The organism is Cellulomonas sp. NTE-D12 (genome assembly GCF_027923705.1).
Classification (GTDB): Bacteria; Actinomycetota; Actinomycetes; order Actinomycetales; family Cellulomonadaceae; genus Cellulomonas.
On record NZ_AP026442.1, the window covers coordinates 1,136,936 to 1,250,876 of the forward strand.

The window sequence follows — 113,941 nt, forward strand, 5'->3', positions numbered from 1 at the left end:
GAGAGGGAAACAGCCCAGACCACCAGCTAAGGCCCCCAAGCGTGTGCTAAGTGGGAAAGGATGTGGAGTTGCACAGACAACCAGGAGGTTGGCTTAGAAGCAGCCACCCTTGAAAGAGTGCGTAATAGCTCACTGGTCAAGTGATTCCGCGCCGACAATGTAGCGGGGCTCAAGCACACCGCCGAAGCTGTGGCATTCACACGTGTACTAGGCCTTCGTGGTCCAGGTGTGTGGATGGGTAGGGGAGCGTCGTGTGGGCGGTGAAGCCGCGGGGTGACCCAGCGGTGGAGACCACACGAGTGAGAATGCAGGCATGAGTAGCGAATGACGGGTGAGAAACCCGTCCGCCGAATGACCAAGGGTTCCAGGGCCAGGTTCATCCGCCCTGGGTAAGTCGGGACCTAAGGCGAGGCCGACAGGCGTAGTCGATGGACAACGGGTTGATATTCCCGTACCGGCGAAGAACCGCCCATACCGAGCCCGGTGATGCTCAGCGCCTCGTGCGTGCCACCGCCCCTTCGGGGGCACCGGTGCGCACGGGCCGCGACCCGATCCGGTAGTAGGTAAGCGTATTAACAGGGGTGACGCAGGAAGGTAGCCCGGCGTGGCGATGGTAGTCCACGTCCAAGGTCGTAGGGTGAGGGGTAGGCAAATCCGCCCCTCCTGAGCCTGAGAGCCGACGGTGACCGCGCAAGCGGGAACTGGGTGATCCTATGCTGCCAAGAAAAGCCTCGACGCGAGGTTCTAGCCGCCCGTACCCCAAACCGACTCAGGTGGTCAGGTAGAGAATACCAAGGCGATCGAGCAAATCGTGGTTAAGGAACTCGGCAAAATGCCCCCGTAACTTCGGGAGAAGGGGGGCCTCAAGCGTGAACCGGCTTGCCCGGGGAGCGTGGAGGGCCGCAGAGACCAGGGAGAAGCGACTGTTTACTAAAAACACAGGTCCGTGCGAAGTCGCAAGACGATGTATACGGACTGACGCCTGCCCGGTGCTGGAAGGTTAAGAGGACGGGTCAGCCGCAAGGCGAAGCTCAGAATTTAAGCCCCAGTAAACGGCGGTGGTAACTATAACCATCCTAAGGTAGCGAAATTCCTTGTCGGGTAAGTTCCGACCTGCACGAATGGCGTAACGACTTCTCCGCTGTCTCAACCGCGAACTCGGCGAAATTGCACTACGAGTAAAGATGCTCGTTACGCGCAGCAGGACGGAAAGACCCCGGGACCTTTACTATAGCTTGGTATTGGTGTTCGGTGCGGTTTGTGTAGGATAGGTGGGAGACTGTGAAGCGGGCACGCCAGTGTTCGTGGAGTCGACGTTGAAATACCACTCTGACCGCTTCGGATGTCTAACCTCGGTCCGTGATCCGGACCAGGGACAGTGCCTGGTGGGTAGTTTAACTGGGGCGGTTGCCTCCTAAAATGTAACGGAGGCGCTCAAAGGTTCCCTCAGCCTGGTTGGCAATCAGGTGGCGAGTGCAAGTGCACAAGGGAGCTTGACTGTGAGACTGACAGGTCGAGCAGGGACGAAAGTCGGAACTAGTGATCCGGCGGTGGCTTGTGGAAGCGCCGTCGCTCAACGGATAAAAGGTACCCCGGGGATAACAGGCTGATCTTGCCCAAGAGTCCATATCGACGGCATGGTTTGGCACCTCGATGTCGGCTCGTCGCATCCTGGGGCTGGAGTAGGTCCCAAGGGTTGGGCTGTTCGCCCATTAAAGCGGTACGCGAGCTGGGTTTAGAACGTCGTGAGACAGTTCGGTCCCTATCCGCTGCGCGCGCAGGAAACTTGAGAAGGGCTGTCCCTAGTACGAGAGGACCGGGACGGACGAACCTCTGGTGTGCCAGTTGTTCCGCCAGGAGCACGGCTGGTTGGCTACGTTCGGAAGGGATAACCGCTGAAAGCATCTAAGCGGGAAGCCTGCTTCAAGATGAGGTTTCCATGCCCCCTCGAGGGGTGAGAGGCTCCCAGCTAGACCACTGGGTAGATAGGCCGGATGTGGAAGACGGGACCAACGACCGTCGCAGCTGACCGGTACTAATCAGCCGACCACTTCACCACAACATCATGCACGCGTCCACTGTGCGGTTCCCGAGCAACGAACGGGAACCCGTTTGACAACTCGATACCGTTACGGCGGCCATAGCGAAGGGGAAACGCCCGGTCCCATTCCGAACCCGGAAGCTAAGCCCTTCAGCGCCGATGGTACTGCACCCGCCAGGATGTGGGAGAGTAGGACGCCGCCGAACACCATTCCAGAAAGGCCCACCCCTAACCGGGTGGGCCTTTCTGCGTTCACCCACCACCCTGCCTCCACCACGATGCGCCAACCCCCGGTGAAGCCACCCCCATTCGATCACCGGTCCGCTGCTGTGCAGGCCGACGCGGGCACGGTCGGTGCGGACGGTTGCTTCGCCCCGGTTCTCGGTCACTGATGGCGGATCGAGCCGTTTGATCGGTGTCCGGTTGTGGGATGGCGTTCGGGCGACGTTCGCCGCGCAGGTCAGGCCGGTGAGCCGGGGTGTGCGGGCCGGACCATTGTCGGAGAGGTCGGGAGCGGTGCCTATGGGAGCTCGGTCGGTGTACCGGTCGGGCTTGGCTGCCGGTGTCAGCTGTTGTCGGCGATGAAGATCACGGCGCCGAGAGGCGGGATGCGGACGCTGGCCGAGAAGGGGCGTCCGTAATGGGGCACGGGATCAGCGGTGATCTGCCCGAGGTTGCCGACACCGGAGCCGCCATAGATCGCGGCGTCGGTGTTGAGGGCCTCGGTCCAGGTGCCGGCGCCGGGCAGCGCGAGGCGGTACTGCTCGTGCGGCACGCCGGCGAAGTTGACGACGACGACCGCGGTCGGCGCGCCCGGTGCTTTGCGGAGATAAGCGAGGGTGTTTCCCTGGGAGTCGTTCGAGTCGATCCATTCGAAACCCTCGGGCCTGTGGTCCAGCTTCCAGAGCGCCGGCTGTGCCCGGTACAGGGTGTTGAGGTCGCGTACGAGTCGCTGGACGCCGGCGTGCTTGGGGTCGTCGAGCTGTCCCCACCACAGGGAGTCCGCCTCCGACCATTCGCCCTGCTGCGCGAACTCGTCGCCCATGAAGATCAGCTGCTTGCCCGGGTGCGTCCACTGGTACGCGAACAGGGCTCGGACGTTCGCCGTCTTCTGCCAGTGGTCGCCGGGCATCCGGGCGTATAGAGAGCCCTTTCCGTGCACCACCTCGTCGTGCGAGAGCGGCAGGATGAACTGCTCGGAGTACGCGTACACCATCGAGAAGGTGATCTCTCCGTGGTGGTAGCTGCGGTGCACGGGCTGCTCCGCCATGTAGCGGAGCGTGTCGTTCATCCAGCCCATGTTCCACTTGAGGCCGAAGCCGAGACCGCCGTGGTCGGTCGGCGCGGTGACGCCGCCCCACGCCGTCGACTCCTCGGCGATCATCAGGACGCCTGGCGTGCGGCGGTAGGCCGTCGCGTTCGCCTCCTGGAGGAACGAGATGGCGTCGAGGTTCTCACGACCGCCGTACTGGTTGGGTCGCCACTGACCGTCCTTGCGGGAGTAGTCGAGGTAGAGCATCGAGGCGACGGCGTCGACGCGGAGGCCGTCGACGTGGAACTCCTCGAACCAGTAGGTGGCGTTGGCCACCAGGAAGTTGCGGACCTCGGCACGGCCGAAGTTGAAGATGTACGTGCCCCAGTCGGGGTGCTCGCCCCGCAGCGGGTCGGGGTCCTCGTAGAGCGATGTGCCGTCGAACCGGCCGAGGCTCCAGTCGTCCTTGGGGAAGTGGGCCGGCACCCAGTCGACGATGACGCCGATGCCGGCGTCGTGCAGGGCGTTGACGAGGTAGCGGAGGTCGTCCGGGTGGCCGAAGCGGGAGGTCGGCGCGTAGTACGACGAGACCTGGTAGCCCCATGAGCCGCCGAAGGGGTGCTCCGCGACCGGCATGAACTCCACGTGGGTGAACCCCGTCTGACGCACGTAGTCCGTCAGCTGGGTGGCGAGGTCGCGGTACGAGAGCCCCTGACGCCACGAGCCGAGGTGGACCTCGTAGATCGACAGGGGGCCGGTGTGCGGGTCGGTGCTCGCGCGATGGGCCAGCCACGCGTCGTCCGACCAGGTGAAGTGCGAGTCGACGACGACCGAGGCGGTGGCGGGCGGGACCTCGGTGCCGCGTGCCATCGGGTCGGCCTTCTGCCGCCAGGTGCCGTCGGCGCCGACGATCTCGAACTTGTAGCGCGCCCCCGCGGTGACGCCGGGCACGAACAGCTCCCAGACGCCGCTGTCGCCCAGCGAACGCATCGCGTGCTGCGCACCTTGCCAGTAGTTGAAGTCGCCGATGACGCGGACGGCGCGGGCGTTGGGCGCCCAGACGGCGAAGGACGTCCCGGTCACGTCGCCCAGAGGATCCGGGTAGCGCCGGACGGCCGCACCGAGGACCGTCCAGAGCTGCTCGTGACGGCCCTCCCGGATGAGGTGGAGGTCCACCTCGCCCAGGGTCGGCAGGTAGCGGTAGGGCTCGTCGACCAGGGTCGTGGTCTCGCCGTAGGTGACCGCGAGGCGGTAGGCGGGGACGGCGTCGGCGTCGAGAACGGCGACCCAGATCCCGTCCTGCTCGTGGCGAGCCTCCGTCTGCCCGCCGTCGGTCACCACGACGACGCTGTCCGCCAGGGGCCGCAGCGTGCGGATGGTCACGCCGTGCTCGCCGGGATGGGCGCCCAGCACGCCGTGGGGGTCGTAGTACAGGCCTGACGCGACCGCCCTCAGGGTGTCGGCGTCGACGGGGACCGGGGAGGGTGCGACCGAGGTCATTGCCCTAGCCAACCACCGGAGCGGCGTCCCTGCAGACGGGCGCACGGGACACGCGGACGGGGCGGGCGACCGACGAGCCCCTGTCCCTCAGCGGAGCAGCCGGTCCAGCCCGGCCAGGGGGATGTGCAGCCAGTCAGGACGGTTGCGCTGCTCGTAGACCGCCTCGTAGAGCGCCTTGTCCAGCTCGAGGGCCGTCAGGAGCAGCGCCGACGAGCCCTCGCCCGTGGCCAGGGAGGTTCCGGCCGTCGCGTCGTACCGGACCAGGAGGGCGTCGCGGGCGGCACCGGACCAGGCGTGGGCGGCCTCGTGGTGCAGACCGCCGACCGCCGCCGCGTAGTCGAAGGACCGCAGCATGCCTGCGACGTCCCGTACGGCGAGGTCCGGTCGGGTGCGCATGGCCAGCGGTGCCAACGGCTCACCCTCGAAATCGGTCACCACCCACCGGTCCGCGGATCGGAGAACCTGGCCCAGGTGCAGGTCACCGTGCACCCGCTGGCGCGGCGGTGCGTCCGGCAGAGCGCGGACGCGGGCAGCGACGCCGTGGACCGCGTCCCCGTACCCCTGAAGCGCGGGCACGGACTCCGCGGCCCAGGCGAACCGGTCCTCCAGCTGGCGGGCGACCTGCGCCGGACCCGCGGCGCCGTCGCCGTCGTCGGCGCCGCTCGGTTCCGCACCGAAACCCCGGACCAGGGCGGCGTGCATGCCGGCGATCAGGGTGCCGAGCTGGCCGGCGGCGTCGTCGAACGGTGCGCCGGCACCGGCGAGCTCGCAGGCGAGCTCGAAGCCGTCACGCGCCCCGGGGACGAACGCCGAGAGCGCGCCGAGGTAGCCCTCGACCAGCTGCCCGCCCGCGTCCGGCCAACGTCCCACGAGCCAGCCGAGCGGTGCCGGTACCCCGTCCCAGCCGACCTCGACGAGCCGGCGCGGTACGTCCACGTCCGGGTTCGGTCCGGCGGCGAGCGTGCGGAACACCTTGAGGATGCCGACCGCCGGTGCCTGCAGCTCCTCGCCGGCACGGCGGAGCACGACGGAGGTGTTCGACTGCTCGCCCGTGATCACGCGGGCGGTGGCCGGGTCCAGGTCGGTGGGCGCACGGCCGTCGGGGCCGTCGGCGGCGGCGAGCCAGGCGCCCAGGAACGCGGGGTGGCCGGTGCCGTCGAGCAGCAGCAGGTCGCCGATCCGGCCGACGGTGTCAGGGTCGACCGGCGCTGACGGGTCGGCCTGCGCCGTGGCGCTCGGGGCGAGCCGGTCGAGCACGAGCGGCACCTGGAGCAGCGTGTCGACCGAACCGAAGCGCACGCGGACCAGAGGGATGCGCACGGCCTCGTCGTCCAGCAGCAGCGTGGCCACCACGTCGAGCTGCGCCTCGGTCCCCTTGGCGGGGTACCAGCGGCGCGTCGGCAGCCAGGTCCGGACGAGCTCCGTCAGCGGCTCGAGGGGGAGGTCCGCCGACCCCGCCGTCGCGGTGAGCGTCACGGGGCGACCACCTCCAGCCAGTAGAAGTCGCGCGAGCCGAGCGTGAACGTGCAGGCGTCGTCCGGACCCACGGCGGGGAACGGAGCGCCGCCGAAGACGTCACGCAGCGCGGACCCTGCGGCACCCGGGAGCGTCACGCGGGCGGCGCGGGCCGTCGAGGCGAGGTTGGCCACGACGAGCACGGTCTGCGTCGGCGTCCGGCGCAGGAAGGTCAGGATCGAGTCGTTGTCGCACGGCACCACCGTGAAGTCGCCCATGCCGAGCGCCGGGTACCGGCGTCGGACGGCGAGCATGCCCTTGACCCAGTGCAGCAACGAGGTGGGCTGGGCCAGCTGCGCCTCGACGTTGACGTGGGCGTAGTGGTGCACCAGGGACTGGACCAGCGGCAGGTACAGCTTGCCGGGGTCGACGGTGGAGAAGCCCGCGTTGCGGTCCGGGGTCCACTGCATCGGGGTGCGGACGGAGTCGCGGTCCGCGAGCCAGATGTTGTCGCCCATCCCGATCTCGTCGCCGTAGTAGAGGCAGGGGCTGCCGGGCAGCGAGAGGAGCAGGGCGTGGGCGAGCTCGATCTCCTTCCGCGAGTTGTCCAGCAGCGGGGCCAGCCGACGCCGGATCCCGACGTTGGCGCGCATCCGGGAGTCCTGCGCGTACCAGCCGTACATGGAGGCGCGCTCCTCGGTGGACACCATCTCGAGCGTCAGCTCGTCGTGGTTGCGCAGGAAGGTGCTCCACTGGCCGCCGGCCGGGATCGGCGGCGTGTCCGCGAGGATGTCGACGATCGGCGTCGCCCGTTGGTCGCGCAGCGCGTAGAAGATGCGCGGCATCACCGGGAAGTGGAAGCACATGTGGCACTCCGGCTCCTCCGGGGTGCCGAAGTAGTCGACGACGTCCTCCGGCCACTGGTTCGCCTCGGCCAGCATGATGCGGCCGGGGAACTCCTCGTCGAGCATCCGCCGGACCCGGCGCAGGAAGGCGTGCGTGGCCGGCAGGTTCTCGCAGTTGGTGCCCTCCGCCTCGAACAGGTAGGGGACCGCGTCGAGCCGGAAGCCGTCGACGCCGAGGTTCAGCCAGAACCGGCCGACGTCGAGCATCGCCTCCGCGACGCGCGGGTTCTCGAAGTTGAGGTCGGGCTGGTGGCTGAAGAACCGGTGCCAGAAGTACTGCCGCCGGACGGGGTCGAACGTCCAGTTGGACGTCTCGGTGTCGACGAAGATGATGCGGGCATCGGGATAGCCCGCGTTGTCGTCGCGCCAGACGTAGAAGTCGCCGTAGGGCCCCTCGGGGTCGGCCCGCGACGCCTGGAACCACGGGTGCTGGTCGCTGGTGTGGTTCATGACGAGGTCGACGACGATCCGCATGCCGCGGGCGTGGGTCTGCTGCACCAGCTCGGTGAAGTCGGTGATCGAGCCGTACTGCGCGGCAACGGCCGTGTAGTCCGCCACGTCGTAGCCGCCGTCACGCAGGGGCGACGGGTAGAACGGCGGCAGCCACAGGCAGTCGATGCCGAGCCACTGCAGGTAGTCCAGGCGCTGGATCAGGCCCTGGATGTCGCCGGAGCCCTCGCCCCGCGAGTCGGAGAAGCACCGCAGCATCACCTCGTAGAACACCGCGGTGCGGTACCACTGGGAGTCCGGCGTCGGGGCGCCCGGCAGCGCCGCGGCGGGCACCTGGGGCTGGCGGCGCGCGGGCAGGCCGTGCAGCGCCAGCGCGGCGGTGGTCGGTGGCGGCTCGGTCACGGCACGTCCACGTGCACCACGTGGGCGCAGCTGACGGTCGGGTCGAGCCGGACGAACGCCTCCGGGCCCCACCAGAACGTGGCGTCGGTCAGCAGGTCGTGCGCTCGCACGGGGCCAAGGGCCGGCAGCCCGAGCGCCTCGAGGTCCAGCAGGACCATGCCTTCCCGTGGGTGGAACGGGTCGAGGTTCACGACGACCACCACGGTGTCCGCGACGCCGGTCGGCGAGTCCTCCGCCGCGACGTGGCGGGAGAAGCAGACCAGGGCGTCGTCCGTCGTCGGGTGCACCCGCACGTCACGCAGCTGCTGGAGAGCCGGGTGGGCGCGCCGCACCGCGTTCAGCCGGCCGATCAGCAGCGCGATGCCGTAGCGGTCCGCCTGCGACCAGTCGCGGGGGCGGAACTCGTACTTCTCGTTGTCGATCTGCTCCTCGACACCCGGACGCGGGATGTGCTCGACGAGCTCGTAGCCGGAGTAGATGCCCCACGTCGGCGAGCCCGTGGCGGCCAGCACCGCCCGGACGGCGAAGCCGCCCAGGCCGGTGGCCTGCAGGTACGGGGGGAGGATGTCATGCGTCGTCGGCCAGAAGCTGGGGCGCATCCACGCACCGTCCGGGCCGGCGACCGTGGCGATGTACTCCTCGAGCTCCTCCTTCGTGTTGCGCCAGGAGAAGTACGTGTACGACTGGTGGAAGCCGATCTTGGCCAGCGCGAGCATCATCGCCGGCCGGGTGAAGGCCTCTGCGAGGAAGAGGACGTCCGGGTGGTCACGCGCGACCTCCGCGAGCAGCCGCTCCCAGAACGCGAGCGGCTTGGTGTGCGGGTTGTCGACGCGGAACGCGGTCACACCGTGGGAGATCCACAGCTCCACGACGCGGTGGATCTCGGCGTAGATGCCCTCGGGGTCGTTGTCGAAGTTGAGCGGGTAGATGTCCTGGTACTTCTTGGGCGGGTTCTCGGCGTAGGCGATCGAGCCGTCGGCACGCGTGGTGAACCACTCCGGGTGCTCGCGGACCCAGGGGTGGTCCGGCGAGCACTGCAGGGCGAGGTCCAGGGCCACCTCGAGGCCGAGCCCGCGGGCGGACGCCACGAAGGCGTCGAAGTCGTCGAACGTCCCCAGGCTCGGCTCGATCGCGTCGTGACCACCGGCGGCCGAGCCGATCGCATAGGGGGAGCCCGGGTCGCCGGGCTCGGCGACGAGGGTGTTGTTGCGGCCCTTGCGGAACGTCGTGCCGATCGGGTGGATCGGCGTCAGGTAGACGACGTCGAAGCCCATCGACGCGATGCGCGGCAGCTGCTCGGCGGCGGTGCGCAGCGTGCCCGAGACCCAGCGCCCCGTGTCCGGGTCGACGTGCGCGCCGTGGGACCGCGGGAACAGCTCGTACCAGGAGCCCGCCAGGGCGAGCGGGCGGTGCACGACGAGCGGGTAGTCGGCCGACGGGGAGACGAGGTCGCGCAGCGGCGTACGGGCGAGCGCATCCCGGACGGCGTCGGACAGGGCGACGCCCAGGCGCTCGTCGGCCGGGCGCTCGCGGTCCCGCAGGGCCGCCGCGGCGTCCTGCAGCACCGCCGCGTCCTGCTCGGGCATCGCATCCGGCCCGGTGCGCCCGGCCGCGCGCGTCAGGACCCGCGCACCCTCGGTGAGCATCAGCTCGGCGTCGATGCCGGCCGGCACCTTGATCGCCGCGTCGTGGGCCCACGTGCCGTACGGGTCGGACCAGCCCTCGACCCGGAACGTCCAGGCGCCGGTGGCGTCGGGAACCACGCGGGCCTCGTACCGGTCGAGGCCCTTGAGCACCTCCGTCATGCGGACCCGCTGGTGCACCTCACCGTCCGGCCGGACCAGCACGGCGGTGGCGCCGAACGCGTCGTGGCCCTCGCGGAACACGGTCGCCTGGATCGGCACCGCCTCGCCCACCACGGCCTTCGCCGGGAACCGGCCCTCCTCCGCGACCGGCGCCACGTCGAGCACCGGGATGCGTCCGATGCGGACGGGCGGCTCGTCGGGCGGCGCCGGCCGGGCCGCGTCCACCGCGGAGTGCCGTGCGGGCGCGCCCGAGCCGGTCGCGCCGGAGGAAGTCGCACGGCGCGCCGGGGCGGCCGCAGGGGTCGGGGGAACCCCGGGCGCCACCGTGGGCTCGGGCTGCGGACGGGGGGACGGGGACGACGACGGTCGCACGGTCCGAACCTATCCGCCCGTGCCGCACGTGGGCATCCGCACGGGACGTCGCTGGACGCGTGTCCTGGTCAGGTGGGGATCCGGTGCTGCGCAGCGCCGGGGCCTGTCACGCGGCGCAGGCCGGTGGCGGTACCGCTCAGGCGCGGACGTAGACGCGCATGCTGAGCGGCTCGAGGACCACGCTCTCGCCACCGCCCGCGTGCAGACCGCCTGCGATCGCCGTCAGGCGCTCCTCGCGGGGGTGCTCCCACACCGAGTCCCACGCCAGCTGCCACCTCGCGACGTGGTCCGGCGGCAGCCGGACCGCCAGCTGGTCCAGGGCGCCGTTGACCACGACGAGGACGGAGTCGGACTCCGGTGCGGCCGTCGTGCGGACCATCTGGAACGTGCGGATGGACGCGTCGTGCCACCGGGCGTGGTCGAACGGCGCTCCGTCGGGGCCGAACCAGGCCAGGTCCGGTGCCTCGCCGTCGCCGGCCGGCTCACCCGTGTAGAAAGCGGTGGCCCGGAGCGCGGGGTGGGCGCGGCGCAGCGTCAGGAGGTGGCGGGCGGTCTCGAGCAGGTTGCGTCGCCAGGGCGGCAGCTTCCAGGACATCCACGACAGCTCGGAGTCCTGGCAGTAGGCGTTGTTGTTGCCGTGCTGGGTGCGGCCGAGCTCGTCGCCGGCCGTGATCATCGGCGTGCCGGCGGCGAGCACCAGCGTGCCGAGCAGGTTGCGGATCGAACGTCGCCGCAGGGGGAGCACGTCGGCACCGGGTGAGTCGGGCGGCACCGGCCCCTCGACGCCGTGGTTCCAGGACCGGTTGTCGTCGCTGCCGTCCCGGTTCTGCTCCCCGTTCGCGGCGTTGTGCTTGTGCTCGTAGGCGACGAGGTCCGCGAGCGTGAACCCGTCGTGCGCCGTGAGGAAGTTGACCGACGCGGTGGGCGTACGCGCCAGCGGCGGTGTGCCGTTGCCGAACAGGTCGACCGAGCCGGACAGGCGCGTGGCGACCTCGCGGACGCGATGGCCCGGCAGACCGTGCGCGGCACGGCCCGGGTCGGCCAGCCAGAAGGAGCGGACGGCGTTGCGGAACCGGTCGTTCCACTCGCCGAACGGTGGCGGGAACTGGCCCGTGCGCCAGCCGCCGGGCCCGATGTCCCACGGCTCGGCGATCCGCTTCAGCGCGTGCAGCGACGGGTCGGTCGAGGCGGCGACGAGCAGCGGGTGGTCCGGGGTGAAACCCTGCGTCCCGCGCCCCAGCGTGACGGCGAGGTCGAACCGGAAGCCGTCCACCCCCACCACGTCGGCCCAGTACCGCAGCGAGTCCATCGTCAGGGCGACCACCTCGGGCCGCCGGAAGTCCAGGGTGTTGCCGCAGCCGGTGACGTCGACGATCCCCGCCGGGGTGTTGCCGTCGTGGGCGTAGTAGACGGCGTTGTCCAGGCCGCGCCAGGACAGGTGCTGGCCGTCGGCCCCGCCTTCGCAGGTGTGGTTGTAGACGACGTCCAGCAGCACCTCGAGCCCCGCCTCGTGCAGGGCGTGCACGGCGGTCCGCAGCTCGGCGAGGACCGCCGCCGGTCCCAGGCGCCGGGCCAGCTCGGTGGCGTACGGGGCGTGCGGGGCGAAGAACCCGAGGGTGTTGTAGCCCCAGTAGTTGGTCAGGCCGCGTCGGACGAGGTGCGGCTCCGAGGCGTGCGCGTGCACCGGGAGCAGCTCGACCGCGGTCACCCCGAGCCGCACCAGGTGCTCGACGACCGTCGGGTGCGCCAGCCCCGCGTAGGTCCCGCGCAGCTCGGGCGGCACGTGCTCGGCCAGCGCGGTGAGGCCCTTGACGTGCGCCTCGTACACGACCGTGTCCCGCCAGGGCGTCCAGGGTCGGTTGGCGGCCGGGTCCGGGCCGGCGAGGTCGCGGGTGTCCACGACGACGCCATGAGGGACGTGCGCGGCGGAGTCACGGGCGTCCGCTGCGCCCTGCGGGTCCCCACGGAGCTGGTCGTCGACGACGTGGCCGTAGGTGGCCGGGCCGTAGCCGAGCGCGCCGACGAGACCGCGCGCGTAGGGGTCCACCAGCAGCTTCGCCGGGTTGTAGCGGAGGCCGTAGGAGGGCTCCCACGGCCCGTGGGCACGGAAGCCGTACCGCTGACCGGGCTGCACGCCGGGGACGTGGGCGCTGAAGACGCCCAGCGAGGGACCGTCGAGCCGGACGCGGCGCTCCGTGCCCTCGTCGAGCAGGCACAGGTCGATCGCATCGGCGTGCGGGGCCAGCACGGCGACCTCGATGCCGTCGTCGACGACGTGCACCCCGAGGCGTGGCGGTCGTCGGGACGGGGAGCTCACGCGACCCATTGTCACCGCCTGCCGGCGGGAGCCCGCACACGCCTCGCCTGGGACCGTCGGTCCTTGCGGCAGGCGACGAGCAGCGGACGCGTCGGGACCGCGCCGGTGACGCCGGGTAACGTTCCGCGCGTGAGGATCCTCGTCGCCGTGAAGCACGTGCCGGACATCCAGTCCGAGCGTTCCCTCGGACCCGATGGCCGGATGGTCCGCGACGGCGGTGACGGGACGCTGAACGAGCTGGACGAGAACGCCGTCGAGGCCGCGCTCACCCTGGTCGAGGAGGCGGAGGACGGCGAGGTGGTCGTGCTGACCGTCGGTCCGGACGACGCCGTCGACGCGGTGCGCCGAGCGCTGCAGATGGGAGCCGACGAGGCCGTCCACGTCGTCGACGACGCGATCGCCGGCTCGGACGCCGTCAGCACGGCCCGCGTGCTGGCGGCCGCGGTGCGCCGGCTGTCCGAGGAGCAGCCGGTGGACCTGGTGCTCACCGGCATGGCAGCCCTCGACGGCCTGACGTCCTTGGTGCCGACCGTGCTGGCCGACCTGCTGGAGCTGCCGGCGCTGACCTTGGCGACCGAGGTGATGGTGGACGAGACGGCGGGCACGGTGACCGTCCGCCGCGAGCTGGACCACGCCGTCGAGCTGCTGCGCGCACCGCTGCCGGCCGTCGTCTCGGTGACCGACAGCGCCAACGAGCCGCGGTACCCCGGCTTCAAGGGGATCATGGCGGCCCGCAAGAAGGCCGTGACCACGTGGACGCTGGCCGATCTCGGTCTCGAGCCCGACCAGGTCGGTGCGGCAGGGGCGCGCACCGCCGTGGTCGCGGCCGCCGAGCGGCCCGCCCGAGAGGACCGCGTCCTGGTGACCGACGGGGGCGACGCCGGTGTGCGCCTGGCGGCCTACCTCGTCGAGAACAAGCTCGTCTGACCCCGGACCCGAGGACCTGCGATGACTTCCCCCGTGCTCGTGCTGCTCGACCACGCCGCCGACGGCGCGCTCCGACCCTCGGCGGCGGAGCTGGTGACGCTCGCCCGCCCGCTGGCCGGTGACGGCGGTGTGCTCGGCGCCTGGGTGGGTGACGGACCGGGCCCGGACGCGCTGGCCGTCCTCGCGGCCCACGGTGTCGCGGCGGTGCACGCGGTGCGCCCGGACGCCGATCCCGCGCTCAGTGCCGTCACCGCCGAGGCGGTGACGGCCGTGCTGGGCGCGACCGGGGCGGGACTGGTGCTGATCCCCTCGACGTTCGAGGGCAAGGAGGTCGCCGCCCACCTGGCCGCGTCGACCGGCGCCGGCGTGGTGACGGACGCGGACGGGGTGCAGCTGCAGGACGGCGTGCCGGTGGCGAGCAAGACCGTGCTCGCGGGGACCTGGACCACCCGGTGCTCCGTGGTCGGCGCGCCCGCCGTGGTGACGGTGAAGGCCAACGCCGTTCCCGCCGAGCCGGTCGCGGCACCGAGGGAGCCCGTCGTCGTCGAGCACGAGCTGACGGTGAGCCCCGCGGCACGGCGCGTCGAGCTGGTGGAGCGCACCGAGCGCGCAGCGTCCGACCGGCCCGACCTCTCCGGTGCGCAGGTGGTCGTGGTCGGCGGGCGCGGGACGGAGGGCGACTTCGGACCCATCGAGGAGCTTGCGGACCTGCTCGGTGCGGCGGTCGGCGCCACCCGGGTGGCGACGGACGAGGGCTGGATCGCCAAGGAGGCGCAGATCGGGCAGACCGGCGTCACCGTGACGCCGAGGCTCTACATCGGCGCCGGGGTGTCCGGTGCGGTGCACCACCGCGGCGGCATGCAGGCCGCCGGCACGATCGTCGCGGTGAACTCCGACCCGGACGCGCCGATCTTCGAGATCGCCGACTTCGGCGTCGTCGGAGACCTGTTCACCGTGCTTCCGCAGGCGACCGCGGAGCTTCGTCGGCTGCTCGGCTGACCGTCGGCCGTCGAGGTAGGACGGCCGACGAGCGCCGGAGTCGCGGCGGGCGGGTCAGGACAGGTCGCGCAGCCAGCGCAGAGTCGCCTCGCCCTGGGCGGCCTGGAACGGCCGGAGGTTCGGCACGCCGGCCGGCGCGGGCTGCAGCGACCCCCACACGAGGTACCCGGCCAGACCGGCCAGCCCGGCGCGCAGGTCGTCGCGGCTGACACCGTCCGACACCGCCCGCGACGCGAAGATGCTGGCCGGGTCGCCACCGCCTTGCAGCTCGACGGACGGCAGCATGAACGCCAGGTCCAGCCATGGGGCCCCGACGCTGGCGTGGGGCCAGTCGATCAGCCACACGCGGTGGTGGTCGTCGATCATCACGTTGTCCGCGCGAAGGTCGCCGTGCACCAGCCCGTCACCGGCGAGGACGCCCGGCGTGTCCTGCTCCCAGCGCACCAGGTCGTCGAGGTGCTCCAGCGCCCACAGCGCGACGGGTCCCTGTCCGGCGAGGGTCGCACGGTCCGCGGCCGGGCCGTGGAACAGGCGACGCCAGCCGGTCAGGTCCTCCGCCAGCAGGTCGTCGGTACGGGGCAGGCCGTGGCCCGGCAGCGGCTCCGCGTCCGCGAGCGCGTCGACGGCGTCCAGGACGGAGGCGAGGTCGCTCGGCCGCCACGGCATCTCGGGGGAGCGACCGTGCACGGACTCGAAGCCGAGCAGCAGCCAGCCGTCCTCCTCGCCGGACCACAGCAGCCGGGGCGCGGGCACGTCCGGGGGCAGCGCCGCGGCCACGACGATCTCGCGGCGCGCCAGCTCGACGGAGGAGGGGTTGATCTCCGCGGAGACGGCCTTGACGAAGACGTCGCCACCGTCCGCCAGCTCCAGCACCGCGACGAAGCCGGGGGAGAAGCCCTCCGTCGCCGTGATCTCCGCCGTCACCTGCGAGCCGGCGAGGGTGCTGATCGCGCGGCGCACGCGGGTCGGCAGGTCGCGCCAGTCGAGCCGCTGGCCGCTGAAGGCAAGCGGCAGGGCGATGGCGTCGTCGGCACCCACGGAGGTCATACTGCCAGCCCGTCCTGTCCCGGTGGCGGTTCGTCCATCCACCGGTTCGTAGACTCGCACGGTGAGCGTCTATCTCGACCACGCGGCCACCACGCCGATGCTCCCGGCCGCCGTCGAGACCCTCACCCGCGAGCTGGCCCGCACGGGCAACCCGTCCTCCCTGCACGCGTCCGGCCGTGCCGCCCGGCGCACGGTCGAGGAGGGCCGTGAGCGGCTCGCAGCCGCGCTGGGCGCCCGGCCCAGCGAGGTCGTCCTCACCTCCGGGGGGACGGAGGCCGACAACCTCGCGGTGAAAGGCCTGTTCTGGGCGCGGCGCACCGCCGACCCGGACCGACGCCGGCTGCTGGTGTCCAGCGTCGAGCACCACGCGGTGCTGGACCCGGCGTTCTGGATGGCGGAGCACGCGGGCGCCGAGGTGGTGCTGCTGCCGGTCGACGGGGACGGCGTGGTGGACACGGCGGCGCTCGCGGCCGAGCTGGCCGAGCACGGCTCCCGGACGGCTCTCGTGTCGGTGATGTGGGCCAACAACGAGGTCGGTGCGCTGCAGCCGGTCGACGAGGTGGTGGCGCTGGCACACCGCTACGGCGTTCCCGTGCACGCCGACGCCGTGCAGGCCGTGGGTCAGGTGCCCGTCGACTTCGCCGGCTCGGGGCTCGACGCGATGACGGTCACCGGGCACAAGCTGGGTGGGCCGGGCGGCATCGGTGCGCTGCTCGCCCGGCGCGGCCTCGACCTGACGCCGGTGCTGCATGGCGGTGGCCAGGAGCGGGGCGTGCGGTCGGGCACGCTGCACGCTGCACTGGTGGCTTCGTTCGCGGTCGCGGCGCAGGAGGCCGTCGCGACGATGCCGGAGCTCGCGGTCCGCGTCGGCGCTCTGCGCGACCGCTTGGTCGCCGGGGTGCTCGAGCGTGTGGAGCGGGCGCGGCTGCGGGGACCGGCGGAGGCGCCGCGACGGCTGCCCGCGAACGCCCACTTCACCTTCGACGGGTGCGAGGGCGACTCGCTGCTGTACCTGCTGGACTCGGCGGGGATCGAGGCGTCCACGGGGTCCGCGTGCCAGGCCGGCATCCCGCAGCCGAGCCACGTGCTGCTGGCGATGGGGCTGGGCGAGGACGACGCCCGCGGCGCGCTGCGGTTCAGCCTGGGCCACACGAGCACGGAGGGGGACGTCGACGCCGTGCTCGAGGCGCTGCCGGCCGCGGTGGACCGTGCGCGGGCGGCCGGCCGAGCGCTGCGTGCGGCGGTGCCGGCCTGATGCGGGTGCTCGCGGCGCTCTCCGGCGGTGTCGACTCGGCGGTGGCTGCCGCGCGCGCGGTCGATGCGGGTCACGAGGTGGTCGGGGTGCACATGGCCCTGTCCCGCAACCGCGACCAGCTGCGCACCGGGTCACGTGGCTGCTGCTCGATCGAGGACGCCGGCGACGCCCGTCGTGCGGCGGACGTGCTGGGCATCCCGTTCTACGTGTGGGACCTGTCGGCGCAGTTCGAGCAGACGGTGGTCGCCGACTTCCTGTCCGAGTACCAGGCGGGCCGCACCCCGAACCCGTGCGTGCGGTGCAACGAGCACGTCAAGTTCTCGGCGCTGCTGGACAAGGGCGTGGCGCTCGGGTTCGACGCGGTGTGCACGGGGCACTACGCGCGTGTCGTCGAGGGTCCCGGCGGGTCCCGCGAGCTGCACCGGGCGACGGACGGGGCCAAGGACCAGTCGTACGTGCTGGCGGTGCTGGGGCCGGAGCGGCTCGCACGTGCGCTGTTCCCGCTCGGGGACGTCGTCTCCAAGGAGCAGACGCGTGCCGAGGCGGCGCAGCGGGGCCTGTCCGTCTCGGCGAAGCCCGACTCGTACGACATCTGCTTCGTGGCCGACGGCGACACCCAGGGGTTCCTGCGGGACCGGCTCGGTTCGCGACCGGGCGAGGTGGTCGACGCCGACGGCACGGTGGTCGGCGCGCACGACGGGGCGTACGCCTACACGGTGGGGCAGCGGCGCGGGCTGCACCTGGGACGGCCGGCGGCGGACGGTCGACCGCGGTACGTGCTCGCGGTCGAGCCGGTGCAGAATCGGGTGGTGGTCGGGCCGGCCGAGGCGCTCGCCGTGACCGCGGTGCGGGCGGACCGTGCCGTGTGGTTCGGCGACGCGCCGGCCGCCGGGACCGCGTGCGAGGTGCAGGTGCGGGCGCACGGCGCGGCGGTGGGCGCCCGGGTGATCCGGGCGGACGACCGGGTCGAGGTGGCGCTGGACACGGATGCCGCGCTGCGCGGCGTGGCGCCGGGGCAGTCGCTGGTGCTCTACGCGGGGAGCCGGGTGCTGGGACAGGCGACGGTCACAGGAACCACCGGGCCGGTGTCGGCCCCGACCGGCCGGGAGCCCGCGGTGCGCGCATGACGGCGGTGACCGGTCCCGGCCCGTGGCCAGGGGTTGATGCGCTCGAGGCGCAGAACGTCGTGCTCGGCGAGCTCGGTTCGCCACCCGAGGGTGTCACCGGGATGCCGTTCGCGGTGGTGCTGACCCAGCGCGGGCCGTGGTCCGACCTGCTCGGACGGGCCGTCGGGATGCTCGTCGACCTGCCGGTCGAGCTGGGCCCGCACGGCTGGCGGCTGACCGGTCGGCCCGGCGGTGACCTGGTGCGGAGCCGCTCCTACCTGCGCGACGACGTCGACGCCCTCGCGGTGGCGGCGCACGGCTGGTCCGGCCCGCTCGTGGTCCCCGTGTGCGGACCCGTGACGACGGCCGCCTCCGTGGACCTCTCCCGCGGCGAGCGCGTGCTGAGCGACCCCGGCGCCTCCCGGGACGTGGCGGAGTCGCTGGCCGCAGGCGTCGTGGACCACCTGGCGTCGCTGCGCCGTGCGGTCCCGGGCGCGCGCCCGACGCTGCTGCTCCACGAGCCCGCGCTCGCGGCTGCGATCGAGGCTCGGGTGCCCACGTTCTCCGGTCGGGCCACCTTGCGTGCCGTGCCGGTGCAGGTGGCCGGTGAGCGCATCGCCGCGGTGGCGGCTGCCGCGCGTGCGGCCGGGGCCGGGGACGTGGTGGTGCACACCGGGAGCTCCCTGGTGGGGTTGCCCGCAGCTATTGCGGCCGGGGCCGACGGCGTGGCGGTGGAGATCAAGGACCTGCCGGCTGCGGGTTGGGAGCAGCTCGCGGGTGCGGTGGAGGCCGGGACGGCGCTGTGGGCCCAGCTGGCCCCGGCACCCCGCGCGTCGGGAGGGGCGGCGGACCTTGCGGCGCACGCGCAGCAGCTGCTGCAGCCGTGGTCGCGCATCGGGCTGGCCACCGCGCAGCTCGAGGGGGTGGTGCTGCTGGCCGCTGTCGCCGACGGTGCCCCGTCCGCGCGCAGCGGGCTCGCGGAGGCGGTGCAGGCCGCGCAGCGGGTCGCCGACCGCGCCGCCGGGTAGGCGCGCGGCCGGTGGCTGGCGCGCCGGAGCTTCGGTGCACGGTCGGCGGCTGTCGGTGGTGCGGACCATGATGTGCTGCGTGAGCGAGGCGAACCAGACCGGGTCCGACGACGCGGCGCAGGGCGGTGACCAGGGCGTCGGCCCGCAGCAGGAGCGGGAGGTGCCGGCCGAGGTCCGGCGCCGGTGGACCGAGCTCGCCGAGCGGGTGCGGTCCGACCAGTTCGCCTACTACGTGCTCGACTCGCCGCCGTCGTCGGACGCCGAGTACGACGAGCGCCTGCGGGGGTTGGCCGCGCTCGAGGACCAGTTCCCGGGCCTGCGCACCCCCGGCTCGCCGACGCAGCAGGTGGGCGGGACGTTCTCGACCGAGTTCGCCGCCGTGCAGCACGCCGAGCGGATGCTCTCGCTGGACAACGTCTTCTCCCGCGAGGAGCTGACCGCCTGGGCCGACCGCGCGCAGCGCGACGTACCGGCCGGGGTGCCGCTGCACTGGCTGTGCGAGCTGAAGATCGACGGGCTCGCGATCGCGCTGCTGTACGAGCGCGGCCGGCTGGTCCGCGCCGCCACCCGGGGCGACGGGCGCACCGGAGAGGACGTCACCCTCAACGTGCGGACCATCCCGACGATCCCGCCGGTGCTGGCCGGGCCGCCGGAGTCGCACCCGGAGCGCATCGAGATCCGCGGTGAGGTGTTCCTGCCGGTCGAGGCCTTCGAGCAGCTCAACGCCGCGCAGGTCGAGGCGGGACGGCCACCCTTCGCCAACCCCCGCAACGCCGCCGCGGGGTCGTTGCGGCAGAAGGACCCCCGCGTCACCGCGTCGCGGCCGCTGCGGATGTACGCCCACGGGTTCGGTGCGCTGCGCTGGGGTCCCGGCGGAGGGGTCGGCGTCGACCGGCAGTCGCAGGTGTACGACCTGCTGGCCGGGTGGGGCGTGCCGGTGTCGTCCCACAGCCGCGTGGTCGGCTCGCTCGACGACGTGTGGGCGATGGTCGAGCACTACGGCGAGCACCGGCACGACGTGGAGCACCAGATCGACGGGATCGTCGTCAAGGTCGACGAGATCGCGCTGCAGCGTCAGCTCGGGAGCACCAGCCGGGCTCCGCGCTGGGCGATCGCCTACAAGTACCCGCCTGAAGAGGTGAACACCCGGCTGCTCGCCATCGAGGTCGGCATCGGCCGCACCGGCCGGGCGACACCGTTCGCGGTCATGGAACCGGTGCTCGTGTCCGGCAGCACCGTCCGGCAGGCGACCCTGCACAACCAGGACGTGGTGCGTGCCAAGGGCGTGCGGATCGGCGACATGGTGGTGCTCCGCAAGGCGGGGGACGTGATCCCGGAGATCGTCGGCCCTGCACCCGCGGCCCCGGACGACTCCGTGCCCCGCGTGGAGTGGCACATGCCCGCCGACTGCCCGGAGTGCGGCACCCCTCTGCGCCCGATGCGGGAGGGCGACGTCGACCTGCGCTGCCCGAACGCCCGGTCGTGCCCGGCCCAGGTGCGTGGCCGTCTCGAGCACATCGGGTCCCGCGGCAGCCTCGACATCGAGGCCCTTGGAGAGGTGACGGCCGCCGCGCTGACGCAGCCCGAGGTGCCGAGCACCCCGCCGGTCCCCACCGAGGCGTACCTGTTCGACCTGGTCGGCTACCCCGCCGACGCCCCCGCCGAGACGGTGGAGCGTGTCCGGGCCGCCAGCATGGAGCTGCTCGCCCAGGTCGAGGTGGTGGTCCGCGATCCCGAGACCGGGTTGCCGCGCGAGGACCCCGACGGGGCGGTGCGGCGGCGCGCACCCTTCCGGCGGCAGGCGAAGCACACGCCGGCAGCTCGCCGAGCGGCGGCAGCCGACGGCCGCAGGCTTCCGGAGTGGGAGCCGTCCGAGCAGGCTCGCAAGCTGCTCGACGAGCTGGACGCCGCCAAGACGAAGGAGCTGTGGCGGGTCCTCGTCGGGCTCAGCATCCGCAACGTCGGTCCGATCGCGGCGCGCGCGCTCGCGTCCGAGCTCGGCTCGATGGCGGCGCTGCGCGAGCTGCTGGACGACCGGGAGGCGGCGCTGGTCCGGCTGTCCGGCATCGAGGGCATCGGACCCACGATCGCGGAGTCGATCGTCGACTGGTTCACGGGCCCCGAGTCGGGCTGGCACCGCGAGATCGTCGACCGGTGGGCGGCCGCCGGGGTCCGCATGCAGGACGCGCGTGACGAGTCGACGCCGCGCACCCTCGAAGGCCTGACCGTCGTCGTCACCGGCTCGCTCGAGGGCTTCAGCCGCGAGGAGGCGAAGGAGGCGATCCTCACCCGCGGGGGCAAGGCGGCCGGCTCGGTCTCGAAGAGCACCGACTTCGTCGTCGTGGGGGAGAACGCCGGCTCCAAGGAGGCGAAGGCTCGCGAGCTCGGCCTGCGGATCCTGGACGAGGCCGGGTTCGTGGCGCTGCTCCGGCAGGGTCCGGACGGGGTGCCGGCATGACGGCGGAGGTCACCAGGCTCCCCGTCGCGGTGCGCGTGGCCCGTGGCGAGGACGAGCAGGCGGCGGGGGAGCTGACGGCGCAGGCCTACCAGGCAGACGGCCTGCTGCTCGCCGCGGACCCCTACGAGGAGGAGCTGCGGGACGCGCACCGGCGAGCGCGCGAGGCGACGTTGCTGGTCGCGGCCGTGCCGACCGGTGACGGGCGCGACGCGGTGGTCGGCTCGCTGACGCTCGCGCCGTACGGCTCGTCCTACGCCGAGGTGGCCGAGCCGGACGAGGTGGAGCTGCGGATGCTCGCCGTCGCGCCGGAGGCCCGCCGGCGTGGCGTCGCCGAGGAGCTGCTGCAGGCGGCTCTCCGCGAGGCCGTGGCCGGGGGCGCGCGCCGCGTGGTGCTCTCCACGCTCGACGTGATGACGGCGGCCCAGCGGCTGTACTCCCGGCTCGGTTTCGAGCCACGGTCGGACCGGGACTGGCACCACGGTGACGTCCACCTACGCGTCCACGTGTGGACCGCGCCCGCGGCGCCGGGCGTGCTGGTGGAGGTCGCCACCTGGACGCCGGCGCAGGAGGTGGACGTCGACGGCTGGCGCGTCGGGCTGTCGGGCGGGCTGACCCGCCGTGCCAACAGCGTCGTGGCCCTGGGCGAGCCAGCCGACCTGGTCGCGGCGCTGGAGAGGGTCGAGATGCTGTACGCGGACCAGGGGTTGCCGTCGGTGTTCCGCATCGGGCACGAGACCCGACCGAGCGGCCTGGACGCGGTGCTCGAGGCGCGGGGCTACGGGGTCGTCACGCGAACCGACGTCCTGGTGCGCGGCCTCGACGTGCAGCCGGGGCCCGGCGCCTCACCGAGGCAGGTGGCGGGTCTGCACCTGTCCGACGAGCCGGACGACGACTGGTTCGAGGACTGGCTGGCCGGCAAGTCGTCGAGCGGGTCCTCGGCTGCCGGGCTGCGGGGTACCGGCCGCGCGCTGCTGACAGGCGCACCGGCGCGGTACCTCTCGGTGCACGACGGCGGTCGGCTGGTCGGCCGGGTGCGCGTGGCGTTCGCCGAGGGATGGGCAGGCGTGTCGTGCCTCGCGGTCGACCCGTCGCAGCGGCGGCGTGGTCTCGGCCGGGCGCTCACCCTCGCCGCGCTCGACGAGGCCCGGCAAGCCGGTGCGCGCCGCGCGTTCCTGCAGGTGGAAGCGGCCAACTCCGGTGCCGCCCGACTCTACGCAGGTCTGGGGTTCCGGCCGGCGCAGCGGTACGCGTACCGCGAGCGCCCGCTGCACTGAGCCGCTTGCCGCGGATACTGGAGCGGTGATCTCGACCTCTGCCGCCGAGCGGCTGCACCGGGCGGGCCTCGTCTGGCACCCTCAGGCTGGGGACCGGTTCGCGCTCCGCTCGGCCCAGCTGTCCGGTGAGGTGTACACCATCAGCGACATGGTGGTGGAGGCGCACCCGTACCCGAGCGGGACGGTGCTGGGCTTCAACGGCACCACCGAGTGGGCGCTGGACTCCGTCGAGCAGGACGACGCCCTGTGGCTGCCTCGCGAGGACCAGCTGCGCGAGCTGCTCGGCGGCACGTTCCGCAGCCTGGCGCGCACGTTCGACGGTCGTTTCGAGGTGCTCGTCGAGCTCGCCGGCCGGCCCGAGCAGGTGTTCGGGGCGGACTCGGCCGCAGACGCCTACGCGGAGGCGCTGCTCGAGCTGCTCGCCGTCGCCCTCGAACGCGGCTGACCAGCGTCCGGGGTGGCCGGCGGGACGTGCCGGACGGCCGGGCCGGCGGTCGTCCGGTCGGGCCCCGGGGCCCGAGGGGCCGTGCGAGGGCGCCACTAGACTCCACCGCATGTCCACCCTCTCTCGCGACGAGGTCGCGCGCGTGGCGGCCCTGGCGCGGATCGACCTGACGTCCGTCGAGCTGGACCGCCTCGCCGGCGAGCTCGACGTCATCGTCCAGTCGGTCGCCCGGGTCGCCGAGATCGCCACCCCGGACGTCCCGGCCACCAGCCACCCGCTGCCGCTCACCAACGTGTTCCGCGCCGACGAGCCGGTGCCGCCCCTCGACCGCGACGAGGTGCTGGCCGGCGCACCGGCCGCCCAGGAGGGCAAGTTCGCCGTCCCGCAGATCCTGGGGGAGGACGCGTGAGCACCGACCTGACGCGGCTGACCGCCGCCGAGCTGTCCGAGCGCCTGGCCACCCGCGAGGTCAGTGCCGTCGAGGCGACCACCGCGCACCTGGACCGGATCACCGCGGTGGACGGCCCCGTCCACGCGTTCCTGCACGTCAGCGCCGACCAGGCGCTCGCGACGGCGGCGGACGTCGACGCCCGGCGGTCGGCCGGCGCGCCGGTGCACCCGCTCGCCGGGGTGCCGATCGCCGTCAAGGACGTCGTCGTCACCCGCGGCCTGCCCACCACCGCTGGGTCCGCCATCCTGCGCGACTGGCTGCCGCCGTACGACGCGACGCTGGTGCAGAAGATCAAGTCCGCCGGTCTGCCGATCCTGGGCAAGACCAACATGGACGAGTTCGCGATGGGCTCCTCCACCGAGCACTCGGCGTACGGCAACACGCACAACCCGTGGGACCTCGACCGGATCCCGGGCGGCTCGGGCGGCGGCTCGGCCGCGGCCGTCGCCGCCTACGAGGCGCCGCTGGCGATCGGCACCGACACCGGAGGCTCGATCCGTCAGCCGGCGGCCGTCACCGGCACGGTCGGCGTGAAGCCGACCTACGGCAGCGTGTCCCGCTACGGTCTGATCGCCCTGGCGTCGAGCCTGGACCAGGCCGGCCCGGTCACGCGCACGGTGCTCGACGCGGCACTGCTGCACCAGCTGATCGCCGGCCACGACCCGCTCGACTCCACGTCCCTGCCCGACGAGGTGCCGGACTACGTGGCCGCGGCCCGTGCCGGCGCTTCCGGCGACCTGCGCGGCGTGCGGGTCGGCGTGATCCGTGAGCTGCAGGGCGACGGCTACCAGCCGGGCGTGCTGGCCCGCTTCACCGAGTCGCTGGACCTGCTGCGCGAGGCGGGTGCGGAGATCGTCGAGGTCTCCTGCCCGCACTTCCAGTACGCGCTCGCGGCGTACTACCTGATCCTCCCCGCGGAGGCATCGAGCAACCTCGCGAAGTTCGACGGCATGCGGTTCGGCCTGCGGGTCGAGCCCGACCACGGTCCCGCGACCGCCGAGCGCGTGATGGCGGCGACGCGAGGTGCCGGGTTCGGCGACGAGGTCAAGCGCCGGATCATCCTGGGCACCTACGCCCTGTCGGCCGGCTACTACGACGCGTACTACGGCTCGGCGCAGAAGGTCCGCACGCTGATCCAGCGGGACTTCACCGCGGCCTTCGAGCAGGCGGACGTGCTGGTGTCCCCGACGGCACCGACCACCGCGTTCCGCCTCGGCGAGAAGCTGGACGACCCGTTGGCGATGTACCTCAACGACGTGGCGACCATCCCGGCGAACCTCGCCGGCGTCCCGGGCATGTCGCTGCCGTCGGGACTGTCCGACGACGGCCTGCCCGTCGGCTTCCAGGTGCTGGCGCCGGCCCGTGAGGACGCGCGGCTGTACCGGGTGGGGGGCGCCCTCGAGGCGTTGCTGGAGCAGAGCTGGGAGGGGCCGCTGCTCTCGCGCGCGCCCGAGCTGGAGGTGGCACGGTGACGACGAGCGTGGACCTGGTCGACTACGACGAGGCGGTGTCCCGGTACGACCCGGTGTTCGGCATCGAGGTGCACGTCGAGCTCGGCACCCGCACCAAGATGTTCGACGGCGCCGAGCAGTCGTTCGGTGCCGAGCCGAACACCCAGATCACGCCGGTGAGCCTGGGGCTGCCCGGTGCGCTGCCGGCGGTGAACGGGACGGCGGTCGAGTACGCGATCCGCATCGGCCTGGCGCTGAACTGCTCGATCGCGGCCAGCTGCCGCTTCGCGCGGAAGAACTACTTCTACCCGGACGTGCCGAAGAACTTCCAGACGTCGCAGTACGACGAGCCGATCGCGTACGACGGCTGGGTGGACGTCGACCTGGAGGACGGCACCACCTTCCGCGTGCAGATCGAGCGCGCGCACATGGAGGAGGACGCCGGCAAGAACACCCACGTCGGCGGTGAGGGCGGCCGCATCCACGGTGCGACGTACTCGCTCGTGGACTACAACCGGGCCGGCGTGCCGCTCGTGGAGATCGTCACCCGCCCGATCGAGGGGGCCGGGGCCCGCGCCCCGGAGGTCGCCCGTGCCTACGTCCAGACGCTGCGGGACCTGTTCCGCACGCTCGGGGTGTCCGAGGCACGGATGGAGCGCGGCAACGTGCGCGCCGACGTCAACCTCTCGCTGCGCACCAGCCCGCAGGCGCCGCTCGGGACCCGGACGGAGACGAAGAACGTCAACTCGTTCCGTGCTGTCGAGCGTGCCGTGCGGTACGAGGTCACCCGGCAGGCGGCCGTGCTCGACGCCGGCGAGACCGTGGTCCAGGAGACCCGGCACTGGCACGAGGACACCGGCATCACGACGCCGGGCCGCGTGAAGTCCGACGCGGAGGACTACCGGTACTTCCCGGAGCCGGACCTCGTGCCGATCGCACCCGACCCGGCGTGGGTCGAGGAGATCCGCGCCGCGCTTCCGGAGCTACCGGCGGCTCGCCGTCGCCGGCTGCAGGGGGAGTGGGGCTACGCCGACGCCGAGATGCGCGACGTGGTCAACGCCGGTGCCGTCGAGCTGATCGAGGCGACGGTCGCCGCGGGGGCGTCGCCGGCGGCGGCGCGCAAGTGGTGGATGGGCGAGCTCGCTCGTACCGCCAAGCAGCAGGAGATCGAGCTGGCGGACCTGCCGATCACCCCGGCGCAGATCGGCGCCCTGCAGCAGCTGGTGGACGCCGGGCGGATCAACGACAAGCTGGCCCGCCAGGTGCTCGAGGGCGTGCTGGCCGGCGAGGGCGAGCCGGAGCAGGTGCTCGTCGCCCGCGGCCTGGAGGTCGTGTCCGACGACGGGCCGCTGCTCGCCGCGATCGACGACGCCCTGGCGGCTCAGCCGGACGTGGCGGAGAAGATCCGCGGCGGCAACGTCGGTCCGGTGGGCGCGATCATCGGTGCGGTGATGAAGGCGACGCGCGGGCAGGCCGACGCCGCGCGGGTGCGCGAGCTGGTGCTGGAGCGGGTGCAGGGCTGACCGGTGCCGATGTGCGACCGGCCGGTCGAAACGGCCGGTCGCACGTCGGCAACATCCGGGTCACATGCCGTCCCTACGATCCGATCCGGCAGGACGCGGCGACGAGAGGCGTGCGGGCGATGAAGGCACCGACCTTGCAGGGCGAGATGATCGTGCTGCGGCCGATCGAGGCACGTGATGCCGACGCCGTGTACGAGCTGCTGGCTGACCCGGAGGGCCGGCGGCTGGTCGGCGGCAGCCGCCAGTACACCCGGTCGGAGGTTCCCGCGGCGATCGCTCAGGCCGCCGCGTCCGACGACCGCCTGGTCCTGGCCGTGACCGCCAACGGGGACGACGAGTACCTGGGCCAGATCGCGCTCGAGTCCATCGACCCCGTGATCGGCTCCGCCTCCGTGACGCTGCAGATGCGGCCGGCGTACCGGGGGCGCGGGTACGGCACCGAGGCGATCGAGCTGGTGCTCGGCTTCGCCTTCGACGGGCTCGGTCTGCACCGCGTCGGCATCGAGGTGCTCGCCGTCAACGCGCGCGCGAAGTCCTTGTACGAGAACCTCGGGTTCCGGGTGGAGGGCCGGCTGCGCGACGCCTACCGCGACGGCGACGGCTGGTGCGACGGGATCGTGATGGCTCTGCTGGAGGACGAGTACCGGGCCGGACAGCCGGCCTAGAAGGGATCGGCGTGCTGACCGTCACCGTGCCGTCGCAGGACCTGCTCGGCCGTCTGGCCGACCTGGCCGACCGGGTGCGGCTGGTCCGGTGGGACCTCGCGGCCCCGCTGGACGCGGACGTGGCGCCCGACGTGGACGTGGTGGTGGTCCCGCACTACTTCGTCCGGCCCGGCGGCTTCGCCGTGCTGCACGGCCTGCCACGGCTGCGGCTGGTGCAGCTGCCCAGCGCCGGGTTCGAGCACGCCCTGCCGCACATGCCGGCGGGGATCACGCTGTGCAACGGCCGCGGCGTGCACAGCACCGGTACCGCGGAGCTCGCTCTCGCGCTGACGCTGGCGATGCAGCGGGGCCTGCCCGATGCGGTCGCGGCACAGGCTGACGGCCGGTGGAGCTCGCCGATGCTGCACTCGCTGGCCGACCGGCGGGTGGTGGTGGTCGGCGCCGGTTCGGTGGGTGCGGCGGTGGTGGCCCGGCTGCGGCCGTTCGAGGTGGACGTCGTCCAGGTCGGTCGTCGCGCGCGGGACACCGCCGACGGCCACGTGCACGCCGTCACCGAGCTGCCCGACCTCGTCCCGGACGCCGACGTCGTCATCCTCGTCGTGCCGCTCGACGCCAGCACGTACCACCTGGTCGACGCCGACCTGCTGGCACGCATGAAGGACGGTGCGCTGCTGGTCAACCTGGCCCGCGGCCAGGTGGTCGACACCGACGCCCTGCTGGCGGAGCTGCGCGCCGGACGGCTGCGGGCGGCGCTGGACGTCACCGACCCCGAGCCGCTGCCGCCGGACCACCCGCTCTGGCACGCCCCGAACGTGCTGATCACCGCCCACCAGGGCGGCAACACGGACGCCACGGAGCCCCGGGTGGCGGCGGTGGTCCGCAGGATGATCGAGGACCTCCTCGCCGGCCGTGAGCCGCAGAACGTCGTCGCCCGGACCTGACCGGCGGCTCGGTCGGGCCTGCTACCGCCCGCGTCCGTACGCCTCGAGCGCCGCGCGCCGCTCCGTCGCGTGGTCGACCATCGGCGCGGGGTAGTCCCCGGGTGCGCGCTCACCGAGCGTCCACGGCTGGTGCACGGCGGGCGCCGGGACGTCCCGCAGCTCCGGAACCCAGCGGCGGACGTACGCACCGTCGGGGTCGAACCGCTGGGACTGCGTGACGGGGTTGAGCACCCGGAAGTACGGCGCCGCGTCGAACCCGGTCCCGGCGACCCACTGCCAGTTCAGCTGGTTCTGCGCGACGTCGCCGTCCACGAGCTGCGTCATGAAGTGCGCGGCGCCGCGCCGCCAGTCCAGGTGCAGGTCCTTGACCAGGAACGACGCGGTGACCATCCGGACCCGGTTGTGCATCCAGCCGGTCTCGGCCAGCTGTCGCATGCCGGCGTCCACCAGCGGGTAGCCGGTCCGGCCCGCCGCCCAGGCCGCGAACGCCGCGTCGGCATCCGCGCCTCGGGCCCACGCCTCGTCGTGGACGACCGCGCGGAGCGACCGGTGCGCCGCCTCCGGCCGGTGCCACAGCACGTCGGCGTGGAACTCGCGCCAGGCGAGCTGACCGGTGAACACCTCGGCGGCCGCTGCGAGCTCGGGGTCGGCGGCGACCACCTGCTCGAGGCGGGCCAGCAGCGTCCGCGGATGGACCTCGCCGAGCTTGAGTGCCGCCGAGAGCCGTGAGGTCCCGGGCCGGTCGGGACGGTCCCGGTCGGTCGCGTAGTCGCGCAGCGCACCGTCGACGAACCGGTCCCACGCCGTCCCCGCGGCACGCTCACCGCCCTCGTCGTCCCCGGGAACGCCGCCGTCGTCGGGCCTCGGGAGCGCCGCCCAGCCGTCGCCGCTCAACCGCTCCCACGTCACCGCGCCGGCAGGCGCCGCCGGTGCCGACCAGCCGTGCCGCTCCCACGCCCGCCGGAACGGCGTGAACACGGTGTACGGCGTGCCCTGCTGCGTGCGGAGCCGACCCGGTGCGACGGCGTACGGCGAACCGGTCCGCACCAGCGGTACGTCGAGGCTCGTCTCCACGGCGGCGTCCCGGCGTCGGCCGTACGGCTCGGTGGACGCGGACACGTGCACCTCGGTGGCCTCGACCTCGCGCGCGACGGCGGGTACGACGACCTCGGGCGCCCCCGTGCGGAGCACGAGCGTCCCGTCGAGCGACTTGTCCAGCGCCCGCAGGCTCGACGCGAGCCGGCCGAGGCGTGGAGCTCCCGCTGCGGCCACCAGGCGGGGGTCGACGACGAAGAGCGGCACCACCGGCTCACCGTCTCGCGTGGCGGCGAGCAGGGCCGGGTGGTCGGCGAGCCGCAGGTCGCGGCGGAACCACAGGACTGTCGGCACAGGCCGACGCTACGGCGCGGGCGTGGGTCCGGCGCGGGCAGCCGCCGACGCCGACCGGCGCCCTGGCGGCCCGGGCCCTCAGACGGTGCCGCGGTCCGGCGTCGTGCCCGTCAGCGAGCGCAGGTCGTCGAGGACGGCCGTCTGCAGCTCGGCCAGCGACCGGTGCTCGCCCTCGGCGATCCACTGCCCGAACGCCACGCTGAAGACGGTGCTGCCGGACTCCGCGGCGAGCGTGGCGGCCGGCTCGGAGGTCCCCCGTGCGACCAGCGCGGCGCGCATCGTCCGGGCGAGCCCGGCCATCTTGTGCCGCTCCCGCTCGAGCAGGGCGGGGTGCTCCGCGATGACGGCGCGGCGCAGGCGCGCCCAGCCGCGCAGGTCGTCGGGGAACAGCTCGGCGCCGGCGCGCAGCCCGGCAGCGACGACGTCGAGCGCCGGGGCGTCGGCGGGCGCCGCACGCAGGCCCTCGACGACCGCGTCCACCAGCCGCGACTGACCGTCGAACAGCACCTCACGCTTGTCCGGGAAGTGCCGGAAGAACGTCCGCTCGCTCACGCCGACGGCCGCGGCGATGTCGGCGGCGGTCGTCTGCTCGAACCCGCGCTCGGTGAACAGCTCCAGCGCGGCGGCCTGCAGACGTTCCCGCGTGCCCGGTTCCCAGCGCACCATCCGCCCAGTCTAGTGATGACAGCCGCTGACATTGGATCTAGAGTGATGTCTGTCGCTGACATCGGCGACATCTGTCGAGAGGGAGAGTCCCATGCATGTCTTCGTCACCGGAGCCTCCGGGTGGATCGGCTCCGCCGCCGTCGACGAGCTGCTCGCCGCCGGCCACACCGTCACCGGGCTCGCCCGCTCGAACTCGTCAGCTGCGGCGCTGGCGGCCAAGGGTGTCACCGTGCTGCGTGGCGACCTCGACGACCTGGGCGCGATCCGGTCGGGCTCCCTCGCCGCCGATGCGGTGCTGCACCTGGCCAACAAGCACGACTGGTCGAACCCGGCCGCGTCCATCGCGGCGGAGCGTGGCGCGGTGGAGACGATCGGGGAGGCGCTCGCCGGTACCGGGAAGGCCTTCCTGCTCGCCTCAGGTGTGGCAGGACTGACCGCCGGACGCGCCGCGACCGAGTCGGACCCGTCGCCGTTCCACGGCCCCGACTCGCCGCGCGGCGGCACGGAGAACCTGGCGCTCGGCCTGCCCGGCGTGCGGTCGGTCGCGCTGCGGTTCGCGCCGACCGTGCACGGTGCGCGGGACCACGGGTTCATCGCGGCGATCACGGCGGTCGCCCGGCAGAAGGGTGTCTCCGGCTACCCCGGCGACGGCACCAACCGCTGGGCCGCCGTGCACCGGTCGGACGCCGCCCGGCTGGTGGCGCTGGCGCTGGCGGCGGCGCCGGCGGGCACCCGGGTGCACGCGGTGGCCGAGGAGGGTGTTCCGGTGCGGCAGATCGCCGAGGCGATCGGTGCTGCGGTCGGTGTACCCGTCCGGTCGGTGGACCCCGACGACGTCGCCGAGCACTTCGGCTGGATCGGCACGTTCTTCGGCATGGACCTGCAGGCCACCAGCGACGCGACCCGTGACCTGCTCGGATGGACGCCCACCGGCCCCACGCTGCTCGAGGACGTCGCGGCCGGCGCCTACAGCCTCGCCTGACAGGCAGGGGCCGACGACCACCCGGTCGTCGGCCACCGGCGGGAGCAGGGGGAGCGACGACTACCGCTCGCCACCCACCAGCTCGGCCAGCTCGAGCAGCCGGTGCGAGAACCCCCACTCGTTGTCGTACCAGGCCAGGACCTTCACCTGGTTGCCCGCGGCCTGGGTCAGCGGGGCGTCGAAGATCGCCGAGTGCGGGTTGCCGACGATGTCGGCCGACACCAGCGGCGCCTCCGAGTACTGCAGGTACGGCCGCAGCTGGTCGGACGCCGCGGCGGCCCGGAACGCCTCGTTGACCTCCTCGACGCTCGCCGGGCGGGACAGCACGGCGGTGAGGTCGGTGATCGACCCGACGGGCACCGGCACGCGCAGGGCGAAGCCGGTGAGCTTGCCGTCCAGCTCCGGGATGATCCGGCCGATCGTCTTGGCTGCCCCCGACGACGTCGGGATGGTCGACACCGCGGCGGCGCGGGCGCGCCGCAGGTCGGAGTGCGGCGCGTCGTGCAGCCGCTGGTCGCTGGTGTAGGCGTGCACCGTCGTCATCAGCCCGGACTCGATGCCGAAGGCGTCGTTCAGCACCTTGGCCATCGGTGCCAGGCAGTTGGTGGTGCAGGAGCCGTTGGAGAACACGTCGGACGCCGTCGGGTCGACCGCCTCGGTGTTCACGCCCAGCACGACGGCCGGCACGTCACCCTTCGCCGGCGCCGAGACGATCACCTTGCGGGCGCCGCCGGTCAGGTGCTGGCGGGCGCTGTCGGCGTCGGTGAAGCGTCCCGTCGACTCGATGACGACGTCTGCACCCACGTCTCCCCAGGCGATCTGCGAGGGGTCACGCTGGGCGAAGACGCGCAGCCGGCGCTCGCCGACGACGATGTCGTCACCCTCGACCCGCACGCCCGCCAGGTGCCCGGAGATGGAGTCCCACTCGAGCAGCGTGGCGAGCGTGGTGACGTCGGTGATGTCGTTGACGGCCACCACCTCGACGTCCGCACCGCTGGTCAGCGCCGCGCGGAGCACCGTGCGGCCGATGCGCCCGAACCCGTTGATGCCGATCCGTACCGTCATGCTGCCTCCTTCGTCGTTCCGGTCTGTGCCCGGGCCGCCTCGAGGAGCGCCACCGCTCCGCGGACCGCTCGGTCCATGTACTCCTGGGACCCGTGGGCGCGGGCCAGCACGTAACCGCCCTGCAGCACCGCGGACAGGGCCAGGGCCAGGTCCTGCGCCGGGATGGTGGCCGGCAGCTCGCCCGCCTCGATCGCCTGCTCCACCGCGCGCGTCCAGCGGTCCGCCTGGGTGTCGAACGCGCGTGCCACCTCCGCGAGCAGCTCGGGGTCCTGGACCACCTGCGGGTCCTGCGTCATGCGTCCGGCGCGGCAGCCCTTGGTGCCGGGTCGCGGCCGTCGCAGGTAGCCCTCGATCCGGTCGAGCGGCGTGCCCCCGTCGTTCTCGTTCTCGAGCACCTGCGACTCGGCGATCAGGGTGTCGATCGCGGACCGGAAGGCTGCGACCGCGAGCTCGTGCTTGCCGGAGAAGTGGTGGTACATGCTGCCCTGCCCCACGCCGGCCTTCGCGAGCACGTCGTGCGGGCTGGTGGCGGCGTAGCCGCGCTCCCAGAGCAGGTCCGCCATGGCCTCGGTCAGCCGTTCGCGGGTGGTGGTCATGGCGGCACTGTACCTACTAGTAGTTACAGAATGCCAGGTGGTCTTCGTGGCGTTCCGCGGTGCACCTGCCGGGCGGCGTGGACGCTCACCCAGCGGGACGGCCTCTTCTCTCCACGTGAGACGGACGTACCGTTGGCGGGCGCCACCAGGCGGTGGCCACCGTCACGCCCGAGGAGATGCCCGCGATGAGCCGTCCGCTGCGCTCACGTACCTCGACCCACGGCCGCAACATGGCCGGTGCCCGTGCGCTGTGGCGCGCGACCGGCATGGGTGCCGACGACTTCGGCAAGCCGATCATCGCGATCGCGAACTCCTACACCCAGTTCGTCCCGGGCCACGTGCACCTGAAGGACATGGGCGACCTGGTCGCCTCCGCGATCCGCGACGCCGGCGGCGTGGCCAAGGAGTTCAACACGATCGCGGTCGACGACGGCATCGCGATGGGCCACGGCGGGATGCTCTACTCGCTGCCCAGCCGCGACCTCATCGCCGACTCGGTCGAGTACATGGTCAACGCGCACACCGCGGACGCGCTCGTCTGCATCTCCAACTGCGACAAGATCACGCCCGGCATGCTGATGGCCGCGCTGCGGCTGAACATCCCCACGGTGTTCGTCTCCGGTGGCCCGATGGAGGCCGGCAAGGCCGTCGTCGCGGACGGCGTCGCCAGCACGCACCTGAACCTGATCAACGCGATCAACTACTCGGTGGACGACAACGTGTCGGACGACGCCCTCGGCCTGGTCGAGGCGAACGCCTGCCCCACCTGTGGGTCCTGCTCAGGCATGTTCACGGCCAACTCGATGAACTGCCTGACCGAGGCGCTCGGCCTCTCCCTCCCGGGCAACGGCTCGACCCTGGCGACGCACGTCGCGCGCCGCGAGCTGTTCCTCGAGGCGGGGCGCACGGTGGTCGAGCTGGCCAAGCGCTACTACGAGGACGACGACGACACCGTCACGCCGCGCGGCATCGCGACCAAGGCGGCGTTCGCCAACGCGATGACCCTCGACGTCGCCATGGGCGGCTCCACCAACACGGTGCTGCACATCCTCGCGGCGGCGCAGGAGGCCGGCGTCGACTTCACGCTGGCCGACATCGACGGGCTGTCCCGCCGCGTCCCCTGCCTGAGCAAGGTGGCGCCGAACCACCCCGACTTCCACATGGAGGACGTGCACCGTGCCGGCGGCATCCCCGCGCTGCTCGGTGAGCTGGACCGGGCCGGTCTGCTGGACCACGACGTGACCAGCGTGCACACCCCGACGCTGCGCGCCTGGCTGGACGACTGGGACGTGCGCGGCGGCAAGGCGACCGACCGGGCGCTCGAGCTGTTCCACGCTGCGCCCGGTGGCGTGCGGACCACCCAGGCGTTCTCCACCGCCAACCGCTGGGACCACCTCGACACCGACGCCGCGAACGGCTGCATCCGCGACGTCGCGCACGCGTACACGGTCGAGGGCGGTCTGGCGGTGCTGCGCGGCAACCTCGCCGACGACGGCGCGATCATCAAGACCGCCGGCATCGACCCCGAGCTGTTCCACTTCGTCGGCACGGCCGTCGTCTGCGAGTCGCAGGAGGACGCGGTCGACAAGATCCTGTCCAAGCAGGTGAAGCCCGGTGACGTCGTCGTCGTCCGGTACGAGGGGCCGTCCGGCGGTCCCGGCATGCAGGAGATGCTCTACCCGACCTCGTTCATCAAGGGTCGCGGCCTGGGCAAGGTGTGCGCCCTGATCACCGACGGCCGGTTCTCCGGCGGGTCCAGCGGCATCTCGGTGGGGCACGTGTCCCCGGAGGCAGCCGCCGGCGGCACCATCGGCCTGGTCGAGGACGGCGACGAGATCGAGATCGACGTCGAGACGCGGCTGATCAGGCTGAACGTGCCGGACGACGTGCTCGCGGCGCGCCGCGCCAAGATGGAGGCGTCCGAGCGGCCGTGGCAGCCGGTGGACCGCGAACGGTACGTGTCCCAGGCGCTGCAGGCGTACGCGGCGATGGCGACGTCCGCCGACCGCGGGGCGGTGCGCGACCTGTCGCGGATCCGGCGCGGCTGAGTCGTCGGGACTTCGCGGCCGTGCGGCGCGCGCATGAACGCGGGGACGCCGTCCGGGCCGGTCAGGTAAGGGCGACCTACACTCCGTGGGCATGACGGCCACCGCAGGTGCAGGCAGCGACGGGATCGACCTCAAGCCGCGCTCGCGGCAGGTGACGGACGGCATCGAGGCGACGGCGGCGCGCGGCATGCTGCGCGCGGTCGGCCTGGGCGACGAGGACTTCGCCAAGCCGCAGATCGGCGTCGCCAGCTCGTGGAACGAGATCACGCCGTGCAACCTGTCGCTGCAACGACTGGCGCAGGCCGTGAAGGGCGGGGTGCACGCCGCGGGCGGCTACCCGCTGGAGTTCGGCACCATCTCGGTGTCCGACGGCATCTCCATGGGCCACGAGGGCATGCACTTCTCGCTGGTCAGCCGCGACGTGATCGCCGACTCGGTGGAGACCGTGATGATGGCCGAGCGGCTCGACGGCTCGGTGCTGCTGGCCGGCTGCGACAAGTCGCTGCCCGGCATGCTGATGGCCGCAGCCCGGCTGGACCTGGCCAGCGTGTTCCTCTACGCCGGCACGATCATGCCGGGCTGGGTCAAGCTCGAGGACGGCACCGAGAAGGACGTGACGATCATCGACGCGTTCGAAGCGGTGGGCGCCTGCGCTCGGGGCCTGATGAGCCGCGGCGACCTGGACCGGATCGAACGGGCCATCTGCCCCGGTGAGGGCGCCTGCGGCGGCATGTACACCGCCAACACCATGGCGTCGGTGGCCGAGGCGCTCGGCATGTCGCTGCCCGGGTCGGCCGCGCCGCCGTCGGCCGACCGCCGCCGCGACAGCTACGCCCACCGCTCCGGCGAGGCCGTGGTCAACCTGCTGCGGCAGGGCATCACGGCGCGCCAGATCATGACGAAGGAGGCGTTCGAGAACGCCATCGCGGTGGTGATGGCCTTCGGCGGCTCCACCAACGCCGTGCTGCACCTGCTGGCGATCGCGCACGAGGCGCAGGTGGACCTCACGCTCGACGACTTCTCGCGCGTCGCCGCGCGGGTGCCGCACCTCGGGGACCTCAAGCCGTTCGGCCGGTACGTGATGTACGACGTCGACCGGGTCGGTGGCGTCCCCGTCGTGATGAAGGCCCTGCTCGACGCGGGGCTGCTGCACGGCGACTGCCTGACCGTCACGGGCCGCACGGTCGCGGAGAACCTCGCGGACATCGACCCGCCGGACCCGGACGGGGTGATCCTGCGCGCGCTGGACAACCCGATCCACCGGACGGGCGGCATCACCATCCTGGGCGGCAGCCTGGTGCCCGAGGGTGCCGTGGTGAAGTCGGCCGGCTTCGACTCGGACGTGTTCGAGGGCACCGCGCGGGTGTTCGAGCGCGAGCGGGCGGCGCTGGACGCCCTGGAGGACGGCACGATCCAGGCGGGCGACGTGGTGGTGATCCGCTACGAGGGCCCGAAGGGCGGTCCCGGCATGCGGGAGATGCTCGCCATCACCGGCGCGATCAAGGGTGCCGGCCTCGGCAAGGACGTGCTGCTGGTCACCGACGGTCGGTTCTCGGGCGGCACCACCGGCCTGTGCGTCGGCCACATCGCCCCCGAGGCCGTCGACGGCGGCCCCATCGCGTTCGTCCGGGACGGCGACCGGATCCGCCTCGACGTCGCGAACGCCCGCCTCGACCTGCTGGTGGACGCCGAGGAGCTGGCCGCGCGGCGCGAGGGCTGGACGCCGATCGCCCCACGCTTCACCACCGGCGTGCTCGGCAAGTACCAGAAGCTGGTCGGCTCGGCGTCCCGCGGAGCGGTGCTCGGCTGATCCTGTCCGGGCCGCTCGCGGGCGGTTGCCGCCGGCCCGGCTGGCGGTGCCCCCTCGGTCGGGTTTGATGGACGGGTGACCTTCACCCCCGCCGACGCGCCGTGGTGGACGCGTGCCGTCGTCTACCAGATCTACCCCCGCTCCTTCGCCGACTCCGACGGTGACGGCATGGGTGACCTGCGCGGGATCCTCGAGCACGTCGACCACCTGGTGGACCTCGGCGTGGACGTCGTCTGGCTGTCGCCGGTGTACCGCAGCCCGCAGGACGACAACGGCTACGACATCAGCGACTACCAGGACGTCGACCCGATGTTCGGCACGTTGGCGGACCTGGACGAGCTGATCGACACGCTGCACGGCCACGGCATCCGGCTGGTGATGGACCTCGTCGTCAACCACACGTCCGACGCGCACCCGTGGTTCGTCGCCTCGCGCTCGTCGAAGGACGACCCCAAGCGGGACTGGTACTGGTGGCGGCCGGCGCGCGCCGGCATGGAGCCGGGCACGGCCGGTGCCGAGCCGAACAACTGGGGCTCCTTCTTCTCGGGTCCGGCGTGGCAGTACGACCAGGCGACGGGCGAGTACTACCTGCACCTGTTCTCCAGCCGCCAGCCCGACCTGAACTGGGAGAACCCCGACGTCCGCGCGGCCGTCTACTCGATGATGCGCTGGTGGCTCGACCGCGGGGTCGACGGCTTCCGGATGGACGTCATCAACCTGATCTCCAAGGACCCGCGGCTGCCCGACGGTGAGGCGCAGCACGGTGCCCACGCCGGTCCGTTGGTGGCCAACGGCCCACGGGTGCACGAGTTCCTCGCGGAGATGTACCGGGAGGTGTTCGCCGGACGGGCCGACAAGCTGATCACCGTGGGGGAGACCCCCGGTGCCACGGTGGCCGACGGTGAGCGCTACACCGACCCCGCGCGGCACGAGCTCGACATGGTGTTCACCTTCGAGCACGTCGACCTCGACCACGGTCCGGGCGGCAAGTTCGACGTGCGGCCGCTGAAGCTGACCGACCTGAAGGCGGTGCTGGGCCGGTGGCAGGTCGGGCTCGCCGAGCGGGGCTGGAACTCGCTCTACTGGGACAACCACGACCAGCCGCGGATCGTCTCGCGGTGGGGTGACGACGGGCGCTACCGCCGAGAGTCCGCCCGGATGCTCGCCACCGTCCTGCACCTGCACCGCGGCACGCCGTACGTGTACCAGGGCGAGGAGCTGGGCATGACGAACGCCCACTGGGACACGTTCGACCACTACCGGGACATCGAGTCGCTCCGGTACGTCGAGGAGATGCGCGCCGCCGGGACGCTGACCGACCAGCAGCTGCTCGCGGCGCTCGCGGCGATGAGCCGGGACAACGCCCGCACGCCGATGCAGTGGGACGACTCGCCGCAGGCGGGGTTCACCACCGGCCAGCCGTGGCTGCCGGTCAACGTGAACCGCACGACGATCAACGCGCGCGAGGACCGGGCCGACCCGGACTCGGTGTTCGCCCACTACCGCCGGCTGATCGCGCTGCGCCACGACCACGCGGTGGTGGCGCTGGGCGACTTCACCATGGTGCTGCCGGACGACGAGCACGTGTACGCGTTCACGCGCCGCCTCGGCGCCGAGGAGCTGCTGGTGCTCGGCAACTTCACGGGGGACCCGCAGCCGGTGGCGCTCGACGACCCGTGGCCCGCCGACGCGGAGGTGCTGATCGGCTCGTACCCGGGCCGGACCCCGGGACCCGACACGGCCCTGCGCCCGTGGGAGGCGCGCGTCTACCGCAGGCTGCACGCGTGACGTCCCGCGATCCGAGACCGTGCACCGCGATGTGAGACGGACCGGCCCACGCGTGACAGCGCGTGGGCCCGTGGCGTAGTGTCCGGCGGGTGCAGACGAACCTCCTCGTAGTACTTACCTGAGCGCCGGCGACGACCTCCCGCTCCGGTCTTCGTCCGCGCGCACCCCTCGACCAGCCCGTCCCCGGGCCGAGGGGTTTTTTCGTGTTCGGGGACCTGTAGCACCGCAGTCCGAAGTCCAGCAGTCCCGCAGTCCGACCCCGAGGAGACACCGATGGTCCAGGGTCCTCACCCGGCACCACCCGCGACGCCGCGGCCCACGGCCGCCGCGCGGCCGCCCGCCGCACCGCAGCACGGCTCGACGATCGGGCCCGAGCAGGTCACCGGCGCGCAGTCGATCGTCCGGTCGCTCGAGGAGGTCGGCGTCGAGGTCGTCTTCGGCATCCCCGGCGGCGCCATCCTGCCCACCTACGACCCGCTGATGGACTCGGCGAAGGTCCGGCACATCCTGGTGCGCCACGAGCAGGGCGGCGGCCACGCTGCCTCCGGCTACGCGCACGCCACCGGCAAGGTCGGCGTGACGATGGCGACGTCCGGCCCGGGTGCGACCAACCTGGTCACGGCGATCGCCGACGCCAACATGGACTCGATCCCGATGGTGGCGATCACGGGTCAGGTCGGCGCGGCCCTGATCGGCACCGACGCCTTCCAGGAGGCCGACATCGTCGGCATCACGCTGCCGGTGAGCAAGCACAACTACCTGGTGACCGATGCGGACGAGATCCCGCGGGTGATCGCCGAGGCGTTCCACATCGCCTCGACCGGACGGCCCGGGCCGGTGCTGGTCGACATCGCCAAGTCGGCGATGCAGGCGCGCACCACGTTCTCCTGGCCGCAGGAGATCCAGCTGCCCGGGTACCACCCGGTGACCAAGCCGCACGCCAAGCAGGTGCGCGAGGCGGCCCGCCTGCTCGCGACCGCGCGGCGGCCGGTGCTGCTGGTCGGTGGTGGCGTGATCCGCGCCGACGCCACCGCCCTGCTGCGCCGGCTGGTGGACGCCTCCGGTGCGGCGGTGACCACCACGCTGATGGCCCGCGGCGCGCTGCCCGACGACCACCCGCAGCACCTGGGCATGCCGGGCATGCACGGGACGGTGCCCGCGGTGGCGGCCCTGCAGCGCGCGGACCTGATCGTGGCGCTCGGCGCCCGGTTCGACGACCGCGTCACCGGCCTGCTGTCGAGCTTCGCGCCGAACGCCGCCGTGGTGCACGCGGACATCGACCCGGCGGAGATCGGCAAGAACGTGCGGGTCGACGTGCCGATCGTCGGCGACCTCAAGGAGGTGATCGCCGACCTGCTGCCGGAGCTGGAGCGCGAGCAGGCGCACCACGGCAAGCCGGACCTGGAGGCCTGGTGGCGGCAGCTGGACGCCTGGCGCGAGACGTTCCCGCTCGGGTACGACGAGCCGTCGGACGGCCACCTGGCGCCGCAGCACGTGATCAGCCGGATCGGGGAGATCTCCGGGCCGGAGTCGATCTTCGTGGCGGGCGTGGGCCAGCACCAGATGTGGGCGGCGCAGTTCATCAGGTACGCCCGGCCCAAGTCGTGGCTGAACTCCGGTGGTCTCGGCACCATGGGCTACGCCGTGCCGGCGGCCATGGGCGCCAAGGTCGGCCAGCCGGACCGCACGGTGTGGGCGATCGACGGTGACGGCTGCTTCCAGATGACCAACCAGGAGCTGGCGACCTGCACGATCAACGACATCCCGATCAAGGTGGCGGTGATCAACAACTCCTCGCTCGGCATGGTCCGCCAGTGGCAGACCCTGTTCTACGAGTCGCGCTACTCCAACACCGACCTGCACACCGGTCACGGCACCGTGCGCATCCCCGACTTCGTCAAGCTGGCCGACGCGTACGGCGCCGTCGGTCTGCGCTGCGAGACCAAGGCGGACGTGGACGCGACGATCAAGCGGGCGATGGAGATCGACGACCAGCCGGTGGTGGTCGACTTCACGGTCTCCCGTGACGCGATGGTGTGGCCGATGGTGGCCGCCGGTGTGAGCAACGACGACATCCAGTACGCCCGGCACCTGACCCCGGCGTGGGACCGGGAAGACTGAGGAGATCCGACCATGACCCGGCACACCCTCTCGGTGCTCGTCGAGAACAAGCCCGGCGTGCTCACGCGCGTCGCCGGCCTGTTCGCGCGGCGCTCGTTCAACATCCACTCCCTCGCGGTGGGCCCCACCGAGCACGAGGAGATCAGCCGCATCACCGTCGTCGTCGACGTGGACGCGCTGCCGCTCGAGCAGGTGACCAAGCAGCTGAACAAGCTGATCAACGTCATCAAGATCGTCGAGCTCGAGGACGACGCCTCCGTCCGCCGCGAGCTGCTGCTGGTCAAGGTGAAGGCCGACCAGTCCCAGCGCACCGGCGTGCTGGAGGTGGTGGACCTGTTCCGCGCCCACGTCGTGGACGTCGGCACGGAGTCCGTGGTGGTCGAGGCGATCGGCAGCCCCACCAAGCTGACCGCGCTGCTGGCGGCCCTGGAGCCGTTCGGCATCCGTGAGATCGTCCAGTCGGGCACCGTCGCCATCGGCCGCGGCCCGCGCTCCATCACCGACCGAGCCCTCGAGCGGGTGAGCCGGTCGGCCTGACCGGCCGATCTCCCGCCGTCTTCCCCCCGCACTCTGCACAACCGACAACCGAGGAGAGTTCCACCGTGGCTGAGCTGTTCTACGACGACGACGCCGACCTGGCCGTCATCCAGTCCAAGAAGGTCGCCGTCATCGGCTACGGCAGCCAGGGGCACGCGCACGCGCTGAACATGCGCGACTCCGGCGTCGACGTCCGCATCGGCCTGCGTGCCGGCTCGGCGTCCCGGGCCAAGGCCGAGCAGCAGGGCCTGCGCGTCCTCGAGGTGGCCGATGCGGTCAAGGAGGCCGACGTCGTCGTGATCCTGGCGCCGGACCAGGCGCAGCGGAAGCTGTACGCCGAGGAGATCGAGCCGAACCTGAACCCGGGCACCGCGCTCGTGTTCGGCCACGGCTTCAACATCCGCTTCGGCTACATCACGCCCAAGGCCGACGCCGACGTGTTCATGGTCGCCCCGAAGGGCCCGGGTCACCTCGTGCGCCGCGAGTACGTCGCGGGCCGCGGTGTGCCGGTCGCCATCGCCGTGGAGAAGGACGCGTCCGGCCAGGCGTGGCCGCTCGCGCTGTCCTACGCCAAGGCGATCGGCGGCCTGAAGGCGGCGGGGATCAAGACGACGTTCACCGAGGAGACCGAGACCGACCTGTTCGGTGAGCAGGCCGTCCTCTGCGGCGGTGTCTCGCAGCTGATCCAGTACGGCTTCGAGACGCTGACCGAGGCCGGCTACCAGCCGGAGATCGCGTACTTCGAGGTGCTGCACGAGCTGAAGCTCATCGTCGACCTCATCTACGAGGGCGGCATCACCAAGCAGCGCTGGTCGGTGTCCGACACGGCCGAGTACGGCGACTACGTCTCCGGCCCGCGGGTGATCGACCCGCACGTGAAGGAGAACATGAAGGCGGTGCTCGCCGACATCCAGTCCGGGGCGTTCGCCACCCGGTTCATCGCCGACCAGGACGCCGGCGCACCGGAGTTCAAGGCGCTGCGCGAGAAGGGCCAGAACCACCCGATCGAGCCGGTCGGCCGCGAGCTGCGCAAGCTGTTCGCGTGGGTGAAGCCGTCGGACGCCGACTACACGGAGGGAAGCGCGGCGCGCTGACCGAAGGTGCGGGTCGCCCGCGGGCGGCAGCCGCCGGAGGGCAACGCAGAGCCGAACCCGACCACCGGTTGAGCGGGTTCGGCGCGCGCGGACCGCAGTCGTGCAGGTGGGGGTCGTCCTTCGGGCGGCCCCCACCTCGCACGTCCGGCCCCGGCCCGCCACGATGTCCCCATGACGGACGAGACCGACGAGACGGACGAGCAGCTGGTGCCGGCAGCGGGTGGGTCGGCGGTTCCGGGGGACGTGGACGGCGACGGTCTGTCGGACGTGCCTGCCGTGGGCGGTGACGTCGAGGAGGACGACGCCCTGGTGGCGCTCTGGCAGGCGGCTCAGGCGCACCTGGGCCTGGGCCGGATGGACGTGGTGATGGGTCCGGGCGACCGGGACCTCGTCGCTCCGCCGGTGTGGTCGTTCGGGGACAGCCCGGAGCTCGCGGACGAGCTGCTCGAGCTGGTGCTGGCCGGCCGGAAGACGGCGACGGCCGGCGCCCTCAGCGACTACGAGGCGGCGGGGGAGGCGCTCCCGCAGGTCGGCGACGTCTCGATCGTCACCGACGGGTCGGGGACGCCCCGCGTCGTGCTGCGCGCCACGCAGGTGGACGTGGTGCCGTTCGACGAGGTCGGGGCCGAGCACGCCGCGCTCGAGGGAGAGGGGGACCGGTCGCTGGAGCAGTGGCGACGGGACCACGAGGCGGTGTGGCGACGTAGGCTGCCCGCCGAGCCGTTCGACCCGCGGATGCCGATGGTTCTCGAGCGGTTCGAGGTGGTGTACCCGACCCTGGGTCCCACGCCCGCGGAGTAGAGCTCGCGACCACCAGGTGAGACCACCATCCCGAAGGATGGGACGGCCCGCTAGCGTTGCCCCCATGTCCGACGCCGCACCGCAGGTGCCCGCCCTCGCCGACCCCACCGTGATCGACCTGGCAGTCGTGCCGGGGGACGGTATCGGCATCGAGGTGGTGGAGCAGGGCCTCCTCGCCCTCGAGGCGGCGCTCGCGGGTGGTGGCCCGGCGCTGCGCACCACGCACTTCGACCTCGGTGCGCGCCGCTGGCACGCGACGGGGGAGACCCTGACGGACGACGACCTCGCCGCGATCCGCACCCACGACGCGATCCTGCTCGGCGCCGTCGGCGACCCGACGGTGCCGTCCGGCGTGCTGGAGCGCGGCCTGCTGCTGCGGCTCCGGTTCGCGCTGGACCACTACGTCAACCTCCGCCCCGGCCGCCTCTACCCGGGTGTCCGGTCCCCGCTGGCCGACCCGGGCGAGGTCGACTTCGTCGTGGTCCGTGAGGGCACCGAGGGCCCCTACGTCGGGAACGGTGGTGCGCTGCGCGCCGGGACGCCGCACGAGGTGGCCACCGAGGTGAGCCTGAACACCGCTTTCGGCGTCGAGCGGGTGGTCCGCTACGCGTTCGAGGTCGCCTCGCGCCGGCCCCGCAAGAAGCTGACGCTGGTGCACAAGCACAACGTGCTGGTCCACGCCGGTCACCTGTGGCGCCGCACGGTCGACGCGGTGAACGCCGAGTTCCCCGACGTGACGGTCGACTACTCGCACGTCGACGCCGCCACGATCTACCTGGTCACCGACCCGTCGCGGTTCGACGTCGTGGTGACCGACAACCTGTTCGGCGACATCCTCACGGACCTCGCCGCCGCGATCACGGGCGGCATCGGCCTCGCCGCCTCGGGGAACGTCAACCCTGACAGCACGTCGCCGAGCATGTTCGAGCCCGTCCACGGCTCGGCGCCGGACATCGCCGGTCAGGGCAAGGCGGACCCGACCGCCACCGTCCTGTCGGTCGCGATGCTGCTCGACCACCTCGGCCTGCCGGACGCCGCCGCGCGGGTCGAGCGTGCCGTCGCGGCCGATCTGGCGGACCGCGCCGGGGCCGCGCGAGTACGGTCGACGGCCGAGGTGGGCCAGGACCTCGTCTCCCGCATCGTCGGCTGACCCGCGGGTCGCGTCGCGACCCGTCCTGCCGCTCGGCCGTCGTCACCGGTACCGTCGTCCCGACCCTGGTGAAAGGCCCCGATATGAGCACGGACATGAGCACCACCACGCCGGACCTGTTCGAGATCCGACCCAGCGCCCATCGGGTGACCGATGCCGACCGCGAGGCCGCGCTGGCGTCGCCCCGGTTCGGCACGGTGTTCACCGACCACATGGCGCGGATCAGCTGGTCAACGGCCGACGGCTGGCACGACCGCCGCGTCGAGCCGTACGGGCCGCTGCAGCTGGACCCGGCCACGGCGGTGCTGCACTACGCGCAGGAGATCTTCGAGGGTCTGAAGGCGTACCGGCACGCCGACGGCTCCGTGTGGACGTTCCGTCCGGAGGTGAACGCCGCCCGGTTCGCGCGCTCGGCGCGCCGGCTGGCGCTGCCGGTGCTGTCGACCGAGGACTTCCTCGGCGCGATCGGGGCGCTCGTCGGCGTCGACCGGGCCTGGGTGCCGGCCGGCGAGGAGATGAGCCTGTACCTGCGGCCCTTCATGTACGCCTCGGAGTCCTTCCTCGGCGTGCGGCCCGCCGGCGCGGTGGAGTTCCTGGTCATCGCCTCGCCCGTCGGCCCGTACTTCGCCGGCGGCGTGAAGCCCGTGTCGATCTGGGTGGACCGCCAGTACCACCGCGCCGGTCCCGGCGGCACGGGTGCCGCCAAGTGCGGCGGCAACTACGCCGCCAGCCTGCTGCCGCAGCAGGAGGCCTACGCCAAGGGCTTCGAGCAGGTGTGCTTCCTCGACGCGACCACCGGCACGCAGCTGGAGGAGCTCGGCGGGATGAACGTGATGGTGGTGCACGCCGACGGGCACGTCAGCACGCCGCCGCTGTCCGGGTCGATCCTCGAGGGCGTCACCCGGTCCTCGATCATCCAGCTGCTCGCCGATGCGGGACACCCGGTCAGCGAGGAGCCCGTGCTGCTGACCGACCTCCAGGCCGGCCTGACCGACGGGACCGTGACCGAGGTGTTCGCGTGCGGCACTGCAGCCGTGATGACGCCGATCGGCCGGCTCGCCTCCGACGACTTCGACCTGACGGTCGGCACCGGCGAGGCCGGTCCCGTCACCACCCTGGTCCGGCAGCAGCTGACCGACATCCAGTACGGCCGGGCCGAGGACCGGTACGGCTGGCTGCACCGGATCGCCTGACCGTACGGGGCGCCGACCGGCGTCCTGTCACGCCCGTCCCTCGTCGCTCACCGGCTCGTGCCGACCGGCCGTGGACGACGCTGCACGTCAGCCGCAGCGTCGTCCACAGGCCGGACGGGGTGTCCACGAGACGTGACCTGTGCCACCATGGCGGCGTGACCCGGTTCCACCTCATCATTGGATAGCGCGTCGGCACCCACCCCCGCCGACGCGCAGACCTCCCGACCTTCGGGGGGTCTTTTTGTTGTCACCGACGGTTCCGGGCACCACCCCCGCCCGGTACGTCGTCCCCGGCACCACCCCCGCCGGTCCCGCACCGCACGAGCAGGAGAGCCCCGTGAGCACTGGCTTCCAGGTGTACGACACGACCTTGCGCGACGGCGCCCAGCAGGAGGGCATCGCCCTGTCGGTCGCCGACAAGCTGGCCATCGTCCCGCTGCTCGACGAGCTCGGCGTCGGCTACATCGAGGGCGGCTGGCCGGGCGCGGTGCCCAAGGACACCGAGTTCTTCAAGCGTGCGGCCAAGGAGCTGGACCTGCGGCACGCGGTGCTCGCGGCGTTCGGCGCGACGCGCCGGGCCGACGCCCGTGCCGTCGACGACCCGCAGGTCCGGGCGCTGGTGGACGCCGAGACGCCGGTGGTGACGGTGGTCGCCAAGAGCGACGTCCGGCACGTGGAGCGCGCGCTGCGGACGACGCCCGACGAGGGTCTGGCGATGATCGCCGACACCGTACGGTTCCTGGTCCGTGAGGGGCGGCGGGTGGTGGTGGACGCCGAGCACCTGTTCGACGGCTACCGCTACGACCCCGGGTACTCGCGCTCGGCGGTGCTGACGGCGTTCGAGGCGGGCGCCGAGGTGGTGACGCTGTGCGACACGAACGGCGGCATGCTGCCGGCCTGGGTGACGCGCATCGTCACCGAGCTGCGCGACGCGGTCGGCCCCGCCGGCATCCTGGGCATGCACGCGCACAACGACTCCGGCTGCGCCGTGGCCAACACGCTGGCCGCCGTCGAGGCGGGGTGCGAGCACGTGCAGGGCACCGTCAACGGCTACGGCGAGCGCACCGGCAACGCCGACCTGCTCACGGTCGTGGCCGACCTCGAGCTCAAGCTCGGACGGACCGTCCTGACACCGGTCGACGGCGGTGGGCTGCGTGAGCTGACCCGGATCGCCCACGCGATCAGCGAGATCACCAACATCTCCCCGTTCGCCCGGTCGCCCTACGTCGGCGCGAGCGCCTTCGCGCACAAGGCGGGTCTGCACGCCTCCGCGATCCGGGTGGACCCCGACCTCTACCAGCACGCCGACCCGGCGGCGGTGGGCAACGACATGCGCATGCTGGTCTCCGACATGGCCGGGCGGGCGTCGATCGAGCTCAAGGGCCGCGAGCTGGGCTTCGACCTCTCGAACCGGCCGGAGGTGCTCTCGGCGGTGACCAACCGGGTCAAGGACGCCGAGGCGAACGGGTACACGTACGAGGCGGCCGACGCGTCGTTCGAGCTGCTGCTGCTGGAGGAGGCGGGCGCCGGCAAGCCCGCCTACTTCACGGTCGAGTCCTGGCGCACGATCATCGAGCGCCGGGGCGGGCGGGGGACCCCGGCGACGGCCGAGGCGACGGTCAAGCTGCACGCCGGCGGCGAGCGGCTCGTCAGCACGGGGGAGGGGAACGGTCCCGTCGACGCCCTGAACCATGCGCTCCGGCACGCCCTGCTCGGTGTCTACCCCGAGCTCGAGCCGTTCGTGCTGATCGACTTCAAGGTCCGGATCCTCGACTCGCAGCTCGGCACCGACGCCGTCACGCGCGTGCTGATCGAGACCACGGACGGCAGCTCGTCGTGGAGCACCGTCGGGGTGGGCCCCAACCTGATCGAGGCGTCGTGGGAGGCCCTGACCGACTCGGTGATCTGGGGCCTGTACAAGGCCGGCGTCCCCGCCCGCTGAGCGCGGGTCGACCGTCGCCTGACCTACCTCGTCGCGTGCCTAGAGTGGCGGGGTGCACGGTGCGTACAAGGTTCCCGGGGGCAAGCTCGTCGTCGTCGACCTGGACGTGGTCGACGGCCGTCTGACCGACGTCGAGCTCAGCGGGGACTTCTTCGTCGAGCCCGACGAGGTGCTCGACGTGCTCCGCGACGCGCTCGAGGCGATGCCGGCCGAGAGCGCGGTGACGCGCCTGACGCACGCGATGGACGAGGCGCTGGACGACGCACGCTTGCCGTCCGCCCCCGCGATGATCGGGTTCACCACCCGGGACGTCGCGGTGGCGGTGCGCCGGGCCCTCGGCCTGTCGACGACCTGGCAGGAGCACACGTTCGAGCTGCTGGACCCGGGCCCGCTGCCCCCGGCGATGCACACGGCCCTCGACCAGGTGCTCACCGAGGAGCTGGCCGCCGGACGCCGTGGACCGAGCCTGCGGTTCTGGGAGTGGCAGACGCCGGCGGTGATCATCGGCTCGTTCCAGTCGGTGCGCAACGAGGTGGACGCCGAGGCGGCGGAGCGGTACGGCGTGCAGGTGATCCGGCGGATCAGCGGCGGCGGCGCGATGTTCATGGAGGCGGGCAACTGCATCACGTTCTCTTTGGTGGTGCCCGAGTCCCTGGTGGACGGCCTCTCGTTCGAGGAGTCGTACGCCTTCCTCAACCAGTGGGTGCTGGGGGCCCTCGCGGACGTGGGGGTCGAGGCAGGGCTGTCCGGCCTCAACGACATCTCCTCACCCGCCGGCAAGATCGCCGGCTCCGCGCAGAAGCGGATGGTCGGCGGGGCGGTGCTGCACCACGTGACGATGGCGTACGACATCGACGCGGAGAAGATGAACGAGGTGCTGCGGATCGGCCGCGAGAAGCTCTCGGACAAGGGCACGGTCAGCGCCGTCAAGCGGGTCGACCCGGTGCGGTCCCAGACCCGGCTGCCGCGCGAGGCGGTCATCACGGCGTTCACCGAGCACTTCCGCTCGCGGTACCCCACCGTCGACGGCGAGCTCCGTCCGGACGAGCTGCACCGGGCCGCCCAGCTGCAGCACGAGAAGTTCGAGAACCCGCTCTGGACGCGTCGTCTCCCTTGAGGCGCCGGGCGCACCGTGCGGGGAGCCGTCGGCTCGGCTGACCGTCCCGCTTCAGCTGCCGCCCGGAGCGCCCCGCCGCGTCCCCAGCGGTCGGAGCGAGTCGAGGACCGCGGGACCGTGCGCACCGAAGAACTCGGCGTCCGCGGCCTCCACGACGCGGACGGCCCGCTGCGCGAGCTCGGCGCCGGCGGCCGTGACCTCCACGCGTCGGACCCGCGTGTCCGCCGGGTCCACCGTGCGCACCAGCAGCTCCTTGGCCTCCAGCCTGCGCAGCACCTCGGACGTCATCTTCGGGTCGGTCCCCGCCTGTCGGCCGACGTCCAGCTGGCTGGGCAGCGTCGCCGACCTGCCGAGCCACCACGTGCACGCGAGGAGCACGAACTGGACGTGGGTCAGGTCGAGCGGGCGCAGCGCCTCGGCGACGCCGCGCTGCCACGCCAACGTCACCTGCCACAGGACGAAGCCCGGGCTGTCGGCGCCGGGGTCGACGAAGCGGCTGGCTGCGCCGCTGTCAGGCACGGCGCGCCGCGTCGACCAGGGCGTCGAGCTGCTCCGGGAAGTCGGCGCTGATCTGCGGGCCCACGACCGGTCCGGCCTCGTCCGACCCGGGCCCCGTGATGGTCAGGGCGTGCGTGATGCGGGTGGCGCCCTCGAGCGGCTGGAAACGGTGCCGGAAGGTGAGGACCAGGTCCCCGTACCGGGTCTCGTCGGCGTAGGCGGCGCCCGGCTCGAGCTCGGTGACGACGGACGTCATCGTGTCCTGACCCGCCGGCGTCACGGCGATGCGCGTCCCGACGGCCAGGTCACCCTCCGGTCGGAAGGTGTCCCCGCCGGGCAGGCGGAGCCGGCCGGAGTGGATGTCGACGAACGTCCGCCAGATCCGGTCGACCGGGACGTCCGTCTCCTTCGTGCACTCGTGCGTCCACACGATGCCTCCATAGGTGCAGAGATTATCCGTGCACCCACTATCGGAGGAGGTGGTGCGGCGTGTCAACACCCCGCCACGGTTCAGGCCTGCGGCGGACGGCGGGCGCCGAACACGGCCGTGCCCACCCGGACGACCGTCGCACCCTCGGCGATCGCGGCCTCGAGGTCGCCGCTCATGCCCATGGAGAGCTGTGACGCATCGGGCGTCCCGGGAGCATGCGATGCGACCAGCTCGTCGCGCAGCCGGGCGAGCAGCGCGTACCCGGCCCGGACCTCGGCCTGGTCGGAGGAGTTCGCCCCGACGGTCTGCAGGCCGGTGAGCCGCAACCCCGGCAGGGCGGCGACCGCGAGCGCGACGTCGACGGCCGCGGCCGGCTCGACGCCGTGCTTGCTGCGCTCGCCCGACACGTTGACCTGCACCATCACGTCCAGCGGTCGGCCCCGGTCGGCGCAGCGCTCCGACAGCCGCCGAGCGAGGTCCACCGACTCCACGGAGTCCACCGAGTCCACGACCCGCAGCGCGGCGTTCACCTTGTTGGTCTGCAGGGGCCCGATCAGGTGGTACGGGACGTCGAGGTCGGTCAGCGCGGGCGCCTTGGCGACCAGCTCCTGGACGCGGTTCTCACCGAGCAGCAGCGGGCCGCCGCCCGCCGCGCGGTCGGCGAGGACAGCCGCACGGACCGCGTCGACCGGTTGGGTCTTGGTCGCCAGGAGCAGCACGACGTCGTCCGGGCTGCGGCCGGCGGCCTCCGCTGCCGCCGCGATCCGCTCGCGGACCCTCAGCAGGCGTGCGCGCAGGTCGTCGTCCACGATCACGCACGGTACCCAGACCGGCCGCGCCGCGTCCCGACGGTCCGTCGCACGCAGGTCAGCCGGCGGCGATCGGGGCGACGTGCGCGTCGGTCAGCCGCACGAGGTCGTCCGGCGCCAGGCCGACGTCCAGGCCGCGCCGACCGCCGGACACGTACACCTGGTCGTAGAGCCACACAGTCTCGTCGAGCACCGTCGGGTGGGCCGCTTTCTGGCCGAGCGGGGAGATGCCGCCCGCCACGTACCCTGTGGCGCGCTCGGCGTCGGCCCGGTCGGCCATCGCCGCGCGCTTGCCACCCACCGCGTGCGCCAGCGCCTTGAGGTCGAGCATGCCGGTGACGGGCACCACGGCCACGGTGAGGGTGCCGTCCACCTCGGCCATCAGGGTCTTGAACACCTGCCCGGGGTCGAGGCCGAGCACCGTGGCCGCCTCGAGGCCGTAGCCCAGGTCGGAGCGAGGGTCGTGCTCGTAGGTGTGCACGGTGTGCGGGGTCCCCGTCTCGGTGAGCAGCAGCAGCGCCGGGGTGCCGGTGCCGCCGCTCTTCGCGCGTGCCACGGTCAGCCAGGGTAGAGCGGCATCACAGGGCGCCGACGGCCTCGACCACCAGGCGTACCTCGCCGGCCTCGTCGCTCGCGGACAGGTCGACGACGGCGTCGATGCGCCAGTCGTGGTCGCCGCCGGGGTCGTCGAGCAGCTGCCGCACGCGCCAGGTGGTCGCGCCCGGGGTGACCTGGAAGAGGGCCGGCCCCCGGGCCGTGGCACCGGTGAGCATCTCGTCGTGGTCCTGCCAGTAGGGCTCGAGCGCGTCCGCCCAGCGATCGGCGTCCCAGGGGCGGCCCTCCTCGTCCACGTCCCCGAGCGCGGCCAGGCCGTGGACGTCGTCCCGGGCGGCCAGCTCGACGCGACGGAACAGCGCGCCGCGGACCAGGGCGCGGAACACGCGGGGGTTGCCGGTGATCGGCGGGGGCGCCTCGTCGGCCGTCGTCGGTGCGGGCTCGTCGGCCTCGTCCGGGTGCGCCAGCCGCTCCCACTCGTCCAGCAGGCTGGAGTCGGTGCGGCGCACCAGGTCGCCGAGCCACTCGACGATCTCCTCGAGCTCCTCGGTGCGGCGCTCCTCCGGGACGGTCTGGCGCAGGGCACGGTACGCGTCGGCGAGGTAGCGGAGCAGCACGCCCTCGGTGCGGTCGAGCTTGTAGAACGACACGTACTCGGCGAAGGTCATCGCGCGCTCGTGCAGGTCCCGGACGACGGACTTCGGTGCGGGGGACAGGTCGGCCACCCACGGGTTGGTCTGCCGATAGGTGGCGAAGGCCGCCGCGAGCAGGTCCGCCAGCGGCCGCTGGTACGTCACGTCCTCGAGCAGGGCCATGCGCTCGTCGTACTCGAGACCGTCCGCCTTCATCGCGGCGACGGCCTCGCCGCGGGCCTTGTTCTCCTGCGCGGCGAGCACCTGGCGCGGGTCGTCCAGCGTCGACTCGATCACCGAGACGACGTCGTGCGCGAACCCGGGGTCGTCGCGGTCGAGCAGGTCGAGCGCGGCGTAGGCGAACGGCGACAGCGCCTGGTTGAGGGCGAACCCGTGCGGCAGGTCGTGGGTCAGGCGCACCGCGCGGCGTCGACCCTTGGGTGCTGTCGGGTCGTCCACCCATTCGCGCTGCAGCACGCCGGCCGCGCGCAGCGACCGGTACACCTCGACGGCACGACGGACGTGGCGGCCACGGGCCCCCACCGGCTCGTGGTTCTCCGCCAGGAGGTGGGTCATCGCCGCCACCGGGTCGCCGGGGCGGCCGAGCACGTTGAGCACCATCGCGTGCGTCACGGCGAACGACGAGGTCAGCGGCTCGGGCGGCGCGTCCCGCAGCCGTTCGAACGTCTTGTCCGTCCAGTTCACGTGACCGGGCGGCGCCTGCTTGCGGACGATCTTGCGCACCTTGCGCGGGTCGTCACCGGCCTTCACCAGCGCCTTGCGGTTCTCGATCACGTGCTCGGGGGCCATGACCACGACCTCGCCCACGGTGTCGAAGCCGGCCCGGCCGGCGCGTCCGGCGATCTGGTGGAACTCCCGCGCCGACAGGTGCCGCATCCGCACGCCGTCGTACTTCACCAGCGAGGTGAGCACCACGGTGCGGATCGGCACGTTGATGCCCACGCCGAGGGTGTCCGTGCCGCAGACCACCGGCAGCAGCCCCTGCTGGGTCAGGCGCTCGACGACGCGCCGGTACTTGGGCAGCATGCCGGCGTGGTGCACGCCGACGCCGTGCCGCAACAGACGTGACAGCGTCCGGCCGAAGCCCGGTCCGAACCGGAAGCCGCCCAGCTCGTCGGCGATGCGGTCGCGCTGCTCCCGGGAGGCCAACGGTGTGGACAGCAGCGCCTGAGCGCGTTCGACGGCCTCCTTCTGCGTGAAGTGCACGACGTAGACCGGGGCGCGGTGGGTGTGCACCAGCTCGTCCAGCAGCTCGTGCAGCGGCTCGACGGCATAGGAGTACGTGAGGGGGACGGGCCGCTCGACGCTGGTCACCACGGCGACCGACCGCCCCGTGCGGCGGGTCAGGTCCTCGGCGAAGAACGAGACGTCGCCGAGCGTCGCCGACATCAGCACGTGCTGCGCCTTCGTCAGCTCGAGCAGCGGCACCTGCCACGCCCAGCCGCGCTGGGGGTCGGCGTAGAAGTGGAACTCGTCCATCACCACCTGGGCGACCTCGGCGTCGGGACCGTCGCGCAGCGCGAGGTTGGCCAGGATCTCGGCCGTGCAGCACAGGATCGGTGCCGTCGGGTTCACCGCCGAGTCGCCGGTCATCATCCCGACGTTGGCGGAGCCGAACATGTGCACCAGCGCGAAGAACTTCTCGCTGACCAGCGCCTTGAGCGGCGCGGTGTAGACGCTGCGGCGGCCGGCCGCGAACGCGACGAAGTGCGCGGCGGCGGCGATGAGCGACTTGCCCGACCCGGTCGGCGTGGAGACGATCACGTGCTCGCCGCTGACCAGGGCGAGCAGCGCCTCCTCCTGGTGCGGGTACAGGGCCAGGCCCTGGTCCGCCGCCCAGCCGCTGAACGCCGCGTAGAGGGCGTCCGGGTCATGGGGATCCGCGGGCACCCGGTCGACGAGGCGCTGACCCGGTGCTGCGACGGTCACCCGTCCAGTCTCCCACGGCGGGCCGGATCCCAGATGGTGGTACGTACTGTTCCGTCTCTTGAAACGGGAGGGTCGCCGACGCCTACGATGGCGTGTGTCCACCTCCACGCACCCGGACGTGTACGTCCACGGCCACCAGGAGAGCGTCCTGCGGTCGCACCGTTGGCGCACCGCCGAGAACTCCGCGGGCTACCTCCTGCCGTCGCTCGAGCCGGGCATGAGCCTGCTCGACGTCGGGTGCGGGCCGGGCACGATCACGCTCGACCTCGCCGACCGGCTGGCGCCGGGCGCGGTGGTCGGCGTCGACTCCTCGGCCGCCGTGGTGGACATCGCCCGCGAGACGGCGCGTGAGCGCGGCACCACCAACGTCGAGTTCCGCAGCGCCGACGCCTACGAGCTGCCGTTCGAGGACGGCTCGTTCGACGTGGTGCACGCCCACCAGCTGCTGCAGCACCTCACCGACCCGGTCGCCGCCCTCCGCGAGATGCGGCGGGTGGCGCGTCCGGGCGGCCTGGTCGCCGTGCGGGACTCCGACTACGCGGGCATGACGTGGTTCCCGCCGTCGCCCGGGCTCGACGAGTGGCAGGCGCTCTACCACGAGGTCACCTCGGCGCTCGGCGCGGAGGCGGACGCCGGGCGGCACCTGCTCGCCTGGGTGCGCGAGGCCGGGTTCGACCCCGACGGCATCGCGCCCGGTGCCGGCGTCTGGTCGTACGCGACGCCGCACGACCGGCGCTGGTGGGCCGGCCTGTGGGCGGAGCGGTGCGTGACGTCGAACTTCGCCGCGCAGGCGGTGCAGCACGGGCTCGCGGACGAGGTGGGGCTGGAGCTGCTGGCCGACGCATGGCGGGAGTGGGGCGAGCAGGAGGACGGCTGGTTCGCCGTGCTGCACGGCGAGGTGCTCGCCCGGGCCTGAGCGGCGCAGGTGCCGTCGGCCCGGGCTCGTCGGCCTGGTTAGGGTTGGCCCGTGCGCATCGCCAGGTTCACCACCGGCGGGGATCCCCGCTTCGCCCTCGTCGAAGGGGCTCCCGGTGACGAGGAGCTCGTCGTCATCGCCGGCGACCCGATCTTCACCCCGGTCCAGGCGACCGGTGAGCGCATCCCGCTCGCCGACGAGGGGGTGCGCCTGCTCGCACCGGTGATCCCGCGGTCCAAGATCGTCGGCGTCGGCCGCAACTACGCCGAGCACGCCGCCGAGCACGGGGTGGAGGTGCCGACCTCGCCGCTGCTGTTCCTCAAGCCGAACACCTCGGTGATCGGCCCGGACGACCCGATCGTGCTGCCCGACTGGTCGCAGCAGGTGGAGCACGAGGCCGAGCTCGCCGTGGTGATCGGCAAGGTCACCAAGGACGTCAGCCCCGAGCACGCGCTGGAGAAGGTGTTCGGCTTCACGGTCGCCAACGACGTGACGGCGCGCGACATCCAGCGCACCGACTCGCAGTGGGCACGGGCCAAGGGTTTCGACTCGTCCTGCCCCCTGGGGCCGTGGATCGTGCCCGGGCTCGACGTGGACGACCTGGCCATCAGCGCCCGCGTCAACGGTGAGACCCGCCAGTCGGGCCGGACGTCGCAGATGGTGTTCGACGTGGCGTACCTGGTCAGCTACGTCTCCGAGGTGTTCACGCTGCTCCCGGGCGACGTGATCCTCACCGGCACCCCGGCGGGTGTCGGCCCGCTGAACCACCGTGACGTGGTCGAGGTCGAGATCGAGGAGATCGGCGTGCTGCGCAACCCGGTGCTGCGCCGGTGAGCGAGCGAACCGTCGCCGAGCCGCCCGCCGGCGCGGCGGCCGCGCCGACCACCGTCGAGATGTGGACCGACGGCGCCTGCAAGGGCAACCCCGGACGCGGTGGCTGGGGCGTGCTGATGCGCTACGGCGATCACGAGCGCGAGCTGTTCGGCGGTGAGGTGCTCACCACCAACAACCGCATGGAGCTCACCGCGGTGATCGAGGGGCTGCGGGTGCTGACCCGTCCCTGCACGGTGACCCTGCACGTGGACTCGCAGTACGTGATGAACGGCGTGACCAGGTGGATCGCCGGCTGGAAGCGCAACGGCTGGAAGACCGGTGCCAAGCAGCCGGTGAAGAACCAGGACCTGTGGCAGGAGCTGGACGCCGAGCTCGCTCGGCACCAGGTCAGCTGGACATGGGTGCACGGCCACCGCGGAGACCCGGGCAACGAGCGGGCCGACCAGCTGGCGAACAAGGGCGTCCCGGCGGCCTGACCGGCGTCCGGGCGTGCGCGAGCGCCTCGATAGGGTTGTCCGGTGACCCCCACGAGCCCGATCCGCGTCCGTTTCTGCCCGTCGCCGACTGGAACCCCGCACGTGGGCCTGATCCGCACGGCGCTGTTCAACTGGGCGTACGCGCGGCACGTCGGCGGCACGTTCGTCTTCCGCATCGAGGACACGGACCCGGCGCGCGACTCGGAGGAGAGCTACCAGCAGCTGCTCGAGGCGCTGCGCTGGCTGGGCCTGGACTGGGACGAGGGCGTCGAGGTCGGTGGCCCCTACGAGCCCTACCGGCAGTCGCAGCGGATGGACGTCTACGCGGACGTCGCCCGGCGGCTCCTCGAGGGCGGCTACGCCTACGAGTCGTTCTCGACGCCGGAGGAGATCGAGGCGCGGCACCGGGCGGCGGGGCGCGACCCCAAGCTCGGGTACGACGGGTTCGACCGGGACCTGTCGGAGGAGCAGAAGGCCGCGTACCGCGCCGAGGGTCGCGAGCCGGTGCTGCGCCTGCGGATGCCGGACGAGGACGTGACGTTCGACGACCTGATCCGCGGCGAGGTGACGTTCCGGGCCGGCTCGGTGCCGGACTACGTGATCGTCCGGGCGAACGGCTTCCCGCTGTACCCGCTGGTCAACCCGGTGGACGACGCGCTGATGGGGATCACGCACGTGCTGCGCGGGGAGGACCTGCTCTCGTCCACCCCGCGCCAGGTGGTGCTGTACCGGGCGCTGCTCGACCTCGGCATCGCCACCGTCATGCCGCAGTTCGGCCACCTGCCGTACGTGATGGGCGAGGGCAACCGCAAGCTGTCGAAGCGTGACCCCGAGTCGAACCTCTTCCTGCACCGCGAGCGCGGGTTCACCCCCGAGGGCCTCCTCAACTACCTGGCGCTGCTCGGCTGGTCCATCTCGCCGGACCACGACGTGTTCAGCGTGCAGGAGATGGTCGAGGCCTTCGACGTCGCGAACGTCAACCCGAACCCCGCCCGGTTCGACCTGAAGAAGGCCGAGGCGATCAACGCCGCGCACGTGCGCCTGCTGGAGCCCGAGGACTTCCGCGACCGGCTGGTGCCGTACCTGCACGCCGCGGGGCTGGTGCCCGCGGCCACGTTCGGCGAGCTGCCCGCGGCAGCCCAGAGCGTGCTGACGCAGGCGGCGCCGCTGGTGCAGACGCGCATGACGCTGCTCGGCGAGGCCGTCGGCATGCTCGGCTTCCTCTTCGTCGCGGACGACGCGGTGGTGGTGGAGGACGACGCTCGCGGCGGGCTCAAGGACGACGCGGCGACGATCCTGGACGCGGCGACCGACGCACTGCAGCAGCTGGCGACCGACGGGTTCACGACGGCGGCCACGCAGGACGCGCTGCAGGCGGCGCTGATCGACGGCCTCGGCCTCAAGCCCCGGCTGGCCTACACACCGCTGCGTGTCGCGCTGACCGGTCGGCGGGTGTCGCCGCCGCTGTTCGAGTCGATGGAGATCCTCGGCCGCGACGCCACCCTGGCGCGTCTGGCGGCGCTGCGGGCGGCGCTGTGACGGCTGCCGCGCCGCGCGCGGGCGCACGGCTGGACGGCGTGCTGTTCGACATCGACGACACCCTTGTGGACACCCGCGGCGCGTTCCGCGCCGCGTTCGAGGTGATCGCCCACCGCTACCTGCCGGACCTGCCGCCCGAGCGGCTGCCGGAGGTGCTGGCGACCTGGCGGGCCGACGCGAGCGGCCACTACCGGGCGTACACCCGTGGGGAGACCGGCCACCGCGAGCAGCGCATGGCGCGGGCGAACGAGCTGCACGCGCTGTTCGGCGGCCGTGAGCTGGACGACGCCGCCTTCGAGGCCTGGGACCAGGTGTTCGAGGGTGGCTTCACCGCGGCCTGGGCCGCCCACCCGGAGGCGTCCGCGGTGATCGACCAGCTGCTGGCGGCGGGACTGCAGGTCGGCGCCCTGTCGAACGCGCACGTCGCCTACCAGACCGACAAGCTGGCGCGGACCGGCTTCCTCGACCGGGTCCCGATGCTGGTGGGGATCGACACGCTCGGCATCGGGAAGCCCGACCCGTCGGTGTTCCTCGAGGCCTGCCGGCTGCTCGGCACCGAGCCCGCGCGCACCGCCTACGTGGGCGACGAGCTCGACGTCGACGCGGTGGCGGCTGCCGAGGCGGGCCTGCTCGGCGTCTGGGTGGACCGCCCGGGTGGCCGGCGCGTCCCGGTGTCCGAGCAGCAGATCGCCGACGCGGACGTGCTGGTGATCCACAGCCTCGCCGAGCTGCCCGAGGCGCTCGGCGTCTGAGCGGACCGGTCAGCGGCGGGGGAGCGGCGCGGCAACCGCCGGTCAGCGACCCGGCAGCGGGTCCAGCAGCTCGAGCACCTCGTCGTGCAGGCGTCCGTTGGTCACCAGCGCGGAGCCGCCGAGCGGACCGGGCACGCCGCGCACGGAGGTGAACCGGCCGCCCGCCTCGGTGACGATCGGCACCAGGGCCGCCATGTCGTGCAGCGCCAGCTCCGGTTCCGCCGAGACGTCCACGGCGCCCTCCGCGACGAGCACGTGCGACCAGAAGTCGCCGTAGGCGCGGGTGCGCCACACCTTCCGGGTGAGGTCGAGGAACTCCGGGAGCCGGCCGCGCTCCTCCCAGCCCGAGAGGCTGGAGTAGGAGAGCGAGGCGTCGGCGAGCCGGTCGACGGCCGACACGTGGATCTGCCGCGCAGCGGCCAGCGACCGTCCCGTCCAGGCGCCCGAGCCGGTGGCTGCCCACCAGCGCCGGTTCAGTGCGGGGGCGCTGACCACGCCCACCACCACGTCGTCGCCCTCCATCAGCGCGAGCAGCGTCGCCCACACCGGGACACCCCGCACGAAGTTCTTGGTGCCGTCGATCGGGTCCACCACCCAGCGCCGCGGCCCGTGGCCCGTGTCCGCCAGCTCCTCACCGTGCACGGCGTCCCGGGGCCGCGTCCGCGACAGCTGGGACCGGACCAGCTCCTCCGCCGAGCGGTCCGCATCCGTGACGGGCGTCAGGTCGGGCTTCGTCTCGACGTGCAGGTCCTGGGCGCGGAACCGCTCCGTGGTCAGCGCGTCCACCTGGTCGGCGATCACGTGGGCCAGTCGCAGGTCGTCGTCGTACCCGGGGCGCGAGCCCATCGTGGAGTCCCTCCGGTCGGCGGCGCCGGTCGGCCGCGTCGCCGTCACGCTAGCGCGCCGGGTGGGGGGCCCAGGGCGCCGGTCCGGCGCGGCGTGTCAGCGTTCGGTGCGGTCGTCCGGGTCGGCGGTGCCCGTGCGGGCTGCGAGCAGGCGGCGGAACGAGTCGAGCCGCGCGGCACGGGCGGCACGTGCGGCGTCGTCCGGCGCGGCGGACACCCAGTCGTCCAGCGCGCAGTCCGGGGCGTCGCCGGCGTGCGTGCACCCCCGCGGGCACGCCTGGGCGACCTCGGCCAGATCGGCGAACGCCGCGAGCAGGTGGGCGGGCTCCACGTGGGCGAGGCCGAACGAGCGCACCCCGGGCGTGTCGACCACCCACGTGACCGGACCCTCACCGGGCACCCGCAGCGCGACCGCCGAGGAGGAGGTGTGCCGGCCGCGTCCCGTGGTGTCGTTCACCGCGCCGGTCGCCCGGTACGCCCCGGGCACCAGGGCGTTCACCAGCGTGGACTTGCCCACGCCCGAGTGGCCGACGAGCACCGACACCTTGCCCGCGAGCGCCGAGCGGACGTCCTCGAGACCGGACACCAGCCGGTCGCCGTCCATGCCGGTCACCAGCACCCGGACGCCCACGGGCGTGTACATCGCGCTGAGGGGCGCTGGGTCGGCCAGGTCGGCCTTCGTCAGCATCAGCACCGCCGACATGCCGGCGTCGTACGCCGCCACGACGCACCGGTCGATCATCCGCGGGCGGGGTTCGGGGTCGGCGAGCGCGGTGACGATCACCAGCTGGTCCGCGTTCGCGACGATGACCCGCTCGACGGGGTCGGTGTCGTCGGCCGTCCGGCGCAGCGCCGTCCGGCGTTCCACGATGCGCACGATGCGGGCCAGCGTGCCCGTGTCGCCGGTCGTGTCGCCCACGACGTCGACCAGGTCGCCCGGCACCACGCGCTCGCGGCCGAGCTCGCGTGCCTTCATCGCCACCACGGGCTGCTCGTCAGGACCGCCCGCGTCCACCAGCACCGCGTACCGGCCGCGATCCACGCCGGTGACCATGCCGACCCGCGCGTCGGCGTGCTCGGGCCGCTGCTTGGTCCGCGGCCGAGAGCCGCGGCCGGGGCGCACCCGGACGTCCGACTCGTCGTACCGCCGCACCGCCATCAGGCAGGCGCCCCGTTCCCGGCCAGCATCGCGGTCCACATCCCGACGAAGTCGGGGATCGTCTTGGCCGTGGTCGCGACGTCGTCCACCTCGACGCCCGGGACCGCCAGCCCGATCAGCGCGCCCGCGGTCGCCATCCGGTGGTCCGCGTAGCTGTGCCAAACCCCACCGGTCAGCGGGCGGGGGGTGATGACCAGTCCGTCCGACGTCTGCTCGGCCCGGCCGCCCAGGCCCGTGATCTCGGCGGCCAGCGCCGCCAGACGGTCCGTCTCGTGACCGCGCATGTGCCCGATCCCGCGGAGCCGGGTGGGGGAGTCGGCGAGGACTGCCAGCGCGGCCACCGTCGTGGCGAGCTCGGACGCCGCACGCAGGTCGAGGTCGACCCCGTGCACGGCACCCGTGCCGCCGACGGTCAGCACGTCGCCGACGAGGGTCGCGGTGCCGCCCATGCTCGTCAGGATGTCCGGCAGCAGGGCTCCGGGCTGCGTGGTGGTCGCAGGCCAGCCGGGCACGGAGACCGTCCCGCCGGTCACCAGCGCGGCGGCCAGGAACGGTGCGGCGTTCGACAGGTCCGGCTCCACCCGGACGTCCCGACCCGCGATCGCGCCTGGCAGCACCTGCCAGATCGCCGGGCGGGAGTCGTCGACCCGCACGCCCGCGGCGCGCAGCACCTCGACCGTCATCTGGATGTGCGGCAGGGACGGCAGCGTCGGTCCGGTGTGTCGCACCGTCAGGCCGTCCCGGTAGCGTGCGCCGGCGAGCAGCAGCCCGGAGACGAACTGGCTGGAGCCGCTGGCGTCGACGTCGACCTGACCGCCGTCCACCGCACCGTGCCCCCGCACCGTGAACGGAAGCCTCCCGGGCTCACCCTGCTGCTCGACGTGCACGCCGAGCGCCCGCAGGGCGTCCAGCACGGGCCCCATCGGCCGCACCCGCGCCTGCGCGTCCCCGTCGAAGTGCACGGTTCCGTCGGCCAGCGCGGCAACGGGCGGCAGGAACCGCATCACGGTGCCGGCCAGCCCGCACTCCACCGTCACACCCCCCAGGACGGGCCCGGGGTCCACCAGCCAGTCGCCGTCCTCCTCGACCACGCGGCTGCCCAGGGCACCGAGCGCCGCCGCCATCAGGCGGGTGTCGCGGGACTGCAGCACACCGTGCAGGCGGCTGGGCCCGGAGGCGAGCGCCGCGAGGACCAGGTACCGGTTCGACAAGGACTTCGAGCCGGGGACCTCGACGACCGCGTCGAGCGGACCGACGGCGGAGGGTGCTGGCCAGGGTGCTGGCCGAGGCGCTGGCCGGGGGGCGTCGGTCATGGCTGCAGGGTACCGGCGAGGTCGTTTCCGTCCGCGGCCGGTCCGCGCCACCCGTCAGTCGTCCGCCGTCGCCTCACGCACCGCGTCCTTGACGGCTGCGCGGGTGTCCCAGGCGTTCTGCCAGCGCCACGCCAGCCCTGGGCGGCCCTCGTGGTCCGCCGCCGCCAGCAGCGCACCGCCGGTGGCGGACACCGCCGACCAGAACCGGCGTCGCCGCACGGCACGCGCGCTCGGCTGGTCGAGGGTCGCGACCGTCACGCCGCGGCCCGCCGGGGCGTTGACCAGGGCGACCGGTGCCGCGAGCGCGGCCAGCGCCAGCGCGGAGGTCCGCGGGGCACGTCCGGTCGCCAGCATCCCGCCGGCGACCAGCATCGCGGCCCCGTGCAGCCGCACGGCGGTGGTCAGCTGCCGGTCGCTCAGCTCACGGCCGAGCGCGTGGTCGAGCACGGCCTGCACGTCGACGCCGTACCGGTCGTCGAGCACGCGCTCGGCGCCGCTGAGGTGCGCGTACCGCGCCAGGCGTGCCCGCAGGGCCGTCACGCCGTCCCGCGCCGCGGTCGCGTGGGCGGAGGGATGCCGCACGGCGTCCAGCCCCTCGACCAGGAACCACGAGGCGAACATCGGACGGGCGACGCGGCGCAGCAGCACGGCAGACCTCCTCGGGACCGCGCACCGACGCCGGTGCGTACGCCCACGCTAGCGCCGGGGGAATGACCCCGCCGGGCGCCGGTGTTGCAGCCACCATGACCTGTGTGCTCGACCGCCCCCGTGCGGCAGACCGCTCCACGGACGAGGTGCTCGGCATCCCACCGGTCGCGACGACGGCCGTGTGGGCCCCGTACTCGGCGGACGTCCGGGTGCGACGGCTAGGCTCGGCGCCGATGAGCGACGACACCACGCGGGCCCCCCAGGGCGAGGGCGACTCCGCGCGCGCCGAGCGGTTCGAGGCCGAGGCCCTGGTCTACCTGGACCAGCTGTACGGCGCTGCCCTGCGGATGACGCGCAACCCGGCGGATGCCGAGGACCTGGTGCAGGAGACGTTCGCCAAGGCGTTCGCGGCCTTCCACCAGTACCGCCCCGGGACCAACCTCAAGGCGTGGCTGTACCGCATCCTCACCAACACCTACATCAACTCCTACCGCAAGAAGCAGCGGGAGCCGCAGCAGTCCCACGCCGAGGAGGTCGAGGACTGGCAGCTGGCCCGCGCCGAGTCGCACACGTCGACCGGGCTGCGCTCGGCCGAGGCCGAGGCGCTCGACCACCTGCCGGACTCGGACGTGAAGGACGCCCTCCAGCGCCTGCCCGAGGACTTCCGGATGGCCGTGTACTACGCGGACGTCGAGGGCTTCGCGTACAAGGAGATCGCCGAGATCATGGGCACTCCCATCGGAACAGTGATGTCCCGGCTGCACCGCGGCCGGGCACAGCTGCGCGAGCTGCTGCACGACTACGCCCGCGACCGCGGGCTGGTGCCGAGCGGCCCCGCCGCACCGGAGGCATGACGATGACGCACCTGCAGCCGGACGACGACGCCCGGCCCGAGCTCGGTCAGCACACGCACGCCGAGGACGACCCCTGCGCGGCGGCCGTCGAGCGCCTCTGGTCGTACGTCGACCACGAGCTCGACGTCAGCGAGGCCGACGAGCTGCGCGAGCACCTCGCCGAGTGCACGCCGTGCCTCGAGGAGTACGGGATCGACGTGGTGCTCAAGACGGTCGTGCGCCGCGGCTGCCAGGAGTCGGCGCCGGAGACGTTGCGCGTCCGGATCCACCAGACGCTGCTGCGCGGCGGGGCCGAGCCGCAGGCCTGACGCGTCGGCCGCGAGCTCCCGCGCCGCTGCGCCCGGGGCGGACCGTCGGCGACCGGTCAGCGTGAGCAGGGACGACGAAGGCCCCGACCGGACGGTCGGGGCCTCGCGTGCATCACGGCTCAGGCGTTGGGGCGCTTGCCGTGGTTGGCGGCGCTGCCGGCGCGGGACTTGCGCTTGCGACCACGCTTGCTCATCGGGTTCTCTCCTCGGCTGGGGGTACGGCTGCGGCGCACGGCGGTGCGCGACGTCGTCGTCCATGGTCCCACACCGGACGAGGAGGCTCGTTCGCGGCGAGGGTCGGGTGCCTGCGCCGGCGGCGGAGGCTCAAGTCGGCGAGCCCGCCAGCCGATGACCGCAGGGTGAGCGCGCAGATCCAGTCCGTCATCCCGTTCCTGCACGCGCTGGCCAGCACGGGCGGCTCCGACCTGCACTGCAAGGTCGGCTCGGCGCCGCGCGTCCGCGTGGACGGCCGGCTGCGCAAGCTGCAGGCGCCCGAGCTCACCCCCGCGGACACCGAGCGGATGCTCGAGGAGGTGCTGCCGGACGACCTCGTCGAGGTGTTCCGGCGCTCCCGCGAGGCCGACTTCGCCTACTCGCTGCCCGGGGTGGGGCGGTTCCGCGTCAACGCCTACCAGGCCCGCGGTGCGTACGGGCTCGTCTTCCGGCGGGTCGCAGTGGGGGCCCAGTCGCTGAGCGAGCTGGGGCTGCCCGAGGTGGTGGGGGAGCTCGCGCTCGAGCCCCGCGGCCTCGTGCTGGTGACCGGCCCGACGGGGTCCGGCAAGACGACGACGCTCGCGTCGATGGTCGACCTGGTGAACTCGTACCGCGAGGTGAACATCATCACCATCGAGGACCCGATCGAGATCCTGCACTCGGACAAGAAGGCGATCGTCTCCCAGCGTGAGGTGCGTCAGGACACGGCCGACTTCGCGGTGGCGCTGCGCGCCGCGATGCGGCAGGACCCCGACGTGATCCTGGTGGGCGAGATGCGCGACCAGGAGACGGTCCGCGCCGCGCTGTCCGCCGCGGAGACCGGCCACCTGGTGATGTCGACGCTGCACACGATCGACGCGCCCGAGACGATCAACCGCATCGTCGACTTCTTCCCTCCGCACGAGCAGAAGCAGATCCGCATCGCCCTGTCCCAGTCCCTGCGCGGGATCGTCTCGCAGCGGCTCGTCCGCAAGGCAGACGGCACCGGCCGGCGTCCCGCGGTCGAGGTGATGGTCAACACCGGCCGCACGGCCGAGGCGATCGTCGAGCCCCTCGACAACCCGCCACTGATCGACCTGATCCGCGACGGCGAGTTCTACAAGATGCAGACCTTCGACCGGCACCTGTTCAGCCTCGTCCGTGACGACGTCATCACCTACGAGGAGGCGCTCGCGGCCTCGTCGAACCCGCACGACCTCACGGTGGAGCTCAAGGCCGCCGGCGTCGTCGTCTGACGCGCTCCCGACCCTCGCAGCACCCGCGGAGCCCGCACCCTCGGCCGCAGCACGGCCCGGTGCGGGCTCTCGCGTCGTCGGCACCTCACGCGGCCCTTGTCCCGCCGCAAGACGCGATATATCGTGAGCCTTGACGAGATATATCGCGAAACTGAGGAGGGGTCATGCCCACGGAGTCCTGGGTGGTCGACGGGCCGCGCGTGATCGAGCTGGAGCAGGTCACCGCCGTCCGGGTCGGGCTGGTGGCGGGACGGGTCGACGTCGTCGCGCACGACGAGCCGGGCGTGCGGCTCGAGGTGCACTCCGTCGACGGCCGTCCGCTCGAGGTGACGCTGTCCGACGGCGAGCTGCGCGTCGGGTACGCGTTCACGCTCGGCGGCTGGGAGGGGTTCCTGGAGACGGTGCGCAACTTCCGCGGCCGGGACCGGGCCGACGTGCACGTGGCGGTGCCGCGAGAGATCGCGGTGCGCCTGGGCACGGTCAGCGCCGACGGCCTGCTCGCCGGCGTGCAGCAGGACTGCGCGGTCTCGACGGTGTCCGGGTCGGTCGTCGTGGACGGCACCCGTGGACGGCTGAGCGCCAACACGGTGTCCGGCGAGATCGCCGTGCGCGACCACCGCGGCGACCTGCGGATCACCAGCGTGTCCGGCGACGTGGCGGCGTCCGGCCAGCTCGTCGTCGTGCAGGGCACGACGGTGTCCGGCGCCCTGACGCTCGACACCACCGCGGAGGCGTCGTCGTTCACCGTCAGCTCGGTCTCGGGCGACGTCACCGTCCGGCTGCCGCTCGACAAGGGGCTGCGGGCGACGGCGCACACCGTCTCGGGACGGCTGGTGGTGGACGGGCAGGAGTACAAGGGCACGTCGCCGGGCCAGAAGTCGGTGGACCTCAGCTCCGGCGACGGCAGCTGCTACCTGACGGCCAACACGGTGTCCGGGCACGTCACCGTGCTGCGCGGCGTCGCGGCCACCGCATGATGGCCTCGGTGTTCGCCCACGGTCAGCTGCGCCTGTACCTGCTCGCGCTGCTGGAGGACGGTCCCCGGCACGGCTACGAGCTGATCACGGCGCTCTCGGACCGGTTCGGCGGCACGTACCGACCCAGCGCGGGCACGGTGTACCCCCGGCTCGCCCGGCTCGAGGAGGAGGGGCTCGTCGTGCGGACGGACGAGGGTCGCAAGACGACCTACGCGCTGACGCCGGCGGGCCGCGCCGAGCTCGAGGACCGTCGGGACGACCTCGCGGACCTCGAGGCCGGCATCGCCGAGACGGTCCGCGATCGGGCCCTGCAGCTGCGGGACGACGTGCGGGACGCGATGCGGGGGCTGCGCGCGGACCTCGCATCGGCCGCCCAGCAGGCCCGTGCCCACGCGGTGCCGGCGCCGGCGGCGCCCGCCGACGAGGCGCGGACGGCGTCGCACGTCAACCGGATGGAGGCCGACGCCCTGGTGCGGCGGTTCGCCGACGAGCTGCGTGCGGACCTGCGGCGAGCGGACGCGGGACCGGGGGTGGCCCCGCTGACCGTGGACACCGTCCGGACGGTGCTCGACCAGGCGCTGCGGGCGGTGCGGGGCACGCTGCCGCGCTAGCGGCAGCGGTCAGGCGTCGTCCGGTAGGCCGAGCCAGGTGTGCCAGCCGGTGTGCAGCACCAGCCACGCGATCAGCCCGTACCCGGCCTGGCCGGGCAGCTGCCCGTCGCCCGCGGCGAGGTCCGCCAGCCACTGGTCGTGGGCGACCAGCGGGGTGTACGTGTCGACGTACGGCACGCGCCGCCGCCCCGCCACGTCGGCGTAGGCCGCGGACAGCTCGGCGAGGTGCTGCGCCTGGTCGGGTGAGCCGGGCGGCGGCCCGACGACGAAGGCGGGGACGCGGCGCTGCTCGGCGACGTCGAGGATGTTGGCCAGGTTCAGCCGGCTGCGTGCCAACGAGAGGCCGGCGTCCGCATCCGCCCGTCCCAGCGCGACCACCAGCCGGTTGTCGGCCTCGGGGACCCAGCGACGGGACGCCTCGAGGTCCCACCGGGCGCCGAGCTGGGTGGTGTTCTCGCCCGGCACCGCGAGGGTCAGCACGGCCAGCGGTCCGGGCGTGCTGGTGCGGGCCGCGACGCGTCCCACCCACCCGAGCGCCCGTGGGTCACCTGCGCCTGCCGCGAGCTCGTCCCCGACCACCACCAGCCTGACCGGCAGGTCAGCCACGCCCCTCACCGCCTTCCGTGCGCCGACCGGCGCGCCGCACGGGGGCAAGTCTGGCAGCGCCCGGCCGCCAGCCCGGGGAGGCGGCGGCCGGGTCGCGCGTCAGCGGGCGAACGCCTCGGCGATCAGCTCGGTCTGCTGCACCGCGTGCTTCTTGGCGGAGCCCGTCGCCGTGGCGGCCGACTCGGCACGCGACACGACACGGAGCTGACGTCCCAGCACCGGAGGCACGTGCAGGGACAGGTAGGACCACGCGCCCTGGTTCTGCGGCTCGTCCTGCACCCAGACCAGCTCCGCGTCCCCGTACGGCGCCAGCGCCTCACGCGCCGCCTCGGCGTCGAAGGGGTACAGCTGCTCGAGGCGCACGATCGCCGTGTGCCGGTCACCCGAGGAAACCCGGTGCGCCAGCAGGTCCCAGTAGACCTTGCCGCTGCACAGCAGCACGCGCGTCACCTGGTCGGCCTGTGCCGCGGCGAGCTCGTCGCCGATCACCGGGCGGAAGGTGCCGGACGTGAAGTCCGCGACGTCGGAGGTCGCCGACTTCAGGCGCAGCATCGACTTCGGGGTGAAGACGACGAGCGGCCGGCGCGGCCGGTCGTAGGCCTGCCGGCGCAGCAGGTGGAAGTGCGACGCCGGGGTCGACGGCTGCGCGATGGTCATGTTGTCCTCGGCGGCCAGCTGCAGGAACCGCTCGATCCGCGCCGACGAGTGGTCCGGCCCCTGGCCCTCGTAGCCGTGCGGCAGCAGCAGGGTCACGGAGGACTGCTGCGCCCACTTCTGGCCGGCCGAGCTGACGAACTCGTCGAGGATCGTCTGCGCTCCGTTGACGAAGTCGCCGAACTGGGCCTCCCACACCACGAGGGCGTCGGGACGCTCGACGGAGTAGCCGTACTCGAACCCGAGCGCGGCGTACTCGGACAGCGACGAGTCGTAGGTCCAGAACTTCGCCTGGTTGGCCGACAGGTAGCTCAGCGGCGTCCACTCGGCGCCGGTCTCGCGGTCGTGCAGCACCGCGTGCCGCTGGGCGAACGTGCCGCGCCGGCTGTCCTGACCGGCGAGCCGCACGGGCGTGCCCTCGACCAGCAGCGAGCCGAACGCGAGCAGCTCGCCGAACGCCCAGTCGATGCCGCCCTCGCGGCTCATCGCCTCGCGACGGGTGAGCAGGGTCGCCAGCTTGGGGTGCACGGTGAAGCCCTCCGGGGCCTGCACGTGCGCGGCGCCGATGCGCTCCAGCACCTCCGCCGGCACAGCGGTGCGCCAGCCGACCATCACACCGGCGTCCTCGTGCTGCGCCTCCGGACGCTCCAGCCCGGCGACCGTCTCCGGTGCCTTCGTCGGCGTCCAGCCGTCCTCGCGCGTCTCCGCGAACACCCGCTCCAGCTGCGACTGGTAGTCGCGCAGCGCGTGCTCCGCCTCCTCGAGCGTGATGTCGCCCCGCCCGACCAGCGTCTCGGTGTAGAGCTTGCGCACCGAGCGCTTGGCCTCGATCAGGTTGTACATCAGCGGCTGGGTCATCGATGGGTCGTCGCCCTCGTTGTGACCGCGGCGGCGGTAGCAGAGCATGTCGACGACGACGTCGCGGTCGAACTGCTCGCGGTACTCGAACGCGAGCTCGGCGACGCGCACCACGGCCTCCGGGTCGTCCCCGTTGACGTGGAACACCGGCACCTGCAGGCCCTTGACCACGTCGGTGGCGTACTGCGACGAGCGGGACGACGACGGGCCGGTGGTGAAGCCGACCTGGTTGTTGATGACCACGTGGATGGTGCCGCCGGTGCGGTAGCCACGCAGCTGCGACAGGTTCAGCGTCTCGAAGACGACGCCCTGGCCGGCGAACGCGGCGTCGCCGTGCACCAGGATCGGCAGCACGGAGAAGCCGTCGCCGCCGAGGTCGATGCGGTCCTGCTTGGCCCGCACGATGCCCTCGAGCACCGGGTCGACGGCCTCCAGGTGGGACGGGTTGGCCGCCAGGTGCACCCGCGTGGTCGCACCCGACTCGGCGGTGAACCGCCCCTCGGTGCCGAGGTGGTACTTCACGTCGCCGGAGCCCTGGACGCTCTTCGGGTCCTGGTTGCCCTCGAACTCGCTGAAGATCTGCCCGTAGGACTTGCCGGCGATGTTGGCCAGCACGTTGAGCCGACCGCGGTGCGCCATGCCGATGCCGACCTCGTCGAGGCCCGCGTCCGCCGCCTTCGAGAGGATCGCGTCCAGCAGCGGGATCAGCGACTCGCCGCCCTCGAGCGAGAACCGCTTCTGGCCGACGTACTTGGTCTGCAAGAAGGTCTCGAAGGCCTCGGCTGCGTTCAGCCGCCGCAGGATGCGCAGCTGGTCCTCGCGCGGAGTCCGGGCGTAGCCGGACTCCAGCCGCTCCTGCAGCCAGCGACGCTGCCGCGGGTCCTGCAGGTGCATGTACTCGATGCCGACCGTGCGGCAGTACGAGTCGCGCAGCAGGCCGAGGATCTCCCGCAGGGTGGCGCGGGACTTGCCGGTGAACCCGCCGGTGGGGAACGTGCGGTCCAGGTCCCACAGCGTCAGGCCGTGGTTCTGCACGTCGAGGTCCGGGTGCTTGCGCAGCCGGAAGGCGAGCGGGTCGGTGTCCGCCATCAGGTGGCCGCGCGAGCGGTAGGCGTGGATCAGCTCGGCGATGCGGGCCGGCTTGATCGCCTCGTCGTCCGGGTGCGCGGTGTTGTCCCGCACCCAGCGCACCGGCTCGTAGGGCACGCGCAGCGACGTGAAGACCCGGTCGTAGAAGCCGTCCTGACCGGTCAGCTTCTCCGCGATGATCCGCAGGAAGTCGCCGGACTGGGCGCCCTGGATGATCCGGTGGTCGTACGTCGAGGTCAGGGTGAGCACCTTGGAGATGCCCATCTGGTTCAGCCGCTCGACGGACGTGCCGGCGAACTCGGCCGGGTAGTCCATCGCACCGACGCCGACGATGGTGCCCTGGCCCTGCATCAGGCGCGGCACCGAGTGCACCGTCCCGATCGTGCCGGGGTTGGTCAGCGACACCGTGGTCCCGGCGAAGTCGTCCACCCCGAGCTTGTTCTGCCGGGCCCGGCGGACCACGTCCTCGTAGGCGGCCCAGAACTGGGCGAAGTCGAGCGTGTCCGCCTTCTTCACCGACGGCACCAGCAGCTGCCGCGTCCCGTCCGGCTTGGACAGGTCGATGGCGATGCCGAGGTTGACGTGGGCCGGCGTCAGCACCGCCGGCTTGCCGTCCTGCTGCGTGTACGACGAGTTCATCGCCGGCATCTGCGTCAAGGCCTCGACCATCGCGAAGCCGATGAGGTGCGTGAACGACACCTTGCCGCCGCGGCCGCGGGCGAGGTGGTTGTTGATGACGATGCGGTTGTCCACCATCAGCGTGGCCGGGACGGCGCGCACGCTGGTGGCGGTGGGGACCTCCAGCGAGGACTCCATGTTGGTCACCACGCGGGCCGCGGGGCCGCGCAGCTTCTGCACCTCGTCGGCGGCCTGGTCCTGCTCGGTGTGCTCGTGGCCGAGGGCCGCGGCCGCTGCGTACGGCGCCGTGGCGGGCAGGGCGCGGGCGATGGGGACGGGACCGGTCGGCAGCAGCTTCGCCTGGCCGCCGACGCCGTCGCCGGACGGGCGCGGAGCGGCGGCGGGGGCCGGCGGCGCGGGGACGAGCGCGGGGGCCGTCGGCGCGCCCTCGGACGGGGAGGCGGTCGGCTCGGTGCCGCCGGCGGCCTCGGACCCCGGGGCGAGCGGCCGGTAGCCCTCGAAGAAGTCCCACCAGGCGGGGTCGACCGTGCTGGGGTCGCGGAGGTACTGCTCGTACAGCTCGTCCACGAGCCATTCGTTGGCGCCGAAGTCGGCGCGCCTCGAATCGATCTCGGCCTTCTGCGCCACGCGAAACTCGCCCACTTCCGCTGCGGCCAGTCGACCGCGTCGTTGACTGATCTGTTGATGACAACACTACGGCCTGAGGGTCTTAGGTCCCGCCTCGGGCACTGGTCCAGGTGCCGATCCGCACACCGTCTTCACCCGCTCCGACCGACGTGCTGCCCGAACGTGAATGAGCAGGTCAAGACCGGGCAAGCGGTCGGTTCGCGGGCCCTCAACGGCCGGTGCGCTACGGCTCCGGGACGCGCGGCACGGCGCCGGTGCCCGGGGCCGGGCGTCCCGGCAGGGTGACCCGCATCGTGCACCCCGAGGACGTGTCGGCCACCTCGATCGCGCCGCCGTGCAGCTGCACCGCCCATCGGACGATCGCCAGCCCGAGGCCGGTCCCTCCCGTGGAGCCCTGGCCGGTGACGGCAGGGGAGTTGCCGCGCACGAACCGCTCGAACACGTGGGCCCGCTGGTCCACCGCGATGCCGGGACCGTTGTCCACCACGTCGATCTGCACGTCGCGTCCGGACCGCCGTCCCACCAGCCGCACCACGTCACCGGTGGGGGATGCCCGCACCGCGTTGTGCAGCAGGTTGGCCACCACCTGGTGCAGCCGCTCCGGGTCGGCGGGGACGGTCAGCCCCGGCGGTGTCACGGACACCTCGAACCGGACCTGGCGCGCGGCGGCGACGAGGGCGGACCCGTCGGCGGCCTCCTGGAGGAAGTCCGCCAGCCGCACCTCCTCGAGGTCGAGCGCCGCGTCCCCGGCCTCGAGGCGGGACAGGTCGAGGAGGTAGGTGACCAGCCTGCCGAGGCGTTCGGTCTGGGACAGCGCGGCGGCCAGCGTCGCCTCGTCCGGCTCGCTGATCCCGTCCACCATGTTCTCCAGCTGCGCACGCAGCGCCGCCACCGGCGTGCGCAGCTCGTGCGAGACGTTGGCCACCAGCTCGCGGCGGAAGCTGTCCGACTGCTCGAGGTCGTCGGCCATCGTGTTGAAGGCCGCAGCGAGCTGACCGACCTCGTCGTGGCTGGAGGCGTGCACCCGCTGCGTGTAGTCGCCGGCCGCCATCGCCTGCGCGGCCGCGGTCATCTCGCGCAGCGGAGAGGTCATCCCGCGTGCCAGGAGCTGGGTCAGCACCAGGGAGAGCACGATCGCCAGCGGCAGCGTGCGGGTCGGCCCCAGGTGCCGGTACAGCCCGATCCAGGTGATGAACGCGGCCAGGGTGACCGTCGCCGCCACCAGCACGCCCAGCTTGATCTTGATCGAGGTGACCCGGTCCAGCGGGCGGATGTCGGGCAGCCGGTCACCGATGGGCCGCCGGTGCCGCGCCACCGGACCCGCGTCCCGGTCGTCGCCCGCGTCCTGGCCGTGGACGAAGTCCCACCACGGCGCGCGCGCCGGCTGACCACCCGGGGTGGGACCCGGGTCGGTGGTGCGGTCCGCCGTCACGTGCCTGCCGGCGCGGCGTGCTCGGCCGGGGTCGTGGGCTCGGCGGGCTCGAAGGCGTAGCCGACGCCGTGCACGGTGCGGACCAGGTCGGGGCCGAGCTTGCGGCGCAGCGCCTTGATGTGGGAGTCGACGGTGCGCGTCCCGCTGGCGTCCACCCAGTCCCACACCTCGGCGAGGAGACGCTCGCGGCTCAGCACGGTGCGCGGCCGGGTGGCCAGCGCGACGAGCAGGTCGAACTCGGTCGGCGTCAGGTGCACCTCGTCGGCACCGCGCAGCACCCGTCGCTGCGCGCGGTCGACCGTCACGTCGCCCACGACCAGCGGGGGCTCCGGCTGGTGCACGGTGCTCAGCTCGGCCGCCTGCGACGCCCGCTGCTGCCGGCGCAGCAGCGCCTTGGTGCGTGCGACCAGCTCGCGCATCGAGAACGGCTTGGTCATGTAGTCGTCCGCCCCGACGCCGAGCCCGACGAGCATGTCCGTCTCGTCGTCGCGGGCGGTGAGCATCAGCACGGGGACGGGTCGCTCCGCCTGGATCCGCCGGCACACCTCCAGGCCGTCGATGCCCGGCAGCATCACGTCGAGCAGCACCACGTCGGGGTGCAGCCGGGCCGCCGAGTCGACCGCGAGGAGCCCGTCGCCGACGGCGTGCACCTGCCATCCCTCGGCCGAGAGCCGGTGCACGATCGCCTGCGCGATGGCCGGTTCGTCCTCCACGACGAGGACGGTCGTCGACCCGCCCGGCCCGGCGAGTCCTTGCGAGAGCGCCATGGGGTCAGCGTGGCACAGGCGCCTGTCGACGGCCGGTGCACGCGCAGGCACCCCGCGCGTGCACGCCTCGGGCGCCCGCCGCCTGCACGCGAGCGGATCCCGCCGGGCCGCCCTCGGCCGTCCGCGGTGTGACCTTCGTCCCACCGCACCTGCGTGTCCCGCTGGGCGACGGCCGTTCGCGCGTGGGATCGACGTCGGACGTCCGTCCAGGGGGCTTGGAACGGTGGGGGCCACCCCGTTATGGTTTCGTGACCGCGACGCCCGGGCCGGATGGCCGGCCCCTTCGCGGTCTCGTACCGGGTCGTGCCAGAGCAGGAGGTGTCGTGGGTTCGCACCGAGCAGAGCCGGCGACCCGGACCCTGCCTCGTGCCGCACGCGTGCACCACGGTGCGACCGGTCGCGACCACGCCGTCCCGGCACCGGTGAGCGGCGGCGCCACCACCTCCGGACGGCGGCGCCGTGGAGCGACCCGCGCCTTCGGGCGGGTCGGCGTGCTCGGCGCCCTCGTCGCGGTGACCGTCGTGGTGCCCGTCACGCAGGGCGCGCTCGCCGATGCGGGTTCGGGCTACGCGACCGTGTCGGACGCCGCGCTGCCGTCGACCGTCCAGGCGCTGACCTCGACGCCCGCCACCCAGCTGCCGCCCGCCTCCCTGGTCACGGCCGATGCCGCCCTCTCGCTGCGTTCCGCCGCAGCGGTGTCCCGTTCCGCCGACCGCAGCCCGCTGCCGGACTGCGACGGGCAGCCGCATCCCGGGGGCGAGAACGGCGCGATCCCCGACGCCTGGTTGTGCACGCTGTTCGACGGCCACACCCGCCTGCGTGCCGACGCGGCCGTCGCCCTGGCCCAGATGAACGAGGCGTTCGTCCAGCGGTTCGGCGCTGATCTGTGCCTGGCGTCCGGCTACCGCTCGCTGGCCGAGCAGCGGGCGGTGAAGGCCACCCGCGGCAGCCTCGCGGCCGACCCGGGACGCAGCAACCACGGCTGGGGCCTCGCGGTCGACTTCTGCTCCGAGGAGACCTCCGGGGCGCGCTGGACCTGGCTGCAGAAGAACGCCGCCATCTACGGCTTCGGCAACCCGGCGTGGGCCCAGCCCGGCGGCAGCGGACCGTACGAGCGCTGGCACTGGGAGCTGACCAAGGCGGTCGCGGAGTCCGGCTTCAACTGACCGGGGCACGGCCCGGCGCGGCGCCCGTGAGGGGCGCCGAACCGGATCCGTCGTCAGCGCAGCTGGAGGCCCCAGCGCAGCACGTGCTCCTGACCCGGCTCGAGCCGGACCAGGTCGTCGCCGGTGCGGAACGCGTCCGCGACGCAGCTCATCGGCTCGACCGCGACGGCGGTGCGCCCGATCCTCGCCACCTGGTCGCCGGTGCACACCTGCCACGCGGTCGTCGCCGCGTCGCCCCACATGGCGACGGTGCTGCCGTCGGGCCGGCCCAGGGTCGCCCACGTCCGCTCGTCGTCGTCCCGGAGCACGCCCACCCACGCGTCGTCGAGCGCCAGTCCGGCGAGCGACCGGGCCTGCCGCAGGTCGAACTGGTTGGCCACCGGCTCGGTGCCCGTCGGGAGGAGGCGGTTGTCCACGGTCACGTGCCGGGAGGCGCCGACGCTCAGCGAGCAGTCGTCGACGGCCGCTCCGCCGGTCGACAGCCACGGGTGCACGCCGACCCCGTAGGGGGCCGTGCTCGAACCCTGGTTGAGCGCGGTGACGGTGCACTCGAGCCCGGCGTCGGAGAGGGTGAACGTCACGGTGATCAGCAGGGGCCACGGGTAGCCACCGGTCGGGACCAGGTCGTGCTGCAGCGTGACCGAGGCCTCGTCCTCCCGCGGGCCGGCCGCCGTGAAGCGCTCGTGGCCGACGAGCCCGTGCAGCGCGGTCATCCGGTCGACCTCGGTGACCGGGACCTGGTAGACGGAACCCTCGAACCCGTAGCGCCCGTCCGCCAGGCGGTTGGGCCACGGTGCGAGCAGGGCGCCCGAGAACGCCGGCGTGAGGACGCCCTCGTCGTAGGGCCGGACGACGTCGCGGCCGCCGACGCGGTACAGCCGCAGGCTCGCGCCGACCTCGGCGACCACCGCCTCCTGGTCGCCGTGGTGCAGGTGGTGCTGGGTGCCGGAGGGCAGCGGTGTGATCACCCGCACACGCTAGCGGGCGTCGCCCGAGGCCCGCCGCGCGGGGCCGTGGAGCGGGCGGCTGCCCGAGCGGCGTCCCGTTCCGCGACGACGCAGCGGCTGCGCAGCCTGGGACCGAAGGCCCACCCATGGCCGACGGACGCTGTCACGGCGCGCACCCGATGGAGTGCGGGGCGACGTGACTTGTGCGGAACCGCCCCCAGCCCGCCGTCGTGTGCCCTAGCGTCGCGCTGCCGAAGAACCGGACACTTCGGTCAGAACGGAGAAATGCCGTGGACGGCGTGGCGATCGTCGAGCGCGAGGTGCGCGAGCTGATCCGTCGCCGTGGCGTCGACCCGGTGCGCGACCGGGCCGGTGTGGACGCCCTCGTGGCGGCCGCGATCGCCGACTACGACGAGCGCTCGGTGCTCGGCGCACTGCCTCCGCTGGCGGATCCCGGTGCCGTCCACAAGCAGGTGGTCGACTCGGTGGCCGGGCTCGGGCCGCTGCAGCGGTACCTCGACGACGACACCGTGGAGGAGATCTGGATCAACTCCCCGCACCAGGTGTTCGTCGCCCGCGGCGGGGAGCCCGAGCTGACCACCACGATCCTCACCGACAGCCAGGTACGGGACCTCGTCGAGCAGATGCTCAAGGTCTCCGGCCGGCGCCTGGACCTCAGCAGCCCCTTCGTCGACGCGTCGCTGCCCGGTGGTGAGCGGCTCCATGCGGTGATCCCGGACGTCACGCGTCGCCACTGGTCCGTGAACATCCGCAAGTACGTCGTGCGTGCCGCCGGTCTGGACGACCTCGTCACGCTGGGCAGCGTGCCACCGGCCGTCGCCGCGTTCCTGCACGCGGCCGTGCGGGTGGGCCTCAACGTGGTCGTCTCGGGCAGCACGCAGAGCGGGAAGACGACCATGCTGAACGCCCTCTGCGGCTCGATCCCTCCGCGGGAGCGCGTCATCACCTGCGAAGAGGTCTTCGAGCTGCGCCTGGCGGCGCGGGACTGGGTGGCGATGCAGTGCCGACAGCCCAACCTCGAGGGGACGGGCGAGATCCCGCTGCGGCGACTGGTCAAGGAGGCGCTGCGGATGCGACCGAGCCGCCTGGTGGTCGGTGAGGTGCGCGAGGCCGAGGCGCTCGACCTGCTGATCGCTCTCAACGCCGGCGTGCCAGCGATGTGCACCCTGCACGCCAACTCCGCGCGGGAAGCGCTGACCAAGCTGTGCACGCTGCCGCTGCTCGCCGGTGAGAACGTCTCCGACCGGTTCGTCGTGCCCACCGTCGCGTCCGCCGTCGACCTGGTCGTCCACCTCGACCTGGATCCGTCGGGCCGGCGGTCGGTGCGCGAGGTGCTGGCCGTGCCCGGCCGCGTCGAGGCGGGCGTCGTGGAGACGGCGGAGCTGTTCGTCACCCGTGACCGGCGGCTCGTCCGCGCGGAGGGCTTCCCGCCGCACGCCGAGCGGTTCTCGCGTGCGGGCGTCGACCTCGCGGCCCTGCTGCGTGGGCGGGACTGACGGCGTGGGTGTTCTGCTCGGGCTGCTGCTGGGTGGCGGGTTCGCCTGCATCTGGTGGTCGTGCTGGCCGTCCTCGACCGTCCCACGGCGGCGTTCCCCGTGGGCCGAGACCATGCGGGACACACTGGCCCAGGCCGGTGTCAGCGGCGTGGAGCCCGCGGCCGTGGTGGGCGTGAGCGCCCTGGCCGGCCTCGTCGTGGCGGTCCTCGCGTTCGCCCTGGTCCCGGTCGCGCCGATCGTGGTGGCGTTCACCTGCTTCGGCGCCGGCGCACCGTGGCTGCTGCTCCGGGGCCGGGCGCGACGGCGCGTCGGTCGCCTGCGGCAGCTGTGGCCCGACGTGGTCGACCACCTCGCCTCGGGCGTCCGTGCGGGCCTGTCCCTCCCGGAGGCGCTCGCGCAGCTCGCCGACCGGGGCCCCGCGGAGCTTCGGGAACCGTTCGCGGCGTTCGCCGCGGACTACCGGGCGTCCGGTCGGTTCGGCGAGAGCCTGGACACGCTGAAGGACCGTCTGGCGGACCCTGTGGCGGACCGGATCGTGGAGGCGCTCCGGCTGACGCGGGACGTCGGTGGGACGGACCTCGGCCGTCTGCTGCGCACGCTGTCCGCCTTCCTCCGTGACGACCTACGCACCCGAGGCGAGCTCGAGGCGCGCCAGAGCTGGACCGTCAACTCGGCACGCCTCGCCGCTGCGGCGCCGTGGATCGTGCTGGCGACCCTGGCATCACGTCACGAGGCGGTGCAGGCTTTCGGCACCCCTGCCGGTGCGCTCGTCCTGCTGCTGGGGGCCGGGTGCACGGTCGGGGCGTACCTGCTGATGCTGCGAGCCGCGCGCCTGCCCGACGATCCGCGGGTGCTGCGATGACGGCGGTGACGCTCGGCGGCGCCATCGGCCTCCTCGGCGGTGTCGGGCTCCTCCTCGTCGTGCTCCGGTGGCCCACGCGACGGCCGTCCCTCGACTCGCGGCTGGCGCCGTACCTGCGCGGGCGTCGCACCGAGTCCGCGCTGCTCCGCACGCCCGTCGCGACGTCGCCCTTCGGTGTGGCGGAGCGGCTGGCGGCACCTTTCATGGCTGACGCGACGCGTCTGGTCGGCCGGCTCGGCTCACCGGCTCGAGAGCTGCGGCGCAGGCTCGCTCGCGCGGGCCGGACGGAGTCGGTGGAGCAGTTCCGCGCCGGTCAGGTCGTGTGGGGAGTGCTCGGCCTGGCGGGCGGGCTCGCCGCCGCGCTGCTGGTGGGCACGGTCCGCGGCGGTTCGCCCCTGGCGCTCGCCGTCCTCGTCGCGGTCAGCGGCGTGAGCGGTGTCCTGCTGCGCGACTGGCTGCTCAGCCGGCAGGTCCGAGAGCGGGAGCAACGGATCCTCACCGAGATGCCCACCGTCGCGGAGCTGCTCGCGCTCGCGGTCGGTGCTGGCGAGGGTGCCGCCGGAGCGCTCGAGCGCGTGGTGCGGTCCACGAGCGGAGCGTTGACGGAGGAGCTGCGCGCGACGCTCTCCGACGCACGGGCGGGGGCCCCGCTCACCGAGGCGCTCGATGCCCTGGCCGGCCGTACCGGTCTCCCGGCGCTGACCCGGTTCGCCGAGGGGGTCGCCGTCGCGCTCGATCGCGGCACGCCGCTGGCCGACGTCCTGCGAGCGCAGGCGCAGGACGTCCGGGAGGAGTCCCGCCGAGCACTGATGGAGGCGGGCGGCCGCAAGGAGGTGCTGATGATGGTCCCGGTGGTGTTCCTCATCCTCCCGGTGACCGTCCTCTTCGCCGTGTTCCCCAGCCTCGTGGTGCTGCGGGTGGGCCTGTGACCGACACGTCGCCGGCGGAGGGCCGGCGGGACAAGGAGGACGAGCATGACGACATCCCCTGGACGGATCCTGAGGTGGTTCCGCCGCCTGGTCTCCCGCGTGGGCGGACCGACCGGCGGCCGTCCGGACGCCACGACGGTCGGGACCGCGACGTCCGCGACCGGGACGGACGAGGACGCCCTGGCGGTGAGCGTCCCCGCAGACTGGGGAGACGTCCCGGGGTGGGTGCTGGTCACGCTGATGACGGCGGGACTGGTCTCGGCTCTGTGGCTGGTGGCGGGCAAGGCGCTGGTGAACCTGTTCGAGACGGCGATCAGTCACGTCGCGCCCTGATCCGGCGCGTCTGGTGCGGTGGGCGCCCGGCGTCGGAGCGCGGTTCGGCGGTCGTGGACTTCGTCCTGGTCGGGGCGCTGGTTGCGGTGCTCGGTGTCGCCGTGCTGCAGCTCGCGCTCGTGCTGCACGTGCGGGCGACGCTCGTGGACTGCGCCGGCGAGGGTGCGCGGTACGCCGCCCAGGCGGGGCACCGTCCGGCCGACGGCGTCGAGCGCACCCGGCTGCTGGCGAGCCAGGCGGTGTCGTCCGGCTACGCGGGCGACGTCACGGCGGTCCGGACCGTCGTCGACGGGGTGGACCTGGTCGAGGTGACGGTCCGAGCGCCGTTCCCGGTGGTCGGGCTGGTCGGGCCGAGCGGGGAGCTGGTCGTGCGTGGCCATGCGCTCGTGGAGGGCGGATGAGCCGGCGGCCGGTGACCGGTCGCCCAGGCCGTCGGGACGTGCGGCTGCCGTCCCGGTGGAGCGACGACTCGGGCAACGCCGTCGTCGAGTTCCTCGGCCTCGCCGTGACGCTGCTGGTCCCCCTGGTGTACCTCGTCCTCGTGCTGGGCAGGCTGCAGGCCGGCACCTTCGCCGCGGACGCCGCGTCCCGTGACGCGGCACGTGCGTACGCGGGCGCGCAGACAGCCGATGCCGGCGCTGCCCGAGCCCTTGCCGCCGTCGGCGTGGCGCTCGGCGACCAGGGCTTCGATGCCGCGCCGGCGGACGTCCTGCGGCTGACGTGCTCCGCAGAGTGCCTCGCGCCCGGCACCGAGGTGGACGCCGTCGTCCAGCTGAGGGTGCCGCTGCCCTTCGTACCGCCCTTCGTCCGCTCCGCGGTCCCGCTCGAGATCGCGGTGTCCGCGGAGCACGCGGCGATGGTGGACGACTACCGGGCGGCACCGTGAGCCGCCCGGCCGTCGCCGCCGCGCGCGCACGGTCGGCGCGCCGAGCGGTGGCCGGCGACGACGAGGGGCAGGTCACCCTGCTCGTCCTCGGCTTCGTGCTGCTCGCCGTCGCCCTGATCACGGTGGTGGTGGCGGCGACCGGCGTGCACCTCGACCGCAAGCGCCTGCTGGACCTCTCGGACCTGGCGAGCCTCGCTGCGGCGGACTCGGTCACGGACGACGGGTACTTCACGAACGGCACGGCGTCAGGTGCTCGTGAGGTGCCGCTGAGCTCCGACGCGGTTCGTGCCGCGGTCGAGCGGTACGTCCGCGACCACCCGGACCGGTTCGCGCGCTGGTCGACGGTGCAGGTGCTCGAGGCCCGGACCGCGGACGGCCGCACCGTCGTCGTGCGACTGGGTGCGGTGAGCCGGCTGGCCCTGGTCGGACCGCTGCTGGCGCCATGGTCCGACGGGGTCCGTATCGAGGCGACCGCGACGGCTCGCGCCTGGTGAGCCGCCGGGTCGGCCGCGCGGCGGTGGCGGGTCCCGGTCCGGTGCCTGACCGGCAGGCCCGGCGGGCTGTCAGCGGCGAACCGGTAGCCTGGACGGTCGTGGCCACCGACTTCCCCGCTGAGATCCGCGCGCTGCGCAGCACCCTCGACTCGATCGAGGCTGTGATCGACCCGGCGGCGCTGCGGGAGAAGATCGCGGACCTGTCGAGCAAGGCGTCCGCGCCGGACCTGTGGGACGACCCGGAGTCGGCGCAGCAGGTGACGAGCCAGCTGTCCGCGGCTCAGTCCGAGCTCGAGCGGCTGGCGAAGCTGAACGCGCGCATCGACGACCTCGAGACGCTGGTGGAGCTCGCCACGGAGGAGGACGACGCCGACAGCGCCGCCGAGGCCGAGACGGAGCTCGGCGCCGTCCGCAAGGCGATGGGTGAGCTCGAGGTCCGCACGCTGCTGTCGGGGGAGTACGACCAGCGCGAGGCCGTGGTCACGATCCGGTCCGGTGCCGGCGGCGTGGACGCGGCCGACTTCGCCGAGATGCTGATGCGGATGTACCTGCGGTGGGCGGAGCGGCACGGGTACCCCACCAAGGTGCTGGACACGAGCTACGCCGAGGAGGCGGGGCTGAAGAGCGCCACCTTCGAGGTGAAGGTGCCCTACGCCTACGGGAACCTGTCGGTGGAGGCGGGCACCCACCGGCTGGTGCGCATCTCGCCGTTCGACAACCAGGGACGCCGTCAGACGAGCTTCGCGGCGGTCGAGGTGATCCCGCTGATCGAGCAGACCGACCACATCGACGTGCCGGAGTCGGACATCCGGGTGGACGTGTTCCGGTCCTCCGGCCCCGGCGGCCAGTCGGTGAACACCACCGACTCGGCGGTGCGGATCACCCACCTGCCGACCGGTCTCGTGGTGTCGATGCAGGACGAGAAGAGCCAGATCCAGAACCGGGCGGCCGCCATGCGCGTGCTGCAGTCGCGTCTGCTGGTGCTGCGGCAGCAGCAGGAGGACGCGAAGAAGAAGGAGCTGGCCGGCGACATCAAGGCCAGCTGGGGCGACCAGATGCGCAGCTACGTGCTGCACCCGTACCAGATGGTCAAGGACCTGCGCACCGACTACGAGGTGGGCAACCCGATGGCCGTGTTCGACGGTGACATCGACGGCTTCATCGAGGCGGGGATCCGCTGGCGCCGCGGCCAGGAGAACGGCACCGCCTGATCCGCGCGCGTGCTGCTCCACGGGCACGCTGCCGCGTCCGACGGCCGCTGCCGGACCGGCGCACCTGCTGCCGACCGGCGAAGTCGGACGGCTGTCCGGGACGTATCCGGCATACCGGGCACCGGGTGCCGATTCACAGCACCCGGGGCGGCGTGTCCTGCCCGGAGGGGTCGCCGGCCGTTCGTAGCCTCGAGGAGGCTCGCGAGGAGTGGGCCGTCCGGACGTCGGCGTGAGCCGGCGCTCGGGGCACGACGAGGCATGGGCAGGCACGTGATCCGGTTCGAGAACGTCACCAAGGTCTATGCACGCGGTGCGAGGCCCGCGCTCGACCGGGTGAGCCTCGACGTCGAGCGCGGTGAGTTCGTCTTCCTCGTCGGCTCGTCCGGCTCGGGGAAGTCGACCTTCCTGCGGCTCGTGCTGCGCGAGGAGCGCGCCTCCGCGGGCAAGGTGTTCGTCGCCGGCAAGGAGCTGAGCACCCTCTCGTCGTGGAAGGTGCCGCAGATGCGCCGCCAGATCGGCGCCGTGTTCCAGGACTTCCGCCTGCTGCCCAACAAGACGGTCTTCGAGAACGTCGCCTTCGCGCTGCAGGTGATCGGCAAGCCGCGCCACCACATCCTCACCACCGTGCCGGACGTGCTCGAGATGGTCGGGCTGGCCGGTAAGGAGAAGCGCCGCCCGCACGAGCTGTCAGGTGGCGAGCAGCAGCGGGTCGCCATCGCCCGCGCCTTCGTCAACCGCCCGTCGATCCTGCTGGCCGACGAGCCGACCGGAAACCTCGACCCGACCACGTCACTGGGGATCATGCGCCTGCTCGACCGCATCAACCGCACCGGCACCACCGTGGTGATGGCCACGCACGACGACGAGATCGTCGACCAGATGCGCAAGCGGGTGGTCGAGCTGAACACCGGGGCCATGGTGCGCGACCAGTCGCGCGGCGTGTACGGCTCGGACCGCTGAGGGGACCGGGACCGTGCGACTGCAGTTCATCCTCTCCGAGATCGGCATCGGGCTCCGGCGGAACCTGTCGATGACGATCTCCGTCATCCTCGTCACCTTCGTGTCGCTGACCTTCGTCGGGGTCGCCGGTCTGCTGCAGACGCAGATCGGCAAGATGAAGGACCAGTGGTACGACAAGGTCGAGGTCTCCGTCTTCCTCTGCCCGGCCAACTCGTCGGCCACGACGTGCTCGTCCGGCGAGGTGACCGACGCGCAGAAGGCGGACATCCAGTCGGCGCTGGACGCGCCCGAGGTCAAGCCGTACATCCAGAAGGTCTACTTCGAGACGAAGCAGGAGGCCTTCGCGTCGTTCCAGAAGCAGTTCGCCGGCCAGTTCTGGGCCAGCGCCGCGACGGTCGACGACATGAACTCCTCCTACCGCATCAAGCTGACCGACCCCACCAAGTACCAGGTGGTCGCGGACGTGCTGTCCGGACGGCAGGGCGTGGAGCAGGTGCAGGACCAGCGGGCGCTGTTCGACAAGCTGTTCCTGGTGCTCGACCGCGCCACCCTGCTCGCCGGCGGCCTCGCTGCGGTGATGCTGCTCGCCGCGGTGCTGCTGATCACCACCACCATCCGGCTGTCCGCGCTCAGCCGCCGCCGGGAGACCGGGATCATGCGGCTGGTCGGCGCGAGCACGGTGTTCATCCAGCTGCCGTTCATGCTCGAGGGTGCGATCGCGGCGACCATCGGTGCCGCCCTTGCCGTCGGCGCCCTGTGGCTGGGCGTGCGCTACCTGGTCACCGACTGGCTCGGCTCGTCCGTCGGCTGGATCCCGTACGTCGGGACCGGCGACGTGATGACGGTGGCGCCGATCCTCGTCGCGGTGGCGATCCTGCTGGCCGGCGTCTCGTCCGTCGTCACTCTGAGCCGCTACACGAAGGTGTGACATGAACCGTCAGACGACCCTTCGCCGCCGACGCTCCCGAGATCTGCGCCGTGCGCTGGCCGCAGTGCTGTCCGCCCTGCTGCTCGGCCTGGTGGCGACCGCGTCACCGGCCGGCGCCGACGACCTGTCCAACAAGCGCAAGCAGACGCAGGCCCAGATCCAGGCGAACCAGGCGCAGCAGGATGCTCTGCAGGCCTCGCTGGAGGACCTGTCGGCCAACCTGGCCCAGGTCGCGTCCGACCTGCAGAACGTGCAGGCACAGCTGCCGGGGGCGCAGCAGAAGCTGGACCAGGCCAATGCGACGTTGCAGGCCGCCCAGCGCGAGGCGCAGCGGATCGCCGACGAGCTGGCGGACGCCAAGTCGCAGGAGTCGGCCATCACCGACGCGGTCGCCAAGGACCAGGCGCAGGCCGCGCAGGTCCGTACCGCGATCGGGCAGATGGCGCGTCAGGCGTACCAGGGCGGTGCCGCGGCCGACGCGTCCGGCCTGTCGGTGGTGCTCAGCGCCAGCAACGCCCAGGACTTCGTCGCCCGGTTCGCCATGGCCGCGACGGCTCAGCGTACGCAGGAGCAGGTGCTGGGTCAGATGCAGCAGCTCGAGGCGCAGGACCGCAACTCGCAGGCCCGCCTGACGGCGGTCCGGCAGCGGATCGACGAGCTGAAGAAGGCCGCCGACCAGCAGGTGGTGATCGCCGACCAGGCCAGCAAGGACGCGGCGGCGGCGAAGGCGCAGCTCGACCAGCTGCTGGCGCAGCAGGCCCAGAAGCAGGCGGCGCTCCAGGGGCAGATCGCACAGGCCCAGGCGGACCAGGCCGCCCTCGACGCGGCGCGCAACCAGCTCGACCAGCAGCTCGCCCAGATCGTGGCGGAGCAGGCGGCCCAGGCGGCGGCGGCCGCCCGCGCGGCGGCGGCCAGCGGCCGGCCCGCGCAGGCGCCGGCGGGCGCGTGGTTCGTCAACCCGACGGCGAACAGCCCGATCGTCGTGACGTCCGAGTACGGCATGCGGCTGCAGCCGATCCTGCACATCTGGCGGCTGCACGCCGGGATCGACCTGATGGACCACTGCGACCAGCCGGTGTACGCGGGGCGTGACGGCACCGTGCAGTGGGCGATGTACCGCTCCGGCCTCGGCAACCAGGTGATGGTGGACCACGGTTGGGTGAACGGTGCGTCGCTGATGTCCAGCTACAACCACCTGAACAGCTTCGCCGTCTCGGCCGGTCAGCACGTGAGTGCAGGCCAGGTGGTCGGGTACGCCGGCATGACCGGCGGGGTGTCGACGGCGTGCCACCTGCACTTCGAGGTGTACATCAACGGCGGCACCGTGAACCCGCGCCCGTACCTCGGCCTCTGAATCGGCCTGCGTCCGGGTCCGTGCCCTGTGTAGGCTTCCACGCGCCCGCCGGGACGGTGGGCTGACGAGGGGAGGCGGCACGGTGGTCAAGCCGACCGGGCGCAGCCTCGTCGCGGCCAACCGCAAGGCCCGCCACGACTACACGATCGAGGACGTCTACGAGGCAGGCGTCGTCCTCACCGGCACCGAGGTCAAGGCGCTGCGCGCCGGCCGGGCGTCCCTGGTGGACGGCTGGTGCGAGGTCGACGGCGGCGAGGCGTGGCTGCACGGGGTGCACATCCCCGAGTACTCGCAGGGCACCTGGACCAACCACGCTCCGCGGCGCAAGCGCAAGCTGCTGCTGCACCACGACGAGATCGAGCGCCTCGCTGCCGGCACCAGGGAGAAGGGGCAGACGATCGTCCCGCTGGCCCTGTACTTCCTGGACGGGCGCGCGAAGGTGGAGATCGCCCTGGCCCGCGGCAAGAAGGACTGGGACAAGCGTCAGGCGCTCCGCGAGCGTCAAGACAACCTGGAGTCGCAGCGGGCCATCCGGGAGCGACGGGACCGGTGAGCAGGAGCAGGGACCTGAGGCGTGCCGCGGCGGCTGCGCTGACGGGAGTCGGGCTCGTCGCCGCCGTCACCGGGGGTCTGGTCGCGAGCGCCCGGCCCGCCACAGCAGCGCCGCACGCGGCGGTGACCACAGGGCTGGCCACCACGGCGCCGACGAGCATCGAGACCGCCTCCGCGGGGCTCTCGCACCGGCCCGGGGACATGACCGCCGGCCGGGAGGTGACGCGGTACGACGTCCGGGCGGACGTCGGCGCGGACGGTCGCACCCGGGTGACCATCGACCTGGACTTCGACTTCGGCAACGATCCCGGGCACGGCCCGTACCTGACGCTGACGACGCGGCAGCGGTACGACGACTCCCACGACCGCCTGTACCAGTACTCCGACATCACCGCGTCGAGCCCGACCGGGGCACCGGCCCACGTGAACAAGGAGAACGACCGGGACGCGATCGTCCTGCGGATCGGCGACCCGAAGAACGGCGACGTGCAGGGCGTGCAGACCTACCGGATCGCCTACACGGTGGACGGCTGGGTGAACCCCGCGAACAGCCAGCACAGCGGTGACGAGCTGTACTGGAACGTGATCGGGTCCGGCTGGGTGGTGCCGATCTCGCACCTGTCGCTGGTGGTGACCGGGCCTGCGTCGGCGGTGGGCGCCGCCTGCTACGTCGGCAGCTACGGCAGCACCGACCCGTGCACGTCGGCCGCGGTGCAGGGCACCGGCGGCCGGTTCACGCAGGACGTGGTGGACGTCGGCCAGCAGTGGTCGGTGGTCACCGGGTGGCCGGCCGGCACGTTCCGTTCCCAGCCGATCCTGGGTCCGCGGTACGACCCCACGGCAGCCCTCGAACCGTTCAGCGTCGCCGGCGGGGCGGCGCTGGTGGTGCTGGTGCTCGGTGCCGTGGTGGTGGTGCGGCGCGTGCTGCGGACGGGCCGGGACCAGGCGTACCTCGGGCTGACGCCGGGGCTGCGGCCGGCCTCCGGTCAGCAGGTGGCGACCGGGCTGCGGGACAGGCAGGCCGTCGCGGTGCAGTTCACACCTCCGGAGGGCACCGGCCCCGGCGCGGTCGGGACCCTCGTGGACGAGCGGGCGAACGCGGTGGACGTCACCGCGACCCTCGTCGACCTCGCCGTCCGCGGCTACCTGCGCATCGAGGAGGTGCCGCGCCGCGACCCGAGCAAGAAGCCGAAGGACTGGACGCTCGTGCAGCTGCGCGAGGCGGGCCCCGAGCTGCTGTCGTTCGAGACCGCGCTGCTCGGCTCCGTGTTCGCCGGCCGCCAGCAGGTCCGGCTGTCGGAGCTGCGGACGACGTTCGCCGCGTCGATGGCGGCGGTGCAGAGCAGCCTCTACCAGCACGTCACGGAGCGCGGCTGGTTCCGCAGCGACCCGCAGGCGGTGCGGAACCGGTGGCGGGTGAGCGGCGGCCTGCTGTCGGCGGGCGGCATCATCGCGCTGGTCGCGCCGCTGACCGCGCGGGTGCAGGTGCGCGGCGTCTCGCTGATCGGCGTCGCGATCCTGCCGGTCGGCCTGCTGACGCTGGTGCTGGCGCGACGTGCGCCGGCGCGGACCGCGGACGGGACGGCCGTGCTGGCGCAGGCGCTCGGCTTCCGGCAGTACCTGGCCACGGCCGAGGCGAACCAGATCCGGTTCGAGGAGGGCCAGGACATCTTCAGCCGGTACCTGCCCTACGCCATCGTGTTCGGGCTGGCCGACCGCTGGGCCCGGGTGTTCGCCGAGCTGGCGGCCCGGGGCCGGGTGGTCCCGCAGCCCACCTGGTACACGGGGTACTACAACGTCGGCGCCGGCATGTTCTGGGCGCAGAGCTTCGCGGGGGCGATGGACCGGTTCTCGACGATCGCGACGCAGTCGCTGTCCGCACCGACGCCGGGGTCGTCCGGCGGGTCCGGGTTCGGTGGCGGCGGCTTCTCCGGCGGGGGCGTCGGCGGCGGGGGTGGCGGGGGCTGGTAGGCGCGCTCGGGTGCGGGGGAGCGCGCTCCCAGCGCTGGTCCGTGTCGGTGGGCTCGGGGACACTGGCGCGATGGACCTGCCGGTGATGCCGCCGATCGACCCGATGCTGGCCAAGGTCTCGTCGTCGATCCCGCCCGGACTGCTGTACGAGCCCAAGTGGGACGGCTTCCGCTCGATCGTGTTCCGGGACGGCGACGCGGTGGAGATCGGCTCGCGCAACACCAAGCCGATGCAGCGGTACTTCCCCGAGGTGGTCGCCGGGATCCTGGCGCAGCTGCCGGAGCGGGTGGTGGTCGACGGAGAGATCGTCGTCCCCTCGACCCGGCACACCGGGCTCGACTTCGAGGCGCTGCTGCAGCGCGTGCACCCCGCCGAGTCCCGGGTGCGGCTGCTCGCCGCGGAGACGCCCGCGCGGCTGGTGCTGTTCGACGTGCTGGCGGTGGGGGACGACGACCTGCGGGAGCGGCCGTTCGCCGAGCGCCGTGCGGTCCTCGAGAAGCTGGTCGGACCGGGTGACGTGGTGTCCGTCACGCCGCAGACCGACGACCTCACGCAGGCTCAGCGGTGGTTCGAGCAGTTCGAGGGCGCCGGGCTGGACGGCGTGGTGGCCAAGGATGCCGGCGGCACCTACCAGCCGGGCAAGCGCACGATGACCAAGATCAAGCACGAGCGGACGGCCGACTGCGTGGTGGCCGGGTACCGGCTGCACACGTCGGGCACGGACGCCGTCGGGTCGCTGCTGCTGGGGCTGTACCGGCCGGACGGGGTGCTGGCGTCGGTCGGCGTGGTCGGCGCGTTCCCGATGGCGCGCCGACGGGAGCTGCTCACCGAGCTCGCACCCCTGGTCACCACCCTCGAGGACCACCCGTGGGGGGCGATGGCGACGGGTCGCACGCCGCGCGAGGCCGAGCACAGCCGGTGGGCGCGGGACCGGGACCTCTCGTTCGTCCCGCTGCGTCCCGAGCGGGTGGTCGAGGTGGCGTACGACCACCTGGAGGGCGACCGGTTCCGGCACACCGCGCAGTTCCGGCGGTGGCGGCCGGACCGCGACCCCTCCAGCTGCACCTATGCGCAGCTGGAGGAGCCGGTCACCTACGACCTGGCGGACGTGCTGGCCGGTCGCTGAGCCGCGCTGGGTGACGGTCGGTCCGGCCGGTGCGCCGGGCTGTCGGCACCGCCGGCGCGGGCGCGACCGTCAGGCGCGCCGGCGCAGGGCGAACGCGGCGCCGGCGACGCAGACGACGCACCAGGTCAGCATCACCGCGACCGACCGGCCGGGCACCGTGAACGACCCGGGCGCCAGGCCGGCCCGCACCGCCTCGGCCATCGGCTGGATCGGCAGCCAGTGGTGGGCGTGCTGCAGCCAGGCCGGCATCCGGTCCGCCGGGAAGCTGACGGGCGAGAACAGCAGCACCACGAAGACGAGCACCTGCGACATCAGCTGGGCGATGGTGCCCGGCAGCAGCCAGGCCATGGCGTAGCCGACCGCGGCGGCCGTCAGCGAGACGACGAGCGCCGTCGGCAACAGCCACCACGTCGGCGCGAGGTGCACGTGGAACCGCAGCACCCCGGCGAGCACACCGAGCACCACGCCGGGCAGCGCGATCAGCGTCCACACCAGCAGGTCCGCCGCCAGGAACAGCTCTCGCGGGACGGGGAGCGTCCGCATCCAGTCGGCGCTGCCCTCCGTGCGGGACTGCACCACCAGCTGGGGCGTCATCACCAGCCCGACCATGACCAGCGAGACGGTCGGCGCGCCGGTGGCCAGGTACAACGCCTCGGCCGGCGCCGGCTGGCCGACGAGCAGCCCGTACCCGATCACCGTCGCGACGGACAGCAGGATCTGCACCAGCACCAGCAGGGGGAGCGCGGAGGCCATCCGGCGGGCCTGCCAGCGCAGCAGCAGGGGCAGCTGCCGCAACGCCGAGACGCGGGGTGTCGCCAGCGCGGTCGACACGGTGGGTGCCGCGGTCGTCGTCGTCATGCCGCCACCTCCGTCGCCTCGTCGGCGGCACCCGCAGCGGACGCCTCGGCCCCGTCGCCGGAGCCCTCTCCCACCAGCTCCACGTAGACGTCCTCCAGCGAGGCCGGTGCCAGGGCGTACCGCTCGAGACGCCCGGCGGCGAGCTCGTCGGACGCCCACTGGACGGCCGCGGCGGCGTGCGCCGCCGGGACGGCCGCGGTGGCGCGCAGACGTCCGCGGTCCACCAGGACGAGCCCGTCCGGCGTCAGCGGGTGCCGGCCCGGTGCGAGGTCCAGCTCCAGGGTCAGGGTGCCGCCGCGTCGGGCCGTGATGGCCGCCGGCGTCTCGTCGGCGAGAACCCGTCCCTGGTCCAGCACCACCAGCCGGTCGACCACGCGCTCCGCCTCCCGGACGTTGTGGGTGACCAGCAGCACGCCGGACCCCTCGTCGGCCAGCCGCCGGATCTGGGCCCAGAGCAGGCGGCGCCGGACGGGGTCGACGTCGTTGGTCGGCTCGTCGAGCACCACGAGACGACCGGGCGCCACGGCCGTCATGGCGAACGCCGTCAGCCGCGCCACGCCTCCGGACACCTTCTCGGCCGGCGTGCGTGCCCACGGCATCAGGTCCAGGGACTCGAGCAGCTCGGACGTGCGGTGCCGGGCGACGGCGGGCCGGGCGCCGCGGATGCGGCCGACCAGCTCGACCGCACGGGCCGGCGTCAGCCCGGTGATGGGCACGTTGGCCTGCGCCTGCACGCTGACCAGCCGTCGCGCGAGATCCGGCCGGGCCACCGCGTCGACACCGCACACCCGCACGGAGCCGGAGTCGGGCCGGGTGAGCCCGACGACCTGGTTGACGAGCGTCGTCTTGCCGGCGCCGTTGTGGCCCAGGAGCCCGACCACCTGCCCCGGCGCGACCCGCAGGTCGACCCCGGCGTTCGCCTGCACCACGTGCCCCCTCCGGACGAACCGCTTGCGCAGCCCGTGCACCTCCAGCACTGCGTCCATCACGCCTCCTCAGATACCGATCTGCCTTCGCGTCGGAACGTAGCAGATACCGAACGGTATGAGACAGAGATTCCGGACGGGATGTAATCTCTGCGCATGGCGCGCTCACGGGACCCCCGGGACTGGGACGACGACGAGACGGTGAGCGCGGCCTCGCGCGCCCTCGTCGACGCCGCAGCCGTGCTCACCCGCGCGATGAGCCTCGGCGCCGCGGCCGCGGGGGAGCAGGTCAGCGACACGCTCTCCCGGACGCTGAAGGACGCCTCTCGCGAGCTGGCGGAGGCGTCCGCCCAGCTGGGTCGTCACGCGGGTGAGCGTCGGCGCCGCGCGAAGGTGGAGCGCACCCGTGCCGACCTGCTGGCCGCCGCGCGCCGGGTGTTCGCCGCCAAGGGCTACGAGGGCGCGGCGGTGGGGGACATCGCCGCGGAGGCCGGCTACACCAAGGGGGCGCTGTACTCGAACTTCGAGTCGAAGGAGGCCATCTTCCTCGAGATCGCCCGCGAGCTCACGGAGCAGGAGGCGGTGGAGACGTCGGGCTGGACACCGGCGGACCTGCGGCGCCACCTCGCGGTGCGGGTGCCCGACGACGACCTGCTGACCCGCATGCTGCTGACCCTGGAGCTGTACACCTACGCCGTGCGGCACCCGGAGGCACAGGCCGAGCTGGCCCCGCTGGCTCGTGGGTCGATGGACGTGCTGGCCCGGTTGGTGCACACCGCGCGGAGCGGCGCACCGGGTGAACCGACCCGTGCGGACCGGGACACCGCCCTGGGACTGGCGGCCGTGCACCTGCTCGCGGTCGTGGCTGGCCCGCTGCTGGGTGATGCTGACGAGGTGGCCGGTACCGCGGACCGGCTGGTGCAGCGCCTGCTCGCCGAGGGCTAGGGGCGCTGTCCGGGGCCGGCCCGGGCTCGGATCCAGGTGCTTCCCAGGCTGGGGCACCGGTGCACAGGAAGCCCACATCGGCCGTCCAGCGCCCTTCCGGACTGTCGAGGTCTGATGGTCACCGTCGACGTCACGGTGACGGCGGCGGGGGAGGTGGACGGGATGTCCGAGCAGGAACCGCAGCAGGTGGGTGCAGGGGCCGACGACGCCGTGCAGGCGCAGCAGCCGGCCGGTGGACCGGTCGCGGAGCCGGTGGTGCAGCCGATCGCCGCCCCGCCCGCTGCGACGCCCCCGGTCGACGGCGACGCGGTGCACGGCGAGCCCGTGCCGCCCGTCGACCGCGACCCGTACGCCGTCCCCGCCGACGGTGGCTACCCGGTGGCCCCTGCGGTCGGGGACGTGGCGCTCGCGGTCGACCCGCGGCGGCGCACGCGTCGTCGTCGGGCGATCCTGGGCAGCTCCGCCGCCGCCGTGATCGCCGCGGCGCTCGTCGTCGGCGCTGCGGTGCACCCCGGGGCCGTTCCGACCGGCACCGCGGCGACCGCGACCGACGAGCGCGCGCCGTGGAGCTGGTCGCAGCACGGGTACGGCGACTCCGGACGCGGCGGGTTCGTCCCCAGCGCCCCCGGCTCGTCGTCTGACGGCAGGTCGTCCGACGGGTCGGGCGCGGCGTCGTCGGACGGCACCACCACGTCGGGCGCCACGACCGCGACCGCGACGCAGCAGGTGGGCGTGGTGACGATCACCAGCCAGCTGGGCTACGAGAACGCGACCTCCGCCGGCACCGGCATGATCCTCACCGCGGACGGCGTGGTGCTGACCAACAACCACGTCGTGGAGAACGCCACGGCGATCCGGGTGACCGTGGAGAGCACCGGCACGAGCTACACGGCGACGGTGCTCGGCACCGACAAGAAGGCCGACGTGGCCGTGCTCAAGCTGCAGGGCGCCAGCGGCCTGACGCCGGTCACCCTGGACACCGCGGGTGTGAGCGGCGGCGAAGCGGTGACGGCGATCGGCAACGCCGAGGGCACCGGCACGCTGGTGGCCGCAGCCGGATCCGTCACGGCGACCGACCAGACGATGACGGCGTCGACCGACTCGGCCACCGCTGAGACGCTGTCCGGCCTGATCGAGTTCTCCGCCTCGGTGGTCAGCGGCGACTCCGGTGGTCCCGTGCTCGACTCGAACGGCCAGGTGGTGGGCATCACCACGGCCGCCTCGAGCGGCCCGGGCTCGACCGTCGCCTACGCGATCGACATCCAGGACGCGATGGCCATCGCCAAGCAGATCGAGGCGGGGCAGGGGTCGTCCGACATCGTGATCGGGTACCCGGCGTTCCTCGGGGTGTCCATCGGCTCGTCGGCGCAGACGCGGGGCCTGCCGGGGGACACCAGCGGCTCGACCGGCACGACGAGTGGTGCCACCATCGTCGGCGTGATCGCCGGGACGCCGGCCGCCGACGCCGGGCTGGTGGCGGGCGACACCATCACCAAGGTCGGCAGCACCACCGTCACCTCGTCCGACCAGCTGTCCACCGTCCTGGCCGGCCACAAGCCGGGCGACAAGGTCACCATCACCTGGACCGCGGCAAGCACGGGCGCCAGCCACACGGCCACCGTGACGCTGGCGACGGGTCCGGTCGCTTGACCGGTCCCGCAGCCGGGTGCCGGGCGGGCCCGCGGGAATGAGCGGGACCCGCCCGGCGTTCTCCAGTACGATCGACCAGCCGCCCGAGGGCGGTGCTTGACAACTCAACATGGGGGTGATCGGTTTCGACGGTGGTCGCCGATCCAGGGGAAGCGGGCCGAGGACGCACGGTTATCTCGTTAACGATCCGCGCAAACCCATAGGTGCCAATACATCGCGCACCGACTTCGCCCTCGCCGCCTGAGCGAGCTGTGAAGTCCGTCAGCCCGAGCTAGCTTCCGACTCGGTTCCTGGCGTCATCTAGGGAGCCACTGCTCACAGCGTTCGTCAGTGACGTTGTGGGGACTTTCAGCTGACTGAGCCTGTCCACGACTTGTCTGCGTGATCGTGGGGGCTGAGAAAAGCGCAGCAGAATGCGCCCGGAGAAGCCCTGGTTTAGTGTCATCGGACGCGGGTTCGATTCCCGCCACCTCCACCATGTCTGACCTGCGGGTTCGTCCCGTACGGCGCTGATCTCGTTGACACGGACCCTGGTTCGTTGACACGGGTGGCCGTACGGGCGGACTCTCACGCCTATGGCGTCCCTTCGCGAGCGTCGTCGTGCCGACGGCAGCATCGCCTACGCGGTGCTCTGGCGCGACCCCCGCACGGGGCGCCAGTCATCCATGACCTACGCCTCGCGCAACGAGGCTCGGGTGGCGATGGAGCTGCTCGAGGCGGCCCACGGACACGCCAAGGACGCGGCAGAGATTGCCGCGTCCATTTCTGTGTCTCCACAATCAGCGCACGTCGGTATTGCGGCGGCATCGACGCCGAGTGCTGCGCCATCCGCATTCCCGGCTGTGGCGCCCAGCGGCCCGACGATCGCGGCTTTGGTTCGGGAGCACATCGACCTGCTCACCGGGATCGGCCCGAACGCGCGAGCGTCGTACGGGCGGTACCTGCGCCACCACATCGGGCCGCTGCTCGGTGCCTCGCCGGTGACCGCCGTCGGTTACCGCGAGGTCGCGGGCTTCATCAGCGGGCTGGCGGCGAAGGGGTTGTCACCGAAGACGATCGCGAACATCCACGGGCTGCTGTCGGCGTCGATGACGACTGCCGTGCGGTTGGGCTACCGGCCTGACAACCCGTGTGTCGGTGTGTCCCTGCCCAAGTCGCAGCTGACGCACGACGAGATGACGGTGCTGACGCGCGACGAGTTCGCGCTCCTGATCTCCAAGGTCGCGCCGTTCTACCAGCCGTTGGTGCTCACCCTGGTGGCGACCGGCCTCCGCTTCGGCGAGGCGACCGCGCTGACCCCGTCCGATGTGGACGTCTTGGCACGGCCGGCGACGATCCGCGTGACGAAGGCCTGGAAGCGCGACGAGGACTCCCGGTACTACGTCGGGCCGCCGAAGACCCGGCGGGCGCGGCGGACCATCTCGCTGCCCGACGAGCTGGTCGACGTGCTGCTGCCGCTGCTGGCGAGCAAGGCGCCCGACGAGCTGCTGTTCCCCAACACGGTGGGGCAGTGGCTGTCGTCGTCCCGCTTCTGGACCTCGACGTGGACGCCGGCGCTCGACGCGGCGTGCAACCCGCATAAGCCCGACGGTTCGCCGGATCCCGACGCGCCGCGGCTGACGAAGCGGCCGCGCGTGCACGACCTGCGGCACACGCACGCGTCGTGGATGCTCGCCGCGGGGACCGACCTGTTCGTGCTGCAACGCCGGCTGGGCCACGAGTCGATCACCACGACCACCGAGACGTACGCGCACCTGATGCCGGACCAGCAGAAGGCCGCCGCCGATGCTGCGGCGAAGGCGCTGAGCGGGCTTGTCCCAGCCCGAGCGCAACCCATGACGAGCCCAATGTCGCGGGCGGCGGTGACTCCCTCGCTGGTGGCACTGAGGGCCGATGGGGTTTCGGCCGCGCAAGACTGAGCCGTGATAGCGGGCGCTGCGCGCCGGAGCGGGGGGTTGGCTCGATGCGAACGCGCTGGGCAGGTCCAGTGGCGGGTGGCCGCACGACATGGTGATCCGCGTCGACGAGGCGCCGACTGCGCTGCTGACCTTGCTGTTCGTTCGCGATGCGTGGGGCCTCGCCCCTGACGCGGCGTTGGCCGACCTTGATCCGGTGCCGCAGCGTGGAGCTTCCGCGCTCCCAGGGACAGCATCGCGAGACGAGTGGTCGGCCCGGTGGATGACTACCTGGGAGCGCACCTGGGTTTGGTACGAGGCTCCCGGCGCCGTCGGCCCGACGCCGACCTTCCCTCCGATGTGGGAAACGCAGTACGGCCCCGACGGGATCGACCGCGTCGCGCTGAACGCCTGGAAAGAGGCTGTGCGGGGCCCACGCCCTGCGCGGCTAGAGGACGAGCCCGAGCGCCGTTGCCTCGATGCGCTGGTCCCCGCGTGGCGCGCTGGCATCGAGTCGATCCTCGTGGTGCCGTACCGGGGCTACTACGCCCACCGAATCGGGAGCCACCAGCTCGTCGTCTCCAAGACGACCCGAGAAGACCCGGAGCTGTACGCCAGGGCGTTGACCAGCGCACTCCGGAACGTCTAGACACATTGGGTCGTGTAGGCGACCATTTATGGCGTGTCCGAGATGACGACTGCCGAAGCTGCTCGGCGTCTGCGTGTCTCCCAGCGGCAGGTGGAGCGCCTCATCGGCCGCGGCGAGGTGCCGGCTCGTCGGACCGCTGGGGATGCGTGGGTGGTCGACGCTCTCGCCGTGAACTCGTTGGGTCGGTCTCGGCCGGTGCGCGGGCGCCCCTGGTCACCGGAGGTCGCGTGGGGTGCGCTCTGGATCCTGTCCGACCTCGAGGCTCCGTGGGTGGATCAGCGGACGCGGTCACGTCTGTCGAGTCGCCTTAAGTCGATGGAGGCCCCGGCTCTCGTCCACGCGTGCCGCCGTCGCGCAGATGTTGCGCGGTATCGGGTGAGCGAGTCGTTTCTCGACGAGCTACGGGAGGTGCTCGTGCTGTCCGGAACCAGTGCGGCCGAGCAGTACGGCCTGGCGGAGGACGCGGCGCGCGTGGAGGGGTACTGCGAAGCCGAGAAGGCGGCCGAGCTTCGCGCGAAGTTACGGCTCGTCGACGACGAGCGCGGCAACGTCACCCTGCGGGCGACACGTTTCGCACGCGTGGTGAACGTCGGTTTGCGGACCGTGCCAACGGCAGTCGTCGCCGTCGACCTAGCCGAGTCGTACGAGGCTCGCGAGCGGGACGCCGGCCTCCGTGCGGTCGAGGGTCTCCTGCGATGAGCGACGCAAGGATCACCGCGCCGCCCGGCGGCTGGGCTCGGCAGTGGCCTCTCGTGGTCGAGGTGGCGGCGACCTTGCCAGTCGGATTGTGGGTCCTCGTCGGCGGCCTCGTGGTGTAGTTGCGCGCGCGCAGCAGGGGTCGACGCGGTGCGGCCGACCGACGATGTCGATGCTCTCGTCGATGTGATGGCCGGCGGTGTCACGGTTGCGTCGATCGCGGAGACGCTTCGGGGTCTGGGCTTCGAGATCGACAAACCCGGGTGGGACGGCGCGCCTGCTCACCGACTTCGCCGCGGTCGCGACGTCATCGACCTCCTCGTTGCCGACCACCTGCCCAAGCACAAGCACCCACGCCTCGCCGGTCGCACTGCGATGGCCACCGATGGCGGCGCGCAGGCACTGGCGCGCACGCAGCGCATCACCGTGCTCGACGGTGATGCCACTGTCGCTCTCACCGTCCCCGACCTGTTGGGGGCGCTGGTGCTCAAGGCGGCCGCCTACGCCGTTGACCGACGCGACCGCGAGCGCCATCTCCGTGACGCAGCATTGCTGGCCGCGCTCATCACCGATCACCGGACGGAGCTGGCGCGCCTCCAGGGGTCGGACCGCAAGCGGCTGCGCGTGCTGCGCGAGGCACTCGCCGACCCGCTGCAGGATGCCTGGCTGCTGCTTCCCAACTTCCTGCAGCAGCGAGGGCGGGACACGCTTCGGATCCTCGTCGACTGACCGTCGAGGCAAACCAGCCGCGGGCGCGTCGCCAAGGACCGATGCCACCGCGCTACTTCGAGCTACGCCTGCTGCTGACGACGAAGTAGACGAGCGCCGCGACGAGACCACCCAAAACGACGAGTGATCCGATTGTCAACGACGGCTGAATCCTGACCAGGGGTCGTCGGCTGAATCTTGACCACCCTGCCTGGTTGTCGTTCAGTCCGTGGTGGCCGCGGGTGGGCGGCCGAGGTCGCGGTTCTTGAGGCGGTAGGAGTCGCCTTTGAGGGCGATGACGTCGGCGTGGTGGACGAGGCGGTCGATCATCGCTGCGGCGACGGTGTCGTCGCCGAAGACCTCGCCCCAGCGGCCGAACGGCTTGTTGGAGGTGACGATCAGGGAGGCCCGTTCGTAGCGGGCTGAGACGAGTTGGAAGAACAGGTTCGCGGCCTCGGGCTCGAAGGGGATGTAGCCGACCTCGTCGATCACGATCAGGGGGTAGCGACCCAGCCGGCGTAGCTCGTCTTGCAGGCGCCCGTCGTGGTGAGCGGTGGCGAGCCGGTCGACCCATTCGGAGGCGGTGGCGAACTGGACGCGGTGGCCGGCCTGGCAGGCCCGGACGGCCAGGCCGGTGGCCAGGTGGGTCTTGCCGGTGCCGGGCGGGCCGAGGAACACCACGTTCTCCCGGGCCGTGACGAAGTCCAGGGTGCCCAGGTGGGCGATCTGGTCGCGGGCCAGGCCGCGGGCGTGGTCGAAGTCGAAGTCCTCCAGGGACTTGCGGGCCGGAAACCTCGCGGCGCGGATGCGTCCTTCCCCGCCGTGGGCCTCGCGGGCGGCGACCTCGCGTTGCAGGCAGGCGGCCAGGAACTCTTCGTGGGTCCAGGACTCGGCGCGGGCCCGCTCGGCGAGCCGGTCGACTGCGTCCCGCAGGGTCGGGGCCTTCAGCGCTCGGGTCAGGAACGCGAGCTCGCTGGTCACGTCCCTGGTCGGGGTCTTGGTGGTCATCAGGCCACGTCCGTCAGACCGAACGCGGCGTCATAGGCGCCCAGGTCGCGTTGCTCGACCTCATCGGCCGGGTCTGGGATCGTCGGCCGGTGCGCCGCAGCCGACGCCATCGCCAGCGCTGCGGCCCGGTGGGCGGGGTCGGTGATCGTCTGCCAGCGCGCCCAGCACCGCTCGTGGGACGCGACGGTCTTGGCTCCCAGGCTGACGGTGACTCGCTCGAGGTCGGCGACCACGTCGACGAACCTGCCGACCGCGACCGGGTCGACCGAGTAGTCGTTGGAGCCCAGGCGCACGTAGTGATCGCGCGGCAACCGGACCCGCGCCCGCCAGCCCAGCTGCGGAGCGACCGGCGGCAGGGCGAGCATCGCGTCGCGGTCCGCGGCCCACCGCTCGACGGGCTTGCAGCCCAACGCCCGATGCGAGCGACGGTTCGCAAGAGGCAACCACTCGCTGAGCTGGGCGTTGAAGTCGCCCGGATCGGTGAACGTGCGCCCCGGCAGGAACGACGACTCCAGGTAGCCGTTCGCGCGTTCGACCAGCCCCTTGGCCTCCGGGTCCCGCGGCCGGCACTGGTGCACCCCGATGCCCAGGACCCCGCGGAACGCCTCGAAGTCCTCGGTGAGCTTCGGCTTGCCCGCGCGCCAGGACCCGACCGCGGCCTCGTTGTCCCAGACCAGCTCGCGCGGGACCACACCCATGCCCGACAGCAGCAACCAGTGACCGGCGATCAGGTCCGGCGCCTGCCGGGAGGGCAGCATCGTGGCGAACATCATCCGCGAGTAGCCCGCGACCATCACCAGCACCGGCGGGGACCCGACCTGCCCGGCACCCAGCGGCACGTCGACCGGCGGGAACCACAAGTCGCACTGCACCCGCGCCCCGGCCTCGTAGCTGGTCCGGGTCGCCGGATCCGACGGCAGATAGTACGGGCGCAGCACCCGAACTCGGTCCTTCAAGATCGTCAACGAGTGCGCCCAGCCGATCCGCTGCGCGATCACCGTGGCCGGCATCGTCGGGCACGAAGCCAACAACCCGCGGATGACCGGTTCGACCTGGTCGACCAACGACCCCTTCGCAGCTCGCTCGTACTTCGGCGGCCGATCACTGGCCAACGCCTTCTTGACCGTGTTCCTCGCGATGCCGAGCTCGCGCGCGATCGCCGAGAGCGCCATCCCCTCGACCCGACGCAGCCGACGGACCTCAGCCCAGTCCTCCACACCGATCACCCTCCGCAGGATCACGGCAGCCTGGTCAGATTTCAGCCGACGATCCCTGATCAGTCTTCAGGCGTCGCCGACACCGATGATCATGGCGGTGAAGCCGTACATCTCCGCTCCTTCGTAGAAGGGGAAGCTCACCTATCTGGGAGAGTAGTTCCGCGCCCGCTGGCGTGGGGCCGGTCTCAGGGCGACAAGGACGGTTCCCACCGAAGGGACGTCGTCACAGCCCGGACCTCGGTCAGAACAGCGACTCACCTTCGGCGCGCCGCCTGAGGTGCGCCCGCACGTCGCCGAAGCGGCGAACGCTGTGGTCGTCGTGGAACTCCCCGAGTCGTACGAGGCTCGCGAGCGAGGCATGAGCCTTCGCGCGCTCGGGGAGCTGCTCCGACGAGCAATGGCCCTCGGTGAGCGGGAGGCCGACGCCGAGGCCCACGGCGGGATCTCGTAGTCGCGTAAGAGGTAACGAAAGAAGAACTCTTATGCGAACTGCCCCACCGGTGTCGCTGCCTCTGCTGCGCTCGCAGGTGTAGGGTGACGTCCTCGCGGCGACCTACCTCTCGCCTGAGGCGGAGTTCAGCGTGACCGAGCTCGCCCGGCGTGCGGGGGTCAGCGTCAAGGCGGCCGCGCACGAGGTCGCGCGCCTCGTGGAGGCGGGTCTGCTCGCGGACCGCCGAGCCGGCAACCTCCGCCTGGTGCGGCGCGGTCCCGAGACGCCGCTGACGCGTCCCCTGACGGACCTGCTAGCGGTGACCTACGGTGCCGTTCCCGTGCTCACCGACGCCCTGTCCGGCGTTCCTGGCGTCGAAGCGGCCTACATCTACGGGTCGTGGGCCGCCCGGTACAAGGGCGAGGCGGGCCCGGTTCCCGGTGACGTCGACGTGCTCGTCGTCGGCGCCGCAGATCTCGATGTCCTCGATGAGGTTGCCCGGGGAGCGGGGCGGCGCCTCGGCCGGGAGGTGGCGATCCATCGGGTCGGTTCGGGCAGCGGGGCGGCTCCTCCCGCGAATGATGCGTTCCTCGCGTCGGTTCGCACCCGGCCGATCGTCGAGTTGGAGCTCGCTGCCGGGGGAGCGGCATGAGGTGGAACCAGGGTCGCGCCGAGATCGACGCGATGCTCTCGTCCGGTGAGCCCCAGCGTGTGCCGGCCAGCCGCGAGCACGCCGACAACCTGCTGGGCCAGGCGCGCAAGCACCTGGTCAGTGCTCGTGCGGTGGTCGAGAACGACCCCGAAGGTGCGTACGCGATCGGCTACGACGCCAGCCGCAAGGCGCTCGTTGCCGTTCTGGAGAACCAGGGACTGCGAGCAACCAGCCGTGGTGGTCACATCGCCGTCTACCGATCCGCGCACGCCCAGCTGGATCGCCCGCTCGGAGTCGGCGACAACGCAGGTTGCCGAGAAGTGCCAGAGGAGTGCCGCATTCCTCTTGCCGTCAGGACTCCCGTCCGGTGATCTCGTGCGCCCGCTCGTCCGGTCCCCGCTCGGGTTCGCTGGCGGCCGTGATCGCCACGGCATCTCGAAGAACGGCGAGCCGCTCACACCGGTGCTCTCAGGTTCGGCGGCGAGCCTGCGCGAGTGCTCGAACTGGCGCTGCGGCCGACATCCGCGCCAGCCGACGGTCTCGAGGGAGAGCTAGCAGCTTCACTCTGGGCGGGTCGCCACGCGCCAGGAGCGGGACCGTCGACCACCGCATGGACGGGCGTGCGGCAGGAGGTTCATTCACCCGGTGCGACTCCGCCCCGAATTCCGTCCAGGCGGCCTAGCGCTGCGGCCAGAGCATTGCTCGAGCTGCTGGCCTGCGGGGCGGAGCAGTACTTCGTGGATCGCGAGTCGCTTGGGGCGGCTGACGACGAACTCGATGACCTCCGCGATGTCCTCTGCGGTGACCTCGACCTGGCTGTAGGCCTGTGTGACGCCCTGCTTGGTGGCGGCGTGCGTGATGTGGTTCGGCAGCTCGGTGGCCACGGCGCCGGGCTCGATCAACGTGACGCGGACGTCGGGCAGCAGCTCCTGCCGCAGCGACTCGGACCAACCGTTGATGCCCCATTTGGTGGCGGCGTAGACGCCGTTGCCGGCGCGGGCGGTGCGGCCGGCGACGGACGAGATGTTGACGAGGTCGCCACCGCCGTCGGCCTTGAGCTGGTCGAGGAACACCTCGGTGGCGGTGATCGCGCCGAGGAGGTTCACCTCGACCATGTTGCGGTAGTCCTCGCGCTGGTCGGAGCCGAACGGGCCGAGCAGCATCGTGCCGGCGTTGTTGACGAGGACGTCGACGCGGCCCAGCTCGGTCCGGATGCGGTCGGCGGCGGAGACGAGGCTGTCACGGTCGGTGACGTCGGCCTCGATCGCGATCGACCCGTTGCCGATCTCGTCGGCCAACGCGGTGATTCGGTCGACCCGGCGGGCGAGCAGCGCGACGCGGTATCCCTCCGCGGCGAGGGCGCGAGCGGTGGCGGCGCCGATGCCGGACGATGCGCCCGTGATGACGGCGACGGGGAGGTGCGTGTCACTCATGGTGCGTCCGTTCGATTCGAGGATCAGGGCTCTGACGCGTCCCTCTGTCGTCGGCTTCAACTAGGCACTACGCCCCGTCCTCGCCGGTCGCTGTCACCTGCGACCGGCGAGGGACCGCTCGGAGTCTTCGCCGCGAGTCGCTGATGTACGGCGCCCCGCGCAAGAGGAGGGAGCGATGCGGAGCCGCTCAGTACCCGACCGGTCGGGTGCGTCGGGTTCACATGGTGCCTCGCCGCGTCGGCGGCGCGGTGGAAGCCCTAGTGCCGCGGGGAGCCTTCGTCGTTCCGGACCAGGGCGTCGCGGATCTCGCGCAGCAGCACCGTGTTCTCGTCCGGCGCCGCGTCGACCTCGACGCTGCGCGAGAAGCGGCGCTTCGCCGCCTCGTAGGGCTTGACGATGAAGAAGTAGACGACGAACGCGAGGATCAGGAACGCCACGAGAGCCGTCAGGAACGGGCCGACCGACACCAGGCCACCCGGCTTCCATGCATCGAAGTTCGGCGCCCCGCCCGCCTTGGCGAGCAGCTCGATGATCACCTTGGTGAACGCCGTGACGACCGCACCGAACGCGGCACCGATGATGAACGCGACGGCCAGCTCAACGAGGTTGCCCCGCATGATGAAGTCCTTGAAGCCCTTCATGGCTTTGCCTCTTTCCTGGCGGGTGAGAAGGAGAGTCCGTGGAGCCGTCAATCCGCGCAGGTCGACGGGTGACGTACTGGCGGGCTGGGGACCGGTCGGGCGTGACGTGGTGTGGCGCCCCGGGGGCTGGGGCGCCACACCACGAGCGACGGGCCTACTCGGCGAGCTTCGCGATGGCCTGGGCCCACAGGAAGTACTTGTTGGTACCGAGGTCGCGGATCGTCTTGATGCCGAACGCGGCGGCGAGGTGCTCGGCGTCGCCGGCGCTGACACCCTGGAGCGCGTCGACCGGTGAAGCTGCAAGCTCGCTGATGGAGACGGACTCGAATGCCTTGTCTACCTTGCCTGCGATGTCGCCCATGGAATCGCTCCCCAACCGCTCGTGCGCGCCACGTCGGCCCGCAATGGCTAACCAGTACCACGAGCCGGCGCGTCCCGCGCGGCGGGCATAACGCCATCTCGAGGACTCGAGTTCGGCTGGACCCGGCTCGACTGCGGTCCAGCGGGAGGCCCGGCCGACGACGTCGGGTTCCGTGGAGCTGGTTCGGCCCCGCGTCATGGCGGTCTCGGGCAGGGTCGCCTCTGCTCCAGGGCTCCCGCTCGACGGGTGCCCGGATCCATACTGCGAGAGCAGGCAACGGGGCCGCGCACCAGCGAGGGAGAGATCCATGTCGCACTACTTGCTCATCTACCGGGCGGACCCGGCGGCGATGGCGTCGATGCCGCAGCCGACACCGGAGCAGATGCAGGAGATGACGGCCGCCTGGCTGGGCTGGCGGGACCGCGTCGGGTCGGCCATGGTCGACTTCGGCGACCCGACGGCGCCGGTCAGCCCGGGCGCGGACCCGACGGTCGGTGGCTACTCGATCGTGGAGGCCGACAGCCACGACGCCGCACTGGCCCTCCTCGCCGGGCACCCGCACACCGCCATGGGCGGCACGGTCGACGTGTACGAGGTCACCCCCTTCGCGATGTGAGCGGGCACCGCGCCCGGCACCTGCGGGGCACGGTGCCGGGCGCGGCTCTCGTCGGCCGACGCCTCGATCTGGTGCTCGAGCGCGTCAATCGGGGACCCGAGCGCCGGCCGTCGAGCTCGAGCAGTCGCACAGCACTGTCGACTTCGCCACCTCGAGCAACCACCCAGAACTCGGTCACGGCAAGAGGAGCGTGATCGTCCGATCGGCGAAGCTCTGTGTTCAGACCCCCGTTGATGTGCCGGCGCCCACGCGGAGAGCCTGGGCAATCAACGTTGGCGAGCCGTCGTCCGGATTGGAAGGACCCCCTGAGACCCGTCTGGGCGTCAGAACAACGGCTGGCCCTCGGCGCGTCGCGGCCTGAGGTGCGCTCGCACCGAGCGCTCCGTCGCCCGGAGCGCAGTCAGGTCAACGGGCTCCGGTTCCACCTCGTGCTCCAGGACCGTGGCGCGCCGGACGAGGGCGTCGACGTGCTCCGGGAGGAACCTGATGCGCCCGCGGCCCAGGCGTAGGTGCGGGATGCGCCCGCGACGCGCCTGCTCACGCACCCACCACGACGACGCCCCGATCGCCTCGGCGACCTGTTCGGGACTCAGGGTCTCCAGCCTCTCCATCGTCATTCCTCCTCGACGCTTCTTCGGTTCAGTGGTGTCACTGACCTGTCGGACGGTGTGGCGTCCTCGCGGGAACTCGTGGATCGGGGGCGGGCCGGCTGCGCCCTGTGGGCGGTTCGCGCGGCGACGTGGAACCGCTGCCGCGCACCCTGCCTGGTGATTCCCAGCGCTTGGCCGATCTGGCCCCAGGTCGCTCCGTCCAGACGCAGGTGGTCGACGGCCGACCGGATCTGGCTCTCGTGGCCCATGACGAGGGCACGCGTCTCGTCCCGCGCGACGGCGAGCTGCTGCAGCCGCTCCAACGCCGTCCGGAGAGCCTGCGCGCGTTCGATGCGCTGCGAGGTCTCCCACGAGTTCCGTGCATCGTCGGGCCGGGCCGGCTGCCTCGCGTCGGAGGGCCGTGCTGTGGCGACCCGAGGGGCGGCGAGCACCGGGCGGTAGTCCTCTCCGAGTCCGAACGATGCGCCCGCCGGCCACTGGCCGGGCGCCGGGTGGCCGCGGACCACGTCACCGTCCGACCGACGCAGCGCAGCCGCCTGCGCGCGTCGGCGACTGGAGTTGCTCATGACCACGTCCCTTCTTCCTCTACAAGCGGGAGTGCGGTGGGGCACGAAAGACGCGACGCCTTGCCCTCGGGTGCGCTCGTCCGACCAACGGGAAGGCGGCTGCGACTTCGGAAGGCGACGCGTTCCGACGAGTCCCGTTCCACCATCACCCCTGCCACGCCCTCCTACCCCGACCCCGACCGCCGACCTCAAGCCCGTCCCACCACCTCGTGCCCGACCGCCGTCCCCATCGCCCGAGCCACCCCCCGACAACCTCCGTTTCCCTGCCACTCCGTCAACCGTCTGGACACCTCTGGCACCCGGCGGCAACCGCTGTTGTCGCCGACCCATCGCGCCGAGTCACTGCCGGGCGAGTGGGGTCCGACCTCGTAGGTCGGACCGTCAGCACCCGTCGGATCCCGCGGTGTCAGGGCGGAGCCGACGGTGGTCCCTCAAACGTGACGTGTGCAGAATCCGCGCAACACGCACCGGGTCGGCTCGAGCTGACCGCGTGCCGAGCGCCCTGCGCCGGATGCGACCGCTGTCCGGCGGGCAAGTTCTCTGGGGCCGTCGATGCGGCCGCCACCGGAGGCGTCAGCAGAGGCGGAGATGAATGCGTCGAATTGCTCCGCTGGCCCTATGCGGCGTCCCGCTTGTCAACGCCTTGTCAACGAGGTGTCCACGACCCGACCATCTGAGCCCTGTCGGATGCGACATCACCGCAGGTCGGCCGATCGCGTCTCACCATCCGGACACTTCGATTCCCGCCACCTCCACGAATGTTCTGCCACGACGGCGGTCGGTCCCTTCGGGGAGCGGCCGTCGTCGTGCTGTCCGGAGGGATCGGGTGGTTGCAGCCGATCGCCGTGGCGCCTTCCGGCCATCGCGACTGTCGCTCGGAAGCTCGCGCTCCGGTGCTGCGTTCGCGTATGAGGTAACGGAAGAGGACTTCTGCGCGGGTGTGCCGTAGCTCTCGCCCGATTCCGAGTTCACTTCGACGGTGCTCGCGGGCTGCCGACGCGGATCCAACCGTCGGCCCGCTGCGACTCGTCCCGTTCCTCGGAACCGTCAGAGCGGCGTAGGCGACGGTTCCGGATCCATGTCGAAGGCAGGCAGTCCGTCGATGCTCGTCCGGTTCTTCTGCCGCCGGTAGGCCGCCTGGCCCTCGGCGCCCTTCCGCTCCATGTACTCGGGCAGCAGGTGCCGCTCGCCGACGTAGTCCATGAGCGGTACGCCGTAGCCGCACGAGTCGGAGACCCGTTCGACGTCGACGACCACGACGGCGCGAGCCCCGCGCGTCTCGGGGAACCGGCTGACCAGCTCCGCGAACCCGTCGTCGTAGAGGGTCACGAACCGGCCGTGGCCGTGCAGCCGGACGATGTTGGGCGGTCCGTCGAAGGCGCAGAACATGACCGTGATCCGGCCGTTGTCACGCAGGTGCGCGATGGTCTCGGCACCGCTCGCCGTCAGGTCGACCCATGCGACCGTGTGGTCGTCGAGCACCACGAACGACCCGTCGATCCCCTTCGGCGACAGGTTCACTCGTCCGTCCTGTCCAGTCGGCGCCGTCGCGACGAAGAACACGTGCTGGTGTGCGATGAACGCGCGCAGGCGCTCGTCGATGCGGTCGTGGACGTTGCCCATGAACCCTCCCTGCGTCGGTCCGACCACCGTAGGTTGACGCGTCGGCAGCCCACGCGGGATGCGGGCTCCAGTCCGCGGACAGCCTCCATCGCGGGGGACGGGTGACGTGGATGGACGGCGCGTGGCGAGACCGGCCCGGTCCCACCGACCGACCTTCACGAGCGTCCAGCAAGCAGGGACCGTCGTCGTCTACGCGGTGCTCGCGCTCTATGCCGTGTTCGCGCTGAGGCTTCTGCTCTTCTCTCGGCCGCCTGTTTCGGAACGGTCGGTCAACCTCGTCCCGTTCGCGACCATCTCCCACTACCTGACGGACGGGTCGTCGGGCGTCCGCAGGTTCGCGTTGGGCAACGTCCGCGGCAACGTCCTTCTGTTCGTCCTGCTCGGTGCGTACGTGTCCGTGCTGACCAGGTGGACGGTGGCAAGGGCCATGGTCGTCGTCGCCTCGGCGAGCGGTGCGGTGGAGCTCCTTCAGGGGGTGTTCGCCCTCGGGGCGTCGGACATCGACGACGTCATGCTCAACGGCCTCGGGGGGCTCGTCGGCATCGCGCTGGTGGTCCTGCTCCGAAGAGTTCTGCCGGACCAAGAGCGACTGCGAGCAGTCGTCGCGGCGTTGTCGCTGCTCGCGCTGCCGGTGCTCCTCGTCCTGTTGTTCGTGATCAGGATGCGACTGTGAGTCCGGGCACCGCAGGCTCCCGGCTCGTCCGGGTTCCACCGGGCCACCGCACCGACGCCCGCCTAGCCGGAGGTGGCCCGGGCCCCGTAGCGCAGACCGTCCAGCAGCAGCCCGACCATCCGGTCGGCTCGCTCGGTGCCTCCACCCGGTGCCGGCAGCGACAGGTTCGCGATCGCGCTGATCAGCTCCAGCGGGTCGACGTCGTCGCGGATCACCCCCGCCTCGGCCGCGCTGTTCAGCAGGCGCTGCAGGGCCGGCGCGGCATTCGACTCGAAGTACTCACGCAGGCGGCTGTACGCGGGGTCGCCGGAGTGCAGCGCCGCGCCGAGGCCGTGCTTGGTGGCGACGAACCGCGTGTAGCGCCGGGCCCAGAGCTCGAGCGCCTCGCCGGGCTCGTGCTGCTCGCCCAGCCGGGCGGCCATCGCCGTGACGTCGTCGATCTCCCGCCGGAAGACCGCGGCGATCAGGTCCGAGCGCAGCGGGAAGTGGCGGTACAGCGTGGCGGTGCCGACCCCGGCACGAGCGGCGATGGCGCGCACCGGCACGTCGACGCCGTGGGTGGTGAACTCCTGCTTCGCCGCCTCCAGCAGGGCGTCGAGGTTGCGTCGGGCGTCCGCTCGGGGCATCCGTGTCTCCGTCGTCGTCGATGGACCCGTTGATAAACGGGACAGCGTTCCGTATAGTCCAGTAGCGGGACGCTGTCCCGCTTCCAGGTCATCGTACGGCGTCCGCAGAGGCGTCAGCAGGGAGTCACGATGCAGTACCGCACGCTCGGCCGCACCGGCATCAAGGTCAGCCCCTACGCGCTCGGCGCGATGATGCTCGGATCGCTCGGCAACCCCGACCGCGCCGAGGCGATCCGCATCGTCCACCGCGCGCTCGACGCCGGGATCAACTTCGTGGACACCGCCGACCGCTACGGCGACTCCGAGGAGGTGGTGGGGGAGGCGCTCAAGGGCCGACGCGACGACGTGGTGCTCGCGACCAAGTTCTGGGGCCCCGTCGACGACGACCTGAACCACCGCGGCGCCTCCCGCCGCTGGATCCTGCAGGCCGTCGAGCGCTCGCTGCGCCGACTCCAGACCGACCACATCGACCTGTACCAGCTGCACCGCCCCGACCCGGACACGGACATCGACGAGACGCTCTCGGCCCTCACCGACCTGGTGCGGCAGGGCAAGGTGCGCGCCATCGGGTCCTCGTCGATGCGCGGCTCGGAGATCGTCGAGGCGCAGTGGACCTCGGAACGACGCGGCTTCGAGCGGTTCCGCACCGAGCAGCCCAACTACTCGATCCTCGACCGCGAGATCGAGCGGGAGATCCTGCCGGTCACCCAGCGCTACGGCATGGGCACGCTGGTCTACAGCCCGCTCGCCGGCGGCATGCTGACGGGCCGGTACCGGGCCGGCCAGGAGAACGACAGCTTCCGCTCGACGCGCACCGGGATGCGGCACTTCCGCGACGAGCGTCGGCTGGCCGCCGTCGAGCAGCTGGTCGCGCTCTCCGAGGAGACGGGGATCAAGCTCACGCATCTCGCGATGGCGTTCGTCATCGCGCACCCGGGTGTGACGTCCGCCATCGCCGGTCCGCGCACCATGGAGCAGCTCGAGGACACCCTCGCCGGGGTCGACGTCGCCCTGAGCGACGAGATCCTCGACCGCATCGACGCGATCGTGCCGCCGGGGGAGAGCGTCGGGACGATGGACATGGTCTACCGCGGGCCGGAGGTGGGAGACAGCTCCCTGCGCCGGCGTGGTCCTCAGGGCCGATCGGCGGCGTAGGCGCGGGCCTCGGGGGCTCAAGGCCTCCGCACAGGGGCGGCCCGTCCCGGCGGACGCGTGGCCGACGCAGACCGTTGCGGGGCGCCGACGAGCGACTCCGCGGCCCATCTCCGCCCTGATGAACCAGGTAGCCGAGAGAACGTCCGATCATCCTGCACGTTCGTGCAGGAAGGACGATGGGCCCTGCCGCTCCGACAGCGCCCGGCAATAGCGTGGACGTGCTGCGCGCCTCGTCGAGGAGGTGGAGACAGTGCCCACAGCTGCCCGGTCAGCCATGCCGCACGTCGTCGTGGTGGGTGGTGGTGGGACCGGCGGTGCCGTCGCGCACGACCTGGCGCTGCGCGGGCTGCGCGTCACGGTGCTCGAGCGCGGAGAGGTGACGTCCGGGACGACCGGCCGGCACCACGGGTTGCTGCACAGCGGTGCCCGGTACGCGGTGGCGGACGCGACGTCCGCCGTCGAGTGCATCGCCGAGAACCGGATCCTCCGGCGGATCGCACCCGGGTCTTTCGAGGAGAACGACGGCCTGTTCGTCGCGCTGACCGACGAGGACCTCGCGTACCTGCCGGGGTTCGTCGAGGCGTGCCGTGCCTGCGACATCCCGGCGGAGGTGCTCGACAGGACCGAGGCGCTGCGTCGCGAGCCCGGCCTGGGCCCGGAGGTCAGGGCCGCCGTGCAGGTACCGGACGGCACGATGGACGCGATGCGGCTGCCGCTGCGCTTCTTCGCGACGGCACAGTCGAACGGCGCCGTGATCAGGACCTTCACCGAGGTGGTCGGGCTGCGGCGGCAGGACGGCGCCGTCACCGGTGTCGCGTACCGCGACGACGTGACGGGCGAGGAGGGGCTGCTGGCCGCCGACGTGGTGGTGAACGCCGCTGGGCCCTGGGCACAGCGCATCGCCGAGATGGCCGGTGTCGACGTCCCGATCCGGTGCTCGCCCGGCGTCCTGGTCGCCGTCCGCGGCCGGTGGTGCGACATGGTGGTGAACCGCCTGCACCGGTCCGGCGACGGCGACATCGTGCTCCCGCAGCGCGGCCTGAGCGTGATCGGCACCAGCTCGTGGGTGGTGGACGACCCGGACGAGCTGCACCTCCCCGAGGACCACATCCGCACGATGGTCAGGGAGGGTTCGAGGCTGGTGCCGGCGGTGGCGCACGCCGAGATCCGGGCGGCCTGGTCCGCGGTGCGGCCGCTGATCGGTGACGGCGGCAGCACGACCGGACGGGAGCTCTCCCGCACGTTCAAGTGCTTCGACCACGCGGAGCGGGACGGCGTCGAGGGGTTCGTCACCATCTCCGGCGGCAAGGCGACCACGCTGCGGGCGATGGCGGAGGCGACGGCCGACGTCGTCTGCCGGCGGCTGGGCGTCGAGGCGCCGTGCCGTACCCGCGAGCAGGTGCTGCTGCCGCACACCGCGTACTACACGTCGCACGAGTCGATGCGCTCGACGACGCAAGAGGCGCCCGCGGCGACCGGCCCCCGGCGCTCCGGTGCCGCGGCGACGCGCACGGCCACGCCTGGAGCGGTGGCCCGCACCGCCACGACGAGCCGGACCGCCACGACCGGCGGCACGGCCACGACCAGCACGAGCGGCACGACGGCCACGTCGAGCCGCGTGCTGCGCGTCTCCCGCTGGAAGCCCGGCTGGCCGGCCCCGGCTCAGCTCGAGTACGTCGTCCCCGTCGAGCCGCGCACCACTGTGCTCGACGCGCTGCGCAGCATCAGGTGGCACGGCGACGCGTCGCTGACCGTGCGGCACTCCTGCTGCCACTCGTCGTGCGGCACCTGCGGCGTGCGGGTCAACGGGGCGGAGGTGCTCGCCTGCGTCACCGCGCTGGCGGACCTGCCGGCGGGCCCGGTGGCGGTCGAGCCGATGGCCAACGCGCCGGTGCTCAGCGACCTGGTGGTCGACATGACCCGGCTGTACGACGGGCTCGAGCGGTCGGGGCGTCCGCTGGTGCGGCAGGTCCAACCGACGGGCCGCGGGCGCAGGGCGAAGGTCCACACGTCCGGGACGGGCCCGGCGTCGGTGCGGCTGGAGGACTGCGTCGAGTGCGGGCTGTGCGTCTCTGCCTGCCCGATCACCGGGACCGACCAGGCGTATCTCGGCCCCGCGGTGCTCGGCGCGGCCGCGCGGGTGGTCGCCGAGCCGCGCGGTCAGGACGTGCGGTCGGTGCTCACGTGGGTGGACGACCACGACGGCTGCTGGCGGTGCCACCTCAGCTTCGCGTGCAGCGAGGTCTGCCCCACGGGGGCGGACCCGGCGGCCGGGATCATGGCGCTGCGCGGCGCCCTCACGCGGGAGCACCTGAGGTGGCGGTCCGACGGGCACCGCAGTGCGGACCGGCCGGCCGACGAGGAGAGGACGGCGGCGCGATGACGAGCGAACCGGGCACGACGCGCGGCACGGGACGCCGGGGCCTGCGGGGGTGGATGACGCACCCCGGTGCCGGCACCCCGACGTGGGCCTTCGTGGCGAACCGGGTGTCCGCGCTGATCCTGGTCGGGTACCTGTACCTGCACCTGGTGGTGCTGTCGATGCTGCTGCGTGGCTCGGCCAGCTGGGACTCGTTCCTGGCGATCGCCGGTACGCGGGCGTTCGTGGCGGTCGACGTGGTGCTGTTCGCCGCGGTGGTGTGGCACGCCGCGAACGGCGTGCGGGTGGCGCTGGTCGGGACCGGCGTGGCCGTGCGGCGGCAGCGCGCCCTGCTCGTCGGCGTGCTCGTGGTCACCGTGCTGGTGACCGCAGCCGCCGCGGTGCTGCTGCTGGCGAGGGAGTGAGCGATGAGCATCGAGCTGCGTCGTCGTGCCCGGCCCTCTGTCCCCGCGCAGACCGTCGACCGATCCCTTACCGATGTGGAGCCGGGTCGCCGGGGCGGCGGCTGGGGCTGGATCCTGCAGGTGGTCACCGGCGCCGCGCTGCTGGTGCTCGTCGTCGTGCACCTGGTAGCCCAGCACTTCGTCGTCTCCGCGCCGGGCGGCCTGCGGGACCGGGCGTCGGTGCTCGCCTACCTGGGCAACCCGGTGATCGTGGTGATCGAGTCGGCGTTCATGCTCACGGTGACGTGGCACGCCCTGCTCGGCGTCCGCTCGATCCTCTTCGACCTCGGCCTGGGTGCGCGCGCCCGGCGGCGGGTCACCGTCGGGCTCAGCGCGCTCGGCGCGGTGACGCTCGCCTACGGGTTCTGGATGATCGCGGTGCTGGCGGCCGGCTGAGCCGGCTCAGTCGAGCTGGCTGCTCCGGCGGGTCAGGTAGGCCGTCTCGGCGGTGTTTGCGGTGAGGGCCAGGGCGCGGTCGTAGGCCTCCAGCGCCTCGGCACGCCGGCCCAGCCGGCGCAGCAGCTCCGCGCGCGTCACGTGGAACGCGTGGTGGCCGGCCAGCGGCAGCCGGTCGACCAGGGCGAGCGCGACCTCGGGGCCGTCCAGCTCCGCGACGGCGATCGCGCGGTCGAGCGCCACCAGCGGTGACGGGTCGACGCGCAGCAGCCGGTCGTACAGCGTCACCACCTGCGACCAGTCGGTGTCCCGCGCATCGCGGGCCGCCGTGTGCACGGCGTTGATCGCCGCCAGCAGCTGATAGCGGCCGGGCGGCGGACCACCGGCGGCCACGGCCGCGAGGCGTTCCCGCACCAGGTGGTGCCCCTCGTCGACCAGCTCGGTGTCCCAGCGGCTGCGGTCCTGCTCGCCGAGCGTCACCAGCTCACCGGTCGACGACACGCGGGCCGGCCGGCGCGCCTCGGTCAGCAGCATCAGCGCGAGCAGCCCGGTCACCTCGCCGGTGTCGTCCGGCAGCAGCTCGCGCACCAGGCGGGTCAGCCGGATCGCCTCGGCGGTCAGGTCGGCGCGGACGGGCTCGGTGTCGCCCCCGGTGGCGAGGTAGCCCTCGTTGAAGACGAGGAACAGCACCGTCAGCACCGCGTCCAGCCGTGCTGGCAGGTCCTGCGCCGTCGGCACCCGGTACGGCACGTGCGCGGCCCGGATCTTCGCCTTCGCCCTGGTCAGCCGCTGACCCATGGTCGCCTCGGGGACCAGGAACGCCCGCGCGATCTGCGGCATCGTCAGGCCACCGACCATCCGCAGCGTCAGCGCGACCCGCGCCTCCGGCGACAGCGCCGGGTGGCAGCACGTGAACACCAGGCGCAGCCGGTCGTCCTCCACGGCGCCGCGGTCCTGCGGAGGGTCGTCGTCGTGCAGCAACGCGGCCTCCTGGTGCTTCTCGTCACGGCGCAGCTCCCGACGTAGGCGGTCGATCGCCTTGCGGGTCGCTGTGGTGGTCAGCCAGCCGCCGGGGTTGGGCGGGACACCGTCGCGCGGCCAGCGCTCGACGGCGGTCGCGAACGCATCGGCGGCGGCGTCCTCGGCGGCACCCAGGTCGCCGAGGCGTCGGGTGAGGGTGGCGACCACCCGGGCCCACTCCTCACGGTGGGCCCGGGTGATCGCCTCCTCGACGGGTTCGAGCCGCGTCACGGCTCGAGCAGCGCCTTGAACGACTCCTCCGTCTGGAACGGCCGCACCTCCACCTTGCCGCGGCACGCCTTGGAGCCCTCCGCCGCGAGGCGCAGCGCCACGTCGAGGTCCGGCGCCTCGATGATCCAGAACCCGCCGAGGTGCTCCTTGGCCTCCAGGTACGGCCCGTCGGTGATCACCGGGTGCTCGCCGCGGCCGTCGACGACCGTCGCCGTCGTCGCCTGCTCCAGGCCGTCGGCGAACACGAAGTAGCCGTCGGCGACCAGCTTGTCGTTGAACGCTCCGGTGTCCGCGAACGCCTGGAGCATCGACTCCTTGTCGGGGTAGTCGCCGAACTGGTTGCGCTCGGCGGGACCGTAGACGGACAGCAGGTACTTGGGCATCTCGTCGTCTCCTTCGGTGCTCGGTGCGGCGGTGGGCCGCCTCTCACCCCTGCTACGAACGGGTGCGCCCCGATCCGACACCGCGGGTGCGGCGAATTTCAAGGCCTCGTGCCGGGCGTCGACGGCGGCCCCGGCCCGAGCGTCTCGACGGCTGCGACGTGCCGGCGCGCGCGTGTGACCATCAGGGGGTGAGCCCCGTCGTGAACCCGCGAGCCGCCCTGGCGCACGCCCTGCTCACGCGCGTCGCCGGACCGGAGCCGGACGAGGCGCGTGACCGCATCCACCTGACGCCGGGCCCGCGGTGGTTCGATCCGGACAGCCCCATCGGCCGGGTGCACGGGGACGCCTCGATGTTCGTCGGTGGCGTCGGCGCCCTGCTGCTGCAGTCGCTGCACCCGCTGGTGATGACGGCGGTCGCGGACCACTCCGGCTATCGCCAGGACCCGTGGGGACGGCTGCAGAACACCGCGACCTTCATCGCTGCGACGACGTTCGGCACCAGCGCCGCCGCGGAGCGCGCGATCGCGATCGTCAAGGCGGTGCACAAGCGCGTGGTCGGCGCCATGCCCGACGGCACGCCCTACGCCGCCGGCGACCCGCACCTGCTGTCCTGGGTGCACCTCGGCGAGGCGGAGAGCTTCCTGCTGGCCCACCAGCACCTCGGCCGGCGGCCGCTCGACCGGGCCGGCTGCGACGAGTACGTCGCGCAGACCGCGGTGGTGGCGCGGGCGCTGGGCGTCGTCGACCCGCCCGTGACGTACGCCGGCCTGCGCGCGCAGCTCGCCGACTTCCGCGGCGAGCTCGCCGCCACCTCGGCCGCTCGTGATGTCGCCACGTTCCTGCTGCACACCCCGCCGCTGCCGCGCGCCGCGCGTCCGGGCTACGCGCTGATCACGTCCGGCGCGCTGGCGCTGCTGCCGCCCTGGGCGCGGCGGGAGCTCGGCGTGCACGCCGCACCGGTGCTGGACCCGCTGCGCCGCGCCGGAGGCCGGGCCGTCACGGCGACCATCCGGTGGGCGTTGGACTCGGCGGAGCCGGGGCGGGCTCCCGAGGCGGTCGACGCCGCGCGGTAGGGGTGCCGTAGCGGTGCGGTAGCCGCTGCGGCCGGCGGTCCGGTGCCCGACGGCGCCGCGCCGGTAGGGTCCCGAGCGTGACGGCGACCAGGACGACGACGGGCCGGGCGCTCGTCGTCCCCGCCGTGCTGCTGGCCGCGCTGGCCGGTGCCTTCGTCGCCACGCAGGGGCGGCTGAACGGCGACCTGGCCACGGCCGGTGCCGGGGCGCTGCTGTCCGCCTGGCTGTCCTACGTCGGCACGCTGG

At 72.6% G+C, this 113,941-nt stretch carries 105 protein-coding genes, 2 rRNA genes and 1 other RNA gene (2 of these 108 cut by a window edge); 69 read left to right on the top strand and 39 right to left on the bottom strand.

Annotated features, from left to right (window positions below):
- Both QMF98_RS05210 and rrf read left to right on the top strand, forming a co-directional pair.
- Positions 1-2,059, top strand: a 23S ribosomal RNA gene (locus QMF98_RS05210) (it extends 1,049 nt beyond the left edge of the window).
- 71 nt (positions 2,060-2,130) lie between these two features.
- Positions 2,131-2,247, top strand: a 5S ribosomal RNA gene (gene rrf / locus QMF98_RS05215).
- Positions 2,248-2,606: 359 nt separating this feature from the next.
- On the opposite strand, the gene glgB is transcribed toward rrf, so the two are convergent.
- From glgB to glgX, 5 genes are all read right to left on the bottom strand, one after another.
- Positions 2,607-4,793: a 1,4-alpha-glucan branching protein GlgB gene (glgB, locus tag QMF98_RS05220; RefSeq protein ID WP_337974981.1), complete on the bottom strand. Its 2,187-nt coding sequence runs from the start codon at positions 4,791-4,793 to the stop codon at positions 2,607-2,609.
- An 87-nt stretch (positions 4,794-4,880) separates the two neighbouring features.
- Complete coding sequence (locus tag QMF98_RS05225; protein ID WP_337974982.1) at positions 4,881-6,269, bottom strand: maltokinase N-terminal cap-like domain-containing protein; 1,389 nt, start codon at positions 6,267-6,269, stop codon at positions 4,881-4,883.
- Positions 6,266-7,861 (bottom strand): maltose alpha-D-glucosyltransferase, encoded by a 1,596-nt coding sequence (gene treS, locus QMF98_RS05230; RefSeq protein ID WP_490715662.1) that lies wholly within the window; start codon positions 7,859-7,861, stop codon positions 6,266-6,268. The genes QMF98_RS05225 and treS overlap by 4 nt, the downstream gene beginning before the upstream one ends.
- A 140-nt stretch (positions 7,862-8,001) precedes the next feature.
- Positions 8,002-10,035 carry an alpha-1,4-glucan--maltose-1-phosphate maltosyltransferase gene (locus tag QMF98_RS05235; protein ID WP_337974984.1) on the bottom strand — a complete coding sequence of 678 codons (2,034 nt, stop codon included), beginning with the start codon at positions 10,033-10,035 and terminating at the stop codon, positions 8,002-8,004.
- A 283-nt stretch (positions 10,036-10,318) separates the two neighbouring features.
- Positions 10,319-12,508, bottom strand: coding sequence for a glycogen debranching protein GlgX (glgX, locus tag QMF98_RS05240; RefSeq protein WP_490715647.1), 2,190 nt, complete (start codon positions 12,506-12,508; stop codon positions 10,319-10,321).
- Between the two features lie 120 nt (positions 12,509-12,628).
- Here glgX and QMF98_RS05245 point away from each other — a divergent pair, with 120 nt between their 5' ends.
- Both QMF98_RS05245 and QMF98_RS05250 read left to right on the top strand, forming a co-directional pair.
- Positions 12,629-13,426, top strand: a complete 798-nt coding sequence (locus QMF98_RS05245) for an electron transfer flavoprotein subunit beta/FixA family protein (RefSeq protein WP_337974986.1) — start codon at positions 12,629-12,631, stop codon at positions 13,424-13,426.
- A gap of 21 nt (positions 13,427-13,447) precedes the next feature.
- A complete protein-coding gene (locus tag QMF98_RS05250) occupies positions 13,448-14,425 on the top strand; it encodes an electron transfer flavoprotein subunit alpha/FixB family protein (protein WP_337974987.1) in 978 nt (325 codons plus the stop codon).
- Positions 14,426-14,479: 54 nt separating this feature from the next.
- On the opposite strand, the gene QMF98_RS05255 is transcribed toward QMF98_RS05250, so the two are convergent.
- Entirely contained in the window at positions 14,480-15,472 is a 993-nt protein-coding gene (locus QMF98_RS05255; protein ID WP_337974988.1) for a phosphotransferase, read from the bottom strand.
- A 61-nt stretch (positions 15,473-15,533) separates the two neighbouring features.
- On the opposite strand from QMF98_RS05255, the gene QMF98_RS05260 reads away from it, so the two are divergent.
- The 11 genes from QMF98_RS05260 (at position 15,534) to QMF98_RS05310 (ending at position 28,069) form a co-directional block, all read left to right on the top strand.
- Positions 15,534-16,727, top strand: coding sequence for a cysteine desulfurase family protein (locus QMF98_RS05260; RefSeq protein ID WP_337974989.1), 1,194 nt, complete (start codon positions 15,534-15,536; stop codon positions 16,725-16,727).
- On the top strand, positions 16,727-17,854 hold the full coding sequence (gene mnmA, locus QMF98_RS05265; protein WP_337974990.1) for a tRNA 2-thiouridine(34) synthase MnmA: 1,128 nt from the start codon (positions 16,727-16,729) through the stop codon (positions 17,852-17,854). Before QMF98_RS05260 ends, mnmA begins: the two co-directional genes overlap by 1 nt.
- Positions 17,851-18,861 (top strand): uroporphyrinogen decarboxylase/cobalamine-independent methonine synthase family protein, encoded by a 1,011-nt coding sequence (locus tag QMF98_RS05270; protein ID WP_337974991.1) that lies wholly within the window; start codon positions 17,851-17,853, stop codon positions 18,859-18,861. Before mnmA ends, QMF98_RS05270 begins: the two co-directional genes overlap by 4 nt.
- Positions 18,862-18,940: 79 nt before the next feature.
- Positions 18,941-21,319, top strand: coding sequence for an NAD-dependent DNA ligase LigA (gene ligA / locus QMF98_RS05275; RefSeq protein WP_490715648.1), 2,379 nt, complete (start codon positions 18,941-18,943; stop codon positions 21,317-21,319).
- Entirely contained in the window at positions 21,316-22,593 is a 1,278-nt protein-coding gene (locus QMF98_RS05280) for a GNAT family N-acetyltransferase (protein ID WP_337974992.1), read from the top strand. Before ligA ends, QMF98_RS05280 begins: the two co-directional genes overlap by 4 nt.
- 25 nt (positions 22,594-22,618) lie before the next feature.
- On the top strand, positions 22,619-23,038 hold the full coding sequence (locus tag QMF98_RS05285) for a pilus assembly protein CpaE (RefSeq protein ID WP_337974993.1): 420 nt from the start codon (positions 22,619-22,621) through the stop codon (positions 23,036-23,038).
- A gap of 109 nt (positions 23,039-23,147) precedes the next feature.
- Positions 23,148-23,447, top strand: a complete 300-nt coding sequence (gatC, locus tag QMF98_RS05290; RefSeq protein WP_263732509.1) for an Asp-tRNA(Asn)/Glu-tRNA(Gln) amidotransferase subunit GatC — start codon at positions 23,148-23,150, stop codon at positions 23,445-23,447.
- Positions 23,444-24,961 carry an Asp-tRNA(Asn)/Glu-tRNA(Gln) amidotransferase subunit GatA gene (gene gatA, locus QMF98_RS05295; RefSeq protein ID WP_337974994.1) on the top strand — a complete coding sequence of 506 codons (1,518 nt, stop codon included), beginning with the start codon at positions 23,444-23,446 and terminating at the stop codon, positions 24,959-24,961. The genes gatC and gatA overlap by 4 nt, the downstream gene beginning before the upstream one ends.
- On the top strand, positions 24,958-26,463 hold the full coding sequence (gatB, locus tag QMF98_RS05300) for an Asp-tRNA(Asn)/Glu-tRNA(Gln) amidotransferase subunit GatB (protein ID WP_337974995.1): 1,506 nt from the start codon (positions 24,958-24,960) through the stop codon (positions 26,461-26,463). Before gatA ends, gatB begins: the two co-directional genes overlap by 4 nt.
- Positions 26,464-26,582: 119 nt before the next feature.
- Positions 26,583-27,128 (top strand): GNAT family N-acetyltransferase, encoded by a 546-nt coding sequence (locus QMF98_RS05305; protein ID WP_337974996.1) that lies wholly within the window; start codon positions 26,583-26,585, stop codon positions 27,126-27,128.
- An 11-nt stretch (positions 27,129-27,139) separates the two neighbouring features.
- Positions 27,140-28,069 carry an NAD(P)-dependent oxidoreductase gene (locus tag QMF98_RS05310; protein WP_337974997.1) on the top strand — a complete coding sequence of 310 codons (930 nt, stop codon included), beginning with the start codon at positions 27,140-27,142 and terminating at the stop codon, positions 28,067-28,069.
- A gap of 21 nt (positions 28,070-28,090) precedes the next feature.
- Here QMF98_RS05310 and QMF98_RS05315 read toward each other — a convergent pair whose 3' ends face one another.
- Both QMF98_RS05315 and QMF98_RS05320 read right to left on the bottom strand, forming a co-directional pair.
- On the bottom strand, positions 28,091-29,458 hold the full coding sequence (locus tag QMF98_RS05315; protein WP_337974998.1) for a cryptochrome/photolyase family protein: 1,368 nt from the start codon (positions 29,456-29,458) through the stop codon (positions 28,091-28,093).
- Between the two features lie 78 nt (positions 29,459-29,536).
- Entirely contained in the window at positions 29,537-30,124 is a 588-nt protein-coding gene (locus tag QMF98_RS05320) for a TetR family transcriptional regulator (RefSeq protein ID WP_337974999.1), read from the bottom strand.
- Between the two features lie 91 nt (positions 30,125-30,215).
- Between QMF98_RS05320 and QMF98_RS05325 the strand changes: the two genes are divergently transcribed.
- The gene (locus QMF98_RS05325; protein WP_337975000.1) at positions 30,216-31,106 is read left to right on the top strand and encodes an NAD-dependent epimerase/dehydratase family protein; all 891 of its coding nucleotides are present in this window, start codon (positions 30,216-30,218) and stop codon (positions 31,104-31,106) included.
- Between the two features lie 60 nt (positions 31,107-31,166).
- Here QMF98_RS05325 and gap read toward each other — a convergent pair whose 3' ends face one another.
- Entirely contained in the window at positions 31,167-32,171 is a 1,005-nt protein-coding gene (gap, locus tag QMF98_RS05330) for a type I glyceraldehyde-3-phosphate dehydrogenase (RefSeq protein ID WP_337975001.1), read from the bottom strand.
- Positions 32,168-32,767: a TetR/AcrR family transcriptional regulator gene (locus tag QMF98_RS05335; RefSeq protein ID WP_337975002.1), complete on the bottom strand. Its 600-nt coding sequence runs from the start codon at positions 32,765-32,767 to the stop codon at positions 32,168-32,170. Before QMF98_RS05335 ends, gap begins: the two co-directional genes overlap by 4 nt.
- A 185-nt stretch (positions 32,768-32,952) precedes the next feature.
- On the opposite strand from QMF98_RS05335, the gene ilvD (QMF98_RS05340) reads away from it, so the two are divergent.
- The 11 genes from ilvD (QMF98_RS05340) (at position 32,953) to lplB (ending at position 48,368) form a co-directional block, all read left to right on the top strand.
- Positions 32,953-34,815, top strand: a complete 1,863-nt coding sequence (gene ilvD / locus QMF98_RS05340; RefSeq protein ID WP_337975003.1) for a dihydroxy-acid dehydratase — start codon at positions 32,953-32,955, stop codon at positions 34,813-34,815.
- A 91-nt stretch (positions 34,816-34,906) separates the two neighbouring features.
- Positions 34,907-36,625 (top strand): dihydroxy-acid dehydratase, encoded by a 1,719-nt coding sequence (ilvD, locus tag QMF98_RS05345; RefSeq protein ID WP_337975004.1) that lies wholly within the window; start codon positions 34,907-34,909, stop codon positions 36,623-36,625.
- A gap of 75 nt (positions 36,626-36,700) precedes the next feature.
- Entirely contained in the window at positions 36,701-38,413 is a 1,713-nt protein-coding gene (locus QMF98_RS05350) for a glycoside hydrolase family 13 protein (RefSeq protein ID WP_337975005.1), read from the top strand.
- 273 nt (positions 38,414-38,686) lie between these two features.
- On the top strand, positions 38,687-40,534 hold the full coding sequence (locus tag QMF98_RS05355; protein WP_337975006.1) for an acetolactate synthase large subunit: 1,848 nt from the start codon (positions 38,687-38,689) through the stop codon (positions 40,532-40,534).
- A 12-nt stretch (positions 40,535-40,546) separates the two neighbouring features.
- Positions 40,547-41,071 (top strand): acetolactate synthase small subunit, encoded by a 525-nt coding sequence (gene ilvN / locus QMF98_RS05360; RefSeq protein WP_263732495.1) that lies wholly within the window; start codon positions 40,547-40,549, stop codon positions 41,069-41,071.
- 65 nt (positions 41,072-41,136) lie between these two features.
- Complete coding sequence (ilvC, locus tag QMF98_RS05365; RefSeq protein ID WP_263732494.1) at positions 41,137-42,165, top strand: ketol-acid reductoisomerase; 1,029 nt, start codon at positions 41,137-41,139, stop codon at positions 42,163-42,165.
- A gap of 171 nt (positions 42,166-42,336) precedes the next feature.
- Positions 42,337-42,966, top strand: coding sequence for an ASCH domain-containing protein (locus tag QMF98_RS05370; RefSeq protein WP_337975007.1), 630 nt, complete (start codon positions 42,337-42,339; stop codon positions 42,964-42,966).
- A gap of 64 nt (positions 42,967-43,030) precedes the next feature.
- Positions 43,031-44,116: a 3-isopropylmalate dehydrogenase gene (locus QMF98_RS05375; protein ID WP_337975008.1), complete on the top strand. Its 1,086-nt coding sequence runs from the start codon at positions 43,031-43,033 to the stop codon at positions 44,114-44,116.
- Positions 44,117-44,211: 95 nt separating this feature from the next.
- Positions 44,212-45,309: a branched-chain amino acid aminotransferase gene (locus tag QMF98_RS05380; RefSeq protein WP_337975009.1), complete on the top strand. Its 1,098-nt coding sequence runs from the start codon at positions 44,212-44,214 to the stop codon at positions 45,307-45,309.
- Positions 45,310-45,646: 337 nt separating this feature from the next.
- Positions 45,647-47,251: a citramalate synthase gene (gene cimA, locus QMF98_RS05385; protein ID WP_337975010.1), complete on the top strand. Its 1,605-nt coding sequence runs from the start codon at positions 45,647-45,649 to the stop codon at positions 47,249-47,251.
- Positions 47,252-47,303: 52 nt separating this feature from the next.
- Complete coding sequence (gene lplB / locus QMF98_RS05390) at positions 47,304-48,368, top strand: lipoate-protein ligase small subunit (RefSeq protein WP_337975011.1); 1,065 nt, start codon at positions 47,304-47,306, stop codon at positions 48,366-48,368.
- A 51-nt stretch (positions 48,369-48,419) separates the two neighbouring features.
- On the opposite strand, the gene QMF98_RS05395 is transcribed toward lplB, so the two are convergent.
- The 5 genes from QMF98_RS05395 to QMF98_RS05415 all read right to left on the bottom strand — a co-directional run bounded on the left by QMF98_RS05395 (position 48,420) and on the right by QMF98_RS05415 (position 53,242).
- Positions 48,420-48,887 (bottom strand): MarR family winged helix-turn-helix transcriptional regulator, encoded by a 468-nt coding sequence (locus tag QMF98_RS05395; protein WP_337975012.1) that lies wholly within the window; start codon positions 48,885-48,887, stop codon positions 48,420-48,422.
- Positions 48,880-49,296, bottom strand: a complete 417-nt coding sequence (locus QMF98_RS05400) for an SRPBCC family protein (protein WP_337975013.1) — start codon at positions 49,294-49,296, stop codon at positions 48,880-48,882. The genes QMF98_RS05395 and QMF98_RS05400 overlap by 8 nt, the downstream gene beginning before the upstream one ends.
- Positions 49,297-49,376: 80 nt before the next feature.
- On the bottom strand, positions 49,377-50,105 hold the full coding sequence (locus QMF98_RS05405; RefSeq protein WP_337975014.1) for a YggS family pyridoxal phosphate-dependent enzyme: 729 nt from the start codon (positions 50,103-50,105) through the stop codon (positions 49,377-49,379).
- A gap of 58 nt (positions 50,106-50,163) precedes the next feature.
- Positions 50,164-50,661, bottom strand: coding sequence for a Cys-tRNA(Pro) deacylase (ybaK, locus tag QMF98_RS05410; protein WP_337975015.1), 498 nt, complete (start codon positions 50,659-50,661; stop codon positions 50,164-50,166).
- Positions 50,662-50,683: 22 nt separating this feature from the next.
- Entirely contained in the window at positions 50,684-53,242 is a 2,559-nt protein-coding gene (locus QMF98_RS05415) for a DEAD/DEAH box helicase (RefSeq protein ID WP_337975016.1), read from the bottom strand.
- Between the two features lie 94 nt (positions 53,243-53,336).
- Between QMF98_RS05415 and QMF98_RS05420 the strand changes: the two genes are divergently transcribed.
- The 5 genes from QMF98_RS05420 to QMF98_RS05440 are packed head-to-tail and all read left to right on the top strand — an operon-like array spanning position 53,337 to position 57,759.
- Positions 53,337-54,158 carry a methyltransferase domain-containing protein gene (locus QMF98_RS05420; RefSeq protein ID WP_337975017.1) on the top strand — a complete coding sequence of 274 codons (822 nt, stop codon included), beginning with the start codon at positions 53,337-53,339 and terminating at the stop codon, positions 54,156-54,158.
- Between the two features lie 51 nt (positions 54,159-54,209).
- Complete coding sequence (locus tag QMF98_RS05425) at positions 54,210-54,992, top strand: fumarylacetoacetate hydrolase family protein (protein WP_337975018.1); 783 nt, start codon at positions 54,210-54,212, stop codon at positions 54,990-54,992.
- Between the two features lie 59 nt (positions 54,993-55,051).
- Positions 55,052-55,468, top strand: a complete 417-nt coding sequence (rnhA, locus tag QMF98_RS05430; protein ID WP_291762717.1) for a ribonuclease HI — start codon at positions 55,052-55,054, stop codon at positions 55,466-55,468.
- 42 nt (positions 55,469-55,510) lie between these two features.
- Complete coding sequence (gene gltX, locus QMF98_RS05435; RefSeq protein WP_337975019.1) at positions 55,511-57,007, top strand: glutamate--tRNA ligase; 1,497 nt, start codon at positions 55,511-55,513, stop codon at positions 57,005-57,007.
- Positions 57,004-57,759 carry an HAD family hydrolase gene (locus tag QMF98_RS05440; RefSeq protein WP_337975020.1) on the top strand — a complete coding sequence of 252 codons (756 nt, stop codon included), beginning with the start codon at positions 57,004-57,006 and terminating at the stop codon, positions 57,757-57,759. Before gltX ends, QMF98_RS05440 begins: the two co-directional genes overlap by 4 nt.
- Positions 57,760-57,801: 42 nt before the next feature.
- Here QMF98_RS05440 and hisN read toward each other — a convergent pair whose 3' ends face one another.
- From hisN to QMF98_RS05460, 4 genes are all read right to left on the bottom strand, one after another.
- Positions 57,802-58,605, bottom strand: a complete 804-nt coding sequence (gene hisN / locus QMF98_RS05445; protein WP_337975021.1) for a histidinol-phosphatase — start codon at positions 58,603-58,605, stop codon at positions 57,802-57,804.
- 96 nt (positions 58,606-58,701) lie between these two features.
- Entirely contained in the window at positions 58,702-59,763 is a 1,062-nt protein-coding gene (gene rsgA / locus QMF98_RS05450) for a ribosome small subunit-dependent GTPase A (protein ID WP_337975552.1), read from the bottom strand.
- Positions 59,763-61,076, bottom strand: a complete 1,314-nt coding sequence (aroA, locus tag QMF98_RS05455; protein ID WP_337975022.1) for a 3-phosphoshikimate 1-carboxyvinyltransferase — start codon at positions 61,074-61,076, stop codon at positions 59,763-59,765. The genes rsgA and aroA overlap by 1 nt, the downstream gene beginning before the upstream one ends.
- A gap of 54 nt (positions 61,077-61,130) precedes the next feature.
- Positions 61,131-61,724 carry a DoxX family protein gene (locus tag QMF98_RS05460; protein ID WP_337975023.1) on the bottom strand — a complete coding sequence of 198 codons (594 nt, stop codon included), beginning with the start codon at positions 61,722-61,724 and terminating at the stop codon, positions 61,131-61,133.
- Between the two features lie 95 nt (positions 61,725-61,819).
- Between QMF98_RS05460 and QMF98_RS05465 the strand changes: the two genes are divergently transcribed.
- The gene (locus QMF98_RS05465; RefSeq protein WP_490715649.1) at positions 61,820-62,578 is read left to right on the top strand and encodes a sigma-70 family RNA polymerase sigma factor; all 759 of its coding nucleotides are present in this window, start codon (positions 61,820-61,822) and stop codon (positions 62,576-62,578) included.
- A gap of 2 nt (positions 62,579-62,580) precedes the next feature.
- Entirely contained in the window at positions 62,581-62,886 is a 306-nt protein-coding gene (rsrA, locus tag QMF98_RS05470; RefSeq protein WP_337975025.1) for a mycothiol system anti-sigma-R factor, read from the top strand.
- A 119-nt stretch (positions 62,887-63,005) separates the two neighbouring features.
- On the opposite strand, the gene QMF98_RS17000 is transcribed toward rsrA, so the two are convergent.
- A complete protein-coding gene (locus QMF98_RS17000) occupies positions 63,006-63,080 on the bottom strand; it encodes a 50S ribosomal protein bL37 (protein ID WP_378103088.1) in 75 nt (24 codons plus the stop codon).
- Positions 63,081-63,245: 165 nt separating this feature from the next.
- Here QMF98_RS17000 and QMF98_RS05475 point away from each other — a divergent pair, with 165 nt between their 5' ends.
- The 3 genes from QMF98_RS05475 to QMF98_RS05485 all read left to right on the top strand — a co-directional run bounded on the left by QMF98_RS05475 (position 63,246) and on the right by QMF98_RS05485 (position 65,922).
- Positions 63,246-64,334 (top strand): type IV pilus twitching motility protein PilT, encoded by a 1,089-nt coding sequence (locus QMF98_RS05475; RefSeq protein ID WP_337975026.1) that lies wholly within the window; start codon positions 63,246-63,248, stop codon positions 64,332-64,334.
- Positions 64,335-64,498: 164 nt separating this feature from the next.
- Positions 64,499-65,311 (top strand): DUF4097 family beta strand repeat-containing protein, encoded by an 813-nt coding sequence (locus QMF98_RS05480; protein WP_337975027.1) that lies wholly within the window; start codon positions 64,499-64,501, stop codon positions 65,309-65,311.
- Positions 65,311-65,922: a PadR family transcriptional regulator gene (locus QMF98_RS05485; protein ID WP_337975553.1), complete on the top strand. Its 612-nt coding sequence runs from the start codon at positions 65,311-65,313 to the stop codon at positions 65,920-65,922. Before QMF98_RS05480 ends, QMF98_RS05485 begins: the two co-directional genes overlap by 1 nt.
- 9 nt (positions 65,923-65,931) lie before the next feature.
- On the opposite strand, the gene QMF98_RS05490 is transcribed toward QMF98_RS05485, so the two are convergent.
- From QMF98_RS05490 to QMF98_RS05505, 4 genes are all read right to left on the bottom strand, one after another.
- A complete protein-coding gene (locus QMF98_RS05490) occupies positions 65,932-66,528 on the bottom strand; it encodes a GDSL-type esterase/lipase family protein (protein ID WP_263732473.1) in 597 nt (198 codons plus the stop codon).
- A 99-nt stretch (positions 66,529-66,627) separates the two neighbouring features.
- Positions 66,628-70,410 (bottom strand): multifunctional oxoglutarate decarboxylase/oxoglutarate dehydrogenase thiamine pyrophosphate-binding subunit/dihydrolipoyllysine-residue succinyltransferase subunit, encoded by a 3,783-nt coding sequence (locus tag QMF98_RS05495; RefSeq protein WP_337975028.1) that lies wholly within the window; start codon positions 70,408-70,410, stop codon positions 66,628-66,630.
- A gap of 208 nt (positions 70,411-70,618) precedes the next feature.
- A complete protein-coding gene (locus tag QMF98_RS05500) occupies positions 70,619-71,710 on the bottom strand; it encodes a HAMP domain-containing sensor histidine kinase (protein ID WP_337975554.1) in 1,092 nt (363 codons plus the stop codon).
- Between the two features lie 113 nt (positions 71,711-71,823).
- Positions 71,824-72,594 carry a response regulator gene (locus tag QMF98_RS05505; RefSeq protein ID WP_337975029.1) on the bottom strand — a complete coding sequence of 257 codons (771 nt, stop codon included), beginning with the start codon at positions 72,592-72,594 and terminating at the stop codon, positions 71,824-71,826.
- Positions 72,595-72,917: 323 nt separating this feature from the next.
- Between QMF98_RS05505 and QMF98_RS05510 the strand changes: the two genes are divergently transcribed.
- Positions 72,918-73,760 carry a M15 family metallopeptidase gene (locus QMF98_RS05510; RefSeq protein ID WP_337975030.1) on the top strand — a complete coding sequence of 281 codons (843 nt, stop codon included), beginning with the start codon at positions 72,918-72,920 and terminating at the stop codon, positions 73,758-73,760.
- A 53-nt stretch (positions 73,761-73,813) separates the two neighbouring features.
- On the opposite strand, the gene QMF98_RS05515 is transcribed toward QMF98_RS05510, so the two are convergent.
- Positions 73,814-74,728, bottom strand: coding sequence for an aldose 1-epimerase family protein (locus QMF98_RS05515; protein WP_337975031.1), 915 nt, complete (start codon positions 74,726-74,728; stop codon positions 73,814-73,816).
- Positions 74,729-74,997: 269 nt separating this feature from the next.
- Here QMF98_RS05515 and QMF98_RS05520 point away from each other — a divergent pair, with 269 nt between their 5' ends.
- The 14 genes from QMF98_RS05520 to QMF98_RS05585 all read left to right on the top strand — a co-directional run bounded on the left by QMF98_RS05520 (position 74,998) and on the right by QMF98_RS05585 (position 87,830).
- Positions 74,998-76,224, top strand: coding sequence for a TadA family conjugal transfer-associated ATPase (locus QMF98_RS05520; protein ID WP_337975032.1), 1,227 nt, complete (start codon positions 74,998-75,000; stop codon positions 76,222-76,224).
- A 4-nt stretch (positions 76,225-76,228) separates the two neighbouring features.
- The gene (locus QMF98_RS05525; RefSeq protein ID WP_337975033.1) at positions 76,229-77,086 is read left to right on the top strand and encodes a type II secretion system F family protein; all 858 of its coding nucleotides are present in this window, start codon (positions 76,229-76,231) and stop codon (positions 77,084-77,086) included.
- Positions 77,083-78,015, top strand: coding sequence for a type II secretion system F family protein (locus QMF98_RS05530; RefSeq protein WP_337975034.1), 933 nt, complete (start codon positions 77,083-77,085; stop codon positions 78,013-78,015). The genes QMF98_RS05525 and QMF98_RS05530 overlap by 4 nt, the downstream gene beginning before the upstream one ends.
- 45 nt (positions 78,016-78,060) lie before the next feature.
- Positions 78,061-78,348 carry a hypothetical protein gene (locus QMF98_RS05535; RefSeq protein WP_337975678.1) on the top strand — a complete coding sequence of 96 codons (288 nt, stop codon included), beginning with the start codon at positions 78,061-78,063 and terminating at the stop codon, positions 78,346-78,348.
- 53 nt (positions 78,349-78,401) lie between these two features.
- Positions 78,402-78,749 carry a pilus assembly protein gene (locus QMF98_RS05540; protein ID WP_291761678.1) on the top strand — a complete coding sequence of 116 codons (348 nt, stop codon included), beginning with the start codon at positions 78,402-78,404 and terminating at the stop codon, positions 78,747-78,749.
- Positions 78,746-79,234, top strand: a complete 489-nt coding sequence (locus tag QMF98_RS05545; protein WP_337975035.1) for a pilus assembly protein — start codon at positions 78,746-78,748, stop codon at positions 79,232-79,234. The genes QMF98_RS05540 and QMF98_RS05545 overlap by 4 nt, the downstream gene beginning before the upstream one ends.
- Positions 79,231-79,728, top strand: coding sequence for a pilus assembly protein TadG-related protein (locus QMF98_RS05550; RefSeq protein WP_337975036.1), 498 nt, complete (start codon positions 79,231-79,233; stop codon positions 79,726-79,728). The genes QMF98_RS05545 and QMF98_RS05550 overlap by 4 nt, the downstream gene beginning before the upstream one ends.
- 98 nt (positions 79,729-79,826) lie before the next feature.
- Complete coding sequence (gene prfB / locus QMF98_RS05555) at positions 79,827-80,939, top strand: peptide chain release factor 2 (protein ID WP_337975037.1); 1,113 nt, start codon at positions 79,827-79,829, stop codon at positions 80,937-80,939.
- A gap of 270 nt (positions 80,940-81,209) precedes the next feature.
- Entirely contained in the window at positions 81,210-81,899 is a 690-nt protein-coding gene (ftsE, locus tag QMF98_RS05560; RefSeq protein WP_263730485.1) for a cell division ATP-binding protein FtsE, read from the top strand.
- A gap of 13 nt (positions 81,900-81,912) precedes the next feature.
- Positions 81,913-82,827, top strand: coding sequence for a permease-like cell division protein FtsX (ftsX, locus tag QMF98_RS05565; protein ID WP_291761685.1), 915 nt, complete (start codon positions 81,913-81,915; stop codon positions 82,825-82,827).
- Between the two features lies 1 nt (position 82,828).
- A complete protein-coding gene (locus QMF98_RS05570) occupies positions 82,829-84,181 on the top strand; it encodes a M23 family metallopeptidase (RefSeq protein WP_337975038.1) in 1,353 nt (450 codons plus the stop codon).
- A gap of 82 nt (positions 84,182-84,263) precedes the next feature.
- Positions 84,264-84,734 carry an SsrA-binding protein SmpB gene (gene smpB, locus QMF98_RS05575; protein WP_337975039.1) on the top strand — a complete coding sequence of 157 codons (471 nt, stop codon included), beginning with the start codon at positions 84,264-84,266 and terminating at the stop codon, positions 84,732-84,734.
- Positions 84,731-86,704 (top strand): DUF2207 domain-containing protein, encoded by a 1,974-nt coding sequence (locus tag QMF98_RS05580; RefSeq protein ID WP_337975040.1) that lies wholly within the window; start codon positions 84,731-84,733, stop codon positions 86,702-86,704. Before smpB ends, QMF98_RS05580 begins: the two co-directional genes overlap by 4 nt.
- Before the next feature lie 70 nt (positions 86,705-86,774).
- Positions 86,775-87,830, top strand: a complete 1,056-nt coding sequence (locus QMF98_RS05585; RefSeq protein WP_337975041.1) for an ATP-dependent DNA ligase — start codon at positions 86,775-86,777, stop codon at positions 87,828-87,830.
- A 69-nt stretch (positions 87,831-87,899) separates the two neighbouring features.
- On the opposite strand, the gene QMF98_RS05590 is transcribed toward QMF98_RS05585, so the two are convergent.
- The gene (locus QMF98_RS05590) at positions 87,900-88,688 is read right to left on the bottom strand and encodes an ABC transporter permease (protein WP_337975042.1); all 789 of its coding nucleotides are present in this window, start codon (positions 88,686-88,688) and stop codon (positions 87,900-87,902) included.
- Positions 88,685-89,674, bottom strand: a complete 990-nt coding sequence (locus QMF98_RS05595; protein ID WP_337975043.1) for an ABC transporter ATP-binding protein — start codon at positions 89,672-89,674, stop codon at positions 88,685-88,687. Before QMF98_RS05595 ends, QMF98_RS05590 begins: the two co-directional genes overlap by 4 nt.
- 96 nt (positions 89,675-89,770) lie before the next feature.
- On the opposite strand from QMF98_RS05595, the gene QMF98_RS05600 reads away from it, so the two are divergent.
- From QMF98_RS05600 to QMF98_RS05630, 7 genes are all read left to right on the top strand, one after another.
- Entirely contained in the window at positions 89,771-90,559 is a 789-nt protein-coding gene (locus QMF98_RS05600) for a TetR/AcrR family transcriptional regulator (protein ID WP_337975044.1), read from the top strand.
- 114 nt (positions 90,560-90,673) lie between these two features.
- The gene (locus QMF98_RS05605; RefSeq protein WP_337975045.1) at positions 90,674-92,209 is read left to right on the top strand and encodes a S1C family serine protease; all 1,536 of its coding nucleotides are present in this window, start codon (positions 90,674-90,676) and stop codon (positions 92,207-92,209) included.
- A 111-nt stretch (positions 92,210-92,320) separates the two neighbouring features.
- Positions 92,321-92,687, top strand: a transfer-messenger RNA (tmRNA) gene (ssrA, locus tag QMF98_RS05610).
- Between the two features lie 97 nt (positions 92,688-92,784).
- The gene (locus QMF98_RS05615) at positions 92,785-94,128 is read left to right on the top strand and encodes a tyrosine-type recombinase/integrase (protein WP_337975046.1); all 1,344 of its coding nucleotides are present in this window, start codon (positions 92,785-92,787) and stop codon (positions 94,126-94,128) included.
- Positions 94,129-94,216: 88 nt separating this feature from the next.
- A complete protein-coding gene (locus QMF98_RS05620; RefSeq protein ID WP_337975047.1) occupies positions 94,217-94,753 on the top strand; it encodes a hypothetical protein in 537 nt (178 codons plus the stop codon).
- 42 nt (positions 94,754-94,795) lie between these two features.
- Complete coding sequence (locus tag QMF98_RS17005) at positions 94,796-95,452, top strand: type IV toxin-antitoxin system AbiEi family antitoxin (RefSeq protein WP_490715663.1); 657 nt, start codon at positions 94,796-94,798, stop codon at positions 95,450-95,452.
- 147 nt (positions 95,453-95,599) lie between these two features.
- On the top strand, positions 95,600-96,178 hold the full coding sequence (locus QMF98_RS05630; protein ID WP_337975049.1) for a hypothetical protein: 579 nt from the start codon (positions 95,600-95,602) through the stop codon (positions 96,176-96,178).
- A gap of 201 nt (positions 96,179-96,379) precedes the next feature.
- Here QMF98_RS05630 and istB read toward each other — a convergent pair whose 3' ends face one another.
- The 3 genes from istB to QMF98_RS05645 all read right to left on the bottom strand — a co-directional run bounded on the left by istB (position 96,380) and on the right by QMF98_RS05645 (position 98,818).
- Positions 96,380-97,165 carry an IS21-like element helper ATPase IstB gene (gene istB, locus QMF98_RS05635; protein ID WP_337973839.1) on the bottom strand — a complete coding sequence of 262 codons (786 nt, stop codon included), beginning with the start codon at positions 97,163-97,165 and terminating at the stop codon, positions 96,380-96,382.
- A complete protein-coding gene (gene istA, locus QMF98_RS05640; protein ID WP_337973838.1) occupies positions 97,165-98,391 on the bottom strand; it encodes an IS21 family transposase in 1,227 nt (408 codons plus the stop codon). The genes istB and istA overlap by 1 nt, the downstream gene beginning before the upstream one ends.
- A gap of 232 nt (positions 98,392-98,623) precedes the next feature.
- Complete coding sequence (locus QMF98_RS05645; RefSeq protein WP_337975050.1) at positions 98,624-98,818, bottom strand: hypothetical protein; 195 nt, start codon at positions 98,816-98,818, stop codon at positions 98,624-98,626.
- A 145-nt stretch (positions 98,819-98,963) separates the two neighbouring features.
- Here QMF98_RS05645 and QMF98_RS05650 point away from each other — a divergent pair, with 145 nt between their 5' ends.
- Entirely contained in the window at positions 98,964-99,464 is a 501-nt protein-coding gene (locus QMF98_RS05650; protein ID WP_348773397.1) for a hypothetical protein, read from the top strand.
- On the top strand, positions 99,461-99,835 hold the full coding sequence (locus QMF98_RS05655) for a hypothetical protein (RefSeq protein WP_337975051.1): 375 nt from the start codon (positions 99,461-99,463) through the stop codon (positions 99,833-99,835). The genes QMF98_RS05650 and QMF98_RS05655 overlap by 4 nt, the downstream gene beginning before the upstream one ends.
- Before the next feature lie 267 nt (positions 99,836-100,102).
- Here the strand turns inward: QMF98_RS05655 and QMF98_RS05660 are convergent, their stop codons facing one another.
- The 3 genes from QMF98_RS05660 to QMF98_RS05670 form a co-directional block, all read right to left on the bottom strand.
- Positions 100,103-100,897 carry an SDR family oxidoreductase gene (locus QMF98_RS05660; RefSeq protein ID WP_337975052.1) on the bottom strand — a complete coding sequence of 265 codons (795 nt, stop codon included), beginning with the start codon at positions 100,895-100,897 and terminating at the stop codon, positions 100,103-100,105.
- 257 nt (positions 100,898-101,154) lie between these two features.
- Positions 101,155-101,538, bottom strand: a complete 384-nt coding sequence (gene mscL, locus QMF98_RS05665) for a large conductance mechanosensitive channel protein MscL (RefSeq protein ID WP_337975053.1) — start codon at positions 101,536-101,538, stop codon at positions 101,155-101,157.
- A 154-nt stretch (positions 101,539-101,692) separates the two neighbouring features.
- Positions 101,693-101,899: a hypothetical protein gene (locus tag QMF98_RS05670; protein WP_337975054.1), complete on the bottom strand. Its 207-nt coding sequence runs from the start codon at positions 101,897-101,899 to the stop codon at positions 101,693-101,695.
- 307 nt (positions 101,900-102,206) lie between these two features.
- On the opposite strand from QMF98_RS05670, the gene QMF98_RS05675 reads away from it, so the two are divergent.
- On the top strand, positions 102,207-102,515 hold the full coding sequence (locus tag QMF98_RS05675; RefSeq protein ID WP_337975055.1) for a YciI family protein: 309 nt from the start codon (positions 102,207-102,209) through the stop codon (positions 102,513-102,515).
- 323 nt (positions 102,516-102,838) lie between these two features.
- On the opposite strand, the gene QMF98_RS05680 is transcribed toward QMF98_RS05675, so the two are convergent.
- The 3 genes from QMF98_RS05680 to QMF98_RS05690 form a co-directional block, all read right to left on the bottom strand.
- Complete coding sequence (locus QMF98_RS05680) at positions 102,839-103,126, bottom strand: helix-turn-helix domain-containing protein (protein ID WP_337975056.1); 288 nt, start codon at positions 103,124-103,126, stop codon at positions 102,839-102,841.
- Positions 103,127-103,128: 2 nt separating this feature from the next.
- Positions 103,129-103,692 (bottom strand): hypothetical protein, encoded by a 564-nt coding sequence (locus QMF98_RS05685; protein ID WP_337975057.1) that lies wholly within the window; start codon positions 103,690-103,692, stop codon positions 103,129-103,131.
- Positions 103,693-104,739: 1,047 nt separating this feature from the next.
- Positions 104,740-105,315 carry a pyridoxamine 5'-phosphate oxidase family protein gene (locus QMF98_RS05690; protein ID WP_337975058.1) on the bottom strand — a complete coding sequence of 192 codons (576 nt, stop codon included), beginning with the start codon at positions 105,313-105,315 and terminating at the stop codon, positions 104,740-104,742.
- 121 nt (positions 105,316-105,436) lie between these two features.
- On the opposite strand from QMF98_RS05690, the gene QMF98_RS05695 reads away from it, so the two are divergent.
- Positions 105,437-105,988: a VanZ family protein gene (locus QMF98_RS05695; protein WP_337975059.1), complete on the top strand. Its 552-nt coding sequence runs from the start codon at positions 105,437-105,439 to the stop codon at positions 105,986-105,988.
- 62 nt (positions 105,989-106,050) lie between these two features.
- Here QMF98_RS05695 and QMF98_RS05700 read toward each other — a convergent pair whose 3' ends face one another.
- Positions 106,051-106,614, bottom strand: a complete 564-nt coding sequence (locus tag QMF98_RS05700) for a TetR/AcrR family transcriptional regulator (RefSeq protein ID WP_337975060.1) — start codon at positions 106,612-106,614, stop codon at positions 106,051-106,053.
- Between the two features lie 129 nt (positions 106,615-106,743).
- Here QMF98_RS05700 and QMF98_RS05705 point away from each other — a divergent pair, with 129 nt between their 5' ends.
- From QMF98_RS05705 to QMF98_RS05720, 4 genes are all read left to right on the top strand, one after another.
- The gene (locus QMF98_RS05705; protein ID WP_337975061.1) at positions 106,744-107,769 is read left to right on the top strand and encodes an aldo/keto reductase; all 1,026 of its coding nucleotides are present in this window, start codon (positions 106,744-106,746) and stop codon (positions 107,767-107,769) included.
- 250 nt (positions 107,770-108,019) lie between these two features.
- Entirely contained in the window at positions 108,020-110,152 is a 2,133-nt protein-coding gene (locus QMF98_RS05710) for an FAD-dependent oxidoreductase (protein ID WP_337975062.1), read from the top strand.
- Positions 110,149-110,553 carry a succinate dehydrogenase/fumarate reductase transmembrane subunit gene (locus QMF98_RS05715; RefSeq protein ID WP_337975063.1) on the top strand — a complete coding sequence of 135 codons (405 nt, stop codon included), beginning with the start codon at positions 110,149-110,151 and terminating at the stop codon, positions 110,551-110,553. The genes QMF98_RS05710 and QMF98_RS05715 overlap by 4 nt, the downstream gene beginning before the upstream one ends.
- Before the next feature lie 3 nt (positions 110,554-110,556).
- A complete protein-coding gene (locus QMF98_RS05720; RefSeq protein ID WP_337975064.1) occupies positions 110,557-110,988 on the top strand; it encodes a succinate dehydrogenase/fumarate reductase transmembrane subunit in 432 nt (143 codons plus the stop codon).
- A gap of 6 nt (positions 110,989-110,994) precedes the next feature.
- Here the strand turns inward: QMF98_RS05720 and QMF98_RS05725 are convergent, their stop codons facing one another.
- Together QMF98_RS05725 and QMF98_RS05730 are read right to left on the bottom strand one after the other, a co-directional pair.
- Complete coding sequence (locus tag QMF98_RS05725; protein WP_337975065.1) at positions 110,995-112,239, bottom strand: RNA polymerase sigma factor; 1,245 nt, start codon at positions 112,237-112,239, stop codon at positions 110,995-110,997.
- A complete protein-coding gene (locus QMF98_RS05730) occupies positions 112,236-112,547 on the bottom strand; it encodes a YciI family protein (RefSeq protein WP_490715664.1) in 312 nt (103 codons plus the stop codon). Before QMF98_RS05730 ends, QMF98_RS05725 begins: the two co-directional genes overlap by 4 nt.
- 263 nt (positions 112,548-112,810) lie before the next feature.
- Between QMF98_RS05730 and QMF98_RS05735 the strand changes: the two genes are divergently transcribed.
- Together QMF98_RS05735 and QMF98_RS05740 are read left to right on the top strand one after the other, a co-directional pair.
- Positions 112,811-113,695 (top strand): oxygenase MpaB family protein, encoded by an 885-nt coding sequence (locus QMF98_RS05735; RefSeq protein ID WP_337975067.1) that lies wholly within the window; start codon positions 112,811-112,813, stop codon positions 113,693-113,695.
- A gap of 77 nt (positions 113,696-113,772) precedes the next feature.
- Positions 113,773-113,941: the 5' end (the start) of a DMT family transporter gene (locus QMF98_RS05740; protein WP_337975068.1), read on the top strand. Its footprint extends 800 nt past the window's final position; the window shows 169 of its 969 coding nt (coding positions 1-169); it begins with the start codon at positions 113,773-113,775; its stop codon lies off the right edge, out of view.

What these genes read in the sequence shown, in the direction of transcription:
- QMF98_RS05335 (WP_337975002.1), bottom strand. Translation starts at nt 32,767, where the DNA reads ATGACCACCACCCGCGAACGGCTGACCGAGGCCATGGCGGACCTGCTC.
- QMF98_RS05320 (WP_337974999.1), bottom strand. Translation starts at nt 30,124, where the DNA reads ATGGTGCGCTGGGAACCGGGCACGCGGGAACGTCTGCAGGCCGCCGCG.
- QMF98_RS05730 (WP_490715664.1), bottom strand. Translation starts at nt 112,547, where the DNA reads ATGCTCCAGGCGTTCGCGGACACCGGAGCGTTCAACGACAAGCTGGTC.
- QMF98_RS05325 (WP_337975000.1), top strand. Translation starts at nt 30,216, where the DNA reads ATGCATGTCTTCGTCACCGGAGCCTCCGGGTGGATCGGCTCCGCCGCC.
- QMF98_RS05505 (WP_337975029.1), bottom strand. Translation starts at nt 72,594, where the DNA reads ATGGCGCTCTCGCAAGGACTCGCCGGGCCGGGCGGGTCGACGACCGTC.
- ilvD (WP_337975004.1), top strand. Translation starts at nt 34,907, where the DNA reads ATGACGGCCACCGCAGGTGCAGGCAGCGACGGGATCGACCTCAAGCCG.
- QMF98_RS05655 (WP_337975051.1), top strand. Translation starts at nt 99,461, where the DNA reads ATGAGGTGGAACCAGGGTCGCGCCGAGATCGACGCGATGCTCTCGTCC.
- QMF98_RS05535 (WP_337975678.1), top strand. Translation starts at nt 78,061, where the DNA reads ATGACGACATCCCCTGGACGGATCCTGAGGTGGTTCCGCCGCCTGGTC.
- gap (WP_337975001.1), bottom strand. Translation starts at nt 32,171, where the DNA reads ATGACGGTACGGATCGGCATCAACGGGTTCGGGCGCATCGGCCGCACG.
- mscL (WP_337975053.1), bottom strand. Translation starts at nt 101,538, where the DNA reads ATGAAGGGCTTCAAGGACTTCATCATGCGGGGCAACCTCGTTGAGCTG.
- QMF98_RS05480 (WP_337975027.1), top strand. Translation starts at nt 64,499, where the DNA reads ATGCCCACGGAGTCCTGGGTGGTCGACGGGCCGCGCGTGATCGAGCTG.
- ilvD (WP_337975003.1), top strand. Translation starts at nt 32,953, where the DNA reads ATGAGCCGTCCGCTGCGCTCACGTACCTCGACCCACGGCCGCAACATG.
- QMF98_RS05465 (WP_490715649.1), top strand. Translation starts at nt 61,820, where the DNA reads ATGACCTGTGTGCTCGACCGCCCCCGTGCGGCAGACCGCTCCACGGAC.
- rsgA (WP_337975552.1), bottom strand. Translation starts at nt 59,763, where the DNA reads ATGGCGGTGCGGCGGTACGACGAGTCGGACGTCCGGGTGCGCCCCGGC.
- QMF98_RS05690 (WP_337975058.1), bottom strand. Translation starts at nt 105,315, where the DNA reads ATGGGCAACGTCCACGACCGCATCGACGAGCGCCTGCGCGCGTTCATC.
- QMF98_RS05370 (WP_337975007.1), top strand. Translation starts at nt 42,337, where the DNA reads ATGACGGACGAGACCGACGAGACGGACGAGCAGCTGGTGCCGGCAGCG.
- QMF98_RS05530 (WP_337975034.1), top strand. Translation starts at nt 77,083, where the DNA reads ATGACGGCGGTGACGCTCGGCGGCGCCATCGGCCTCCTCGGCGGTGTC.
- rnhA (WP_291762717.1), top strand. Translation starts at nt 55,052, where the DNA reads ATGTGGACCGACGGCGCCTGCAAGGGCAACCCCGGACGCGGTGGCTGG.
- QMF98_RS05270 (WP_337974991.1), top strand. Translation starts at nt 17,851, where the DNA reads ATGACGGCGGTGACCGGTCCCGGCCCGTGGCCAGGGGTTGATGCGCTC.
- QMF98_RS05685 (WP_337975057.1), bottom strand. Translation starts at nt 103,692, where the DNA reads ATGAGCAACTCCAGTCGCCGACGCGCGCAGGCGGCTGCGCTGCGTCGG.
- QMF98_RS05675 (WP_337975055.1), top strand. Translation starts at nt 102,207, where the DNA reads ATGTCGCACTACTTGCTCATCTACCGGGCGGACCCGGCGGCGATGGCG.
- QMF98_RS05280 (WP_337974992.1), top strand. Translation starts at nt 21,316, where the DNA reads ATGACGGCGGAGGTCACCAGGCTCCCCGTCGCGGTGCGCGTGGCCCGT.
- gatC (WP_263732509.1), top strand. Translation starts at nt 23,148, where the DNA reads ATGTCCACCCTCTCTCGCGACGAGGTCGCGCGCGTGGCGGCCCTGGCG.
- QMF98_RS05570 (WP_337975038.1), top strand. Translation starts at nt 82,829, where the DNA reads ATGAACCGTCAGACGACCCTTCGCCGCCGACGCTCCCGAGATCTGCGC.
- QMF98_RS05670 (WP_337975054.1), bottom strand. Translation starts at nt 101,899, where the DNA reads ATGGGCGACATCGCAGGCAAGGTAGACAAGGCATTCGAGTCCGTCTCC.
- QMF98_RS05715 (WP_337975063.1), top strand. Translation starts at nt 110,149, where the DNA reads ATGACGAGCGAACCGGGCACGACGCGCGGCACGGGACGCCGGGGCCTG.
- glgX (WP_490715647.1), bottom strand. Translation starts at nt 12,508, where the DNA reads ATGGGTCGCGTGAGCTCCCCGTCCCGACGACCGCCACGCCTCGGGGTG.
- QMF98_RS05585 (WP_337975041.1), top strand. Translation starts at nt 86,775, where the DNA reads ATGGACCTGCCGGTGATGCCGCCGATCGACCCGATGCTGGCCAAGGTC.
- QMF98_RS05250 (WP_337974987.1), top strand. Translation starts at nt 13,448, where the DNA reads ATGACTTCCCCCGTGCTCGTGCTGCTCGACCACGCCGCCGACGGCGCG.
- mnmA (WP_337974990.1), top strand. Translation starts at nt 16,727, where the DNA reads ATGCGGGTGCTCGCGGCGCTCTCCGGCGGTGTCGACTCGGCGGTGGCT.
- QMF98_RS05660 (WP_337975052.1), bottom strand. Translation starts at nt 100,897, where the DNA reads ATGAGTGACACGCACCTCCCCGTCGCCGTCATCACGGGCGCATCGTCC.
- QMF98_RS05680 (WP_337975056.1), bottom strand. Translation starts at nt 103,126, where the DNA reads ATGGAGAGGCTGGAGACCCTGAGTCCCGAACAGGTCGCCGAGGCGATC.
- QMF98_RS05705 (WP_337975061.1), top strand. Translation starts at nt 106,744, where the DNA reads ATGCAGTACCGCACGCTCGGCCGCACCGGCATCAAGGTCAGCCCCTAC.
- istB (WP_337973839.1), bottom strand. Translation starts at nt 97,165, where the DNA reads ATGACCACCAAGACCCCGACCAGGGACGTGACCAGCGAGCTCGCGTTC.
- QMF98_RS05485 (WP_337975553.1), top strand. Translation starts at nt 65,311, where the DNA reads ATGGCCTCGGTGTTCGCCCACGGTCAGCTGCGCCTGTACCTGCTCGCG.
- treS (WP_490715662.1), bottom strand. Translation starts at nt 7,861, where the DNA reads ATGCTGCGGTGCTTCTCCGACTCGCGGGGCGAGGGCTCCGGCGACATC.
- ilvN (WP_263732495.1), top strand. Translation starts at nt 40,547, where the DNA reads ATGACCCGGCACACCCTCTCGGTGCTCGTCGAGAACAAGCCCGGCGTG.
- QMF98_RS05720 (WP_337975064.1), top strand. Translation starts at nt 110,557, where the DNA reads ATGAGCATCGAGCTGCGTCGTCGTGCCCGGCCCTCTGTCCCCGCGCAG.
- QMF98_RS05380 (WP_337975009.1), top strand. Translation starts at nt 44,212, where the DNA reads ATGAGCACCACCACGCCGGACCTGTTCGAGATCCGACCCAGCGCCCAT.
- QMF98_RS05355 (WP_337975006.1), top strand. Translation starts at nt 38,687, where the DNA reads ATGGTCCAGGGTCCTCACCCGGCACCACCCGCGACGCCGCGGCCCACG.
- QMF98_RS05375 (WP_337975008.1), top strand. Translation starts at nt 43,031, where the DNA reads ATGTCCGACGCCGCACCGCAGGTGCCCGCCCTCGCCGACCCCACCGTG.
- QMF98_RS05590 (WP_337975042.1), bottom strand. Translation starts at nt 88,688, where the DNA reads ATGACGACGACGACCGCGGCACCCACCGTGTCGACCGCGCTGGCGACA.
- QMF98_RS05615 (WP_337975046.1), top strand. Translation starts at nt 92,785, where the DNA reads ATGGCGTCCCTTCGCGAGCGTCGTCGTGCCGACGGCAGCATCGCCTAC.
- aroA (WP_337975022.1), bottom strand. Translation starts at nt 61,076, where the DNA reads ATGACCGACGCCCCCCGGCCAGCGCCTCGGCCAGCACCCTGGCCAGCA.
- rsrA (WP_337975025.1), top strand. Translation starts at nt 62,581, where the DNA reads ATGACGCACCTGCAGCCGGACGACGACGCCCGGCCCGAGCTCGGTCAG.
- QMF98_RS17005 (WP_490715663.1), top strand. Translation starts at nt 94,796, where the DNA reads ATGACGACTGCCGAAGCTGCTCGGCGTCTGCGTGTCTCCCAGCGGCAG.
- QMF98_RS05255 (WP_337974988.1), bottom strand. Translation starts at nt 15,472, where the DNA reads ATGACCTCCGTGGGTGCCGACGACGCCATCGCCCTGCCGCTTGCCTTC.
- QMF98_RS05600 (WP_337975044.1), top strand. Translation starts at nt 89,771, where the DNA reads ATGGCGCGCTCACGGGACCCCCGGGACTGGGACGACGACGAGACGGTG.
- glgB (WP_337974981.1), bottom strand. Translation starts at nt 4,793, where the DNA reads ATGACCTCGGTCGCACCCTCCCCGGTCCCCGTCGACGCCGACACCCTG.
- QMF98_RS05545 (WP_337975035.1), top strand. Translation starts at nt 78,746, where the DNA reads ATGAGCCGGCGGCCGGTGACCGGTCGCCCAGGCCGTCGGGACGTGCGG.
- QMF98_RS05305 (WP_337974996.1), top strand. Translation starts at nt 26,583, where the DNA reads ATGAAGGCACCGACCTTGCAGGGCGAGATGATCGTGCTGCGGCCGATC.
- hisN (WP_337975021.1), bottom strand. Translation starts at nt 58,605, where the DNA reads ATGGGCTCGCGCCCCGGGTACGACGACGACCTGCGACTGGCCCACGTG.
- QMF98_RS05595 (WP_337975043.1), bottom strand. Translation starts at nt 89,674, where the DNA reads ATGGACGCAGTGCTGGAGGTGCACGGGCTGCGCAAGCGGTTCGTCCGG.
- QMF98_RS05605 (WP_337975045.1), top strand. Translation starts at nt 90,674, where the DNA reads ATGGTCACCGTCGACGTCACGGTGACGGCGGCGGGGGAGGTGGACGGG.
- QMF98_RS05620 (WP_337975047.1), top strand. Translation starts at nt 94,217, where the DNA reads ATGGTGATCCGCGTCGACGAGGCGCCGACTGCGCTGCTGACCTTGCTG.
- QMF98_RS05700 (WP_337975060.1), bottom strand. Translation starts at nt 106,614, where the DNA reads ATGCCCCGAGCGGACGCCCGACGCAACCTCGACGCCCTGCTGGAGGCG.